This window comes from Mesorhizobium sp. M0778 (assembly GCF_040320105.1).
Classification (GTDB): domain Bacteria; phylum Pseudomonadota; class Alphaproteobacteria; order Rhizobiales; family Rhizobiaceae; genus Mesorhizobium.
On the sequence record NZ_JAMYPA010000008.1, the window covers coordinates 1 to 113359 of the forward strand.

At 63.1% G+C, this 113359-nt stretch carries 108 protein-coding genes, 1 other RNA gene and 2 pseudogenes (1 of these 111 cut by a window edge); 73 read left to right on the forward strand and 38 right to left on the reverse strand.

Features of this window, described 5'->3' with window-relative positions; translation table 11 throughout:
- Positions 1–121: 121 nt before the first annotated feature.
- A complete protein-coding gene (locus NKI22_RS13235; RefSeq protein WP_023721258.1) occupies positions 122–1120 on the reverse strand; it encodes an ABC transporter permease in 999 nt (332 codons plus the stop codon).
- Positions 1121–1154: 34 nt separating this feature from the next.
- On the reverse strand, positions 1155–1895 hold the full coding sequence (locus NKI22_RS13240; protein WP_023675804.1) for an ATP-binding cassette domain-containing protein: 741 nt from the start codon (positions 1893–1895) through the stop codon (positions 1155–1157).
- Between the two features lie 427 nt (positions 1896–2322).
- Here NKI22_RS13240 and NKI22_RS13245 point away from each other — a divergent pair, with 427 nt between their 5' ends.
- Both NKI22_RS13245 and NKI22_RS13250 read left to right on the forward strand, forming a co-directional pair.
- Positions 2323–3312 (forward strand): sugar-binding protein, encoded by a 990-nt coding sequence (locus NKI22_RS13245; RefSeq protein ID WP_352481576.1) that lies wholly within the window; start codon positions 2323–2325, stop codon positions 3310–3312.
- Between the two features lie 147 nt (positions 3313–3459).
- A complete protein-coding gene (locus NKI22_RS13250) occupies positions 3460–4239 on the forward strand; it encodes a FadR/GntR family transcriptional regulator (protein ID WP_352851107.1) in 780 nt (259 codons plus the stop codon).
- A gap of 485 nt (positions 4240–4724) precedes the next feature.
- Here NKI22_RS13250 and NKI22_RS13255 read toward each other — a convergent pair whose 3' ends face one another.
- Positions 4725–5663, reverse strand: a complete 939-nt coding sequence (locus NKI22_RS13255; protein WP_352851105.1) for an NAD(P)-dependent oxidoreductase — start codon at positions 5661–5663, stop codon at positions 4725–4727.
- A 146-nt stretch (positions 5664–5809) separates the two neighbouring features.
- Here NKI22_RS13255 and NKI22_RS13260 point away from each other — a divergent pair, with 146 nt between their 5' ends.
- Positions 5810–6706 carry an NAD-dependent epimerase/dehydratase family protein gene (locus NKI22_RS13260; RefSeq protein WP_352851103.1) on the forward strand — a complete coding sequence of 299 codons (897 nt, stop codon included), beginning with the start codon at positions 5810–5812 and terminating at the stop codon, positions 6704–6706.
- A 101-nt stretch (positions 6707–6807) separates the two neighbouring features.
- Here the strand turns inward: NKI22_RS13260 and NKI22_RS13265 are convergent, their stop codons facing one another.
- Positions 6808–7212, reverse strand: coding sequence for a VOC family protein (locus NKI22_RS13265; RefSeq protein WP_352815684.1), 405 nt, complete (start codon positions 7210–7212; stop codon positions 6808–6810).
- Between the two features lie 108 nt (positions 7213–7320).
- Here NKI22_RS13265 and NKI22_RS13270 point away from each other — a divergent pair, with 108 nt between their 5' ends.
- Positions 7321–7803, forward strand: coding sequence for a MarR family winged helix-turn-helix transcriptional regulator (locus NKI22_RS13270; RefSeq protein WP_352815686.1), 483 nt, complete (start codon positions 7321–7323; stop codon positions 7801–7803).
- Positions 7804–7864: 61 nt separating this feature from the next.
- On the opposite strand, the gene NKI22_RS13275 is transcribed toward NKI22_RS13270, so the two are convergent.
- Complete coding sequence (locus NKI22_RS13275; protein ID WP_352815688.1) at positions 7865–8236, reverse strand: hypothetical protein; 372 nt, start codon at positions 8234–8236, stop codon at positions 7865–7867.
- A gap of 58 nt (positions 8237–8294) precedes the next feature.
- Here NKI22_RS13275 and NKI22_RS13280 point away from each other — a divergent pair.
- A pseudogene (locus NKI22_RS13280) lies at positions 8295–8399 on the forward strand (IS5/IS1182 family transposase); the annotation flags it as partial.
- A 74-nt stretch (positions 8400–8473) separates the two neighbouring features.
- On the opposite strand, the gene NKI22_RS13285 reads toward NKI22_RS13280, so the two are convergent.
- The 3 genes from NKI22_RS13285 to NKI22_RS13295 all read right to left on the reverse strand — a co-directional run bounded on the left by NKI22_RS13285 (position 8474) and on the right by NKI22_RS13295 (position 10600).
- Complete coding sequence (locus tag NKI22_RS13285) at positions 8474–8962, reverse strand: nucleoside deaminase (RefSeq protein ID WP_023721251.1); 489 nt, start codon at positions 8960–8962, stop codon at positions 8474–8476.
- A 169-nt stretch (positions 8963–9131) separates the two neighbouring features.
- Positions 9132–9989: an EamA family transporter gene (locus tag NKI22_RS13290; RefSeq protein ID WP_352815689.1), complete on the reverse strand. Its 858-nt coding sequence runs from the start codon at positions 9987–9989 to the stop codon at positions 9132–9134.
- Complete coding sequence (locus NKI22_RS13295) at positions 9986–10600, reverse strand: nitroreductase family protein (protein ID WP_352788592.1); 615 nt, start codon at positions 10598–10600, stop codon at positions 9986–9988. The genes NKI22_RS13290 and NKI22_RS13295 overlap by 4 nt, the downstream gene beginning before the upstream one ends.
- A 110-nt stretch (positions 10601–10710) precedes the next feature.
- Here NKI22_RS13295 and NKI22_RS13300 point away from each other — a divergent pair, with 110 nt between their 5' ends.
- Both NKI22_RS13300 and NKI22_RS13305 read left to right on the forward strand, forming a co-directional pair.
- A complete protein-coding gene (locus tag NKI22_RS13300; RefSeq protein ID WP_352481571.1) occupies positions 10711–11712 on the forward strand; it encodes a LysR family transcriptional regulator in 1002 nt (333 codons plus the stop codon).
- Positions 11713–11742: 30 nt separating this feature from the next.
- Positions 11743–12516 carry a FadR/GntR family transcriptional regulator gene (locus tag NKI22_RS13305; RefSeq protein ID WP_023721247.1) on the forward strand — a complete coding sequence of 258 codons (774 nt, stop codon included), beginning with the start codon at positions 11743–11745 and terminating at the stop codon, positions 12514–12516.
- Positions 12517–12543: 27 nt separating this feature from the next.
- Here NKI22_RS13305 and NKI22_RS13310 read toward each other — a convergent pair whose 3' ends face one another.
- From NKI22_RS13310 to NKI22_RS13330, 5 genes are all read right to left on the reverse strand, one after another.
- A complete protein-coding gene (locus tag NKI22_RS13310; protein ID WP_352641203.1) occupies positions 12544–13650 on the reverse strand; it encodes a Gfo/Idh/MocA family protein in 1107 nt (368 codons plus the stop codon).
- 31 nt (positions 13651–13681) lie between these two features.
- The gene (locus NKI22_RS13315; RefSeq protein ID WP_352815692.1) at positions 13682–14494 is read right to left on the reverse strand and encodes an ATP-binding cassette domain-containing protein; all 813 of its coding nucleotides are present in this window, start codon (positions 14492–14494) and stop codon (positions 13682–13684) included.
- Between the two features lie 32 nt (positions 14495–14526).
- A complete protein-coding gene (locus tag NKI22_RS13320) occupies positions 14527–15642 on the reverse strand; it encodes an ABC transporter permease (protein ID WP_352547088.1) in 1116 nt (371 codons plus the stop codon).
- Positions 15643–15790: 148 nt separating this feature from the next.
- Positions 15791–16759 carry a rhizopine catabolism ABC transporter substrate-binding protein gene (locus NKI22_RS13325; RefSeq protein WP_352641201.1) on the reverse strand — a complete coding sequence of 323 codons (969 nt, stop codon included), beginning with the start codon at positions 16757–16759 and terminating at the stop codon, positions 15791–15793.
- A 67-nt stretch (positions 16760–16826) separates the two neighbouring features.
- Positions 16827–17798 (reverse strand): polysaccharide deacetylase family protein, encoded by a 972-nt coding sequence (locus tag NKI22_RS13330; RefSeq protein WP_352937456.1) that lies wholly within the window; start codon positions 17796–17798, stop codon positions 16827–16829.
- 363 nt (positions 17799–18161) lie between these two features.
- Here NKI22_RS13330 and NKI22_RS13335 point away from each other — a divergent pair, with 363 nt between their 5' ends.
- A complete protein-coding gene (locus tag NKI22_RS13335) occupies positions 18162–19406 on the forward strand; it encodes a DegT/DnrJ/EryC1/StrS family aminotransferase (protein WP_352641197.1) in 1245 nt (414 codons plus the stop codon).
- A gap of 169 nt (positions 19407–19575) precedes the next feature.
- Entirely contained in the window at positions 19576–20019 is a 444-nt protein-coding gene (locus NKI22_RS13340) for an SRPBCC family protein (RefSeq protein WP_352481566.1), read from the forward strand.
- 166 nt (positions 20020–20185) lie between these two features.
- Here NKI22_RS13340 and mocR read toward each other — a convergent pair whose 3' ends face one another.
- The 4 genes from mocR to NKI22_RS13360 all read right to left on the reverse strand — a co-directional run bounded on the left by mocR (position 20186) and on the right by NKI22_RS13360 (position 23381).
- Positions 20186–21652 (reverse strand): rhizopine catabolism transcriptional regulator MocR, encoded by a 1467-nt coding sequence (gene mocR / locus NKI22_RS13345; RefSeq protein WP_352937454.1) that lies wholly within the window; start codon positions 21650–21652, stop codon positions 20186–20188.
- Between the two features lie 4 nt (positions 21653–21656).
- Positions 21657–21863 carry a LacI family DNA-binding transcriptional regulator gene (locus NKI22_RS13350; protein ID WP_023721239.1) on the reverse strand — a complete coding sequence of 69 codons (207 nt, stop codon included), beginning with the start codon at positions 21861–21863 and terminating at the stop codon, positions 21657–21659.
- A gap of 200 nt (positions 21864–22063) precedes the next feature.
- Complete coding sequence (gene iolE / locus NKI22_RS13355; protein ID WP_352481564.1) at positions 22064–22975, reverse strand: myo-inosose-2 dehydratase; 912 nt, start codon at positions 22973–22975, stop codon at positions 22064–22066.
- A gap of 118 nt (positions 22976–23093) precedes the next feature.
- Positions 23094–23381, reverse strand: coding sequence for a DUF3175 domain-containing protein (locus NKI22_RS13360; protein ID WP_352481563.1), 288 nt, complete (start codon positions 23379–23381; stop codon positions 23094–23096).
- A gap of 176 nt (positions 23382–23557) precedes the next feature.
- Here NKI22_RS13360 and NKI22_RS13365 point away from each other — a divergent pair, with 176 nt between their 5' ends.
- From NKI22_RS13365 to NKI22_RS13395, 7 genes are all read left to right on the forward strand, one after another.
- Positions 23558–24790, forward strand: a complete 1233-nt coding sequence (locus NKI22_RS13365; RefSeq protein WP_352495777.1) for an MFS transporter — start codon at positions 23558–23560, stop codon at positions 24788–24790.
- Between the two features lie 168 nt (positions 24791–24958).
- Positions 24959–25987: an HTH-type transcriptional regulator GntR gene (gntR, locus tag NKI22_RS13370; protein WP_352481561.1), complete on the forward strand. Its 1029-nt coding sequence runs from the start codon at positions 24959–24961 to the stop codon at positions 25985–25987.
- A gap of 300 nt (positions 25988–26287) precedes the next feature.
- Positions 26288–27412: a sugar ABC transporter substrate-binding protein gene (locus NKI22_RS13375; protein ID WP_352937451.1), complete on the forward strand. Its 1125-nt coding sequence runs from the start codon at positions 26288–26290 to the stop codon at positions 27410–27412.
- Between the two features lie 80 nt (positions 27413–27492).
- Positions 27493–29034: a sugar ABC transporter ATP-binding protein gene (locus NKI22_RS13380; protein ID WP_352851095.1), complete on the forward strand. Its 1542-nt coding sequence runs from the start codon at positions 27493–27495 to the stop codon at positions 29032–29034.
- A complete protein-coding gene (locus NKI22_RS13385) occupies positions 29031–30011 on the forward strand; it encodes an ABC transporter permease (RefSeq protein ID WP_023721232.1) in 981 nt (326 codons plus the stop codon). The genes NKI22_RS13380 and NKI22_RS13385 overlap by 4 nt, the downstream gene beginning before the upstream one ends.
- Positions 30008–30994, forward strand: a complete 987-nt coding sequence (locus NKI22_RS13390) for an ABC transporter permease (protein WP_352815700.1) — start codon at positions 30008–30010, stop codon at positions 30992–30994. Before NKI22_RS13385 ends, NKI22_RS13390 begins: the two co-directional genes overlap by 4 nt.
- A 5-nt stretch (positions 30995–30999) precedes the next feature.
- On the forward strand, positions 31000–31545 hold the full coding sequence (locus tag NKI22_RS13395; protein ID WP_352495780.1) for a gluconokinase: 546 nt from the start codon (positions 31000–31002) through the stop codon (positions 31543–31545).
- Between the two features lie 108 nt (positions 31546–31653).
- On the opposite strand, the gene NKI22_RS13400 is transcribed toward NKI22_RS13395, so the two are convergent.
- Positions 31654–31965 carry a DUF2293 domain-containing protein gene (locus NKI22_RS13400; RefSeq protein ID WP_352481556.1) on the reverse strand — a complete coding sequence of 104 codons (312 nt, stop codon included), beginning with the start codon at positions 31963–31965 and terminating at the stop codon, positions 31654–31656.
- Positions 31962–32486 (reverse strand): tRNA (N6-threonylcarbamoyladenosine(37)-N6)-methyltransferase TrmO, encoded by a 525-nt coding sequence (gene tsaA / locus NKI22_RS13405; RefSeq protein WP_352815702.1) that lies wholly within the window; start codon positions 32484–32486, stop codon positions 31962–31964. The genes NKI22_RS13400 and tsaA overlap by 4 nt, the downstream gene beginning before the upstream one ends.
- Positions 32487–32625: 139 nt before the next feature.
- Between tsaA and NKI22_RS13410 the strand changes: the two genes are divergently transcribed.
- The 4 genes from NKI22_RS13410 to NKI22_RS13425 all read left to right on the forward strand — a co-directional run bounded on the left by NKI22_RS13410 (position 32626) and on the right by NKI22_RS13425 (position 36282).
- Positions 32626–33648, forward strand: coding sequence for an ArsR/SmtB family transcription factor (locus NKI22_RS13410; protein WP_352481554.1), 1023 nt, complete (start codon positions 32626–32628; stop codon positions 33646–33648).
- Positions 33648–34565 (forward strand): methylenetetrahydrofolate reductase [NAD(P)H], encoded by a 918-nt coding sequence (metF, locus tag NKI22_RS13415; RefSeq protein ID WP_023676795.1) that lies wholly within the window; start codon positions 33648–33650, stop codon positions 34563–34565. Before NKI22_RS13410 ends, metF begins: the two co-directional genes overlap by 1 nt.
- A 589-nt stretch (positions 34566–35154) precedes the next feature.
- Positions 35155–35592 carry an antitoxin Xre/MbcA/ParS toxin-binding domain-containing protein gene (locus NKI22_RS13420; protein WP_352815704.1) on the forward strand — a complete coding sequence of 146 codons (438 nt, stop codon included), beginning with the start codon at positions 35155–35157 and terminating at the stop codon, positions 35590–35592.
- A gap of 84 nt (positions 35593–35676) precedes the next feature.
- A complete protein-coding gene (locus NKI22_RS13425; RefSeq protein WP_352937448.1) occupies positions 35677–36282 on the forward strand; it encodes an RES family NAD+ phosphorylase in 606 nt (201 codons plus the stop codon).
- Between the two features lie 8 nt (positions 36283–36290).
- On the opposite strand, the gene NKI22_RS13430 is transcribed toward NKI22_RS13425, so the two are convergent.
- Positions 36291–37208, reverse strand: a complete 918-nt coding sequence (locus NKI22_RS13430) for a DMT family transporter (protein ID WP_352589850.1) — start codon at positions 37206–37208, stop codon at positions 36291–36293.
- Between the two features lie 224 nt (positions 37209–37432).
- On the opposite strand from NKI22_RS13430, the gene NKI22_RS13435 reads away from it, so the two are divergent.
- Positions 37433–38653 (forward strand): alanine racemase, encoded by a 1221-nt coding sequence (locus NKI22_RS13435; RefSeq protein WP_023721223.1) that lies wholly within the window; start codon positions 37433–37435, stop codon positions 38651–38653.
- 136 nt (positions 38654–38789) lie between these two features.
- On the opposite strand, the gene NKI22_RS13440 is transcribed toward NKI22_RS13435, so the two are convergent.
- Complete coding sequence (locus NKI22_RS13440) at positions 38790–39521, reverse strand: SDR family oxidoreductase (protein WP_352815710.1); 732 nt, start codon at positions 39519–39521, stop codon at positions 38790–38792.
- Between the two features lie 123 nt (positions 39522–39644).
- On the opposite strand from NKI22_RS13440, the gene NKI22_RS13445 reads away from it, so the two are divergent.
- A complete protein-coding gene (locus tag NKI22_RS13445) occupies positions 39645–40538 on the forward strand; it encodes a LysR family transcriptional regulator (protein WP_352481552.1) in 894 nt (297 codons plus the stop codon).
- Positions 40539–40632: 94 nt separating this feature from the next.
- On the opposite strand, the gene NKI22_RS13450 is transcribed toward NKI22_RS13445, so the two are convergent.
- Positions 40633–41805 (reverse strand): lytic murein transglycosylase, encoded by a 1173-nt coding sequence (locus tag NKI22_RS13450; protein ID WP_352481551.1) that lies wholly within the window; start codon positions 41803–41805, stop codon positions 40633–40635.
- Positions 41806–41885: 80 nt separating this feature from the next.
- The gene (locus NKI22_RS13455; RefSeq protein ID WP_352815712.1) at positions 41886–42683 is read right to left on the reverse strand and encodes a glycoside hydrolase family 25 protein; all 798 of its coding nucleotides are present in this window, start codon (positions 42681–42683) and stop codon (positions 41886–41888) included.
- Between the two features lie 318 nt (positions 42684–43001).
- Here NKI22_RS13455 and NKI22_RS13460 point away from each other — a divergent pair, with 318 nt between their 5' ends.
- Complete coding sequence (locus tag NKI22_RS13460) at positions 43002–44381, forward strand: serine hydrolase domain-containing protein (protein ID WP_352815713.1); 1380 nt, start codon at positions 43002–43004, stop codon at positions 44379–44381.
- A 209-nt stretch (positions 44382–44590) separates the two neighbouring features.
- Here the strand turns inward: NKI22_RS13460 and NKI22_RS13465 are convergent, their stop codons facing one another.
- The 3 genes from NKI22_RS13465 to NKI22_RS13475 are packed head-to-tail and all read right to left on the reverse strand — an operon-like array spanning position 44591 to position 50464.
- Positions 44591–45256 carry a class I SAM-dependent methyltransferase gene (locus tag NKI22_RS13465; protein WP_352815715.1) on the reverse strand — a complete coding sequence of 222 codons (666 nt, stop codon included), beginning with the start codon at positions 45254–45256 and terminating at the stop codon, positions 44591–44593.
- Positions 45253–46551, reverse strand: a complete 1299-nt coding sequence (locus NKI22_RS13470) for a BtaA family protein (RefSeq protein WP_352851088.1) — start codon at positions 46549–46551, stop codon at positions 45253–45255. Before NKI22_RS13470 ends, NKI22_RS13465 begins: the two co-directional genes overlap by 4 nt.
- Positions 46552–46582: 31 nt before the next feature.
- Complete coding sequence (locus NKI22_RS13475; protein ID WP_352815718.1) at positions 46583–50464, reverse strand: hydantoinase B/oxoprolinase family protein; 3882 nt, start codon at positions 50462–50464, stop codon at positions 46583–46585.
- 172 nt (positions 50465–50636) lie between these two features.
- On the opposite strand from NKI22_RS13475, the gene NKI22_RS13480 reads away from it, so the two are divergent.
- From NKI22_RS13480 to NKI22_RS13510, 7 genes and pseudogenes are all read left to right on the forward strand, one after another.
- Positions 50637–50843 carry a hypothetical protein gene (locus NKI22_RS13480; RefSeq protein ID WP_023721215.1) on the forward strand — a complete coding sequence of 69 codons (207 nt, stop codon included), beginning with the start codon at positions 50637–50639 and terminating at the stop codon, positions 50841–50843.
- A gap of 281 nt (positions 50844–51124) precedes the next feature.
- On the forward strand, positions 51125–51844 hold the full coding sequence (locus NKI22_RS13485; protein WP_023721214.1) for a J domain-containing protein: 720 nt from the start codon (positions 51125–51127) through the stop codon (positions 51842–51844).
- The gene (locus NKI22_RS13490) at positions 51841–52608 is read left to right on the forward strand and encodes an N-acetylmuramoyl-L-alanine amidase (protein ID WP_352547018.1); all 768 of its coding nucleotides are present in this window, start codon (positions 51841–51843) and stop codon (positions 52606–52608) included. The genes NKI22_RS13485 and NKI22_RS13490 overlap by 4 nt, the downstream gene beginning before the upstream one ends.
- A 186-nt stretch (positions 52609–52794) precedes the next feature.
- On the forward strand, positions 52795–53538 hold the full coding sequence (locus NKI22_RS13495; protein WP_352815720.1) for a lytic transglycosylase domain-containing protein: 744 nt from the start codon (positions 52795–52797) through the stop codon (positions 53536–53538).
- Between the two features lie 59 nt (positions 53539–53597).
- An RNA gene (gene rnpB, locus NKI22_RS13500) (RNase P RNA component class A) lies at positions 53598–53996 on the forward strand.
- Positions 53997–54147: 151 nt separating this feature from the next.
- Positions 54148–54399 (forward strand): type II toxin-antitoxin system ParD family antitoxin, encoded by a 252-nt coding sequence (locus NKI22_RS13505; protein ID WP_352815722.1) that lies wholly within the window; start codon positions 54148–54150, stop codon positions 54397–54399.
- Between the two features lie 28 nt (positions 54400–54427).
- Positions 54428–54720 (forward strand): annotated as a pseudogene (locus NKI22_RS13510) (type II toxin-antitoxin system RelE/ParE family toxin).
- 9 nt (positions 54721–54729) lie between these two features.
- Here the strand turns inward: NKI22_RS13510 and NKI22_RS13515 are convergent.
- The gene (locus NKI22_RS13515) at positions 54730–55845 is read right to left on the reverse strand and encodes a cystathionine gamma-lyase (protein ID WP_023721210.1); all 1116 of its coding nucleotides are present in this window, start codon (positions 55843–55845) and stop codon (positions 54730–54732) included.
- A 406-nt stretch (positions 55846–56251) separates the two neighbouring features.
- Between NKI22_RS13515 and mraZ the strand changes: the two genes are divergently transcribed.
- The 21 genes from mraZ (at position 56252) to NKI22_RS13620 (ending at position 82291) form a co-directional block, all read left to right on the forward strand.
- Complete coding sequence (mraZ, locus tag NKI22_RS13520) at positions 56252–56710, forward strand: division/cell wall cluster transcriptional repressor MraZ (protein ID WP_352481541.1); 459 nt, start codon at positions 56252–56254, stop codon at positions 56708–56710.
- Positions 56707–57738 carry a 16S rRNA (cytosine(1402)-N(4))-methyltransferase RsmH gene (gene rsmH, locus NKI22_RS13525; protein ID WP_023721208.1) on the forward strand — a complete coding sequence of 344 codons (1032 nt, stop codon included), beginning with the start codon at positions 56707–56709 and terminating at the stop codon, positions 57736–57738. Before mraZ ends, rsmH begins: the two co-directional genes overlap by 4 nt.
- Positions 57739–57742: 4 nt before the next feature.
- A complete protein-coding gene (gene ftsL / locus NKI22_RS13530; protein ID WP_023676771.1) occupies positions 57743–58120 on the forward strand; it encodes a cell division protein FtsL in 378 nt (125 codons plus the stop codon).
- 14 nt (positions 58121–58134) lie between these two features.
- On the forward strand, positions 58135–59862 hold the full coding sequence (locus NKI22_RS13535; RefSeq protein ID WP_352481539.1) for a peptidoglycan D,D-transpeptidase FtsI family protein: 1728 nt from the start codon (positions 58135–58137) through the stop codon (positions 59860–59862).
- Between the two features lie 54 nt (positions 59863–59916).
- Positions 59917–61371, forward strand: coding sequence for a UDP-N-acetylmuramoyl-L-alanyl-D-glutamate--2,6-diaminopimelate ligase (locus NKI22_RS13540; RefSeq protein WP_023721206.1), 1455 nt, complete (start codon positions 59917–59919; stop codon positions 61369–61371).
- On the forward strand, positions 61368–62801 hold the full coding sequence (locus NKI22_RS13545; protein WP_023721205.1) for a UDP-N-acetylmuramoylalanyl-D-glutamyl-2,6-diaminopimelate--D-alanyl-D-alanine ligase: 1434 nt from the start codon (positions 61368–61370) through the stop codon (positions 62799–62801). The genes NKI22_RS13540 and NKI22_RS13545 overlap by 4 nt, the downstream gene beginning before the upstream one ends.
- A 24-nt stretch (positions 62802–62825) precedes the next feature.
- On the forward strand, positions 62826–63908 hold the full coding sequence (gene mraY / locus NKI22_RS13550; RefSeq protein WP_023721204.1) for a phospho-N-acetylmuramoyl-pentapeptide-transferase: 1083 nt from the start codon (positions 62826–62828) through the stop codon (positions 63906–63908).
- A gap of 8 nt (positions 63909–63916) precedes the next feature.
- On the forward strand, positions 63917–65317 hold the full coding sequence (gene murD, locus NKI22_RS13555) for a UDP-N-acetylmuramoyl-L-alanine--D-glutamate ligase (RefSeq protein WP_023721203.1): 1401 nt from the start codon (positions 63917–63919) through the stop codon (positions 65315–65317).
- Entirely contained in the window at positions 65317–66468 is a 1152-nt protein-coding gene (gene ftsW / locus NKI22_RS13560) for a putative lipid II flippase FtsW (protein WP_023721202.1), read from the forward strand. Before murD ends, ftsW begins: the two co-directional genes overlap by 1 nt.
- Before the next feature lies 1 nt (position 66469).
- A complete protein-coding gene (gene murG, locus NKI22_RS13565) occupies positions 66470–67594 on the forward strand; it encodes an undecaprenyldiphospho-muramoylpentapeptide beta-N-acetylglucosaminyltransferase (RefSeq protein ID WP_023721201.1) in 1125 nt (374 codons plus the stop codon).
- On the forward strand, positions 67594–69000 hold the full coding sequence (gene murC / locus NKI22_RS13570) for a UDP-N-acetylmuramate--L-alanine ligase (RefSeq protein WP_023721200.1): 1407 nt from the start codon (positions 67594–67596) through the stop codon (positions 68998–69000). The genes murG and murC overlap by 1 nt, the downstream gene beginning before the upstream one ends.
- Complete coding sequence (murB, locus tag NKI22_RS13575; RefSeq protein WP_031194586.1) at positions 68997–69962, forward strand: UDP-N-acetylmuramate dehydrogenase; 966 nt, start codon at positions 68997–68999, stop codon at positions 69960–69962. The genes murC and murB overlap by 4 nt, the downstream gene beginning before the upstream one ends.
- Positions 69963–70276: 314 nt before the next feature.
- Positions 70277–71203: a D-alanine--D-alanine ligase gene (locus NKI22_RS13580; protein ID WP_023721198.1), complete on the forward strand. Its 927-nt coding sequence runs from the start codon at positions 70277–70279 to the stop codon at positions 71201–71203.
- Positions 71191–72132, forward strand: coding sequence for a cell division protein FtsQ/DivIB (locus tag NKI22_RS13585; RefSeq protein WP_023721197.1), 942 nt, complete (start codon positions 71191–71193; stop codon positions 72130–72132). Before NKI22_RS13580 ends, NKI22_RS13585 begins: the two co-directional genes overlap by 13 nt.
- Positions 72129–73436 (forward strand): cell division protein FtsA, encoded by a 1308-nt coding sequence (gene ftsA / locus NKI22_RS13590; protein ID WP_023721196.1) that lies wholly within the window; start codon positions 72129–72131, stop codon positions 73434–73436. The genes NKI22_RS13585 and ftsA overlap by 4 nt, the downstream gene beginning before the upstream one ends.
- A 67-nt stretch (positions 73437–73503) precedes the next feature.
- Positions 73504–75174 carry a cell division protein FtsZ gene (gene ftsZ, locus NKI22_RS13595; RefSeq protein WP_352717182.1) on the forward strand — a complete coding sequence of 557 codons (1671 nt, stop codon included), beginning with the start codon at positions 73504–73506 and terminating at the stop codon, positions 75172–75174.
- Positions 75175–75453: 279 nt separating this feature from the next.
- On the forward strand, positions 75454–76401 hold the full coding sequence (gene lpxC / locus NKI22_RS13600; protein WP_352481535.1) for a UDP-3-O-acyl-N-acetylglucosamine deacetylase: 948 nt from the start codon (positions 75454–75456) through the stop codon (positions 76399–76401).
- A 204-nt stretch (positions 76402–76605) separates the two neighbouring features.
- On the forward strand, positions 76606–77475 hold the full coding sequence (locus NKI22_RS13605) for an outer membrane protein assembly factor BamD (RefSeq protein ID WP_352958505.1): 870 nt from the start codon (positions 76606–76608) through the stop codon (positions 77473–77475).
- A gap of 13 nt (positions 77476–77488) precedes the next feature.
- Positions 77489–79162: a DNA repair protein RecN gene (gene recN / locus NKI22_RS13610; protein WP_352639779.1), complete on the forward strand. Its 1674-nt coding sequence runs from the start codon at positions 77489–77491 to the stop codon at positions 79160–79162.
- Positions 79163–79391: 229 nt separating this feature from the next.
- On the forward strand, positions 79392–81599 hold the full coding sequence (gene ligA / locus NKI22_RS13615) for an NAD-dependent DNA ligase LigA (protein ID WP_352639778.1): 2208 nt from the start codon (positions 79392–79394) through the stop codon (positions 81597–81599).
- Positions 81599–82291: a DUF2461 domain-containing protein gene (locus NKI22_RS13620; RefSeq protein WP_352639777.1), complete on the forward strand. Its 693-nt coding sequence runs from the start codon at positions 81599–81601 to the stop codon at positions 82289–82291. Before ligA ends, NKI22_RS13620 begins: the two co-directional genes overlap by 1 nt.
- A 16-nt stretch (positions 82292–82307) precedes the next feature.
- Here NKI22_RS13620 and NKI22_RS13625 read toward each other — a convergent pair whose 3' ends face one another.
- Complete coding sequence (locus tag NKI22_RS13625; RefSeq protein WP_352639800.1) at positions 82308–83105, reverse strand: class I SAM-dependent methyltransferase; 798 nt, start codon at positions 83103–83105, stop codon at positions 82308–82310.
- 242 nt (positions 83106–83347) lie between these two features.
- Between NKI22_RS13625 and NKI22_RS13630 the strand changes: the two genes are divergently transcribed.
- Positions 83348–84076 (forward strand): AzlC family ABC transporter permease, encoded by a 729-nt coding sequence (locus NKI22_RS13630; RefSeq protein WP_352639776.1) that lies wholly within the window; start codon positions 83348–83350, stop codon positions 84074–84076.
- The gene (locus NKI22_RS13635; protein WP_023721187.1) at positions 84073–84369 is read left to right on the forward strand and encodes an AzlD family protein; all 297 of its coding nucleotides are present in this window, start codon (positions 84073–84075) and stop codon (positions 84367–84369) included. Before NKI22_RS13630 ends, NKI22_RS13635 begins: the two co-directional genes overlap by 4 nt.
- Positions 84370–84411: 42 nt before the next feature.
- Here the strand turns inward: NKI22_RS13635 and NKI22_RS13640 are convergent, their stop codons facing one another.
- Positions 84412–84858: a cupin domain-containing protein gene (locus NKI22_RS13640; protein ID WP_502895805.1), complete on the reverse strand. Its 447-nt coding sequence runs from the start codon at positions 84856–84858 to the stop codon at positions 84412–84414.
- Between the two features lie 154 nt (positions 84859–85012).
- On the opposite strand from NKI22_RS13640, the gene NKI22_RS13645 reads away from it, so the two are divergent.
- Positions 85013–86530 carry a winged helix-turn-helix domain-containing tetratricopeptide repeat protein gene (locus NKI22_RS13645; protein ID WP_352937442.1) on the forward strand — a complete coding sequence of 506 codons (1518 nt, stop codon included), beginning with the start codon at positions 85013–85015 and terminating at the stop codon, positions 86528–86530.
- Between the two features lie 141 nt (positions 86531–86671).
- Here the strand turns inward: NKI22_RS13645 and NKI22_RS13650 are convergent, their stop codons facing one another.
- Complete coding sequence (locus NKI22_RS13650) at positions 86672–86911, reverse strand: hypothetical protein (RefSeq protein WP_352481531.1); 240 nt, start codon at positions 86909–86911, stop codon at positions 86672–86674.
- 114 nt (positions 86912–87025) lie between these two features.
- Here NKI22_RS13650 and NKI22_RS13655 point away from each other — a divergent pair, with 114 nt between their 5' ends.
- On the forward strand, positions 87026–87916 hold the full coding sequence (locus NKI22_RS13655; RefSeq protein ID WP_352717188.1) for a LysR family transcriptional regulator: 891 nt from the start codon (positions 87026–87028) through the stop codon (positions 87914–87916).
- Here the strand turns inward: NKI22_RS13655 and NKI22_RS13660 are convergent.
- Positions 87906–89750, reverse strand: a complete 1845-nt coding sequence (locus NKI22_RS13660; protein ID WP_352639770.1) for an aminopeptidase P family protein — start codon at positions 89748–89750, stop codon at positions 87906–87908. The genes NKI22_RS13655 and NKI22_RS13660 overlap by 11 nt on opposite strands.
- A 36-nt stretch (positions 89751–89786) precedes the next feature.
- Here NKI22_RS13660 and NKI22_RS13665 point away from each other — a divergent pair, with 36 nt between their 5' ends.
- Positions 89787–90131: a hypothetical protein gene (locus NKI22_RS13665; protein ID WP_348633244.1), complete on the forward strand. Its 345-nt coding sequence runs from the start codon at positions 89787–89789 to the stop codon at positions 90129–90131.
- Between the two features lie 31 nt (positions 90132–90162).
- On the opposite strand, the gene NKI22_RS13670 is transcribed toward NKI22_RS13665, so the two are convergent.
- Complete coding sequence (locus NKI22_RS13670; RefSeq protein WP_023721180.1) at positions 90163–91035, reverse strand: 50S ribosomal protein L11 methyltransferase; 873 nt, start codon at positions 91033–91035, stop codon at positions 90163–90165.
- A gap of 11 nt (positions 91036–91046) precedes the next feature.
- Positions 91047–91625 carry an SCO family protein gene (locus NKI22_RS13675; RefSeq protein ID WP_023721179.1) on the reverse strand — a complete coding sequence of 193 codons (579 nt, stop codon included), beginning with the start codon at positions 91623–91625 and terminating at the stop codon, positions 91047–91049.
- Between the two features lie 207 nt (positions 91626–91832).
- On the opposite strand from NKI22_RS13675, the gene NKI22_RS13680 reads away from it, so the two are divergent.
- From NKI22_RS13680 to NKI22_RS13690, 3 genes are all read left to right on the forward strand, one after another.
- Positions 91833–92321: a CreA family protein gene (locus tag NKI22_RS13680; RefSeq protein ID WP_023721178.1), complete on the forward strand. Its 489-nt coding sequence runs from the start codon at positions 91833–91835 to the stop codon at positions 92319–92321.
- A 96-nt stretch (positions 92322–92417) separates the two neighbouring features.
- Positions 92418–93059, forward strand: a complete 642-nt coding sequence (locus tag NKI22_RS13685; protein WP_023721177.1) for a DapH/DapD/GlmU-related protein — start codon at positions 92418–92420, stop codon at positions 93057–93059.
- Between the two features lie 87 nt (positions 93060–93146).
- Entirely contained in the window at positions 93147–93578 is a 432-nt protein-coding gene (locus tag NKI22_RS13690; RefSeq protein WP_031194582.1) for a low affinity iron permease family protein, read from the forward strand.
- A 40-nt stretch (positions 93579–93618) separates the two neighbouring features.
- Here NKI22_RS13690 and NKI22_RS13695 read toward each other — a convergent pair whose 3' ends face one another.
- Positions 93619–94482 carry an SDR family NAD(P)-dependent oxidoreductase gene (locus NKI22_RS13695; RefSeq protein ID WP_352481527.1) on the reverse strand — a complete coding sequence of 288 codons (864 nt, stop codon included), beginning with the start codon at positions 94480–94482 and terminating at the stop codon, positions 93619–93621.
- Positions 94483–94611: 129 nt separating this feature from the next.
- On the opposite strand from NKI22_RS13695, the gene NKI22_RS13700 reads away from it, so the two are divergent.
- Entirely contained in the window at positions 94612–94893 is a 282-nt protein-coding gene (locus NKI22_RS13700; protein WP_023721174.1) for a hypothetical protein, read from the forward strand.
- A gap of 122 nt (positions 94894–95015) precedes the next feature.
- Here NKI22_RS13700 and NKI22_RS13705 read toward each other — a convergent pair whose 3' ends face one another.
- Positions 95016–95591, reverse strand: coding sequence for a TMEM175 family protein (locus NKI22_RS13705; RefSeq protein ID WP_023721173.1), 576 nt, complete (start codon positions 95589–95591; stop codon positions 95016–95018).
- A 154-nt stretch (positions 95592–95745) separates the two neighbouring features.
- Between NKI22_RS13705 and NKI22_RS13710 the strand changes: the two genes are divergently transcribed.
- Positions 95746–96954 carry an MFS transporter gene (locus NKI22_RS13710; protein ID WP_352815732.1) on the forward strand — a complete coding sequence of 403 codons (1209 nt, stop codon included), beginning with the start codon at positions 95746–95748 and terminating at the stop codon, positions 96952–96954.
- A 9-nt stretch (positions 96955–96963) separates the two neighbouring features.
- Here NKI22_RS13710 and NKI22_RS13715 read toward each other — a convergent pair whose 3' ends face one another.
- Positions 96964–98436 (reverse strand): MATE family efflux transporter, encoded by a 1473-nt coding sequence (locus NKI22_RS13715; RefSeq protein WP_352815734.1) that lies wholly within the window; start codon positions 98434–98436, stop codon positions 96964–96966.
- Between the two features lie 199 nt (positions 98437–98635).
- Here NKI22_RS13715 and NKI22_RS13720 point away from each other — a divergent pair, with 199 nt between their 5' ends.
- Entirely contained in the window at positions 98636–99424 is a 789-nt protein-coding gene (locus NKI22_RS13720; RefSeq protein ID WP_352481524.1) for a L,D-transpeptidase, read from the forward strand.
- A 147-nt stretch (positions 99425–99571) separates the two neighbouring features.
- Here the strand turns inward: NKI22_RS13720 and NKI22_RS13725 are convergent, their stop codons facing one another.
- Positions 99572–101050 carry an esterase-like activity of phytase family protein gene (locus NKI22_RS13725; RefSeq protein ID WP_352815736.1) on the reverse strand — a complete coding sequence of 493 codons (1479 nt, stop codon included), beginning with the start codon at positions 101048–101050 and terminating at the stop codon, positions 99572–99574.
- 247 nt (positions 101051–101297) lie between these two features.
- Here NKI22_RS13725 and NKI22_RS13730 point away from each other — a divergent pair, with 247 nt between their 5' ends.
- From NKI22_RS13730 to NKI22_RS13755, 6 genes are read left to right on the forward strand one after another with little or no spacing between them, the layout of a single operon-like run.
- Positions 101298–102287, forward strand: a complete 990-nt coding sequence (locus tag NKI22_RS13730; protein WP_352495131.1) for a TIM barrel protein — start codon at positions 101298–101300, stop codon at positions 102285–102287.
- 41 nt (positions 102288–102328) lie between these two features.
- Positions 102329–103387 carry a sugar ABC transporter substrate-binding protein gene (locus NKI22_RS13735; protein ID WP_352482899.1) on the forward strand — a complete coding sequence of 353 codons (1059 nt, stop codon included), beginning with the start codon at positions 102329–102331 and terminating at the stop codon, positions 103385–103387.
- Positions 103388–103443: 56 nt separating this feature from the next.
- A complete protein-coding gene (locus tag NKI22_RS13740; protein WP_352589909.1) occupies positions 103444–104970 on the forward strand; it encodes a sugar ABC transporter ATP-binding protein in 1527 nt (508 codons plus the stop codon).
- A gap of 16 nt (positions 104971–104986) precedes the next feature.
- Positions 104987–105964: an ABC transporter permease gene (locus NKI22_RS13745; protein WP_352589912.1), complete on the forward strand. Its 978-nt coding sequence runs from the start codon at positions 104987–104989 to the stop codon at positions 105962–105964.
- Positions 105961–106836, forward strand: a complete 876-nt coding sequence (locus tag NKI22_RS13750; protein WP_352851076.1) for a MurR/RpiR family transcriptional regulator — start codon at positions 105961–105963, stop codon at positions 106834–106836. Before NKI22_RS13745 ends, NKI22_RS13750 begins: the two co-directional genes overlap by 4 nt.
- A 30-nt stretch (positions 106837–106866) precedes the next feature.
- Entirely contained in the window at positions 106867–107763 is an 897-nt protein-coding gene (locus NKI22_RS13755; protein ID WP_352815738.1) for a ribokinase, read from the forward strand.
- A gap of 31 nt (positions 107764–107794) precedes the next feature.
- Here NKI22_RS13755 and NKI22_RS13760 read toward each other — a convergent pair whose 3' ends face one another.
- Positions 107795–108820: a LacI family DNA-binding transcriptional regulator gene (locus tag NKI22_RS13760; RefSeq protein ID WP_352589918.1), complete on the reverse strand. Its 1026-nt coding sequence runs from the start codon at positions 108818–108820 to the stop codon at positions 107795–107797.
- Between the two features lie 196 nt (positions 108821–109016).
- On the opposite strand from NKI22_RS13760, the gene NKI22_RS13765 reads away from it, so the two are divergent.
- The 5 genes from NKI22_RS13765 to NKI22_RS13785 form a co-directional block, all read left to right on the forward strand.
- Positions 109017–110051, forward strand: a complete 1035-nt coding sequence (locus NKI22_RS13765; RefSeq protein WP_352958508.1) for a Gfo/Idh/MocA family protein — start codon at positions 109017–109019, stop codon at positions 110049–110051.
- The gene (locus NKI22_RS13770) at positions 110048–110956 is read left to right on the forward strand and encodes a sugar phosphate isomerase/epimerase family protein (RefSeq protein ID WP_352589921.1); all 909 of its coding nucleotides are present in this window, start codon (positions 110048–110050) and stop codon (positions 110954–110956) included. Before NKI22_RS13765 ends, NKI22_RS13770 begins: the two co-directional genes overlap by 4 nt.
- A 105-nt stretch (positions 110957–111061) precedes the next feature.
- Positions 111062–112075, forward strand: coding sequence for a substrate-binding domain-containing protein (locus NKI22_RS13775; RefSeq protein ID WP_352589924.1), 1014 nt, complete (start codon positions 111062–111064; stop codon positions 112073–112075).
- Between the two features lie 86 nt (positions 112076–112161).
- Entirely contained in the window at positions 112162–112953 is a 792-nt protein-coding gene (locus NKI22_RS13780; RefSeq protein ID WP_352815742.1) for an ATP-binding cassette domain-containing protein, read from the forward strand.
- Positions 112950–113359: the 5' end (the start) of an ABC transporter permease gene (locus tag NKI22_RS13785; protein WP_352482912.1), read on the forward strand. The gene runs 634 nt beyond the window's last position; the window shows 410 of its 1044 coding nt (coding positions 1–410); the start codon lies at positions 112950–112952; the stop codon falls past the right edge of the window. The genes NKI22_RS13780 and NKI22_RS13785 overlap by 4 nt, the downstream gene beginning before the upstream one ends.

Here is a 113359-nt window from a genome sequence, read left to right on the forward strand (position 1 = left end):
AACAAGACGTCAAATCCCCCGCAAACAAGCGAACAACCGCCGCAACCCCGCCGCCGCAAGCTTTTGCTCATGACTGCGCAACAGGTCCACAAGGGGAGAAGGGGACGTTGGGGCTTGAACGTCAGTCGTTGCGCCTGAAATTGCGGATGCGGTCGAACAGCACGGCGAGCAGGATGGCGCCGCCGATGAACACGCCTTGCCAGAAGGCATTGATGCCGAGCAGGCCGAGGCTGTTGCGGATGACCTCGATCAGCGCCGCGCCAACGACTGCGCCGAAGGCTGTGCCCATGCCGCCGGCCAGGTTGGCGCCACCGATGACGGTGGCGGCGATCACCTGAAGCTCCATGCCGTTGCCGAGATTTGTGGTGACCGCGCCCAGCCAGCCGGTCTGGATGATGCCGGCAAGGCCCGCCGCCAGTGCCGAGATCATGTAGACGACAACCTTGATCTGGCGCACCGGAACGCCGGTCAGCGTCGCCGCATGCTCGTTGCCGCCGATGGCGAAGATGTGCCGGCCGAATTTCGTCCAGCGCAGCACGAAGCCGGTAATCATCGCCAGCACGATCATGTAGAGCACCGGATTGGCGATGCCGAACACCCAGGCGCCGCCGCCAAGCGCCAGCAGCTTGTCGTGGTCCGGCCCGAACTGGAAGACGACGGTGTTGTTGGAGGCGACCATGGCAAGGCTACGTGCGATCGAGAGCATGCCAAGCGTCACCACGAAGGGCGGAAAGCCGAGATAGGCGATCAGAACCCCGTTGAAGGCGCCGATGATCAGCGCCGTCGCGATCGCTGCGGCAATACCGGTCTCGATGCCGTAGCCGGCATGCATGGTCACGGCCAGCACCATCGAGCACAGGCAAAGCACCGAGCCGACCGACAGGTCGATACCGCCGGTGATGATGACGAAGGTCATGCCGAGCGCCACGATGGCGACGAAGGTGATGTTGCGGGTGATGTTGTAGAGGTTCTTGGTCGTGGCGAAGGAATCCGTGGCCACGGACAGGAACAGGCAGGCGAGGATGACCGCGATCACCACCCAGAAGGTCTGGCTGGCAAACACCTTGCTCAGCAAGGTGTGCTGCTTGTGCGCGATCGTCTGATCAAGGGTGACTGCCATTATCGACCTTTTTTACTCATGGTTGAGGCGTCAATCATACCTGTTCGATAGCGCCGGTGATGAGCCCGGTGACTTCTTCCGGCGAACTCGATGCGATCGTCTTGTCGGCGACCTTGCGGCCGCGCCGCATGACGATGACGCGGTCGGCGACGTCAAAGACGTCGGGCATGCGGTGGCTGATCAGCACGACGGCGATGCCTTGGTCGCGCAAATGGCGGATCAGGTTCAATACCTCGGCGACCTGGCGCACCGAGATCGCCGCCGTCGGCTCGTCCATCAGCACGATCTTGGCCTGCGAAAGCATGGTGCGGGCGATCGCCACCGCCTGCCGCTGGCCGCCCGACATCTGTTTGACCAGGTCGCGCGGGCGGGTTTCGGATTTCAGCTCGGCAAAAATCTGGCCGGCACGCTTGTACATTGCAGCATAGTCGAGAATGCGAAGCGGCCCGAGGCCGCGGCGCAATTCACGGCCGAGATAGACGTTGGCGGCGGCCGTCAGATTGTTGCACAGTGCCAGGTCCTGATGGACGATTTCGATGCCGTGCTGGCGCGCCTCGACCGGCTTGTGCAGGATCAGCTCCTTGCCGTCCATCTGCATCGTGCCATGGCTCGGCGGGAAATTGCCGGCGATCATCTTGACCAGCGTCGACTTGCCGGCGCCGTTGTCGCCCATCAGGCCGACAACCTGTCCGGCCTCGATCGACAACGAAACGTCGTTGACCGCCTGGATGGCGCCAAAATGCTTCGAGATGTTGGTGAGTTCGAGAACCGCCACCAGCCTTCTTGCCTCCCCGTGCTTTGCGGCCTGCGGTTCTGCCGCGGCCTTTCGCTCTCCCCAGTTCCTCCCGGGAGCAGCGATTTTGCCCATTTACGCATAAGCCTCCTTGGCGTCAACCACGGCTTCTTTCGAAAAATCAGTTTTGTAGGACAAATAGCATTGACGTCGGCGACAAGGCGATATTAGCTAAGTGTCGGAGGAGCTTGCGCCGATCTCCCGGGTTGCCGGAAGGAATCGGTGAGGGTTTGTCGGTCAGGGATCTGGTAACCAGCGATATCTGTCGGTGCCGGTCTGAGACTGAATATGAAAATGCTTATCGACCTGGCTTGGCGACACGAGTGCGACGTCCTCTGTCATCTTGCTCCGGGTCGATCTGTGTGTGGCGGGCACGCGGTGTCCGTTTGTTTCAAAAGGGAGGACTGACATGAGGAAATCACTATTGCTCGCTGCCGCCGCCATCATGGCGTTGGGTGCCGGGCCGGCTATGGCCAAGAAACAGCTCGTCATCGTCGTGAAGGGTCTCGACAATCCATTCTTCGAGGCCATCCACCAGGGTTGCGAGAAATGGAACAAGGAAAACGCCAGCTCGGAATATGAGTGCTTCTACACTGGACCGGCGTCGACCTCGGACGAGGCCGGTGAAGCCCAGATCGTCCAGGACATGCTGAGCAAGCCCGACACTGTGGCGATGGCGATTTCGCCATCGAACGCGCCGCTGATCGCGCAGACGATCAAAAGCGCCAATCCGTCGATCCCGATCATGACCCTCGACGCCGACCTCAGCAAGGAAGATGCGGCGCTGCGCAAGACCTACCTCGGCACCGACAACTACCTGATGGGTCACAAGATCGGCGAATACATCAAGAAGGCCAAGCCGAATGGCGGCAAGATCTGCACCATCGAAGGCAATCCGGCGGCCGACAACATCCTGCGCCGCGCGCAGGGCATGCGTGACGCGCTTTCGGGCAAGGACGGCCTCGCCGCGCTGGCAGGCGAAGGCGGCTGGACGGAAGTTGCCGGCTGCCCGGTGTTCACCAATGACGACGGCGCCAAGGGCGTGCAGGCGATGACCGACATCCTCGCTGCCAATCCCGATCTCGACGCCTTCGGCATCATGGGCGGCTGGCCGCTGTTCGGCGCTCCGCAGCCCTACCGCGACCTGTTCAAGCCGATGGCCGACAAGATCGCCAGCAACGCCTTCGTCATCGGCGCCGCCGACACGATCGGCGACGAGGTGGCGATTGCCCGTGACGGGCTGGTGACCGCGCTGGTTGGCCAGCGGCCGTTCGAGATGGGCTACAAGGCGCCCTCGGTGATGATCGACCTGGTCGAAGGCAAGCCGGTCGCCGATCCGGTGTTCACCGGCCTCGACGAATGCACCAAGGACACGGTCGACACCTGCATCCAGAAGTAGGTTCGCAGTTTCGGGGCGCCCTTCGACGGGCGCCCCGTCACAGACCGTCCATACAAACGCACGAGGCGACGCTGCTTTGGAGCGTAGGCCGCTGCTTTGTCGTGTCCTGAGTTCAGGCTTTCGACAAGCGGCTGCCGGGGAATACGAATGCCGGACGCGACATCAAAAAAGCGACCCGCCAAGTTGAAGGCAGAGGCTGAGCGGCCGGCCGGCGTTCGGCGTGCCGACGCCGCACACTTTCCCGGATCGAGCGTGCATGCCTCGCTCGCCAACGAAATCGGGCTGAGGATCGTGCGCGGCGATTATCCGCCGGGAACCATCCTGCCCAACGAAGCCAAATGGTCCGAGACCTTCGACGTCAGCCGCTCGGCGGTGCGCGAGGCCATCAAAATGCTGATGGCGAAGAGCCTGCTGTCGTCACGTCCCAAAATCGGCAGCTGGGTCGAGCCGAAGGAGCGCTGGAACCTGCTCGATCGCGACGTGCTGGCCTGGTACGCGACCTCGCCGGACCGCGAGGTGTTCCTCAGGACGGTGCAGGAATTCCGCCACATCATCGAGCCGGAGGCCAGCGCCTTTGCCGCCATGCGGCGCACCGACGAGCAGATGGCCGAGATCAGCCAGGCCTGCCGCGAGATGGGCGAGGCGACCAACCTGCAGGAGCGGACGCGCGCCGACACGCGGTTTCATCTCGCCATCCTGCGGGCCTCGGGCAACGATCTGCTGGTGCCGCTCGGCGTGCTGATCGAATCGGCGCTCGATCACCTCTTTGTTTTCGTCACACGCGAAACCAGCGACCAGCGTCGGGCACAGGCACTGCACGAAGCGATCGAGAAGAACATCCGCCTGCAGCGGCCGGCTGCAGCCCGTGCCGCTGTGCACAGGCTTCTCGCCAACACCGACGATGTTATCGGGCGGTCGCGGCGGTGATGGTTGCACCAGGGCTGGCATTGCTCCGAACGATTGCAAAACTCGGCATTCCTTCGCGCCCCTCTCTGTCCTGCCGGACATCTCCCCCACGAGAGGGGAGATTGGATGCCACTTCGGCTTTCGCTAATCATCAACGTTAGGCAATGAGGGCGGCGACCTCGGATGGGCCAGGGATTCGGACTTTTTTACCGCCGCAGCGTATTTTGTTCTTGCTTTGTGCCGGCAGCTATGCTACTAATTTGGCTATGGTGCTGATTGGCGCCGACGACCCGCCCACCGAGGCGGGTTTTTTGTTTCTGGCTTTGAAATTGCAGTGTTGCCGATCTGAGGTCTGAGGGACAGCACCCCCCTCTGCCCTGCCGGGCATCTCCCCCGCAAGGGGGGAGATTGGCAGCTTCGCCGACGGCGCTTATTCCTGTTTGAAGTGCTCGGTAGGGCGATGCCGGGCAGCACCAGCCTTGATCAAACACCAAGATTCGAGGCCTTCAGATCGTCTGCTTCTTGCCATCCCTGGTCGGCATCAGGTCGACGCCGTTGACCTTGCCGATATGCGTGGCCAGCATCGGCACATATTGGTCGGCGGGGCCGGCCGCGAAGGCGCCGGCGAAGGCGTTTTTGGTGGCGTTGCCGAGTGGGTTGGCGATGCCGGCAGCACCCGCCATCGATTCGAGATAGGTGAGATCCTTGAAGGCGTTGGCGATGCTGAATTTGTGCGCGTCGCGGTCGCCTTCCAGCGTCCAGCGCATGAAGGTCTGGTAGAAGCCGCAATCCATGCGGCCGTTGCGGATGACGCTGTCGAAACGCGGCGGCGAGATGCCGACCTTCTGCGCCAGCGCCAGCGCCTCGGAATAGATCGCGGCGTAGCCGAGCGAAATGAAGTTGTTGAGCAGCTTCATGCGGTGGCCGTCGCCGGTGTCGCCGATATGGACGATGCGCCCGGCCCAGGTTTCGAGCACCGGCCTCAGCCGGGCAAAGACCGCATCGGGCGCGCCGACCATGGCGTCTAGCGTGCCTTCCCAGGCCTCCTTCGGCGTGCGGCTGAGCGGGGCATCGACATAATCGACGCCTAGCCCCTTGAGTTCGGCGGCCAGCGCCACCGTCGAAACGGGATCAGAGGTCGAGCAGTCGACGACAACCGATCCCTGCTTCAGGCCTTCCTTGAGGCCGCCTGGGCCGCGGATGATGGCTTCGACCTCGCGCGAGCCGGTGACGCAGATGAAGACGATGTCGGAGGCCGCCGCGACGTCGTGCGAGGTCGCCGCTTCCCTGGCGCCGCGGCCGAGCAGGTCTTCCGCCGGTGCGCGGTTCTTGCGGCCGAGAAACGTCAGCGGATAGCCCTTGTCGACGATGTTCTTCGCGATCCCGTGTCCCATCAGGCCAAGCCCGATGAAGCCGATCTTTTCGCTCGCGGCGGTAGTGTTCATGTCGTTTCGTCCTATTTTGCAATGATGGATGACGGCGCTGCAGCTTGCCGGCGAATTGTTGAAGCGGGTTTTTGCCGCATGCCGTGGCAGGCGATTGCAGAGTTCGGTATTGTCTGACAATACACATGAATCTTAGGGAGAGCAAAATGACGAAGCGGATCATGTTCACCGGCGGCAGCGGCAAGGCCGGGCGCCACGTCGTGCAGTATCTGGTCGAGCAGGGCTGCCAGGTGCTCAACATCGACACCAAGCCGCTCGACAATCCCAAGGTGCGCACGCTGATCACCGACATCACCGACAGCGGGCAGGTGTTCAATGCGCTGTCGAGCTATATCGGCCTGCATGAATTCGATCCTTCGCTGCGTTCGCAGCCGGTCGATGCCGTGGTGCATTTCGCGGCGATCCCGCGCATCATGATCACGCCCGACAACGAGGTGTTCCGCATCAACGCGCTCGGCACCTACAATGTCATCGAGGCCGCAGTGAAGCTCGGTATCCGCAAGGTGGTGATCGCATCCAGCGAGACGACCTACGGCCTGGTCTTCGCCAACGAACCGCGCGATCCGACGCATTTTCCGCTCGACGAGGAGTACGACGTCGATCCGATGGACAGCTACGCGCTGTCCAAGGTCGTCAACGAGAAGACCGCGCGGGCGTTTGCACAACGCGATGGCTCCGACATCTATGCCTTGCGCATCGGCAACGTCATCGAGCCGCATGAATATTCGCTGTTTCCGAAATGGTTCGCCGATCCGGGTTTCCGCAAGCGCATTGCCTGGAGCTATATCGACGCGCGCGACCTCGGCCAGATCACGCTGCGCGCCATCGAAAAGGACGGGCTCGGCTATCAGGTGTTCAACGCCGCCAATGACGACACCTCGTCCGACCTGCCGACAGCCGAACTGCTGAAGCGGTTTTACCCCAATGTGCCGGTCAAGGGCGAACTTGGCGAATACGAGACGCTGCTCTCCAACCGCAAGGCGCGCAACATGCTCGGCTTCCGGCCGGAACACAGCTGGCGGAAATATGTCAAGACGAGCTGACGGAGGCAGCTGACGCGGAGCCGGCACTGGGCCAGCCCGCAATTGCTGGTCATGAGGCTGGGCTCAGGACCCGCTACGATCGATGCGCCCACACCCTACGTTTAGGCGTTCGCCGTCTGGTTCATCCAGACTATTTCCCAGACGTAGCCATCTGGGTCTTCAATGTGGCGGTTATACATGAAGCCAAGATCCTGCGCCGGGTTGGGATCGGCGCGACCGCCCGCCGCAACCGCGCTGGTCAGTGTTGCATCGACGGCGTCGCGGTTATCGACAGTGAGGACGATCATTGCCTGGCTGTCGCGCCGTGCGTCGCCGATTGGGCGTGTGGTGAATTCGCGGTAGTGGTCATGGGTCAGCAGCATCACCCCGATCGTGTCCGAGAACATGAGCGAGGTGGATTTTTCACCAGAAAACTGCGGGTTCACAGTGCCGCCTAGCGCCACGTAGAACGCCGTCGACGCCGACAGGTCACGGACAGGCAGGTTCACGAAAATCATTTTGGGCATCGATTTCTCCTTCTCCAGGGGCGCGCGCTGAGTTATTATCTCGCTGCGATGTAAGTAGATGCAATGTATCTTGATTGCAAGATACATTTTGCCAAGGGAACATTTGCCATGGATCGCGCCGAGGCCGCAGCTAAGGAGTGGGCCCGCGAGCGCCCCGATCTTCCGTTGCTGCCTGTTGAAACGGTAGGTCGTCTGCTTGATGCCGCCGCGCGGGTTATCCGCGATCACATGAACCCGTTGCTCAAAGACGCAGGGCTGAATGTAGGTGAGTTTGATGTGCTCACGCCGCTCAGGCGCGCCGGTGAACCCTATATGCTCTCACCCACTCAGCTCTACGAATCGGCAATGATCTCCTCGGGCGGCATGACGAGCCGCCTGGACCGGCTGGAGCGCGCCGGGCTGGTTGAACGACGCCCCGATCCCGACGACCGGCGCGGCAAGCAAATTGCGCTGACGACTGGCGGCAAGCGCGCGATCGACGATTTGATTGGTCCAATGGTGGCGCTGGAAGAGCAATTAATCTCCGTGCTGACGCCGGCGGAGCAGGAAACTCTTAATGCTCTACTTAAGAAATTGCTCACCGGCCTCTAAGCCGTAAACTCATAAATGCGGTGTGACCGTGATGGGTGGGAAGCAGAGTAAAGGGGTTGGCTTAGCCCTTCACGCCCCATTTTAGTTGGCTGGCATCGACGACGTCTGATCCCATATGCTCAACGAAAAAGTCTCGTATCCTCTGGCGATGCCGATCCCACCTGGGAGACATTCGTTCACTTTCATTCTCATATTCAGCTAGAAATACCCATTCCACGAATTGATCCGCTGTAACATCACCGGCTTGAGGAATAAAATCGGTGACATGCATGAACTTGTCGCCGTGCCTTCCTCCACAATAGCCATGACCAACACAGACCGCGTGCATGAGCGAGTCGAATCTATTCTTTGCTTTCATGGAACATGCGCGATGGTGAAGCGGGATGCCTACGCGCGCGGCGGCAACATATCCTTGTTGGGCGTAGGTCCGCAATGGGGTCGTTTTCCGACCGGGACTTTCATATTGCGGAGGAATCTGATTCAGGCTCAGCATGAGCCGATATGATCTGACCGACATCGGATGGCCCGTGATCGAGCCGCTGTTGCCCAACAAGCCGCGAGGGGTGCCGCGCGTCGATGATCGGCGGGTGCTAAACGACATGAGTCTACGTCCTAGGTCGTAGTCCACGTCAGCAGTCGCCTCTGCCTCTGCATCAACGAGTCCTGAACCCTACTTGTCTTTCCAGAATTCGGCCTGGAGTTGCGCCGCTTCATCGGCAAGCAGCGGACCGACGACTTCAGTCGGACGCTGCCCAGCTTCGAAGACGATCCTGCAGGGCAGGTCGAGTGTAGGATTCTCGACATGTGCACCCGTCGATGCCTTGAGGTCATGTTCGCTCTGGCCAAAGACGACCCGTCCGATGCCCGCCCAATAGATTGTGCCGGAGCACATCGCGCAAGGTTCGGCCGAAGTGTAGAGTGTGCAGGAGGCCAGCTTTTCGAGACTGAAATTCATCCCCGCCCATGAGGCCAGCAGCCTTTCGGCATGAGCGGTGCGGTCGCCCCCGCCGGCTTTGTAAGCGTTGGGCTGCTCGCGCAAAACATTGCCGTCCTTGTCAGCGAGGAGCGAACCAAAGGGATGTTCGCCGGCATCGCGGGCCTTGCGCGCGACTTCGAACGCCTGACGGAGCAGGCGCTCATCATAGGGGCGTTGTGGCATCGGCGGATCCTCCGGCTATGCCGCTGGACCATAGTGCCGAACAATCCGCCGACACAAGTCGGCGGCCTAAAACGCGTCGCGTTCGACCGGCCTCATGCTACGCGCTTCAGGTTCTTGTTTTGATGCATGTCGTATCGCAAACCCGCTGCACACTTTTGAGCGACATGCATCAGGACTCGTTGCGATTGGGCCGTTGAGCCAGCCAGATGCTGCCGATGACGAAAATGACGCCGGCGATCTGAGGCAAGGTCAGCGTCTGATCCAGGAATACCCATCCAAGCAGCACGGCGGTCACCGGGCTGAGGAAAAGCAGCGACGACACCACTGCAGATTCCAGTCGCGCAATGCCCCGGAACCAGAGGACATAGGTCAACGCCGCGCCGATCAGGCCGAGCCACGCCAGTCCAAGCAGGTTGGCCCCGGTCGGGATTGGGATGGACGGTTCGAAAAGCAGCGCCACCGGAACGAGAAGCAGGCCACCGGCGGTCAGTTGCCATGCCGTAAAGGTAAGCAGCGATACTGGCGGTTGCCACTTACGGGCCAATACGCTTCCGAAGGCCATGGAGGCCGCCCCGGCGAGGCCGGCGGCAACGCCGACCGCATCGAGCGTCGCGTTCGGGGTCAGCACCAGCAATGCAACACCGGCGATCCCGACAAGGGCAGCGACGATCGCTAACGGTCGGACAGCGCTGGCAAGCAGGGCAGCGGCAAGGAAAATCACGATCAACGGCTGGACCGACAGCACCGTCGCGGCGACCCCGCCCGGAAGCCGGTAGGCGGCGACAAACAACATGCTCAGGAAGATCGAGATGTTGAGGGCTCCGAGGACGAAACTGCGCAGCCACCAGATGCCCGTTGGCAGTTGCCGGACGATCGCCAGCAGCAGCAATCCGGCGGGCAAGGCACGCAGCATTGCGACCGTCATCGGCGAAAAGTTGGGCAGGAACTGGGTGGTGACGATATAGGTGCTGCCCCATATCGCGGGTGCAATGGCTGTCAGCAACAGATCGAAACGGCGCGTTTTCATAAGATTTCCAGTACTTCGGCAAGAGGGCGGCGCGGCTTTTGCGGCCAGTTGCCGGGCGCGGCGCGGCCGACCGCGATGAGCATCACCGGCACTTCATTCAGTCCAAGGCCAAACTCGCGGGCCACGCCTTCGGCATCGAAGCCTCCCATCGGACCAGCGACGAGCCCCAGCGCTTCGGCTGCAAAAATCAGCGTTGCAGCGCCAAGCGTTGCCGAGCGCACCGCTTCGTCGCGGGCTGCCCGAGGATCGGCATATTGTGCGCGGGCGCCTTCCTGCCAGCCCGAAGCCATATCCGCCGGCATGAAGCCGGCTTGCACGAAAGGATGCAGCCTTGCTGTGAGGGCAGCGTGGTCGGGCAATACGCCGCAGACGATGAAGGTGACCGCTGCTTCCTGCACCTTGGCCTGGCCATGGGCCACGCTGCGCAACCGCGCCTTTGCTTCCGGCGTCCGCACGGCGATGAACCGCCAGTTCTGAAGGTTGTAGGCGGTTGGCGCGCGGGTTGCGAGACGTGCCAGTTCCTCGACCTCGGCATCCGTCAATGCGTACGAGGCATCGAACCGATTGGCCGACATGCGTCGCTCGATAAGGGAGATTGTGGGGTTGGTCATCATATCATTCCGAAATTGAGAAAGTTGTTCGGGAAGCAGATATGGAATTTACCAACAGACGATAATATGTGACAATTGAAAGACATTGTTTACTGGGAGAGAATGGTGCAGTGGATCGCCTGACTGCGTTGCAGGTTTTCCGTCATGTGGCGGAACTGAACAGCTTTGCCGAAGCCGGACGGCGGCTCGGTCTCTCGCCTCCCGCGATCAGCAAGAACATCGCCGAGCTGGAGGCGCATCTGGGGGTGCGGCTCATCAACCGGACGACGCGGCGGATGGCCCTGACCGAAGAAGGCAGGATCTATCTGGAGCATGTCACGCAGGGGCTCGATGCGCTGGCCAGGGCCGACCAGGTCCTCGGCCCGATCAAGACGGCGCCGAGCGGCACGTTGCGGGTCAGCGCGCCGATGACTGTCACGTTGACGCGGCTTTCGGCTGCCATTCCCGCGTTTCTATCGCGCTATCCCGATTTGAAACTCGACCTGCATCTTGATGACAGGCGCGTCGATATCGTGCGGGAGGGATTTGACCTTGCCATTCGCGGCAGCGACAATCTCGAGGATTCCAGCCTGGTCGCCAGAAAGCTTGCGGTCATGCCGCACGTGCTTTGTGCAGCTCCTGCCTACTTCGAGCAGCACGGCCGGCCTCAAACGCCTGCCGATTTGAAGGCGGCCAACTGCATCCGGTTCAGCCTCTCGGGGCATGCGGACATATGGGAATTCCGCAAGGACGGCCGCAGCGAGCGGATCGCCATCGACGGACGATATTCGGTCTCCTCGAGCCTTGCCGTGCGCGATGCGCTGCGCGCCGGCTTCGGCGTCAGCCTGATCCCCTATCCCTATGTCGAAAGCGACCTGAAAGCAGGCCGGCTGCAATCGGCTCTGGATGACTGGGACAAGGTCGAAACCACACTCTACGCGGTCTATCCGGCACGGCAGCATCTTGCCCCGAAAATCCGCGTCTTCCTTGATTTCCTGATCGAGGAATTCAGTCGGGACAAAGAGAAGCCGTTCGTGCCTCCGCGGCGTGAACGCCCGGCAAAGCGCGGTGTCGGCGAGGCGACGGATACGGAAAATCAAACCGAGATATTGCCGTCGATTTCATCTCCTTGACACGCCTCCAAATCCGGACTTTGTGGGGCCATGCAGGACGCGAAGCCGAATAAGGGAAAGACAGCGGCCGAGGCGTTCGCCGAACGCACGAGCGGTATTCGCCGCGCCGATGCGGCGCGCATGCCGGGGTCGAGCGTGCATGCGTCGCTGGCCAACGAAATCGGGCTGAGGATCGTGCGCGGCGACTATCCGCCGGGAACCATCCTGCCCAACGAAGCCAAATGGTCCGAGACCTTCGACGTCAGCCGCTCGGCGGTGCGCGAAGCCATCAAGATGCTGATGGCGAAGAGCCTTTTGTCGTCACGTCCCAAAATCGGCAGCTGGGTCGAGCCGAAGGAGCGCTGGAACCTGCTCGATCGCGATGTGCTGGCCTGGTACGCGACCTCGCCGGACCGCGAGGTGTTCCTCAGGACGGTGCAGGAATTCCGCCACATCATCGAGCCGGAGGCCAGCGCCTTTGCCGCGATGCGGCGCACCGACGAGCAGATGGCCGAGATCAGCCAGGCCTGTCGCGAAATGGGCGAAGCGACCAACCTGCAGGAGCGGACGCGCGCCGACACGCGGTTTCATCTCGCCATCCTGCGCGCCTCGGGCAACGATCTGCTGGTGCCGCTCGGCGTGCTGATCGAATCGGCGTTCGATCATCTGTTCGCTTTTACGACCCGGGAACTCGACGATTTGCAGCATGCGCAGAGGCTGCATGAGGCAATCGAGAAGAGCATCCGCCTGCAGCGGCCGGACGCGGCACGCAATGCAGTGCGCAAGCTGCTGGCCAATACCGACGGCGTCATCAAGTCCAGGTAGCCGCCGTTCGGCTCCCGGTTTGAGTGCTCAGTCGAACGGTCCGGTCGCGAGATGCCGCCGGGTCAGCCCGAGCAGCAAGGCCTGATCGCGGGCGGCGTGTTCGGGCGGATTGACGACGGGGTCGCCATTGACGATCGCCGCCCAGAAGCCACGCATCTCCTCGACGAAGGCTTCCGCGTAGCCGGCGCGCAAATCTTTCTTCGACAGCGTGTGACCGTGCGAGGTCGTCACCGTCAGCCGGGTCGGATGATGGTTGAGCCAGGGCGAGGGGAATTCGAGCTCCAGGCTGGCATCGTCGAAGAACAGCGTGATCCGCTCCTTGTAGTCGGCGAGCTTAGGTACGGTAAGATGGGTCATGGTCCACAGCGCCTGTCCGTCCAGCAGCTTGACGGCGCCCTGGCCGCCGTCGCCATTGGCAAAGATCTGCGCGCCGACGATCTCGCCGTCCGGCACGCCGAGCGCATCGAGCAGGCCGTGAACGGCATTGACATCGTGAATCAAGGCCGAGCTGTAAGCGCCGGTAAATCCACGGAAAGCGAGATCAGTGAAAGGCACGCCAATGGCTTGTTCGACCTGGCGCTTCTGCTTGGCGGCGACAGCGGCGACCATGTCCTTCGGGATATCGGTGCCGCGCCTGTAGGGCAGGTGGGCGATGAACGGCCAGGCGTCGGGATCGTTCACTTCCACCGAGACCGAGCGCAGCGTGCTCGATGTCCCCGGCAGCGAAGCGAGCGCCAGCCGGTAGCTCGGATCGAAGCGCTTCATGTAGCCGACTTGCATGATTTTCCTGGCGGCATCGCGCGCGGCGACGATCTCGGCGATTTCCGCCAGGGAATAGCAGAGCGGCTTTTCGCAAAAGACATGCAGGCCGCGCGCCAGCGCCGCCAGCACCTGTTCGTGATGCAATGGGTCCGGCGAGCCGATCACTACCGCGTCGAGGCGCTGGTCGAAGAGCTGGTCGATCGTTTCGAAATTGGCGATGCCATGGGTGTCAGTGACGAACTGCCGTGAAATCCTGGAGGGGTCGGCGACGCCGACCAGCTCGAACAATTCACCGAGGCGCAGCAGATTGGGAATATGCTCGACCTGCGAGATCATGCCGGCGCCGACGACCCCGACGCGTAACCTGCTCATGCCATCATCCCCGCGATGTCCGATTGTCAGCTCAAGCCGCCGCAGGCGCCCGGTTGCCGATCTGGGCGAGCAGGCCGGCAATCTCCGCCTCGACCGCCTTCAGATCCTCGCCACCCGACATGATCGAGATGACCTCGTCGCGCGAGATGTCCGATTTGGCGTAGGTACCGCGATTGCGGCCGCGGTTGAGCAGCGTGAAGGTGTCGCCGACCGGATAGGCATGGTGGATGTTGTGGCTGATGAAGATCACGGCCAGGCCCCGCATGCGTGCTTCGATGATGAACTTCAGCACCATCGCCGCCTGGTGGACGCCGAGTGCCGAGGTCGGCTCGTCAAGGATCAGCACGCGCGCGCCAAAATGCACGGCGCGGGCGATCGCCACCGACTGGCGCTCGCCGCCCGACAGCGTGCCGACGGCTTGCGTCGGGTCGCGCACATCGATGCCGATATCGGCCATTGCCTGCCTGGCGATAGTGTTGGCGCGCTCCTTGTCGATGCGCGAGAAGGGCAGGCTGCTTTTGGTCGGTTCGCGGCCGAGGAAGAAGTTGCGGGTGATCGACATCAGCGAGATCATGCCGAGGTCCTGGAACACCGTTGCCACGCCGAGCTCCTGCGCGTCGCGCGGGCTGCGGAAGGTGACCGTCTTGCCGTCGACCAGGATTTCGCCTTTGCTCGGCCGGTAGACGCCGGACAGAACCTTGATCAGCGTCGACTTGCCGGCGCCGTTGTCGCCGAGCAGGCAGTGGACCTCGCCCGGATAGACCTTGATGTCGATGTCCTGGAGCGCGCGCACCGAGCCGAAATTGACGCTGACGCCGCGCAGTTCCATTGCGGGTTCGGTCATTTGGGCCGGTTCGCTCATTTGGGCCCGCTCGGTCATTTGCCACCTCCGCGGCCGAGCGCCTTCAGCCTGATGTAGTTGTTGACCAGCACGGCCATCAGGATGACGATGCCGAGGAAGACCTTGAACCAGTCGGTGTCGATGCCGGTGTAGAAGATGCCCATCTGCACCAGCCCGAAGATCAGCGCGCCGAACAGCACACCATAGACTGTGCCGTAGCCGCCGGTGAGCAGCACGCCGCCGATGACGGCGGCGATGATCGCCTCGAACTCCTTGAGCAGGCCGCGCGTGGTGTCGGCGGAGCCCGCCTCCATCACCTGGATGGTGGCAAGCAGCGTCGCCGCGCAAGCGGTGTAGACGAACAGGCTGATCTTGACGCGATCGACCGGCACGCCGACGTTGCGAGCTGCGATCAGGTCGCCACCGGTGGCGAAGATCCAGTTGCCGTATTTCGTCTGGGTGAGCACGTAGCCGGCCAGCGCCGTCAGGCCAAGCCACCAGACGATCGACATCGGAATGCCGGCGACGAAGGGAATGCCGTCGCTGCGGGTGCCGATCCAGCCTTGCGCGCCCATCCAGTGGAACAGGCCGGTGAGCAGATGGCCGTTGAAAATGCCGGCCGTCGCCGGGTCCGGTACGCCTTCGAGGATGTAGGGAATTTGGGTGCGGCCGGTGACGGCGCGGGTGATGCCGATCGACAGTCCGCGCAGGATATAGAGCGTGGCGAGCGTGACGATGAAGGAGGGCAGGCGCGTCTTCACCACGATCAGGCCGTTGAGATAGCCGGTGAGGATGGCAACGGCGAAGGCGCAGGCGATACCGCCCCATAGCGGCAGGCCCCAGTACTTCACAGTCAGCCCGATGACGACACCGGCAAAGCCGACCATGGAGCCAACCGAAAGGTCGAACTCGCCGGCGATGATGAGAAGTGCTGCTGCCGTGGCGACGATGCCGAGCTCCGCCGACAGCGTCAGGAAGGTCATCGACCCCTGCAGCGAATAGAGGTTCGCTGCGCCCGGCAGCAGCGCAAAGATGATGATCGTCGCAAGCAGCCCGCCGGCAGCACCGGCTTCCGGCCGGCGCAGCCACTGGGTCAGCTTGCCGGTGCTGGCCAGCCGCTCGTCGGCGCCGGCGGCCCGCTTCGACGTCATGCCGAAGCGGTCGGTCGCCTTCAGTTCGCCCGGAGGTATCGCCTTGTCTTCCACGACCGCCATTAGGCTCTCCAATCGCTCAATTCGCAATCTTCGAACGGATCGGGAGAGCGCCTGGCGCATTCTCCCGTTCCGTCGGAGTGCTGGCCTAGCGGATGCCCTCTTTGGCGAGGGCCAGGATCGCCTTGGCTTTTTCGGGCGAGTCGATGAACAGCGGCCCGGTATAGGCGTTGTTCTGCGGCCAGAAGCCGTGCGTCGCCTGCTCGACCAGATAGATCACCGGCAGATAGCCCATCAGATATTGCTGGGCATCCATACCGAAGCCCATTTCGCCGGCGACGACAGAGTCGAGGACCTCCGGGCTGATGTCGAAAGTGTAGAGCTTGAGCTTGCCGAACAGTTCCTTGTCGCGGAACATCGGGATCAGCGGATTGGCGGCGGTGGCACCAAGCGCAAAGACGGCTTGGGTGTCGGGATGCGCCGACAGATAGGCTTCGGTGCGGCGCTGGATGTCGGCCGGATCGGGCGCCACGGCCAGAACCTCGGTGCCGCCGCCGGATGGCTTCAGCCCGTCATTGAGGCCCTGGCAGCGCTGGTCGAGGCTGACATTGCCGACCTCGTGGTTGATGCAGACGACCTTGAGTGTGCCTCCCTTGGCCAGCCGCTCGCCGGCCTTCTTGCCGGAATCATATTCGGAAACGGTGCCGACATAGAGCGTGGTGCCGAGCTCGGCGCCTTCCTTCTCGCCGGAATCCAGAACCACCATCGGAATATTGGCGGCAAGCCCGGATTTGACGGACTTGCCGAGTGCATTGGCGTCGGCGATGGAGACCGCGATGCCGTCCGGCTTGGTGGCGATGGCGGCGTCCAGAAGCCGGGCCTGCTCGACCACGTCGAAGACCTGCGGCGCGTAATATTCGACCTTGGCGCCGGTGAGGGCGGCCGCGTCATCGACGCCGCGCTTGACCACCGACCAATAGGGATCGGACGCCGACCCATGCACGACGAACGTGATGTGGACGTCCTTCGGATCCTTGAGGCCCGCGGCATATGCAATGCCTGTCATCAGGCCCGCCGTGACGAAGGCGCCCAATGCCGCTTTCAGAAGAGTTTTCATCTTATTCTCCCATTTGTCGTTGCAGTTCCAATCCCTCTGGCGCCGTTTTCCGGCCGCGACGATCGGCTCACGTCGCGGATCGGGTGGCCGCTTTGCGGGCCTTTGCCGACGTCAATCGCTGTTCGCCCGCGTTGTTGCGGGCTGATGTTGACGATCGCCCGGCCGAGAGTGCTGCGCGAAGCTCCTCGCGCAACGGCTTCATGCCGATGACATCGATCGGCTGTGCGGCGAGCCAGTCGCGAAAGCCCTGGTCGCGGAACAGGTCGTACTCTTCGGTGCGGATATAGGCGGAGCGCGGCTCGATCAGCTCGAGTTCACCGGGCGCGTTGCAATGCAGGCAAAAGAAAGTCAGGCCCTCGCGCACACCCTCGATGAGCGCTTTGTAAACGGGCTCGATCGGCCTGGAGCGCGGCCGGCCCCAGGTCGTCTGGATGGCGGCGTCGAAAATGGCAAAGCCGCCGGCGCGGGCCAGCGCCACGCCGCGCTGGAACGCCTCCTCGGTGACGCCGACCAGATTGTCGTTGGGGGAATAAGCGGACAGGGTCTTGGTCAGCAGCACGGGCAGCTGATATTCGAGCCCGAGCTTGATGTAGATGTCGCAAAATTCGGGCGACAATGCTGCGCCCATATGCGCGTCGAGGTGGGTGACGTCGATGCCGGCGCGATAGGCGGTGTCGATCTGGGCGCGAAGCTCGGCCTCGACCGCCTGCGGCACCGCCTTGCGGCGCGTGGTCGCCACGTCGGGCCATAAGAAGCCGAACTCGTCGGTCAGGCCGGCCGCCCGCGACGGCGCGGTCAGCGGCCGCCATTTGTAGTGCTGTTTCTCGCTGTTCAGCGTCAGGTGGACGCCAAGGTCAAGGCCAGGGTTGGCTGCGGCGCTTTCGGCCATTTCGAGGAACCACGGGCACGGCACCATCACCGCGCCGGAACTGCAGACACCTAGCCCGTTCAATTCGAGAAAGGCGCTGTTGGCGCCGTGGCACATGCCGACATCGTCCTCGTGGAGCACGATCCGTTTGCTGGAGCCGGCGGCGTTCACGAATGTCGGCCTTTCCGCCGGCGCGCCGGTCTCGAGGGTCTTCCAAAGTGTGTCCCGTATCTCATGGAACCAACCGTTTGCCCAACTGGCCGGAATGGAACGCCGAAAGCTGGCTTTCCGACAGGGCCACTTTGGCGAATTCGGATGGGTACGATTTGCCTGCCGGCTGAGACACTTAGCTGCCGATTTCCCCAATCAGGGTTCAAAACCACTCATAGGAACCGTCTTCCGGGCGCAGATGGCTTGGTCGAATAGCGGCGGAGTGGTTCTTCCAAACTGTGCCCACAAGCCTACAGCTGTCCACACCATCAAGCGACCCACATACCAAGTGACCCAAACTACCAAGTAACTTGGAGGCCTGCCATGTACACCGCCGGCGAAGAGGAAATCGAAGCCATTGCCAGGGTGATCCGCTCGGGCGCGCTGTTTCGTTACGGCAAGGACAGCGAATGCGACCGCTTCGAGGCCCGCTATGCGCAGCATCTTGGCGTCGAGCATTTCGCACTGGCCGCCAGCGGCACCTATGGGCTCGCGGCCGGCCTGATCGGGCTCGGCATCGGTCCGGGGGACGAAGTGCTGGTGCCCGCGCACACCTATATGGCGACAGCGACCGCGGTGCTGTCGGTCGGGGCCATTCCCGTCATCGTCGACATCGACGAGAGCCTGACCATCGATCCCGTCGCCTTGCGCGATGCCATCGGGCCGCGCACCAGGGCGGTCATCCCGGTGCATATGTGGGGCGCGGCCTGCAACATGAATGCGATCATGGACATTGCTGCCAAGCGCGGCTTGCTGGTGCTCGAGGATGTCTGCCAAGGCATCGGCGGCGGCTATGAGGGCCGCAAGCTCGGCTCGATCGGCCATGCCGGCGCCTATTCCTTCAACTACTTCAAGAACATGACCTCGGGCGAGGGCGGCGGCATTGCCACCAGCGACCCGAAAGTGGCGGAGCGGGCGCGCTGCGCCATCGACCCTTGCCATTTCTACTGGCAGGGCAGAAGCGACAGCATCAAACCCTTCGCCGGCATCGGCGCGCGTGCTTCCGAACTGATGGGGGCGATGCTCAACGTCCAACTCGATCGACTGGACGGCATCATCGAGGCGATGCGCGCCGAGAAGAAGATGGTGCTGGCCGGCACCCGCCATCTCGGCAATCTCGGTCTGACACCGTCGCCGATGAACAGCCCGGACGACGATTGCGCCGCACAGGTGATGTACCTACTGCCGAGCGAGCAGGCGGCGCAGACTTTTTCGAAGACCATTCCGAGCGTCGTTGCCGGCAAGACCGGCCGTCACAATTTCACCCAGTGGGACCAGGTGCTGATGCATGAAGGGGCGCATCATCCGGCGCTCAATCCTTATGCATTGCCCGAGAACCAGGACCTGCGGCTGGATTACGCCGACGACCTCGGCAAGCGCTCGCTCGACATCCTCAATCGCACGGTGATGATCGCCATGAACCCGGCGCATGACGATACCGATATTCAGGACATGATCCACAACATCGACGCGGCGGCGCGGGTGGCGCTGGAAAATGCTTCGCTGGATGATGTCGAATTGCGCAAAGCGGCACCGGTTGATCTGCAGAAGTTCGACAGTGTGAACTAGACCAGTTCCGACGCGGTTTGCTACCCTGCGGCCGAGTTCCTTGTCCGGCGGCCGGGCGAGGATTCCGGCCGGCATAACCGGTCGTCAAAAAATCCGCAGGCCCGTGTCGGATAGGCCGGGCTCCCGCTCGTCCTAGGGGCATCGATCACCAACACGGAGGATTAACGATATGCCCGGCACCGTACGTCTGCACCGCGTTCTGACAACCAGCCCGGAGAAAGTCTACCGCGCGTTCCTCGAAGCGGATGCACTTGCGAAATGGCTTCCGCCGAACGGCTTCACCTGCACGGTTCATCACTTCGAGGCGAAAGTCGGCGGTACGTTCAAAATGTCCTTCCGCAACTTCACCACCGGCGACAGCCACTCGTTCGGGGGCGAATATGTCGAGCTCGTGCCCAATGAGCAGCTGCGCTACACCGACCGGTTCGACGACCCCAACCTGCCCGGCGAGATCGAGGTGACCGTGACATTGAAGAAAGTGTCGGTCGGCACCGAAGTGAATATCACGCAGGCCGGTATTCCAGATGCCATCCCGGTTGAGGCCTGCTATCTCGGCTGGCAGGAGTCGCTGCGAAATCTGGCGAAACTCGTCGAACCCGAGATCAAGCAGTAGGGTAAGCGCGCGCGGCTGATCCGTGGGGGCGATCTCTTCGCGCCAAGAGAGCGAAGCGGGCGCTGCCTTGGCTGCATCGGCGTCGCTAGCCGGGATCCTAGGGATTCCCGATCTTGCCAGGCAACATGCGCCGGCGCCGGAAAGCCCGGATTGGCGAAGCCTGGCTCTAGCTTCTGTCCAACCTTAGGAACGCGGCGCGCAGCGCCAGCACCGCGCGCAGGATCTGGCGTTCGTCCATTGCCGCATAGCCGAGCAGCAGGCCGTGCTCGGGTTCTGTGGAATGGTAGTTGATCGAGATGCCCTGGACGTCGAGCCCCTCCTTGACGGCGGCGGCGATCACGTCGCTGTCCTTGTAGGGCCTGACGAAGCTCGCCAGCAGCTGCATGCCGGAATCGTTTTCCGTGACGGTCAGCCATTCGGCCAGATGCTCCTGGCACAGCTTGACGAAGTTCGCCTGCCGGCGCGCATAGAGCCGGCGCATGCGTTTGAGGTGCGTGGCGAAATAGCCCTGCGTGATGAAATCGTTGACCGTTGCCTGCAGGATCAGCGGCGCGAACTGGCCGGTGATGCTCACCGCCCGGTCGAACGGCACCGACAGTTCGCGCGGCACGATCAGATAGCCGATGCGCAGCGCCGGGATCAGCGTCTTGCCGAAGCTGCCGATATAGACGACGCGGTCGGCATGATCGAGCCCGCGCAGCGCCGGCACCGGCCGGCCGCGGAACCGGTATTCGCCGTCATAGTCATCCTCGACGATCCAGGCGCCGTTGCGTTCGGCGATGTCGAGCAACTGCAATCGCTCCTCGATGCGCATGATGGTGCCGAACGGCCATTGGCAGGATGGCGTCACATAGATCAGCCGCGGCGGCGGCAGCTCCGGATCGGCAAGATGCCAGCCACGCCGGTCGACCTTCAACGGTGCCAGCCTGGCGCCGCTGGCGAGAAAGGCGCTCTTGGCGCCGAGATAGCCGGGCTCCTCCATCCAGACATGGTCGCCTTCGTCCATCAGCACGCGCGAGACGAGATCGAGCGCTGCCTGCGCACCGGTGACGATGATCACCTGGTCGGCGGTGCAGCTGATGCCGCGCGACAGGCCGATGGTCGAGGCAATGGCCTGACGCAGGCCGGGGTGGCCGGCAAAGGAGAGATAACCAAGCAGGCTCTCGTCGCGGCTGCGTGCATTGCGCACCAGAAGGCTTGACCAGATGGTGAATGGAAACGACGCCGTTTCAGGCACGCCGGGATGGAAATTGATGACGCCGGCATTACGCGGCGGTTGCGGGCCGTTGACGATGGTCTGGCCGCGCCGCGACAGTTTTTGCGGCGCTGCCAGTCCGGCGCGCAGCGATGCCAAGGGACGGTTCTGCTGGATCGGCGCTACCCAGGTGCCCGATCCGGCGCGCGCCTCGATAAAACCTTCGGCAAGGAGCTGGTCATAGGCGGCGATGACCGTGTTGCGCCCGACCTTGAGGTCTTCGGCCAGCGAGCGCGTCGACGGCAGCAGCGTGTTCTGCGGGATTTGGCCGTCAAGGATGAAGCGTCGCAAGGCGCCGTAGATCTGACGATGCATCGGTTCTTCCGAAGCGCGGTCGACCGACATGATGTCGAGGGAAAGGCGCATGTGGTCGGCCAAGGCACTATCCCCCGACGAACCGGGCGGCGCGGGCGATCTTTTCCTCGTTGAGCCGACAGACGGTATCAAGCACCAGTCGCCTGGTTTCGGGGTGGACCTCGCGGCTGTTCTTCAGCGCGCGATGAACGGTGGCGGCGCCAAGTTCCGCCTTCTCGGCAATCTCCCGGATGGTGCAAAGCCGTTCCATGCCAAGCGCAGCTTCGAAAGCCATGTCGCTCCTCCTCGGTTGCATCAAGGCACGGCTTCCGGCCGGCCTCAAGCTCGAACGTCGGGGTTTGAAATCCAGAGCCGGGATTCTGCGATCCGCGCCGCGCAGGGAGCAAGGCGGCGCGGATCGCCGGGCGCATTCGCGTCGCTAACCCCATCGAGGCGCGCGCCCATTATGTTCCTCCGGCTCGCAATGCGGGCCGGTCAGTTTGCCTGCCGCGTTGCCACTTCGAAGCCGGCCTGCCGGGCGGTGGCGAGCAGCGAGAAATAGCCCTTGCTGGCATAGGTCAGCGGATGCGCCTTGGCCGGATCCTGCTCAGCCTCGACAACGATCCAACCCTCATAGCCGCGCGCGGCGAGGGGTTTCAGCAATGACAGGAAATCGACCGAGCCATCGCCGGGCACGGTAAAAATGCCGTCCACTACCGCCGCCATGAAGCTCATGTCCTCGCGGCGTGCCTTTTCCAGGACCGCCCTGCGAACATCCTTGCAATGGAAATGCACGATACGATCGAGATGCCGCTGCAACAGCGATTGCGGGTCGCCGCCCGAAAACAGGCAGTGGCCAGTATCGAACAACAGTCCGACGCTGTGCCCCGTCGCCGCCATCAGCCTGTCGACTTCATCGTCCGTCTCGACGATGGTGCCCATGTGGTGGTGGAAGGCCATGCCGACCCCGAATGCGGCCATGCGGGTGGCGAGGGCGGTCAGTTTCTCGCCATAGGCCCGCCAGTCGCCGTCGCCGAGGCGCGGACGCTCGGAGATCGGTGCGAAAATGCCGTCATGGCGACCGCGCGAGGTGTCGGCGTAGACGACGATCTTGGCGCCGAGGTCGCGCAGCAACGCCAGATGCGGGGTAATCGCCGCGAATTCCTCTTCGACCGTGCGGTCGAGGATGCGGCCATCATACCAGCCGGAGACGAGTTCCAGGCCATAGGAGGACAGGAGCGGCCCAAGCACCTCAGCCTGGCGCGGAAATTTCCCGCCGAGCTCGGTGCCGCGATAACCGGCCTGTGCGGTTTCGGACAGGCAGGTCTGCAGCGGCGTGTCGCCGCCAAGCGCCGGGACGTCGTCATTGCTCCAGGTGATGGGATTGATGCCGATCTTGACCGTCATGACGCCAGGCTTTTGCAGGCTTGCGAATGCAAGCCAGCCTGCAGACTGGCGACAAAGAGGCCCTGTCACTAGGTCCAGTTCAGCCTGATTTGGCAGAACCAATCAATAGTGACCGATTCTAGTCTTCCTTTGGGCGGCCAAAAAGGACGCGCAGTTCGTCCTTTGCGTCCTCCAGCACTTTCTTCTGCGCCGCCGGCAGGTTCTTGCCGGCGCGGTTGATGTAGAAATTCAGCATCGACATGGCGGATTGAAACGGCCCCGCCTTGCGCCGGTCGCTGTGCTCGGCCGACCGCCTCAGCGAGGCGGCGATCTTCCTCGGATCGTGGGATTCGAAGATGTGCTCCTCGAGATCCAGCGCGTCGCTATGCTCGGTGACGTCGGCAGACCATTTCCGTTGCGCGGTCATGGCAAACTCCTTCCACAAGCTCGTTCGAAAAGAAAACGCCCTATGGTGCGCCACTGTTCCACTTCGGCCCGCATCCCTGGAGCCACGGATTGGCCCGTCGTGGCGCTGCTCCGCGATGCGAATGCGCTGATAGTGGTCAGAACCGCCGATTTAAGAACTGCGGACAGGAAACGTTCTTGACCCCCATCGTCTCAAACCAGGCAGCAAGTTCCGGCATCGACAGTGCCTATGCCTGGATACGGCTCGGCGTCTCGATGCTGCTGGCAACCATAGGCGGGGTCGGCATGTGGGCGGTGGTTGTGGTGCTGCCCGCCGTGCAGGCAGAATTCGGCGTCGATCGCGCCGCTGCCTCGATGCCCTATACTGCGACCATGGTCGGCTTTGCCGCCGGCAATGTGCTGTTCGGCCGCGCCATCGACCGCGTGGGGTATTGGGTTCCGGCGCTGATTGCCGCGATTACACTTGGCGCCGGCTTCCTGCTGGCGTCGCTGACCAGTTCGATCCTGCAGTTCACCCTCGTCCAGGGCCTGTTGATCGGCGTCGGCTCGTCGGCGATCTTCGGGCCGCTGATTGCCGACATCTCGCACTGGTTCAACCGGCGCCGCGGCGTTGCGGTGACGGCTGCCGCGTCCGGCAACTATCTCGCCGGAGCGATCTGGCCGACGGCGATGCCCTATGTCATGCAGACCGAAGGCTGGCGCTTCACCTATGCCGCGATCGGCGTCGTCTGCCTGGTCACCATGGTGCCGCTGATCCTGCTGCTCCGGCGCGGCGCACCGCCCCACGCGGCTCCCGGATCGCCGGGCAGCCGCGTGGTCCAGCCGATCTCGCTGTCGCCGGCGGCCTTGCAGGCGCTGCTCATCGTCGCCGGACTCGGCTGCTGCGTGGCGATGTCGATGCCGCAAGTCCATATCGTCGCCTACTGCATGGATCTCGGCTACGGCGTGGCGCATGGCGCCGATATGCTGTCGATCATGCTGGCGGCGGGCGTCGTCAGTCGGCTTGGCTCGGGCTTCCTTGCCGATCGCATCGGCGGCGTCAAAACCCTGCTGATCGGCTCGGTGCTGCAATGCCTGTCGCTGTTGTTCTACATCCCGTTCGACGGGCTTGCCTCGCTTTATGTCGTCTCGCTGGTCTTCGGCCTGTCGCAGGGCGGCATCGTGCCCTGTTATGCGATCATCGTGCGCGAATATATGCCTGCCAAAGAGGCTGGCCAGCGCGTCGGCATCGTCATGATGGCGACCATCTTCGGCATGGCAATCGGCGGCTGGATGTCGGGCTGGATCTACGATTTGACCGGTTCGTATGCCGCCGCGTTCCTCAACGGCATTGCCTGGAACCTGCTGAACATTTTGGCCATGGTGCTGCTGCTGTGGAAGGCCCGGTGGAGCGCTGCTGTGACGGCCTGAAGCACGGCGACACGGGCACAGTCTCTCCGGCGGTCGCTTGACAATAGCCGAGGGCTGCGCGACGCCAGACAAGGTGTGGCAACGGGTTGGCAAGGCAGCAGTGGCAAAGACCCTGAACATCGTCTCACGGTCGCGTCTGGGCGGTTGCCCGGCGTCGGGACGAGTATAGTGATCAAGCCGCGCTCGCGCCGCGGCGGCGGCCGCCCGACCATCGCCGACGTCGCCCGCAAGGCCGGCGTCGGCGCCATTACCGTATCGCGCGCCTTGCGTGAGCCGGGGCGCGTCTCGGAAGATCTGCGCCGCCAGATCGAGTCTGCGGTGAACGAGCTCGGCTATGTGCCCGACCCGAATGCGCGGGCGCTGGCGTCGGCGCGCGCCGAGGTGTTTGGCGTCCTGGTACCGTCGCTTACCAACAACGTCTTTGCCGAAGTGGTGCGCGGCATCTACGACAGCCTGTCGGACGGCCCTTTCCGCATCCAGCTCGGCAACACCCACTATTCCGGCCTCGAGGAAGAGCGGCTGCTGCAGGTGTTTGGTCCGCAACGCCCGGCCGCGCTGATCGTGGCCGGCATCGACCAGACGCCGGCCTCGCGAAAACTGCTGGAAACGGCAGGCTGTCCGGTCGTGCAGGTGATGGAGACCGGGCCCGATCCGGTCGACATGATGGTCGGTTTCTCACATTTCGAGGGCGGCAAGGCGGCGGCGGAACATCTGATCGAGGCGGGCTATCGCCGGATCGGCTTCATCGGCGCGCGCATGGATCCGCGTTCGCAGCGGCGGCTTGCCGGCTATCGCGCGGCGATGGAGGCGGCCGGCCTGTTCGATCCGAGGCTCACCACCACGACGCCGGTGCCCTCCAGCGTGACACTCGGCCGCGAATTGTTCCGCGACGCGCTGGCCAAGGTGCCGAGCCTCGACGCGGTATTCTGCAACAATGACGATATCGCGCTTGGCGTGCTGTTCGAATGCCATCGCGCTTCGATCGCCGTGCCGAAGACGATCGGCATCGTCGGCTTCAACGATCTGGACATGATGGAGGTTGCTTTCCCGTCGGTCACCAGCGTTCGGACCTATCGCTACGAGATCGGCCGGCGGGCTGTCGCTATGGCGCTTGCGGCTATCGAGGGCAACAGGCCGGAGCAGCGGGTCGTCGACCTCGGCTTCGAACTCAAGCGACGTGAAAGCACGGCGCGCTGAAGCGAGCTCAACGCAATGTAAATGGCGCTTTACATAACGTCATGGTAGCGCTACCACTTTCCACGGTCGGAATTTCGCCTCGAAGAGCGGAGTCTGTTTATTATACATAAGCGACAGCTCATGCTTGTTTATTATGTATAATATGATAGTTTTTTGCGGGATTAGCCGGGCAATAAAGGAGGAAATCGGGTCGGCATTCGGCCACCTGAACGCGCAACGGGTAAGGCGGGAGGTGCCGGGCCGGGAACGCGCAAATTCATCGACGTAACAACAAACAAACTGCAACTGGGAGGAATATCGATGATCAAGTCACTCGTTGGCGGTATCGTTGCCGCCACTGCTTTTGTCATGCTGAGCTCGTCGGCGCTCGCCGAGCCTGAAATCGTCAAGGGGCCATCGGCCGAGCCTGAGTGCTTCGCACCCTGGTCGGCCGATACGCAGTTCTTCAAGTTCCCCAAAAAAGACGGCCCATACCGCATCGCTCTGGCCAACGGCTACATCGCCAACACGTGGCGCATCCAGATGGTGCAGACGGCGAAGGCCTATGCAGCGCAGCCGGAGGTCGCAGCCAAGCTCAAGGAATTCAAGGTGGTCTCGACCGGCGAAGACGTGCCGGCCCAGATTTCGGCAATCAACAATTTCATCGATTCCGGCTATGACGCGATTGTCGTCAACGCTCAGAATCCGACCGCATTCGGCCCTGTCATCAAGCGGGCCAAGGAAGCCGGCGTCGTGCTGGTCGCTTTCGACAACATCCTCGACACCAAGGATGCCATCAACGTCAATGTCGACCAGAAAGGCCTTGGCGAATTGTGGGGCAACTGGCTGGTCAAGCACGTGCCGAACGGCGGCAAGGTGCTGGAAGTGCGCGGCGTCGCCGGCACGTCCGTCGACACCGACCGTCACAACGGCATCCACGAGGTTCTCGACGCGTCCGGCAAGAAGTGGGATGTCACCGAGGTCGTCGGCAAATGGGATGACGGCGTTGCGCAAAAGGCTTCGGCCGACGCCATTGCCACCAATGGTCCCTTCGACGGCGTTACCGGGCAGGGCGGCGATACCGGCATCGTGCAGGCGATGATCGATGCCAAGCATCCGTTCGTGCCGTTCGGCGGCGAGACGGAGAATGGCTTCCGCAAATTCTGCGCCAAGTTCGCCGCTGACGGCCTGAAATGCTCGTCGGCCGGTACCGGCCCGGCCCAGGTTGCGGTTGCCATCAAGACAGCGATCGCGGCACTTGAAGGCCAGGTCGTGCCGCAAGCGGTCAAGCTGCCGCTGGCGATCGTCGAGGATCCGAACTTCAAGGCAGGCCAGGATTACTTCCCCGACCAGTCCGACAATTTCTTCGTCGGCAATTCCTTCCCGACCTGCGGCATCAATTTCACGGCGCAGGAAATCATGGGCCAGAGCAAGGAAAACCAGTAAGCTCCAACAGCCCGACGCCGCGGCAAATCCCGCGGCGTCGGCGCTCGACATCCTGATTGCCAAGCGCCTGGGGAGGGCCGATGGACGGTGCGGTTCCGCTCTTCCGCATGGAAGGCATATCCAAGCGCTATGGCGGCGTGCGGGCGCTGGAAAAGGCCGAGCTGTCGGTCACTCCAGGCAGCATCCACGCCATTCTCGGCGAGAACGGCGCCGGCAAATCGACGCTGATCAAGGTCATGGCGGGGGTCGTCGCGCCCGACGAAGGCCGCATGATGCTGGACGGAAGCGAAGTGACCTTCGCTTCGCCGGCCGCCGCCAACCAGGCCGGCATCGTGTGCATCTTCCAGGAACTGTCGCTCGTCCCCGAACTCAGCGTGGCTGACAACATCGCCATTTCCGATCCGCCCAAGCGTTTCGGCATGATCGACCGCAAGGCACAGCGCCGCGTTGCGGAAGAAGCCCTGGCTCGCGCCGGCGCCTCCGATATCCATCCACTGGCGCTGGTCAAGGATCTTCCTCTTTCAAGAAGGCAGATGGTCGAGATCGCCAAGGCACTGGCGCGCAAGCCACGCATCCTGATCCTCGACGAGGCGACCTCGGCTCTGACCGCCGCCGACGTCGCCAGGGTTTTTGCCGTGTTGAAGCGGTTGCGTTCGGAAGGGCTGGCGCTGCTCTACATATCGCACCGCATGAACGAGATCGCCGAGCTGGCCGACCAGTGCACGGTGTTCCGCAATGGCCGCAATGTCGCCAGCTATGCGGCCGGCACCAAGAGCGACAATGAGGTCGTGGAACTGATGATCGGGCGCGAATACAGCCACATCTTTCCGCCCAAGCCCGCGCGGGCGGCTGCTGCAGTTACGCCGGTTCTCGAGGCGCGCAGCCTGTCATGGACGGATCGGCTGCACGATGTCTCGCTGTCGGTCGGGGCGGGCGAGGTGGTTGGGCTTGGCGGCCTCGACGGCCAAGGCCAGCGCGAATTGCTGCTCGCCTTCTTCGGCGTGCTACGCGGCCTGTCAGGCCAGATCCTGATCGACGGCAGGCCGGTGGCGATCGCCAGCCCGGCCGCCGCGCGCGATGACCGGATCGGCATGGCGCTGATCCCGGAGGACCGCAAGACCGAAGGCTTGATGCTGCCGATGACGGTGCGCGAAAACCTCTCCTTCGCCGCCCTTGACCGGCTGTCCAGGGCCGGCATCATCGATCGCGCCGCCGAGCAGCGGCTGATCGACGACATGGTCGGTCTTCTGGCGATCAAGACGGCCGGCCTCGACATTCCGGTCGGCGCGCTGTCCGGCGGCAACCAGCAGAAGGTCGTCATCGCCAAATGGCTGATGCGGCAGCCGCGCATCATCCTGCTCAACGATCCGACACGCGGCATCGATGTCGGGACCAAGCAGGAGCTTTACCAATTGATGCGCAAGCTTGCCGACGGCGGCGCGGCAATCCTGTTCTATTCGACCGACTATGACGAGCTGATCGGCTGCTGCGACCGGGTGCTGGTGCTCTATGACGGCGCGGTAAAGCGTGAACTGGTCGGCGCCGAAATCACTGAGCGGGCGCTGATCGCCAGCGCGCTCAACATTCACGAAGAGATGCCAAAGCAAGGAGCGGACGCGTGAAGGATTGGCGCTACTGGCTTGCCGAACAGCGCGGAACGCTGCTGGCGTTCGGCATCTTCGTCGTCATGTTCGTCATCTACACCTCGAACCATCCGGCGGGCTTCACCGCCAACGTCGTACAGACGGCTTCGAACAAGGGCGTGCTGCTCGCCTTCGTCGCCATGGCGCAGACGCTGGTGGTGATCACCGCCGGCATCGACCTCTCCGTCGGCATGATCTTCACGCTGACCAACTGCCTGGCGTCGTGGCTGGTCGTCGGCACCGGCATCGAGACCGCCTTCGGCGTCATCGCCGTGCTCGGCACCGGGCTGCTGTGCGGGGCAATCAACGGCGCCATCGTTATCTATGGGCGCCTGCAGCCGATCGTCGCCACCATCGCCACCGGCGCGGTCTATTTCGGCATCGCGCTGCTGCTGCGGCCGTTTCCGGGCGGCTCGGTCAATGAGGGGCTCGCCGACGCGCTGACCGGGCGCCTGTTTGGTATTGTGCCGGCGAGCCTGGTGGCGCTGGTGGCGGTCGTGCTTGTCGTCTGGGTGCCGTTCAGCCGGTCGGTGCTCGGCCGCGCCGCTTATGCAGCCGGCTCCTCGGAGATGGCGGCCTACATGTCCGGCGTGCCGATCCGGCGTGGAAAGTTCGCCGCCTATGCGCTTGCCGGGCTGCTTGCCGCGATCGGCGGGCTGTTCCTGACGTTCTTCACCTATACCGGCGATGCGGCCTATGCGAGCGGCAACGCCTATACGCTGTTTTCAATCGCCGCGGTCGTGCTTGGCGGCGTGTCGCTGTTCGGCGGCAAGGGCAGCGCCATCGGCGCGATCTTCGGCGCGCTTGCCTTCCGCACCATCGGCGACCTGCTGTTCGTCTTCGATTTCGATCCGCTCTGGCAGCCTCTGTTCCAGGGCGTCATCCTGCTGATCGCGGTCAGCCTCGGCGCCTTCGCCCTGTTCCGGGTCCGCAACCGGCTGGAGTGGTTCCTGTGAGCGAAACGACTGTGAGTGGTCTCGCCGGCCGCATGCCGAAATTCCTCCGCCGCGCCGACCCGGCGGTGCTGACGGCGTTCGCTTGTATCGTGCTGCTGCTTTTCCTCGGCAGCCTCTATTCGCGCAGCTTCCTGTCGCCTGAATACCTGTTGCAGCAGCTCAAGGTGGCCTCGTTTCTCGGCATCATCGCCACCGGCATGATGCTGGTCATCCTGCTCGGCCAGATCGACCTGTCGGTGCCATGGTCGGTGGCGGTCGGCGCAATGATGGCCTGTGCCGCAGCCGCGTACGGCCCTGTCGGCGTGGTGCTTGCCATTCCGTTCGGCATCTTCTGCGGTGTCCTGATCGGCATCGTCAACGGCATTGGCGTCGCCTATCTGCGCATTCCCTCGATGATCATCACGCTCGCCACCAACGCGGTCGCGCAGGGGCTGATGGTGGTCTATACGGGCGGTTTCTCGCCGCAGGATTCGGCAACCGGTGCGATGCGCTATCTGGCGACCGGCTTTGCCGTTCCTGGCGTGCCGAACGCAGTTCTCATCTGGGCGCTGATCGGCGCCGCAATGGTGTTCGTGCTGACCCGCACCGGCTTCGGCCGCACTGTCTACGGCATCGGCAACCGCGAGCGTGCCGCCTATCTTTCCGGCATCGACACACGGCGCGTGGTGATGATCGCCTTTGCGGTTTCGGGCGGGCTCTCGGCCTTCGGCGGCGTGCTGTTGGCCGGCTATGCCTCCAAGGCGGCACAGTCGATGGGCGATGCCTATCTGCTGCCGTCGATCGCTGCCGTGGTGCTCGGCGGCACCTCGATCCTCGGCGGACGGGGCTCGTATCTCGGTACCGTCGCCGGCGTCATCCTGATCACGCTCCTGCAATCCATCCTTTCCGTCATGCAGATGCCGGAGGCGGGGCGGCAGATCATCTACGGCGTCGTCATCGTCGCCATGCTGCTGCTCTATGGCCGCGCGCCGGCAAGCCGCTGACCTGCATGACCGGGAACGACGTGTCATATAAGCCGGCGAGCACTGTTCGAACGATACCCGCCATCGTGGTGATGGGCGTTGCCGGCTGCGGCAAGTCGGTCGTCGGCGAAGCGCTTGCAGCGGCATTGGGCGCCCTCTTTATCGAAGGCGACAGGCTGCATCCGCCCGAAAACGTCGCGCGCATGGCGAGCGGACAACCGCTTACCGACGCGCTGCGCGCAGGCTGGCTCGACGCGATCGGCCAGCGCATGGCCGCGTCGATCGCAAGCGGGCAACGTGTGGTCGCCGCCTGCTCGGCGCTGAAGCGCAGCTATCGCGATCGCCTGCGCGGCTTTTGCCCGGATATCGTTTTCGTCTATTTGGAGATCGACCCGGCAACGGCGATGCGGCGCGTCGGCAATCGCAAGGGCCACTTCATGCCGGCAAGCCTGGTCGACAGCCAGTTCGCCACGCTGGAGGCGCCAGCGACGGACGAGGCGGCAATAACCTTGGATGGCACGCGTCCGGTCGCCGACATCGTCGCGACTGCCTTGAGCTTGCTGGCACGCTAGTTTAGCGCCTCGTTCAGTCCTGCAACTTTCGAGATTGGCTGTCATCCCTGGATTTCGCCAATCACAATGGTGAAGAGCGTAGAACTCGACGCGTGTGCTTGCATCGCTCTATGCCTCATCGCCATCGTCGAGCAAGCGGGTGGCGCGCCAGCGGGTGAGCACGATGTTGGTCTGTTCGATGACGAAGAAGCGCGCGGAATCGCGGTCATAGCCTTCGGCCAGCAGCTTTTCGTAGTCGGTGTGCATATGGCGGATGTGGGCTATTGTCGCCAGCCATACGGCAATGCTCGGTGGCAAGGTCTTCATATGCACGGCGCCGGCATCGGCACGGATCTTTTCCATGTCGGCATAGGGCGCCAGCGGCAGGAGCGCTGTCAGTGCCTTGGCGATGGCGCGGCGGCGGCCGGTCGGGGCGCTCACTGCTCATCCGATCTGGGTGACTCGTCCCGCCCGGCCATGGTCGCCTCGGCGAAGGCATCGGTCGAAGCGAAATAGGGCTTGATGTCGATGACCGGCGTGCCGTCGAGCACGTCGATGGCGTCGAGATCGATGCGGCCGATATCGATGTCGACGGCAACCAGCCTGGCTACATGCAGCCCAATTGGGTTCGGCCGGGCAGGGGAGCGCAGTGAAAAGACGCCCTTCGGTTCAACTGCATGGCGGGGTTTCTGGACAATCAGTTGCCGCGGCGCATGGTGCAGCCAGGACAGGATGATCACGTGGCTGGCGCGTTCCAGCCCAAGCAGGCCATCCCGGTAGAGCGGGTCGATGACCAAGTGCGCCGGCTGTCCTGTCTCCCGCGCGGCCCTCATGTTTTTGGGGCAGGTTTCCCGTGTCGTCCAAGGCGAAGCGATGCGGCCGATGAAGACGACACGGCCATCCAGCGGCATCGTTTCCGGGTCGGTTTCCAGAAGCTTTTCGCCGCTGCGCGTTTCGAACATGGTTCTCGCCTCGATGCTTCCGGCTTTGCGCGATCCGCCACGCATGCGTCATTTTCTTGTCCGGAAGCGACATAGCGCTTGCAAGCCTATCAAAATCGACATAAACATATGTTTATATCTTTTCAAAGAGAATGCTCGCATGCATGTCGCTCTCGACACGATGGTAGATACATTGAAGGCGGCAGCCGAATCCAGCCGGCTGCGTATACTGGCGCTGCTGTCGCGCGGCGATCTGACCGTTTCCGATCTCACCGAAATCCTCGGCCAGTCGCAGCCGCGCGTCTCGCGCCACTTGAAATTGCTGCTGGAGGCCGGGTTGATCGGCCGCTACCAGGAGGGTTCGTGGGCCTTCTTCCGGCTTTCGGATTCCGACTCCTCGCGCGATTTCGTGCTCAGGCTGGTCTCCGGCATCCGCGGCGCCGATCCGCAGGTCGAGCGTGATCTCGAACGGCTGGCCGCGGTCAAGCGCAAGCGGCAGGACCGGGCTGCCGAATATTTCTCGGTCAACGCCGCAAGCTGGGACCACATCCGCTCGCTGCACGTGCCGGACCGCGCGGTCGAAGCAGCACTCGTCAAGCTCGTCGGCAAGCGGCCGTTCCAGTCGATGCTCGATCTCGGCACCGGCACCGGACGGCTGCTCGAGATATTTTCGCCGCTCTATCGGCGCGGTGTCGGCATCGACATGTCGCGCGAGATGCTGACGGTGGCGCGCGCCAATCTCGACAAGGCCGGCGTTTCGAATGCGCAGGTGCGGCAGGGCGACATTTTTGCGCCGCCGGTCGAACGCGACGCCTTCGATCTCGTTACCATCCATCAGGTGCTGCATTATCTCGACGATCCTGCCCGCGCCATCCGCGAGGCGGCGCGGCTGTTGCGCCCGGCCGGCCGGCTGGTGATCGTCGATTTCGCGCCGCACACGCTGGAGTTCTTGCGCGACGAGCACGCGCATTTGCGTCTCGGCTTCTCCGACCGGCAAATCGGCGACTGGTTTTCCGAGGCTGGCCTCGATCTCGAGGACAGCCAGGAATTCGAGCCGCGCGGCGGCAACGAGGCCAAGCTCACCGTCAAACTCTGGCTCGGCCGCGATCGGCGCATGCTGATTGCCGAGCCTTCCAACGACAGACAACCGGCCAATGCGTATCCGATAGGGGAAACCGCCTGATGAACCAGTTCCGCTTCTCCCGCCGCCCCGACATCGGCGACAAGGTCAGGGTTTCGTTCGAGTTCTTTCCGCCGAAAAACGACGAGATGGAAGCAAGGCTGTGGGATACGGTCACCCGGCTGGAGCCGCTCAAGCCCAAATTCGTCTCCGTCACTTATGGCGCCGGTGGTTCGACCCGCGAGCGCACGGCCCGCACCGTCAAGCGCATCCTCAACGAAACGACGCTGACGCCGGCGGCGCACATGACTTGCGTCGATGCGGCGCGTCACGAGGTCGATGCGGTGATCCGAGAGTTCGCCGATATGGGCGTCAAGCGTTTCGTCGCCCTGCGCGGCGATCCGGCCGAGGGCGTCGGCGCGGCCTACCGGCCGCATCCGGAAGGCTATGCCAATGGCGCCGAGCTGGTCGACGCGTTGAAGGGCGCCGGCGATTTCGACATATCGGTCTCGGCCTATCCGGAAAAGCATCCGGAAAGCCCGGATTTCGCCACCGACTTCGACATGCTGAAGCGCAAGGCCGACAATGGAGCGACGCGGGCGATCACCCAGTTCTTCTTCGACAACGATCTTTATGAACGCTATGTCGAGCGGGCACGGCGGGCCGGCATCTACATACCGATCGTGCCGGGCATATTGCCGGTCCACAATTTCACCCAGGTCGCCAACTTCTCGGCGCGTTGCGGCGCCTTGGTGCCGGCATGGCTGGCCGAGCGCTTCGATGGGCTGCAGAACGACCCGCAAACGCATGCGCTGGTGGCGTCCGCGGTTGCGGCCGAGCAGGTGCTGGACCTTGTCGAGCGCGGCGTCGGCGATTTCCACTTCTACACGATGAACCGGGCCGATCTGGTCTTTGCCATCTGCCACATGATCGGCATCAGGTCGCACGAAGTCGAGGCAGCTGGATCGGCCGCGGCGTAATGCGAAATGTCAAAGATCGGGGGAATGCAAAAGGCCGGGCAAAATGCCCGGCCCTTTCAATGGTTGTAGTATTCGGTGCTGGTCTTCCCCCGCTTAGCGGCCTTATGGAAGGACGCCCATAATGAGGGCGCCGATGAATGCAAACGCAGCACAAATCATCAATGCGTTGATCGGCCTCGTCAGTCCCATGTCATAGCCTCCTCTTAAAGAGCTATGGCGAGAGTCTAGGGTCATTTGTGCCACAGGCAAGCAGAAACTTTGCTGCAATGCGACGAGATTGTGGAATTTGCGACCTGCCGTTTGCCGTTAGGCATTGAAACTCTTTGTCAAAAGCCGGCTCGGGACCTGTGAATAATCTGTGGCAAAGCCGGGGCAGTAACGAGAATGGCAGCGCTACCGCTCCAGAAATCGGATTCGATTTTCGGACCGACTGAAGGTTCGGAGCGTCAGAGCGTCCTTTGCATGTCCAACCGGGTGCTGCACGCCATACGAATGCGATGGGGCAACCAGCAGCGCGTTGTGAGGATAGCCGGGACTTGCATATCCTGCCAATTGGCAGTATATTGTCTGCCAAGTGATGGAGGTTGGAATGAGTGTCGCTTATGCGGTTCGCGATCCTGCAAATCAGGCTTTGCCGGCAAATCTGGCGGATGCATCGGCACGGGCGCGGCTCACGCCAGCGGCTGTTGCCGGCATCGTCAGGCTCGCAGACATCTGGCATCTGACCAGCACCGAGATCTGCACCTTGATCGGCGACTTATCGGAGAGAACCTGGTTCCGTATGAAGAAAGGCGAGTGGGAGGGCGTTCTCTCCCAGGATTCGCTGACACGCATCAGCGCCCTGATCGGCATCTTCAAGGGACTGCGGCTTCTGTTTTCCGAAGCGCTTGCCGATGAATGGGTGCGGTTGCCGAACAAAGGACCTCTGTATGGTGGCCGGCGCCCCCTGGACGTGATGATCGAGGGCGGCATTCCGAAGCTGCTGCAGGTTCGCCAACACATCGACGCTTTGCGTGGCGGACTTTGAATGCAGATGCCGCCGCGCGCTGACATTTCCCAGCGCGACACGATCCGGCTGATTTCGACAGGCAGGCTCAAGGAGCCGGTCCTGATGCCGTTGGCCAGGAATCATGGAGATCTGGAGGACCTTGCGGAGCTTGAAGGAGCCACCAGCGGCCGTCTTCAGGCGCAGCAAGGGGGATTGCCCGACCTCGATCCGCGCGAACTGGTTTTCGGGAGGCCGGGCTACACCTTCATCAATGCGGCGTTCGCTTACACCCGTCCGGGCGGCAATCGTTTCAACGATGATGCCAGGGGCGTCTGGTACTGTGCGTTCGATGCGGAAACCGCGCTCGGCGAGGTCTCGTTTCATCTGACGCGCGAACTTGCCGCGATCGAACGGTTCGAAAACGTCACCGACTATGCGGAGCTCGTTGCCGACTTCATAGGCTCGTTTCACGATCTGCGCGGCGCTGAGTTCAGCAAGGACCCGGTGCTCGATCCGGATACAGCCTTAGCCTATCCTGCCGGTCAGGCGCTGGCGAAGCAACTCCGCAAGCAAGACCCCGCGACCGGTTTTGTCTATCCTTCCGTGAGACATGTTGGCGGGACCTGCCTTGCCGCCTTCCATCCAGATCTCGTTCAGAATCTCCGGCAAGGCGGTATCTGGCGTCTGGAATGGCAGGGTTCATCTGTTCCGGCGATCACGCCCATATAGCGCCATCTCTAACGCCGCCCGAACAGGCGACCGTCGATGGTGACGAGGCCAAGCGCAATCAGCGCCATGCCGCCCAATTCGAACAGTTCGAGCCGCTCGCCCAGGAACAGGAAGCCGAGCAGGATGGCACTGGCCGGCACGATGAGCGTGACCAGCGAGGCGTTGGTGGCGCCGGCCGAGGCGACAAGGTTGAAATAGAGGATATAGGCGAACGCGGTCGACAGCAGCGCCAGCGCCAGCACCGCCGCCCAGACCGGCGGCGAAGCCGAAAACAGATTGGCGGTCCCGTAGGTGAACAGAACGACCGGGATCATGATGATGGTCGAGCAAGTCAATTGTCCGGTGGCAATGACCGGTGACGGCACACCCTTGAAGCGGCGGGCAATCATCAGCGCAATCGCATAGGATAGTGACGCTCCGATGAGCGCGAATTTCGCCCAGACCGGGCCGCCGAGCCCGGCGACGAGGCCGGGACCGATCATCACCGCCGTTCCCGCGATACCGAGGGCGATGCCGGCAAGCTTGTTCCAGGACAGCTTTTCGTCGCTGGTCAGGGCGTTGGCGAGGATCAGCGTCCAGAACGGCGTCGTCGAATTGAGCACCGAGGCGACGCCGGCGCCAAGCTCGGTCTGGCCGGCAAAGATCAGCGAGAAAGGGATGACATTGTTGGCGAGCGCCAGCAGGAAGAACAGGCCGGCATGCGGCAAAGCGAGGCGAAAGGATGGGCCGCGAACCGCAAGATAGAGCTGAAGTGCCGCCGCCGCGATGGTGACGCGGAACAGCACCAGCACCAGCGGAGGAAGTTCCGCCACCGCAATGCGGGCAAAGAAGAACGAACCGCCCCAGATGGCGCCGAGCAGCAGAAGCTGCGCCCAGTCCTTGAGCACCATCGGCCCGCGCATCGTGGTGGTGGCAGCTATCGCCATTGGTCGTCCTCCCAGACGAGATGCCTTGCTCTTCAGGCGTCTGTTCACGCCATACCCGATCCGGCCGCAAGGGCCACCCGAAACCTGAGCGATGGCCTAGCTCGCCCATAACCGGCGTACAGAAAGGCGTAGCGCCGCGAAGCCGGGGCGGCGAGACATAGAATTGTTTTCATTAGCCGCTAGCTTGGATTAATTGTGCGCAGCCTCAGTCAAGGGATTCGTCCATGCAGCGATTCGAAAATGCCCGCGAGGCAGCGCTGGCGCTGCGCCCGGACGATCCGATCTATTGCTTCCGCCCGCAGGTGCTGAAGGCGGACGCCAAACAGTTCATGGGCATGTTTCCCGGCAAGACCGCCTATGCGGTCAAGACCAATGGCGAGCAGATCGTGCTCAACGCACTGGTCGAGGCCGGCGTCAGCGCCTTCGATGTGGCCTCGCCCGGCGAATTCGCTGCCGTGCGCGCCGTCTCGCCGGACGCCGAGATGCTCTACATGCACCCGGTCAAGGCGCAGTCGGACATCAGGCTGGCGCTGGAAAAGTACGCCATTCGCGTCATTTCGCTCGACCATGAGGACGAAATCACCAAGCTGACCAGGGTGGTGCGGGCGCTCGACATCGATCCGGGCGCGATCACCGTGTTCGTGCGCATCCAGACGAAAGGCTCGGCGGCCTACGAACTGTCGAAGAAGTTCGGCGCCGGACCGGCCAATGCGGTGGAACTCGCCGAACGGCTGAACCGGACCGGCTACAAGGTCGGGCTGTGCTTTCATGTCGGCAGCCAGATCGAGGATCCCGACACCTATGAGCGGGCGCTGGCCTCCGCCGACTGGGTGCGCAACCGCGTCGGTTTCGACATTGCCGGGCTCGATGTCGGCGGCGGCTTTCCGGCCGAATATGGCCATGACCCGAACAGCCGCAAACCGGAAATGCCGTCGCTCGGCCAGATCATGTCGCGGTTATCGGGCGACCTCCAGGAGTACCAATTCGACCAGATGCCGCTGGTGGCCGAGCCCGGCCGAGTGATCGTGGCGCGCTGCCTGTCGCTGATCGTGCGCGTGCTGCTGCGCAAGGGCAAAAGGCTTTACATCAATGACGGCATCTGGGCGTCGCTGTCGGATTCATGGACCGGCAAGATCACGCTGCCGGCACGCTTCATCCCCGATCCGGCGATCCGCTCGCGCAATGGCGAGGACAAGACCATCGTGCCGTTCAAGGTCTGTGGCGCGACCTGCGATTCCGTCGACATATTGTCGCGGCCGTTCTGGCTGCCCGAAACCGTCGATACCGGCGATTGGATCGAGATCGGCCATATCGGCGCCTATTCGTTGTCGCTCCGAACACGGTTCAACGGCTTCTATCCCGACACTTTCGTCGAGGTGGCGACGCCATTCGACGAAGGCGATGCCCCGCAGGGGTTTGCCAGCCTGGAGACGATGGCGGATTAGTTGATGGTGAATAGCGAATAGTGAATAGTGAATGGAAGTAGTTCTTGCGTTCCGTCCGCTCCGGTGAATCGTCACCATTCACCATTCACCATTCACCATTCACCATTCACCATTCACCATTCACCATTCACCCGCGTCAGGCTACTCCGCCGCCGGCCTGGATGTTCTCGCCGGTCAGCCAGCGAGCTTCGTCCGAAGCCAGGAAAACCGCGACATCGGCGACGTCGCGCGGCGCTCCGATCCGGCCGAAGGGCGACATGCCGGCGGCCACGGCCCGGTCCCGCTCCGGAAGCAGGTCGGTGTCGGTGAAGCCTGGCGAAAGCGCATTCACGGTAACGGCGCGCGGGCCGAGTTCGCGCGAGAGGACGCGGACGAACTGCACGACGGCTCCCTTACTGCCGAGATAAAGCGCCGTGTGCGTGAAGAACATCTTCGTTCCACCGGTGGAGACGGCAATGATGCGGCCACCGTCGCGAACGCGGCGCGCCGCTTCCTGAAGCGTGAAGAAGGTGCCCTTGGCATTGGCCCCGAACACATGATCGAAGTCCGCTTCGGTGGCCTCGACGAGCGGCTTTATGACGGCGACGCCGACATTGGCTACGACGATGTCAATCGGCCCCATCTGCCGTTCGGTTTCGTCGAACAACTTGCGAATGTCGGGGATGCTGGAGACGTCCGCCTGGATGGCGACGGCTTTTCCGCCAATCCCTTCAATGGCGGCAACGACTTCCCTGGCTGCTTTCTCGTTGCCGACATAGTTGACGACTACGGCAGCACCCTTGGCCGCGAGCCCCTCGGCGATGGCGCGTCCGATGCCGCGCGAGCTGCCGGTCACAAGTGCGGTCTTGCCTTCGAGTGGACGATGCATGGCTGTTCCTTCGTCTGGCTACGGCCGCCTCGATCGAGCGGCGTTCCGGGGAAAAGCTAGGGGCATGCTATTGCTCAGAGAATAGCCTATTATCTAACTGACTTGTTAAGCCTGAGGTACATAATGCGAGGAAGCGAGTTTTCCGAACTCACGGCATTTGCAGCAATCATCGAAGAGGGAAGCTTTGTCCGCGCCGCGGCCAAGCTCAGGATTTCGCCTCCAGCACTCAGCCAGACGATACGTGGGCTGGAAGAGCGTCTCGGTATCCGCCTGCTTAACCGCACCACGCGCAGCATGTCGCCGACCGCTGAGGGCGAGAAGCTGTTTGCCCGCATCGCACCGGCATTCGGCGAACTGGAAGGCGCCGTCGCGGACGCGCATGCATCACGCGGCCGGCCAGCAGGCTCGCTGCGCATCAATGTTCCGCGCATCGCCGCCACGCGTTTCATCGCGCCGATCCTCGGCGATTTCCGCCGCGCCTATCCCGATATCGCCCTCACAATCATTGTCGACGACATGCTCACCGACATCGTCGAGGGCCGCTTCGATGCTGGAATCAGACTGGGTGAGCGGCTGCACAAGGATATGGTGGCTGTGAAGCTCAGCGAGGAGCTCGAGATGGCTGCAGTGGCGGCGCCGAGGTATCTGCAGCATCACCCGATACCCCGTCACCCCGCGGACCTGCATCAGCACCAGTGCATCAATTTCCAGTGGCCGAGCGGCGGCAATCTCTACCGGTGGGAGTTCGCCCGAGGCCAACGTGCCCTGGAAGTGGCCGTCAGCGGTGGCCTGACGGTCAACGATACGGACCTGATGATCGGGGCGGTTCTGGATGGGGTCGGCGTGGCGTACATGCTGGAATACCAGGTCCGGCCGTGGATCGAAGCGGGAAAGCTCATCCGCTTTCTCGAAGCCTGGTCGCCGAGATTTCCGGGTTTTTATCTATATCACGCAAGTTCCCGGCAGGTTCCCGCGCCGCTGCGAGCCTTCATCGATTTCTTGCTTGCCAGGCGGTGATGTGAATAGTGAATAGTGAATAGTAGTAGCTCTGGTGTTCAGTGCGGCTCGGGTGCTATTCTTTTCACCATTCACCATTCACCATTCACCGCCCTCACAGCCTCGCCAGCAGCTCGAGCGTCGGCCAGCCGTCGACCGGCAGGCCCAGCCGCATCTGCTCCTTGCGGATCGCCTCGCGGGTGTTGGTGCCTAGGATGCCGTCGACGGTACCGACGTCATAACCTTTCGCCTCGAGCTTGGTCTGCAGCGCCTTCATCTCGTCGCCGTTGAGGCCGGGTTCCGGGTTGCGCGGATCGAATCGCGGCGCGCCCCCCAGCCGGGCGGCAAGATTTGCCGCGGTCAGGGCATAGGTGAAGGATTGGTTCCACTCGAGATAGACGTCGAAATTGTCGTAGGTCAGGAAGGCTGGCCCCTTGCGACCCATGGGCAGCGCCAGGCCGGCCTTCAGGCCGTTGTCGAGAAGCGGCGTGCCGTCTGGCCTGGTAACGCCCCACTGGGTCCATTGCATCAACGGCAGCTTGTTGGTGCGTCCCGTCTGCTCCCACGGCAAATCGTCGGGCACACGGACTTCCTCGATCCAGGGCTGGTCGCGCTTCCAGCCGCGCGACTGGATCTTGCTGGCCGTGCTCATGATCACATCAGGCGCGCTGCCGCGCAGGTCGACCAGGCCATTGCCGTCGCCGTCCACGCCGTGGCCGAGATAGTCGGAAGGCAACATCTGCGTCTGGCCGATCTCGCCGGCCCAGGCACCGGTCACGTCGGCCGGCACCACGCCGCGATCGATCAGCATCAGCAGCGGCACGATCTGCGGCCGGAACAACTGCGGGCGGCGGCAGTCATGCGAGAGGCTGACTAGTGCGTTCAGTGTGTGGAAATCGCCTTGCACGGCGCCAAAATCGGTTTCCAGGGCCCAGAAAGCAGCGATGACCGGCGCCTGCACGCCGAATTCGCGATCGGCGCGGGCAAAGATCTCGGCATATTTTTGCAGATTGGCCGCGCCTTGCTTCAGTCGATGCGACGAGATCATGCGGTTCGAGAATTCGATGAAGGTCTGGGTGAAGACGCCCTGGGCGCGGTCGCGTGCCAGCGCCTTCTCATCGAGGGTGGCGTTTTCCAGCGCATCAAGGCCGGCAGCGCCGACGCCGGCCGCCCTGGCCTCCGCCGCCACGCCCTGCTTCCATGCCTCGAAATCGCCGCCGCATTGCTGTGCCGCGGCCGGCACGGCGGTCAGGAGCAGCGCCGCGAGAATTCCAAAGCGCGATCGCATCGCCATCCTTCCGAGAAGATTACCAGCGGTTGCGGGTATTCGTCATTGGCTGTGTCGAAAAGCAGGCGGCAGGCCTGGTGTCAACGGGTGTTCTGCCGCAACCACTTCTTCCAGGCGGCTTCGGAGCCGTTGAAGACGTTGATGTCGGCGTTTCCGGCCATGCCCGGCACGACGCCCGTTCCGGTATACTGCCAGAAGGTGAATGGATGGCTGCCGTATTTCTGGCGCGGGTGCCCGGCGACGGAGCGCAGCCAGTAGGGGTAGCCCCGGAAACCCGATAGACCATTATCTTCGAAGAAGTCGACCGACGTGTAGATGATCGGCTTCTTGCCGTAGTGTTTTTCGACGATTTTGAGGAATGTGCTCATCTCGCTGCGTACCGTGGCGGAATCTGGCCGCAGCTTGCAGGTCGGCGATTTCGGGTTCCATTCCATGTCGAGAACGGGCGGCATCGCCGAACTGTCTTTGGGCACGTTCTGGATGAACCAGCGCGCCTGGGTAGCGGCCGGCGTGCAAAAGTAGAAGAAATGATAGGCGGCACGGGGGATACCCGAGGCCTTCGTGCGGCTCCAATGCTCGTTGAAAGCTTCATCGAACCGGTCTCCGCCTTCGGTAGCCTTGATAAAGGCAAAGGAGATGCCGCTGGCCCTGGCCGCCGGCCAGTCGATCGATGTCTGGTATTTGGAGACGTCGGTGCCGTGGACGGCGTAGCTCCACGGTGCGCCGCTATCCCATTCATGCGGGTCGGAATCGGCAAAACGGGGCGCGCGTACCGCAACCGTCGGGGCGCTGGGCGACGACAGCGATGGCGTCAGATCATCGACCGTCGAGCAGGCACCAAGCAGCATCAGCGTGATGAGGACCGCGAAACGGCGCATCGCTACTTCCCGAGCCGGTTTCAGCCGGCCGCTGATGGGTCTTTCCGCGGGTGGCCCCTCGACCGGGCGCGACGCGTTTGAAACTGACTTACGCGAAGCGCCTGGATCTTCGTTTCATGCATTCCCAAACCGTTGCGCAGTTTGGGACACATGCATGCAAGCCCAGCCGGACGATCACCCCACAGAATCGCCCAGTCCCTCGTGATCGCCGATCATGGTTGATATTCGGTTGACGGCGCTCGACAAGAGCCGCGATTTTGCCGAAACAATGGCGGCAAATCGATGACATAGATCGCGCTCAGGGGGAATTCGAAAAAAATGCAGATCCTTCTGAAGTTCGTCAAATGGCTGCTGGGCCTGGCTGTGCTGGCCGCCGCGACACTCGCCGGCTGGCTGTATTTCGCGCCGCCGGAACTGATCCGCGTCGGTTCCGGCTATTCGGCCAAGATCGTCTGTTCGAACGTCTTCATCGCAGGACGAGACGCCGACGACGTGCTCGCCGTCGATGTGCAGGCGCCGGGCCATCCGCTGCTGAAGCTGATGAGAGTGTCGGTGGACAAGGAGGAGGGAACGGTTTCGGCGGGCCTGTTCGGCGTGCTCGGCAAGAGTGTCGCGGTCGCCCGCGACGGGCTCGGCTGCGCCTCGGTTCCCGACAGCGATATTGCCGCCGCCAAGGCTGTCGCGGGAGTTGCACCGACGCCGGCGCCGCTGCCCGATGCGATCTGGCCGGAGGGCGACAAGGCCGATGCCTCGCAGAATCCCGAGGTCACGGCAATCCTCGACGATCAGGCATTGACCGGTGCTGGCATGCGGGCGGTGGTGGTGGTCAAGAACGGCCGCATCGTCGCAGAGCGCTATGGCGACGGCTTTTCCGAAAAGACCCCGCTACTGGGCTGGTCAATGACCAAGACGGTGAATGCGGCGATCGTCGGCACGCTGATGAAGGACGGCAAGCTGGCGATCACCAACCAGGGCCTGTTTCGACCCTGGCAAGCAGATGGCCGTGCCGTGATCAGCCTCGCCGACATGATGGCAATGTCGAGCGGACTGGAATTCAACGAGGATTATGGCGACGTCGCCGATGTGACGCGCATGCTCTATCTCGAACCGGACATGGCGGGCTTTGCCGGATCCAAGCCGCTGACCGGCGAGGTCGGCAAGGTGTTTTCCTATTCGAGCGGCACGGCGGTGATGCTGTCCCGATTGTGGCAGGACGCGATCGGCGACAAGGACAAGGCGCTGGCGTGGCCGAGGATCGCGCTGTTCGATCCGCTCGGCATGCGGAGCGCGGTGCTAGAGGCCGACGAGCACGGCACCTTCGTCGGCTCGTCCTATCTCTATGCCACGGCACGCGACTGGGCGCGCTTCGGCCAATTCCTGCTGCAGGGTGGCGTCTGGAACGGCAAGGCGATCCTGCCCGCCGGCTTCGTCGACTGGATGCGGGAACCGGCAACTGCCTCGAAGGTCTACGGCAAGGGACAATTATGGATCGAAGGGCCAGGCGACGAGGAAAGTCCCGGCGCCGGGACTGCGGCAGGCCTGCCCGGGGACAGCTATTGGATGGAGGGGCATGACGGGCAAACGGTTGCCATCATTCCCTCCGAGCAGCTGGTTGTGGTGCGGCTCGGCCTGACGCCGGCCAGGCTCGGCTACCGGCCGCAGGTAATGGTGGCGGCGCTGGTCAAGGCGCTGCATTAGGCTGTATCGATATTCAGGTGATACCGGCCTGCAAACGGCGGTTTCCTGCGCTTCCGGCCTTCGCCGGCCAAAGCACTCATGAGCGGTCGTGGCAGTTAAGGCTACGGCCGGCGTAGGCCGGTGCTCACGTACCCAAAAGTACGCCCCGCGCCGGTTCTCGGAGCCCACCGTTTTCGACTCGGCCTGACCTGAATCTCAACACACCCTGGCTATCGACCTAGGCCGATCACAGCGAGCCACGCATAGCCGCGATAAAGCGTTTGGAAACGGAAGCTTGCACCGGTTCTTGCAGATTCCGAATCCAGAACCGCGCGCAGCGATTGACGTGGCTCGACATGGAATTTTTTCAGCCAGCCGCGCAGCAGCGTGCGGAACCAGCGGGGCAGGGCCTCCTGCTGGCCGAAATCGACGATATGCAGCGAGCCGCCAGATGACAGGGCAGCAAGAGCCGCGGATACCGTCTTCTCCCAGCCGGGGATCATCGACAGCGAATACGAGACAAAGACGCGGTCGAAATTTTCGACGCCGAACAGCGCCTTTGCGTCGAAATCCGTGGCATCGCCGCGCGCCAGCGTGACGCGGCCGGAGAGGCCTTCGCGGGCAAGGGCGGCGGTGGCCGTCTCCAGCATCTCGGCCGAAACATCGAGGCCGAAGAAGCGCGCGCCGGGATAGCGGCGGGCGGCAAGGATGATGTTGCGGCCGGTGCCGCAGCCGAGCTCGAGCACGGTGCCGCCGGCCGGCACATCCAGGCCGGCGATAAGCCGGTCGCGACCGAGCAAATAATATTTGCGGGTCAGGTCGTAGATATGACGCTGCCAGCGGTAAACGCCGTCCATCAGCTCGGCATGGCTGGCCGGCAACTCGGTCGTGCTCATGCGCCCTGCTTCACGTAGAGATGAAAGCCGCCATAGATCGCCGAGCGGTCGCGCGCCGAAAACTCGCGCGAGGCGTCGTTCTCGTAGCGCCACTGGTCGAGCAGCGAATTCGAGACGCGGCCGGGCAGCAGGCTGGGTTCCGCTGCGGTGCGGAAGATGACGCGGGCGCCGGTGGAGGCGGTTCGGGTGATCTCGGCCCACAACCCGTTGAGCTGGTCGTCGGTCATCCAGTCCTGTGCATCGAGCAGCACGAAGCGATCCACCGAGCCCGCATCCTTGCCGGCAAGGAACTCGATCAGATTGGCGTGGTGGATGGCCACGCGATCGACATTGTTGCGGATCGTCTGGTAGTTGCGCTTTTCGAGATAGGCGGGCAGGGCGGCCTCGCCGGGATTGGGATAGCGGCGGGCAAAAGCCTGCCAGGCGAAATAGTTGGTCTTCAGCGGAAAATCGCAGGCGAGCTTTTCCAGCCGCGCCTTGAGCACGCTGGCCATGGTGCCGTCACCCGAGGTGATCAGCGAATCGTACTGGGCCGGCGGAATGCCGAGGCCGAACAGCGAAGCTTTTCGCGAAGTCGCCCATTTCAGCAGCGGTTTTTCGAAGACCGGCGCCAGCTCTTCGTCGAAGAAGCGGCGCTGATCGGCGATGCTCTTGGCGTCCATGATGTCGGCCGGGTCGACGCCGAAGAATTTTGCGGTGCGATGGCCCATGGCGATGAACAGGCCAAGCAGGCCGGTCTGGTAGAAATTGCGGTCGAAGACAGCGATGCGGCGACGGCCGCGCCAGCTGCGGCGCTCCCAATAATGGCGGCTGACCGGGTCGAGATGCGGTGCGATGAAGCGGTCGTAGGCCTGCGAATTGTGCCCGGTCTCAGCCGCGCCGAAGAAACGGAACAGGTCGCCCTGCGACGGCAGGTGACGGACGGCTTCGAGCTTCATACGGTTCAGCGCGATATGGGCGGTGTTGAGGTCGACGGCATCGATCCTTTCCGGCGACCGGGTGAGATAGGCGAGGATGTTGCAGCCGCCCGAGGCAATGGTGACGATGCGGTGACCCTTGCCGAGCTGCATCGCGTCCATGTCGATTTCGGGGTCTTCCCAGATCTGCGGGTAGACAAGGCCGGAGAACAGGAAGGCGAACAAGCGCTCGGAGATGCCGGCTTTCGACAGCGGGCGGTTCTGGTAGACGGCTTTGCCAACTTCCTTGCCGCGGCGAAAAACCAGTTCTCCAGAAATGTCCGTCATGGCAAGGCGATTCCCCGTTTGCTTTGCCGCAAGCGGGTAGCGCAGGGTCATGACAGGCCGGTGACAGCCTGTTGACGCGAGTTCAGGCCTTGCCAAATCCACCAGGCGTCGGCGTCGTCACGATGACTGCCTCGCCGGCGTCGAGGATGGTCTGATCGCAGGCCTTCAGGACCTCGACGCGGCCATCCTTGCGCCGGACCTTGGTCGAGCCGGCCTCGCCATCGCCGCCTCCGTCCAGTCCCTGCGGCGGGCGGTTGCGATGCGAGGACAGGATCGCGCATTCCATCTTTTCAAGAAAGCGGATGGTGCGCTTGGTGCCGTCGCCGGCGCTCCATTTGCCTTTGCCGCCGGAACCTTCGCGGATATGAAAGTCCTCGAGCAATACCGGGAAACGCAGTTCCAGCACTTCCGGATCGGTCAGGCGCGAATTGGTCATATGGGTGTGGACGCCGGAGGTGCCGTCAAAGCCGCGACCGTCGTTCATGCGGCCGGCCGGCGAACCGGAGCAGATCGTCTCATAATACTGGTACTGCTTGTTGCCGAAGGTGAGATTATTCATCGTGCCTTGCGCATTGGCCATTGCCCTCATCGCGCCGAACAGCGCGTTGGTGACGTGCTGCGAGGTCTCGACATTACCGGCGACGACTGCCGCGGGATAGGCGGGCTTCAGCATCGAGCCGTCGGGAATGATGATGTTGATCGGCCGCAGACATCCGGCATTCATCGGGATGTTGTCTTCGACCATGACGCGGAAGGCATAAAGCACCGCGGCACGGGCGACCGGCTCTGGCGCATTGAAATTGTTCTTCATAACCGGCGACGTGCCGGTGAAGTCGACGGTCGCTTCGCGCTTTTGCCGGTCGACCGATATCTTCACCTTGATCATTTGGCCGGTGTCGGTCGAGTATTCGTATTCGGAACTGTCGGGCAGCCGCTCCAGCACGCGGCGCACGCTTTCGGCGGCATTGTCCTGGACGTGACCCATATAGGCTTCGACCAGATCGAGGCCGAAATGCGCGACCATCTTGCGCAGCTCGGCGACGCCCTTCTCGTTCGCGGCGATCTGCGCCTTGAGATCGGCGATGTTCTGGTGCGGATTGCGCGCCGGGTAGGGATGGTCGGTCAGCAGCGTCTCCACGTCCTTTTCGCGGAACCGGCCGCGATCGACGATGCGGAAATTGTCAAACAGCACACCTTCCTCATCGACGGTAGTGGCAAGCGGCGTCATCGAGCCGGGCGCGGTGCCGCCGATGTCGGCATGGTGGCCACGCGAGGCTACGTAGAAGAGGATCTCCTCCCCCCTCGAGGGGGAGGTGGCGGCGAAGCCGCCGGAGGGGGTCGTTGCGGCAGTGCTCGACGCATTTGTGGTGCCTTCTGAGAGGACCCCACCCGGCCGCTTCGCGGCCACCCTCCCCTCGAGGGGGAGGGAAAACACCGGTGTCACCACGGTGATATCAGGCAGATGCGTGCCGCCATTGTAAGGGGCGTTCAGGGCAAAGACGTCGCCGGGGTGAATGTCGCCGGAATTGAGCCGGATGATGGTCTCCACCGAGCGATCCATCGAGCCGAGATGCACCGGCATATGCGGCGCGTTGGCGACCAGCGCGCCATTCCGGTCGAAAACGGCACAGGAGAAGTCGAGCCGCTCCTTGATATTGACCGAATAGGCGGTGTTCTGCAGCGTTACGCCCATCTGCTCGGCGATCGACATGAACAGATTGTTGAAGACCTCCAGCATCACCGGATCGGCTTCGGTGCCGAGTGCGGCCTGCCGGTGCTTCTTCTCGATGCGGCGCATCAGTACATGGTCCTTGGCGGTGATCTCGGCCTGCCAGCCGGGCTCGACGACGATGGTCTGGTTCGGCTCGATGATCAAAGCGGGGCCGGCGATCTTGTTACCGGGCTTCAGCGTTTCGCGAGGGAAGATGCCAGCGTCGCGCCAGATGCCGTCGACGAAAATTTTCCGCGTCCCGGAAGGACTTGCGGCCTTGTGTTCAAGAAATGAATCGCTTTCGTCGCGGCCGGTGCTGCCGGTATCGGTACCTTCGACGCCGAGCGATTCGACGATCATCGGCTTGTCGTCATAGACGAAGCCGAACTGCGCCTTGTGCGCCAGTTCGAAGTCCGCCTTGGCCTGCGCAATCGAGCCGTGCCCAAAGTTCACAGGCAGCGCGGTATCGGTGCCGTCATAGCGGATCTGCAGCACCGGCTTCGAGGCGACCGCGTCTTCGGTGATGCCTTGCGCGGCGAGTTCGTCGATGACGGCTTTGCGCAGCGTTGCGATGAGCTCGTTGATCGCCGGCCCGGAATCGTCCGCCAGCGGCTTCAGCAGCGCCTGCTGGCGTGACGCAAACACCGAGGACAGGCCGATGCCGTATGCCGAGAGCAGGCCGGAAAAGGGATGGATCAGCACAGCCTCCATGCCGAGCGCATCGGCGACGAGGCAAGCGTGCTGGCCGCCGGCGCCGCCGAAACAATTCAGCAGGTATTCGGTGACGTCGTAGCCGCGCTGCACCGAAATCTTCTTGATGGCATTGGCCATGTTTTCGACGGCGATGGTGACGAACCCTTCGGCAACGGCTTCCGGCGAGCGGCCGTCGCCGATTTCGGCGGCAAGTGCGGTGAACATCTCGCGAACTGTCCGCACGTCGAGCGGTTCGTGCTGGCCCGGCCCAAAAATGGCCGGAAAGAAGTCGGGCTGCAGCTTTCCCAGCATGACATTGGCGTCGGTGACCGCAAGCGGACCGCCGCGCCGGTAGGCGGCCGGGCCGGGATTGGCGCCGGCCGAATCCGGCCCGGCGCGAAAGCGGCCGGCCTCATAGTGCAGGATCGAGCCGCCGCCGGCGGCGACGGTGTGGATGCGCATCATCGGCGCGCGGATGCGCACGCCGGCGACCTCGGTGTCGAAGGCGCGCTCGTAGTCGCCATCATAGTGGGCGACATCGGTGGAGGTGCCGCCCATGTCGAAGCCGATGACTTTGCCGAAACCGGCGAGTTTTGCCGTCTCGACCATGCCGACGACGCCGCCGGCCGGGCCTGACAACAGCGCATCCTTGCCCTGGAACATGTCGGCGGCGGTGAGGCCGCCCGACGACATCATGAACATGAGGCGGGGGGATTGGCCAATCTCCCCCCTTGTGGGGGAGATGCCAAGTGGCGGCAAAGGGGGCAGGGCAGAGGGGGGCGTGACAGACTGAGATGTTGGCGGGACAGCGCCCCCCTCTGTCGGCTTCGCCGACATCTCCCCCACCAGGGGGGAGATTGGCGCGGCACCCAGTTCCGCCGCAACCTTTTGCACATACCTTGCCAGGATCGGCGACAGATACGCGTCGACCACCGTGGTGTCGCCGCGGCCGACCAGCTTGATCAGCGGCGAGACCTCGTGGCTGACCGAGACCTGCGAGAATCCGAGCTTTCGACAGACTTTGGCGACCGCCTTTTCGTGATCGGGATGTTTCCAGGCATGCATGAAGACGATCGCGACCGCATCGATACCGTCAGCCTTGGCCTGTTCGATGGCAGGACGCACGTCGGCGATGTCGAGCAGGCGTTCGACACGACCGTCGGCGCGCACGCGTTCGTCGATCTCGACGACGCGCTCGTAGAGCTGTTCGGGAAGGATGATCTGCTTGGCAAAGATATCGGGCCTGGCCTGGTAGGCAATCCTCAGCGCATCGCGGAAGCCCTTGGTGATGAGCAGCAGCACGCGGTCGCCCTTGCGCTCGAGAAGCGCATTGGTGGCGACCGTGGTGCCCATTTTGACGTCGCCGATCAGAGCGGAGGGGATTGGGGCGCCGGGCTGGACGCCGAGCAGTTCGCGAATGCCCTGGATGGCAGCGTCGGCATAGGCTTCGGGATTTTCCGAAAGGAGTTTCCTGGGATGCAGCCCGCCTTCCGGGTCCCGGCCGATGATGTCGGTGAAGGTACCGCCGCGGTCGATCCAGAAATCCCATCTTGCGGTCATGGCAGCGCCTCCGGCATTTTCACTTTACGCATCCTGTTAGTGCTCAACGCTTTGTACGGCCAAGCGCTTGATGTTACACGCGGAAACGCAACGTTACGAAACTCATCATGACCTGATGCATTGTGTCCTCGATCGTCGCCGGTAACGGTGGCGTGATTAGAGGAGAGATATCATGAAGAAACTCATTCTTGCGTCGGTCTCGGCGCTTGCCTTGCTTGGCGTTGCGGCCTGCAGCGATAGCGGCACTGACAACACTACGACGCAGAGCACCAACCCGCCGGCATCCGACCAGACGATGAAGCCGGCTGCTCCTGACGCTAACAAACCTGCCGAGCCGGCCCCGGCCCCCGCTCCTGCGCCGGCTGCCCCTGCGCAGTAAATGAGGTGACAACCAAGAGAGGCCGGCCTCACACGCCGGCCTTTCTGCTGCTTACGATACCCGCGCCTTGCGGCCGAGTGCGCCGACGCTGGCGCCGAAACGACGACCCAAGGCGCCAATCGCTAGGCTCGCCGTTTGCGCGCCGAGGCTGCCGTCTGCGGATTTTCCATGGGTGAGCGCTAGCGCCAGCCGCCTCAGGCATTCCGCCAAATCGATTGGGCCAGCCCCTGCGGCACTGTCTTGGCTTGATAGCGATGGGCGGTTGGCCCTATGAAACCCTCATGTCGATTTGGGACCGCCTCGGCGACTTCGTCACACGCGTTTCATCTTCAGCGTCGTCAGGCGTCGCCGAAGTGGTCGAAGCCGTGCGCACGGTTTTCTCCGGCGATGCCGATCTGCGCCGGCGCGTCGCCTTCTCGGTGGCGATGATCGCGCTGTCGGCCAAGATGGCCAAGGCAGACGGCATCGTCACCCAAGACGAGGTGCGCGCCTTCCAGGAAATATTCGAGGTGCCGAAGGAACAGAGGCGCAATGTGGCGCGGCTCTACGATTTGGCCAAACGCGACATTGCCGGTTTCGAAACCTATGCCGAGCGGATGGCGCAGCTTTGCGGTTCGGGCCATTCGAATTGCCTGATGCTGGAGGACATACTCGACGGGCTGTTCCACATCGCCAAGGCCGACGGGCTGGTGCATGAGCGCGAGCGCCAATTCCTGCATCGCATCGCCGAGATCTTCCGCATCGATGAGGCGCACTACCAGAGCATCCTGGCGCGGCATGTCGATCTGGGCGCCGCCGATCCTTATGTTGTGCTCGGCATCGAGCGTGGGAAGCCGTTCGAGGAGGTCCGCAGGCGCTACCGCAAGTTGGTCTCCGACAATCATCCGGACCGGCTGATCGCACGCGGCCTGCCGCAGGAATTCATCAAGATCGCGACGACCAGGCTGGCGGCGATCAACGCGGCCTATGAGATGATCGAGCGAGGCCTGCGGCACGCATGAGCGGCTTTCCGCCCGACGAGCCGAGCGCCGAGGTTAGGGTATCGCCGAATTTCGGACCGCGGCGCGGCACGCTTAGACCCGATATGATCGTGCTGCACTACACCGGCATGGCGACCGGCGCCGGCGCCGAGGCATGGTTGTGCGATCCGGCAAGCGAGGTCTCGTCGCACTATCTGGTCCATGAGGACGGCCGCATTGTTCAGATGGTAAGGGAAAGCGATCGCGCCTGGCATGCCGGCAAGAGCTCGTGGTTCGGACAGAGCGACATCAACTCCTGTTCGATCGGCATCGAGATCGTCAATCCGGGGCATACTCTGGGCTATCGCAATTTTCCAAAACCGCAGATCGACGCGGTGATCGGCCTGTGCGTCGGCATTGTCGAGCGCCATTCCATTCTGGCGCAGCGGGTGCTCGCCCATTCCGACGTGGCACCGGGGCGCAAGGTCGATCCGGGCGAGAAATTTCCATGGAAAGTCTTGTTTGCCGCCGGTGTCGGCCATGTTGTGCCGGCAGCACCGATCCGGCGCGGCGCCGTACTGAAGCCAGATGATACCGGCGCCGAGGTCGAGGCGCTGCAGTCGATGCTGTCGCTCTATGGTTATGGCGTCGAGATCACCGGCGCTTTCGACCGGCAGACCGAAATCGTGGTCGAGGCATTTCAGCGGCATTTCCGGCAGCGCCTGGTCGATGGCATGGCTGACGGATCGACGATCCGCACGCTGGAAAGGCTGCTCGCTTCCGCAAGGATAGCCTCTCTCAAATAATCTTTTCCCAGATTAAAAGTTACAATCTGTTACCTAAAGTGACTTGCGCCGCCTTCTTTGGCGCCAATTCCGTCGTCAAAGGCGATCCGTACAGATTGTCGGACCTCTATCCCCCCCAGATGTTCCGATGTTGATTGAGGGTATCTGCGCGAAGTTCTTTGTGCAGATCAAACAGAACAGGATCACATGCAGAAATTGACCGTTTTAACGGCAGCCATTGCTGCCGGCGTAATGACTTTTGCCTTCAGCGCGGCGAACGGCGCACCGCTGAGCCAACGGGCCGATCAGGGCTTCAGTGCCGCAGCCGGCAAAACCGCCATGCCGAAAGGTGGTGCAAAAGTAGAGAAGACCACCACCGCAAAAGTGGAAAAAGCGGCCGCGGTAAGAACGAAAAAGCCAGTCTCCGCGAAAAGGCCGACCGCTGCGAGAAAGACAATCTCCAAACAGCATGTGAAGCGTAACCGCAAACGCATCGACCGTATGGCAACGGCGTCAGTCGCTCCGAAGAGCAGGCCAGCGCCCCAGGCGGCGGTTGTCGGCGGCAGCGGACAGTATTCGGCGATCATTGCGCGATATGCCGCCAGCTACGGCGTGCCGGTATCGCTCGCCAATGCCGTCATCAAGATCGAGAGCAACTACCAGCCGAACCAGGTCGGCAGCGCCGGCGAGATCGGCCTGATGCAGATCAAGCCGGCGACGGCAAGAATGATGGGCTATAGCGGTTCGGTTCAGGGTCTCTACGATCCCGATACCAACATCAAATACGGCATGAAGTACCTTGCCATGGCGCAAGATCTCGGCGGCGGCACGACCTGCGGCACGATCCTGAAATACAATGCCGGCCACGGCGCCACACGGATGAACCCGGTGTCCGCAGCCTATTGCGGCAAGGTCAAGGTGCAACTGGCAGCACTTGGAGCGCCCGCCTGACAAGCGATAACTTGCTTTTTCGTTTGCGTTTTTGGGCCTGAACCCCTTTATACGCCTTGCCAGCTGGCCGGGCGGCCGCACCCGCGAAGCCGAAAGGCTGCGGGTGAGGAAAGTCCGGGCTCCATGGAGACACGGTGCCGGTTAATGGCCGGCGGGGGCGACCCCAGGGAAAGTGCCACAGAAAGCAAACCGCCACGATCTAATCGTGGCAAGGGTGAAAGGGTGGGGTAAGAGCCCACCGCGCGACTGGCAACAGGAGCGGCACGGTAAACCCCACCGGGAGCAAGACCGAATAGGGGCGGTGCGAGGGGAAACCCTCGAGGGCTGTTTCCGGCTCACCGTCCGGGTAGGTTGCGTGAGGCGCATGGCAACATGCGCCCAAGATGAATGGCCGCCACGTTCTCGCCCCGTAAGGGGCGAGGGCCATACAGAACCCGGCTTACAGGCCAGCTGGCAGTTTCCCCGATAAAAGGAAATCTCCTGATATCAGCAGGTTACGTCTTCGGGCGCAGCCGTTGATTCACTTTTCGACCCGCAATCGAGCGCGACATTCCTTGAAAATGGTGCGATTAAATCGTACCAGTTGATGACGATATTCAGGAGCGCGTCATGGGACAGGTCGATAAACGCAGCATCACGCTGTCGCCGGAGTTGGCCGCGGCAGTCGACGACGTGGTCGCCGCCGGCGAATATGCCTCGGCGAGCGAGGTGATCCGCGACGCACTGAGACAATGGAAGGACAGGCGCGACCTGCTCGGCTACACGGTCGAGGAATTGCGCAAGATGGCGCAGGAGGGATCGACAGCGGACCGGCGCTGGACGGGCCGCCAATCATGGAACGGCTGCGCGCCAAATATCTAAAAATGGCCGAGGCCAAAGGCCTTGAGGAGTGAAATATCGCCTGCTTCCTCAGGCATTGATCGACCTCGAAGCCATCGTCGACTACATTGCCGAACAGAATCCAAATGCGGCGGTTCGCCTCGTGGATCTCTTGCAAAGGCGGTGGATTTGCTGACCCTGCATCCCTTCTCAGGTGCACCGCGCGAAGACATTGCGCCCGGCATCCGTCACCTGATCGTCGGCGAATACCTCACTTTGTATCGTGTCCGCGAAGAGGCGATCGAAATCGTTCGCGTTCTCCACGGCCGGCGCAAGATCGACGCCGGCGATCTGAATTCGTAGTCGCGCTGCTCAGGTGCCGATGCGGTCTAGCGACGCCTCGATCGCCTGCCAAAGCTCTTCCACCGGCTCGCAGCCGATCGACAAGCGAACGAAGCCGGGCGGAACGGCATCTCCCCTTTTTGATCGCCGTTCGGCCGAAGTGTGTACGCCGCCGAACGATGTCGCTGCCTGCATCAACGCGCAGTTGTTGATGAAATCCTCGGCCTTGTCCTCCGAGGCGAGCACGAACGAGATGAGAAATCCGAAGCGCTCCATCTGGGCGCGGGCAAGATTGTGTGATGGGTCGCTCTCCAGTCCCGGAAAGCGCAAGCCGCTGATTGCGCGATGGTCTTTCAGCCGTCGCGCTATCATTTCGGCGGAAGCGCACATGCGGTCGAAGCGCACGTCCAGCGTTTCGAGGCCGCGATGTACCAGCCATGCCTCGAATGGCCCGGGGATGGCGCCCGACGTCTCGCGCCAGTCGGTCACCCTCGAGATAATATCTGCGTTGCGGCTGGCGACATGGCCGAACAGCACATCGGAATGGCCGTTCGGCGCCTTGGTGTCGGCAGCAATGACGATATCGGCGCCGAGATCGAGCGGGCGCTGGCCGAAAGGCGTCATCGTCGTGTTGTCGACCACAAGCATCGCACCCGCTTTGTGCACGGCTTCGGCGACGGCTGCGATGTCGCATATGTCCAGTCCTGGATTGGCGGGCGTTTCGACGAAGGCAAGCCGGTATCCGTCAAAGCCGCCGTCGAGGAAGCTCGATGTCGGCCGGACATCGTACGCGACGCCGAAGGACTTCAGGAAACGGTCTGCCAGCGCTCTCGTCGTATGGTAGCCGTCGGACGGCAGCAGGATACGGTCGCCGGCTTTGAGCAGGCCGAAAAACACCGCCGAGATGGCAGCCATTCCCGAGGGAAAGGCGACGCATGGGGCGTCTTCCAGATGCGCCAGCATGTGCTCGACTGCATCCCAGGTCGGATTGCTGAAGCGGCCATATTGATCGTAGCCGGTGGCGTCACCCGGCGCGTGGAAAATGGCGGCCATGGTCAAGGGCAAGGGAATTGGGTCGCCCTTGGCCAGCCCGGCGCGACGCAGATGAGGAAGTGCCGCGGCGCGCGACTTGGCTGTTTCAGACATGGCTTCAAACCTCGTTACTGACCGGAAAAGGAGATGCCGAGGCTATGCGCGGCAACGATCCGCAGCAAGCCGCGTCCGGTTGGACCACACGGCTCTAAACCCTTCGTTAGGCTTAATGGAGGATAAAGACCGGAGTGCCGTCAAAGCTGCTCTCCCCAGTCGTGGCAGGCGCGTTTTGAAGACTGTTCCCGTTGACGCCCATAACACCCCATGATATCCCATTCCGATACTCAAGCCTTCGTTCCGTGTCAGGGTGAAGCGTACGCCAATCGGGCAGCCGCGGCGGCTGCGCGTTTGCCTGCGTTCGCCCGTCATAATGAAGTGGGTTTTGGACGGCGACCGGGCCGGGGCGGCGCGGACAGGAAGATGCAGAGGGGTGCGGCGGCGCAAGCGGCCGTAAGGCGTAATGGACCGGTTTCTGTCGAACGCGGTGAACAGGATCGATGCGAAGGGACGGGTGTCCGTGCCGGCGCATTTCCGTGCCGTTGTGCAGAAACGCGGCTATTCGGAACTTTATGCGCTACGCTGCCTGGATCGCCCGGCGATGGATGTCGGTGGGCTCGACCTGCTCGATCGCTACGAGCAGCGCATCGCGCAGGAAGACCCGTTCCTGCAGGCGGCGGACGACATGTCGTTCTTCTGCCATGGCGATGGAACGTTTCTGAAGCTCGACCAGGACGGCCGTATCACGATGAGCGATTTCATTCGCGAGCATACCGGCATTTCAGCGGAAGTGGCCTTCGTTGGCCGCGGCAATTTCTTTCAGATCTGGGAGCCGGGACGGCTCAGCGCCTATGGGACGGAAGCTCGCGCCCGGCTTTTGCAGCTTCGGCAGGGGACGAAGCCCGGGGAGCGGCCGGAATGATGGCGGGCGACGGCGATGAAGTTCATGCCGTTGGCGGACCAGCCCGTCACATTCCGGTCCTCCTTGCCGAAGTTCTGGAGGCGCTGGCGCCGACAAAAGGCGAGGTGCTCGTCGACGGCACGTTCGGTGCTGGCGGCTACACGAAGGCCATTCTGGCAAGCGGAGCCTCGGTCGTCGCCATCGACCGCGATCCGGATGCGATCGCGGCGGGGCGGACCCTTGAACAGCAGTCCGGCGGCAGGCTCAGGCTTGTCCAGGCACCGTTCTCAACGCTCGACGAGCAGGTTGAAAGTGCCGATGGCGTCGTGCTCGACATCGGCATCTCCTCCATGCAGATCGACCAGCCGGAGCGCGGCTTTTCATTCCGCGCCGATGGACCGCTCGACATGCGCATGGCGCAGGCGGGCCTGAGCGCCGCCGACGTCGTCAACACTTTCAAGGTGGGCGATCTTGCCCGCATCTTCGGTTTTCTCGGCGAAGAACGCCATGCTGGGCGCATCGCCCGTATGATCGAGAGCCGTCGCGAAAAACGCCCCTTTGAGCGCACGCTCGACCTTGCCGATGCCATCGAGACGCATATCGGCCGCGCGCCGAAAGACAAGATCCATCCAGCCACCCGGGTTTTCCAGGCGCTGCGCATCTTCGTCAACGACGAGCTCGGCGAGCTGGCAAAGGCGCTGTTTGCCGCCGAGCGCGTGCTGAAACCGGGCGGGCGGCTTGCCGTGGTGACCTTCCATTCGTTGGAGGACCGCATGGTCAAGCGCTTTATCGCCGACAGAGCTGATTCAGCGACCGGATCGCGGCACCTGCCCGAGGCGCAGGCGCGCACCGCCACCTTCACCAAGAAGGGCAGCGGCGTGACGCCTGGCGATGCCGAGATTTCGGCCAATCCGCGGGCGCGCTCGGCAAGGCTGCGCGCTGCGATCCGTACAGAGGCGCCGGCGCGCGCTGGTGATTTTTCGATTTTCGGCCTGCCAAAACTGCCTGGCCCAAAGCTTCCCGGTGCCGATCGACCGGGAGAGAGGTGAACACGTGTTTCGTACCAGCGACATAGTCCTGATCGCCGTCATGGTTTCGGCGGCTGCCTTGACCTACAAGACCAAGCGCGAGGCCGAGGAGCAACTGGCGGCAGTGCACAAGATCCAGGCGCAGATCCGTTATGAAGAGGACACGATCGACCTGCTCAAGGCGGACTGGAGCCTGCTTACCCAGCCGTCGCGCCTGCAGAAGCTCACCGAAATCTACAAATCGCAACTCGGACTCGAGCCGGTCAATGCGCGCCAGATCGTCGGGCTGGACGATCTGCCGGCCAAACCCGTCAACATCGAGGACCTTTCATCGCAGCGGCTGGGCGGCATGGCTGATATTGGCGGCAAGGATCCGGTGGTGACCGGAGGCATCGTCCAATGATCACCGGATTTCCAATGGCCGCCAGATTTCCACAGGTTGGCAGGCTGCTGAAGCGCGGTTCGAAGCCCGGCGCGGGCGGATCGATCGTGGTCGAAGGTGCCCGCAAGGCAACCGGTGGCAAGGGCAGGACCCGCATTGTCATGACGATGGCGGTGTTCTTCGGTATCTATTCGACCATTGCCGGGCGGCTGGTCTATCTGGGTTTCCAGAACCCCGACCTGTCGGGCGGGCCGCAGAGCCGGGTGACGGCATCGCGGCCCGACATCGTCGACCGTAACGGCGAAGTGCTGGCGACCGACATCAAGACGGCGTCGCTGTTTGCCGAACCGCGCCGCATCGTCGATGCCGACGAGGCGATCGAAAAGCTGTCGACGGTGCTTCCCGAGATCGACTACGAGCAGACATACAACAAGCTGAAGAGCGGCGCCGGCTTCGTCTGGCTGCAGCGGCAACTGACGCCGAAGCAGCAGGCCGATATCATGCAGCTCGGCATCCCCGGCTTCGGCTTCCGCACCGAAAAGCGCCGGTTCTATCCGGCCGGCGAAACCTCGTCCTACATTGTCGGCCTCACCAACATCGACAATCAGGGCATCTCCGGCATGGAGAAATACATCGACGAACAGGGCTTGAGCGATCTTCAGGCGTCGGGCCTGGCGGTGGCCAAGGATTTGAAGCCGGTCCAGCTCTCGATCGATCTGCGCGTCCAGCATATCGTACGTGACGAGGTCGCCACCGGCATGGAAAAGTACCATGCGATCGCGGCGGGTGCCGTCGTGCTCAACGTCAAGACCGGTGAGGTGCTGGCGATGGCGTCGGTTCCAGATTTCGATCCGAACAACCCCTATAACGCGCAGGACAAGGACCGGCTCAACCGTATGTCCGCCGGCCTGTACGAAATGGGGTCGACCTTCAAGAGCTTCACCACCGCCATGGCGCTCGATTCCGGCAAGATAACGCTGCAAAGCCGCTTCGACGCATCGCGCCCGATCAGGATCGGCCATCAGACCATCCATGATTTCCATGGCAAGGGCCGGGTGCTGTCGGTGCCGGAAGTGTTCATCTACTCATCCAATATCGGCTCTGCCAAGGAAGCCGAAGCGGTTGGCATTGACGGACACCGCGAATTCCTGCATCGCCTGGGAATCCTCGAGAAGATGCAGACCGAACTGCCGGAAGTCGCCCGGCCGACCGAGCCCAAGGTCTGGAAGCAGGTCAATTCGATTACCATCGCCTTCGGCCACGGCGTGTCGACGACCCCGCTGCAGACGGCGGTCGGCTGCGCCGCGCTGATGAATGGCGGCTATCTGATGGACCCGACCTTCCTGCCGCGCACCCAGGAGCAGGCGATGGCGGTGGCCAAGAAAGTGGTCAGCGACAAGACCGTCGAGGGCATGCGCTATCTCTATGCCCTCAATGCCGAAAAGGGATCCGGCCGCAATGCCCGGGTGCCAGGATACCGGGTGGGCGGCAAGACGGGAACGGCGGAGAAGGTCGTCAACGGCCGCTACTCGAAGGAAAAGAATTTCAACGCTTTCGTTGCGGCTTTCCCAATGGACGATCCGCAATACATAGTGCTTACGATCGCCGACGAACCGAAGCCGGAAAAGCCCGGCATGGGTGCCACGGCTGCCTCGAATGCGGGCATCATGGCTGCAAACATCATCCGACGTGCGGCTTCCATGCTTGGCGTGAAGCCAGATTTCAGCCATGAAAATGGTGCAACGCTGGTTTCCTATCAGTGATTCTTGGGGCGCGCCGGCAACTGCGCGCTATTTTGTTGCGATGAACGGGGTTCGATGAAGCTGAAAAATCTAGCCGGTATCCTGCCTGTCGAGGGGACAGCTTCCTTCGACATGGAGGTTACAGGGATTTCGTCGGACTCCCGCCAGGTAACACCGGGTGTTGTCTTTTTCGCGCTCACCGGCTCCAAGGCGGATGGCGCAGCCTATGCCGCCGATGCCGCGAGCCGCGGCGCTGCCGCGATTGTTGTCGGCAAGGGCAGTGCGGTCGCCGGGCTGCCAGTTCCGGTTCTTGTCGTAGACGATCCGCGCCTTGCGCTGGCGCTGAGTGCTGCCCGTATTTTCGGCAAGCAACCGCAAACCATGGTCGCGGTGACCGGCACCAGCGGCAAGACCTCCGTCGCCGCATTCACCCGACAGATATGGGAGCAGGCGGGTTTGGTCGCCGCTTCGATCGGCACGACCGGCGTGGTGGCGCCGGGCCGCAATGAATATGGCTCGCTGACCACGCCGGATCCGGTGGCACTGCACAGGCTGCTCAAGGAGTTGGCGGAGGCCGGCGTCACCCACGCCTCGATGGAAGCGTCCAGCCATGGCCTCGACCAGCGCCGGCTCGATGGCGTCAGGCTTGCGGCCGGCGGCTTCACCAATCTCGGCCGCGACCATATGGACTATCATCCGACGGTCGAGGACTATCATCGCGCCAAATTGCGTCTGTTCGATGCGCTGCTGCCGAAGGGCGCGCCGGCCGTCATCTTTGCCGACGACCCGTGGTCGGAGCCGACAATCAAGGCGGCGCGGGCAGCGGGACTGAACGTGCTGACGGTCGGCCGCCACGGCGATTTCCTGCGGCTGAAGCGGGTCGAGCACGAGCGCCACCGCCAACGCGCCGAGGTCGAAGTTGACGGCGTTCTCCATGAAGTCGACCTGCCGTTGGCGGGCGACTTCCAGATCGCCAATGCGCTGGTGTCGGCGGGCCTCGCCATTTCGACTGGAACATCTGTTGCCAAGGCGTTGATGGCGCTAGAGAAATTGAAGGGTGCGCCGGGGCGGCTCGACCTCGTTGGGACGGCCGCCAATGGCGCACCGGTCTATGTCGACTACGCGCACAAGCCGGACGCGCTGGAAAACGTGCTGGCTTCGGTGCGTCCCTTTACCACCGGCCGCGTCATCGTCGTATTCGGTTGCGGCGGCGACCGTGACCGGGGCAAGCGGCCGATCATGGGCGAGATCGCCACAAGGCTGGCCGATGTCGTCATCGTCACCGACGACAATCCCCGCTCGGAAGTTCCCGAGACGATCCGCGCCGCGATCCTGGAGGCCGCACCTGGCGCCATCGAGATCGGCGACCGGCGCAAGGCCATCCACGAGGCAGTCGGGATGCTTCACGCTGGCGACACGCTGATCGTGGCCGGCAAGGGCCATGAGGAAGGCCAGACCATCGGCACCGAGACGCTGCATTTTTCCGATCATGAGGAAGTTCGCTCGGCGCTCAGGGAGCAAGCGGCGTGAGCTATCTGTGGACCTCCGAGGCGCTGGTTGCCGCCATGGATGGCCGGCCGCTCGGTCCGATGCCTGAAGGCATCGCCGGCATTTCCATCGACAGCCGCAGCCTGCAGCCGGGAGACGCCTTCTTCGCCATCAAGGGCGAGGTGATGGACGGCCATGATTTCGTCACCGCCGCCATCAAGGCGGGCGCCGGCGTGCTTGTCGTCGCCGAGGGCAAGCTGCCGTCGCTGGGGCGGCTGACGGCACCGATGATCGTCGTGGAGGACGTGCTCGTCGCGCTGGAAAAGCTCGGCGTTGCGGCGCGCGCACGCTCGAAGGCGAGGGTGATTGCCGTGACCGGTTCGGCGGGCAAAACCACCACCAAGGAAGCACTGCGCCACGCTCTGTCCGCGGTCGGTACGGTGCATGCATCGGCTCAGTCGTTCAACAATCACTGGGGCGTGCCGCTGACACTGGCGCGCATGCCGCAGGATTGCGACTATGCCGTCTTCGAGATCGGCATGAACCATCCGGACGAGATCCGGCCCCTCGTCAAAATGGTCCGGCCGCATGTCGCCATCATTACGCTGATCGCGGCCGCTCATCTCGGCTTCTTCCGCAACCTGGACGAGATCGCCAAGGCCAAGGCAGAGGTTTTCGAGGGACTGGAGCCCGGTGGCGCCGCCCTTCTCAACCGCGACGACCAGCGCTGGAAGCTGCTGGAGAAGATGGCGAAAGAAGCGGGCGTCGAGCATGTCTACGGGTTCGGCGAGAATGCACGGGCGACCTTCAAACTGATCAAATGCGAGCTCAATGCCGATCACTCCGTGATAGCCGCCAAGATTGGCGGACACGAGATTGTCGCCAGGATCGGCGCGCCGGGCCGCCATATGGTGCAGAATGTGCTGGCCGTGCTGGGTGCCGCGCATCTGGTCGGCGCCGACGTCACCAGGGTTGCGCAGGCGCTGGCCGATCTTTCGCCCGAACGCGGACGCGGCAAACGCTATGTGTTGCGCCATCCCAAGGGGCCGATCACACTGATCGACGAGAGCTACAACGCCAATCCGGCGTCGATGACCGCTGCAATGGCACTGCTCAACACCACACCGGTGTCGGGCGAGGGCAGGCGCATTGCCGTGCTTGGCGACATGCTCGAGCTCGGCAGCCATTCGGCGAAATTGCATGCCGCGCTTGCCGACCTGATCGTCGGCACCGATACGCGCACGGTTTTCCTCGGCGGCCCGGAAATGCGGGCGCTGGCCGACGTGCTGCCGGGCGAGATCAAGACGGAATACCGCGCCGGCGCGGAAGATCTGAAACCGGTGCTTCTGTCGGAATTGAAGCCCGGCGACGTGGTCATGATCAAATCGTCGAAGGGCATAGGCTTTTCAAAGCTGGTCGAGGCGTTGCTCGGCAAGTTTCCGGCGGAAGCCACAACCAGCAGACAGACCTAGGATCGGTCCGGGGGACGCAAGCGCATGCTAACACTGCTCGTCGAATTTGCGGACAAGATCTCGGTCTTCAACGTCTTCCGCTACATAACTTTCCGCACCGGCGGAGCGCTGATCACAGCGGCGCTGATCGTGTTCATCTTCGGACCGACCATCATCAATTCGCTGAGGCTGCGGCAAGGCAAGGGCCAGCCGATCCGCGCCGACGGGCCGCAGACGCATTTCAAGAAGGCGGGAACGCCGACAATGGGCGGACTGATGATCCTGTCCGGCATCGTCGGTTCGTCGCTGCTGTGGGCGAACCTGTCGAGCATCTACGTCTGGGTGGTGCTGCTGGTGACGCTGGGGTTCGGCTCGATCGGCTTCTACGACGATTATCTCAAGGTGACGAAGCAATCGCATCTCGGCTTTTCCGGCAAGGCGCGGCTCGGGCTCGAATTCGTCATTGCCGGCATCGCCGCCTGGGTGATCATGCATAACGGCCAGGTGCCGTTCTCGTCATCGTTGACATTCCCTTTCGCCAAGGAGTTTCTCGTCAATCTCGGCTGGTTTTTCATCCCGTTCTCGTGCTTCGTCATCGTCGGCGCCGGCAATGCGGTGAACCTGACCGACGGCCTCGACGGGCTGGCGATCGTGCCGATCATGATCGCGGCGGCGTCCTTCGGCGTCATCGCCTATCTCTCCGGCAATGCGGTGTTCGCTGAATATCTGCAGATCCATTTCGTTCCCGGCACCGGTGAGCTTGCCGTGGTCCTCGGAGCGGTGATCGGTGCCGGTCTCGGTTTCCTGTGGTTCAATGCGCCGCCGGCGGCAATCTTCATGGGCGATACCGGCTCGCTGGCGCTGGGTGGGCTGATCGGCACGGTCGCGGTGGCGACCAAGCACGAGATCGTGCTGGTCATCGTCGGCGGCCTGTTCGTCGTCGAGATATTCTCGGTCATCATCCAGGTCGGCTATTTCAAGATGACCGGCAAGCGCGTCTTTCTGATGGCGCCGATCCACCATCATTTCGAAAAGCTCGGCTGGACCGAAAGCCAGGTGGTGATCCGCTTCTGGATTATCGCCGTCATTCTGGCGCTGGTCGGGCTGTCGACCCTGAAGCTCAGATAGGAGGCCGCTTGATCCCCGCCGCATCCTTTTCAGGCAAGCGCGTTTCGCTCTTCGGGCTCGGCGGCTCGGGGATTGCCACGGCGCGCGCGCTGATCGAGGGCGGCGCGGACGTCCTCGCCTGGGACGACAATCCCGACAGCGTTGCCAAGGCCGGCGCGGTCGGCATCGCCACCGCAGACCTGCGCGGCGCGGACTGGGCGAGGTTTTCCGCCTTCGTGCTGTCGCCCGGCGTGCCGCTGACGCATCCCAAGCCACACTGGACCGTCGAGCTCGCGCGGGGCTCAGGCGTGGAGATCATCGGCGATATCGAGCTTTTCTGCCGCGAGCGGACGGCGCGGGCGCCGGCAGCAGCCTTCATCGCCATCACCGGCACCAACGGCAAGTCGACGACCACGGCATTGACGGCGCACATCCTCAAATCGGCCGGGCGCGACACGCAGATGGGCGGCAATATCGGCCGCGCGGTGATGACGCTCGATCCGCCGCAGCCCGAGCGGCACTATGTGGTTGAGTGCTCGTCCTATCAGATCGATCTTGCCCCTTCGATCAATCCGACGGCCGGCATCCTGCTCAACCTGACGCCGGACCATCTCGATCGCCATGGCACGATGCAACACTACGCCTCGATCAAGGAGCGGCTGGTGGCCGGCAGCGAGACGGCAATCATCGGTGTCGACGATTCCTGGTGCGCCCAGATCGCCGACCGGCTGGAGCGAGCGGGCCGGCAGATCATTCGCATCTCCAAGCGCCTGCCGCTGACCGACGGCTATTTCGCCGAAGGCACCAACCTGATGGAAGCCGTGCACGGCCGCTACAGCCGGGTCGCCTTTCTCGAAGGCATCGGCTCGTTGCGCGGCCAGCACAACGCGCAGAATGCGCTGGCCGCCGCCGCCGCCTGCCTCAAGGTCGGGCTCGAGCTCGGCGAGATCCAATCCGGACTGGAGAGTTTCCCGGGGCTGGCGCACCGCATGGAGCAGGTCGGCCGCAAAGGGCATGTGCTGTTCGTCAACGATTCCAAGGCGACCAATGCCGATGCCGCGGCACCGGCGCTGTCGAGCTTTGCGCGTATCTACTGGATTGCCGGAGGTCTGCCGAAAGAGGGTGGCATCGAGCCGTTGCGCGGCTTCTTCCCGCGTATCGCCAAGGCCTATCTGATCGGCGAAGCCGCACCGGCCTTTTCGGCGACGCTGGGCGAAGCGGTGCCCTACGAGATATCAGGCACGTTGGCTGCGGCGGTCGAACACGCCGCCCGCGATGCGGCCAAGGATAGTAGCGGCGAGGCGGTGGTGCTGCTGTCGCCGGCCTGCGCCAGTTTCGACCAGTTCAAGAATTTCGAAGTCCGCGGTGAGGCGTTCAGGCAAGCCGCAACCGCCATTGATGGCGTGAAGCCCATCGGAGGGACACGATAATGCAAAGCCGTCTCGACAAAAGCCCCGTGGCGACCTGGTGGTGGACGATCGATCGCTGGTTCCTGGCGGCGTTCCTGTCGCTGATGGGCCTCGGCATCGTTTTGTCCTTCGCCGCAAGCCCGGCGGTGGCCGAACGCATCGGACTAGACAGTTTCCACTTCGCCACACGCCAGATCATCTTCACCATTCCGGCACTTGGAGTGATGCTTGCCGTCTCGTTCCTTGAATCCAGGCAGATCCGGCGCATGGCGCTGGTCATGCTGTGCATCACGCTGTTTTTGATGGTGGCGGTGCTCTATATCGGCGTCGAGGTGAAAGGCGCGCGGCGCTGGGTATCGCTTGCCGGCCTGTCGATACAGCCGTCCGAGTTCCTGAAACCGGGCTTCGTCATCATCTGCGCCTGGCTGTTCGCCGAGCACAAGCGCCAGCCCGACATTCCGGGCAATCTGTTCGCCATGTTGCTGCTTGCGCTGGTCATCTCGCTGCTAGTGGCGCAGCCTGACCTGGGGCAGACCATGCTGGTGCTCGGCACCTGGGGGGTGATGTTCTTCATGGCCGGGCTGCCGTGGCTGTGGATCGTCGCGCTGGGTGCTGCCGGCGTCGGCGGCGTGTTCGCCGCCTATGCGGTGTTCCCGCACGTTGCCGGCCGCATCGACCGCTTCATGACCGGCGAGGGCGACACGTTCCAGGTCGACATGGGCCGCGAGGCGCTGATCAATGGCGGCTGGTTCGGCGTCGGGCCGGGCGAGGGCACCGTCAAGCGGGTCATCCCCGACAGCCATGCCGATTTCGTCTTCTCGGTCGCTGGCGAGGAATTCGGGCTGATCATGTGTTTCTTCATCATGTCCATCTTCGGCTTCATCGTGCTGCGCGGCCTCAACACGGCACTCAAGGAGCAGGACGATTTCACGCGCTACGCGGTTGGCGGCCTGGTCACCGTCTTCGGCCTGCAGTCGGTCATCAACATGGCCGTCAATCTGCAACTGATGCCGGCCAAGGGCATGACGCTGCCGTTCATCTCCTATGGCGGTTCCTCCCAGATCGCGATCGCCATCTCGATGGGCATGGTGCTGGCGCTGACGCGCAAGCGCCCGGAAAAGCGCAAGCAGCTGGGCTTCATGCCGTCGCCGCGTGCGATGCCGGCGGAGTGAGATGGCGAAGGGGGTCATCCTTCTAGCTGCTGGCGGAACGGGCGGACATCTGTTCCCGGCCGAGGCGCTGGCACATGAGCTCAAGGCGCGCGGCTGGGCGGTACATCTGGCCACCGACGACCGCGCCGAGCGCTTTGCCGGGCAGTTCCCGGCGACCGCCATCCATCCGATCCAGTCGGCGACGATGGGCTCGAAGAATCCTTTTGCCATGCTCGCCGCGTTTTGGAAAATCTGGCGCGGGGTGCGGCAGGCGTCGGCCGTCATCGCCAGCATCAAGCCCGCCATAGTGGTCGGCTTCGGCGGCTATCCGACACTGCCGCCGCTTTACGCGGCGACCCGGCGCAAGGTGCCGACGCTGATCCACGAGCAGAATGCGGTGATGGGCCGCGCCAATCGGGCGCTCGCCGGCCGCGTCGACGCCGTTGCCGGCGGGTTCCTGCCGGAAGACATCAGTGCCACTGGCGCCAAGACGGTGACCACCGGCAATCCGGTCAGGCCGCAAGTGTTGGAAGCAGCGAATACACCCTATGCTGCATCGGCCGGCGAAGAGCCGTTCCGGTTTCTGGTGTTTGGCGGCAGCCAGGGCGCGCAGTTCTTTTCCGATGCGGTGCCGGCGGCGATCGCCCGGTTTTCCGATGCACAGCGTAGGCGACTGGCGATCACGCAGCAGGCCCGCGCCGACGATGTGGCGCGGGTGGAAGCCGCCTATGCCGCGCTTGGCATCGAGGCCGAGGTGTCGCCCTTCTTCACCGACATGGCGGCGCGGCTCGCGGCGGCGCATCTGGTGATGTCGCGCTCCGGCGCGTCGACCGTATCGGAAATCGCGGTGATCGGCAGGCCGGCGCTGCTGGTCCCTTATCCGCACGCGCTCGACCACGACCAGGCGGCGAATGCGGCCGCCCTTGCCGCAGCGGGTGGCGCCGAGGTGCATCCGCAATCCACGCTTTCGGCGGAGCGGATCGCTGCGCTTGTCGGCGGGCTAATGGATGATCCAGGCAGGGCGGCGACAATGGCTGCGGCGGCGAAATCGTCCGGTAAACCGGATGCCGCGCGGTTGCTCGCCGATCTGACAGAGGCTATTGCGTCCAGGAAATCCGTTTCGGAATTCAGGAAGGAGACGCATTGATGAAGATGCCACAGACGATCGGCCTCGTGCATTTCATCGGCATTGGCGGCATCGGCATGAGCGGCATCGCCGAGGTGCTGCACAATCTCGGCTACAAGGTGCAGGGATCCGATCAGGCCGACAGCGCCAATGTGCAGCGGCTGCGCGACAAGGGCATCGAATGCTTCGTCGGCCACCAGGCCGAGAACCTCGGCGAGGCCGAAGTGGTCGTCGTCTCCACCGCAATCAAGAAATCCAACCCGGAGCTGAAGGCGGCGAGAGAGAAGTTGCTGCCGATCGTGCGGCGCGCCGAAATGCTAGCCGAGCTGATGCGCTTCCGGCAGGCGGTCGCGATCGGCGGCACGCACGGCAAGACAACGACGACTTCGATGGTGGCGACGCTACTCGATGCCGGCGGGCTCGACCCGACGGTGATCAATGGCGGCATCATCAATGCCTATGGCACCAACGCCCGCATGGGCGACGGCGAATGGATGGTGGTCGAGGCCGACGAGAGCGACGGCACCTTCCTCAAGCTGCCGGCCGAGATTGCCGTCGTCACCAATATCGACCCCGAACATCTCGACCATTACGGCTCCTTCGACAAAGTGCGCGAGGCGTTTCGCCAGTTCGTCGAGAACGTGCCGTTCTACGGCTTTGGCGTGATGTGCACCGACCATCCCGAGGTGCAGGCGCTGGTCGGCCGCATCGAGGACCGGCGCGTCATCACCTATGGCGAAAATGCGCAGGCCGACGTGCGCTTCACCAATCACCGCATGGACGGCCCAACCTCGGAATTCGACGTGGTGATCCGCGACCGCAAGACGCACGGCCAGATAACGATTGCCGGTCTGCGGCTGCCGATGCCCGGACGCCACAACGTTTCCAATGCGACGGCGGCGATTGCCGTCGCGCATGAGCTCGGCCTTTCGGCCGAGGCGATCAAGAAGGGCCTGTCGTCCTTCGCCGGCGTCAAGCGGCGTTTCACCCATACCGGTTCGTGGAACGGTGTCGATGTGTTCGACGATTACGGTCATCATCCGGTCGAGATCACGGCGGTACTGAAGGCGGCGCGCAGCGCCACCAAGGGCCGCATCATCGCCGTTACCCAACCGCATCGCTTCACTCGGCTGCGCGATCTGTTCGACGAGTTTTCCGTCTGCTTCAACGACGCCGATACGGTAATGGTGGCGCCCGTCTATGCGGCCGGCGAGGAACCGATCGACGGCGTTACGTCCGACGCACTGGTGTCGCGCATCCGCTCCGGCGGCCATCGCGACGCACGCTACATCGAAGGTCCGGCGGCGATTGCGCCGATCGTGCGCGAGGTGGCGAAGCCGGGCGATTTCGTCGTCTTCCTCGGCGCTGGCAACATCACCCAATGGGCCTATGCGCTGCCCAAAGAACTCGGCGGGACTATCTCATGATGCGCGGCCAGGCGTTGATCGACAAGCTTGGCGACCGGCTTGCCGGATTGCGCGGCCGCATCACGCCCAATGCCGAGATGGACAAGATCACCTGGTTTCGAGCCGGCGGGCTCGCGGAGGCATTGTTCCAGCCGGCCGACGAGGACGATCTTGCCGCGTTCCTGAAGGCGGTGCCCGAGGAAATACCGCTGACCATCGTCGGCGTCGGCTCAAACCTGCTTGTCCGTGACGGCGGCATTGCGGGCTTCGTCATCCGGCTTTCGGCCAAAGGCTTTGGCGAGACCGAAGTGATAGCGCCGACCACGATCAAGGCGGGGGCCGCGACACCCGACAAGCGCGTTGCGGCCGTTGCCTACGAGGCCGGCATCGGCGGCTTTCATTTCTACCACGGCATTCCCGGCGCCATCGGCGGAGCGCTGAGGATGAACGCCGGCGCCAACGGTGTCGAGACGCGCGAGCGCGTGGTCGAGGTGCGGGCGCTCGACCGCAAGGGCAATGTGCATGTGCTGAGCAACGCCGACATGGGCTATGCCTATCGCCATTCAGCTGCGCCGTCCGGGCTGATCTTCACGTCGGCGCTGTTCGAAGGCGTTCCGGAGGACAAGGCGGCGATCAAGGCCGCGATGGATGCTGTCCAGAACCATCGCGAGACCGTGCAGCCGATCCGCGAAAAGACCGGTGGCTCGACCTTCAAGAATCCCGAGGGCACCTCGGCCTGGAAGGAAATCGACAAGGCCGGCTGCCGCGGCCTGATGGTCGGCGGGGCACAGATGTCGCCGATGCATTGCAACTTCATGATCAACACCGGGACCGCCACAGGCTACGAGCTTGAATATCTCGGTGAGACGGTGCGTGCGCGCGTGCTCGAAAGATCGGGCATCCGGCTGCAGTGGGAGATCAAGCGCATCGGCAATTTTCGGCCGGGCCATGCCGTCCAGGAATTTCTCGGGCAGCTGCTTTAGCGCAAGCCGAAGACCGTTGCCTCCGGACCTCATGAATTCACATTTTGCTGCCGTTTTTGCGGAAAGTGAATCCATCGGAATCGTAAGCACTTGCCAGCGAATCAACTCTCTGATTCTCTGCCCTGAAGCGTTTCCTGATTTGAGTCGTTTCGACGCGTTACTCGCGTTTCCGTCTGGGGGGCAACCTGCCGGGAGACTCGGACTCAATGTTGCGGAAACACGGGAGCAAAGCTGCTCGGCGTATTTGAGTGCGCGCGATGCTTTTCGGGCCATGCACGATGGTGCAGGCCTGCTGTGAGAGGAAATGACGGGGAATGACAAGCAAGCACGTGGCCGTCCTTCTGGGGGGATTCTCGTCCGAGCGGCCCGTGTCCCTGTCGTCGGGCAAAGCCTGCGCCGATACACTCGAGGGGGAGGGCTACCAGGTCACCCGGGTCGACGTCTCGCGCGACATCAGCTCGGTGCTCGTCGAGCTCAAGCCCGACGTCGTCTTCAACGCGCTGCACGGCCCCTTCGGCGAGGACGGCACCATCCAGGGCATCCTCGAGTATCTGGCCATTCCGTACACCCATTCCGGCGTGCTTGCCTCGGCGCTCGCGATGAACAAGGAACAGGCCAAGAAGGTCGCCAAGGCGGCCGGCATTCCGGTAGCGGAATCGAAGGTGGCCAATCGCTTCGCCATCCAGAACAAGCACCCGATGAAGCCGCCCTATGTGGTCAAGCCGGTCAACGAAGGATCGAGCTTCGGCGTCGTCATCGTGCATGAAGGCCAGTCGCATCCACCGCAGATCATCGGCTCGTCCGAGTGGAGATATGGCGATACGGTGATGGTCGAGCGTTATGTGCACGGGCGAGAATTGACGTGCGCGGTGATGGGCGATGTGGCGCTCGGTGTCTGCGAGATCATCCCGACCGGCCATTCCTTCTACGACTATGATTCAAAATACGTCGCGGGCGGATCAAAACACGAATGCCCGGCAAAACTTTCACCGAATATTTACCAAAAAATACAGACACTGACGCTCAAGGCTCACCAAGCTATCGGCTGTCGGGGCGTTTCCCGGTCGGACTTCCGTTATGACGATCGTCACTCCGAAAACGGTGAAATTGTCTGGCTCGAGGTCAACACCCAGCCGGGTATGACGCCGACGTCTTTGGTGCCGGAAATCGCCGCGCAAGCGGGACACTCGTTCGGCGATTTGTTGAGTTGGATGGTGGAGGACGCTTCGTGTCTGCGTTGAAGTGGGGACAGGGCAAGGGGAAGGGCGCGGCCGGGCCGGTGCTGTTCGGCATGCCGTTGTCGTTCGACCATTTCGTGCTGCCACGCCTGCTCCGCCGGCCGGTGCGTGTGCTGGCGCGCCTCGGCGAGGGCGATTTCGAAGCGCCGCCCTATTGCGCTGCCATCCTGTCGGCGGCACTGCTTATTTCGAGCAGCGCCTATGGCGCCTATCTCGGCGGGCATGCCGACGCCATCGTCCAGAGTGTCACCGCCCGCACCGGTTTTGCCGTCGACCAGGTCAAGGTCGTCGGCAACCGCGAAACCTCCGAGATCGATATTCTCGACAGGCTGGAACTCGACGGCTGGACCTCGCTGATCGGCTTCGATGCCGAAGCTGCGCGCGAACGCATCACCACGCTGCCCTGGGTCGAAGCCGCGGCAGTGCGCAAAGTCTACCCGCATACGCTGGAAGTGCGCGTCGAGGAGCGCGAGCCGTTCGCGCTGTGGCAGCAAGGGAGCGCGCTTTCGGTCATCGAGAAATCCGGCACCGTGATCGCGCCGTTCTCCGGCGGCAAGCAGATATTGCTGCCGCTGATCATCGGCACCGGCGCACCGGCCAAGGCGCCGGATTTCCTGGCCAGGATCAAGAATTATCCGGAGCTTGCCGCGCGGATCAAAGGCTATATCCGCATCGGCGAACGGCGCTGGGATCTCAAGCTTGAGAATGGCATCACCGTCAAGCTTCCCGAAGACGGTGAGGACCAGGCGATTGCCGACCTGGTCAGGATGGACCACGAGAACGGGCTTTTGACGCGCGACATCGCAGCCGTCGACATGCGCCTTTCCGACCGTCTGGTCGTCCAGTTGACGCCGGAAGCGGCGACGCAGCGCGAGGCTGCGCTTAACGAAAAGCCCAAGATGCTGAAGCGCAAGCCGGAGACGAAGATATGAGCTGGCTTGGCGGCAACAGCGATGCCTCGTCGCGCCGGTCCGGCATCCTGACGGTGCTGGATGTCGGTTCCAGCAAGGTCTGCTGCGTGGTGGCCAAGCTCAAGCCGCGCGACGATGGCAAGCTGCTGCGCGGACGCTCGCATCGCATCCAGGTGATCGGCATCGGCCACCAGAAATCGCAAGGCGTGAAATCGGGCGTCGTCATCGATCTCGACCGTGCCGAGCACGCCATCCGTCTTGCCGTCGACGCCGCCGAACGCATGGCGGGACTGACGGTCGATTCGCTGATCGTCAACATGACCGCCGGCCGGCTGAAGAGCGAGGCTTTTTCGGCCACCATCAATCTCGGCGGTCATGAAGCAGACGAGGCCGACATCAAACGCGTGCTTGCCGCCGGCGCCAAGCAGGCGCTGCGGGCTGAGCGCGAGGTGATCCATTCGCTTCCCGTGGCCTTTTCGCTGGATGCCGAGCGCGGTGTGCGCGATCCGCGCGGCATGGTTGGCGACCAGCTTGGCGTCGACATGCACGTGCTGACAGGCGACGCGGCGCCTCTGCGCAATCTGGAGCTCTGCATCAACCGCTCGCATCTCTCGGTCGAGCGCATGGTGGCGACACCCTATGCCAGCGGGCTAGCCGCCCTGGTCGACGACGAGCTCGAAATGGGCGCGGCCTGCATCGACATGGGCGGCGGCACGACGACGATCTCGGTATTTTCGGAAGGCAAGTTCGTCCACGGCGACGCCATCGCGATTGGCGGCAACCACGTCACGCTGGATATGGCCAAGGGCCTATCGACCTCGCTCGATGCCGCTGAAAGGCTGAAAGTGATGCATGGCTCGGCGCTGCCAGGAAGCGCCGACGACCGCGACCTGGTCTCGATCCATCCGATCGGCGAGGACGGCGAGGTGCCGTTGCAGATCCCGCGCTCGGTGATGACGCGCATCATCCGCGCCCGCATCGACGAGACGCTGGAACTGCTGCGCGACCGGCTGAACAAGTCCGGCTACGGCAATGCCGTCGGCAAGCGTGTGGTGCTGACCGGCGGCGCCAGCCAGCTTGCCGGCCTGCCCGAAGCAGCACGCCGCATTCTCGGCCGCAATGTACGTATTGGCCGCCCGCTCGGCGTGGCAGGCCTGCCCGAGGCGGCCAAGGGGCCGGCTTTCTCGACCCCGGTCGGACTTCTGATCTACCCGCAGATGGCGAGCTTCGAGAGCCGCCCGGCGAAGGGAATTTCCGGTCTTCGGATGACCGGAACAGGCGGAAAACTGCATCGAATGAGTCAGTGGTTGAGAGACAGTTTTTAATTTGACGGGGACAGCCCCATAGGCGGCCGCGGCGGCGAAGCGGCGGGAAAGGCAAAGGACGAAGACAATGACCATCAATCTGCAGAAGCCGGACATCACCGAGCTCAAGCCGCGCATCACCGTGTTTGGTGTCGGCGGCGGCGGCGGCAATGCCGTCAACAACATGATCACCGCCGGCTTGCGCGGCGTCGAGTTCGTGGTGGCCAACACCGACGCGCAGGCACTGACGATGTCGAAGGCCGAGCGGCTGATCCAGCTCGGTGCGCATGTCACCGAGGGTCTCGGCGCCGGATCGCAGCCTGAAGTCGGGCGCGCGGCGGCGGAAGAGTGCATCGACGAGATCATCGATCATCTCTCGAACACGCATATGTGCTTCGTCACCGCCGGCATGGGCGGCGGCACCGGCACCGGGGCGGCGCCCGTGGTCGCGCGCGCTGCCCGCGAAAAGGGCATCCTTACCGTCGGCGTCGTCACCAAGCCGTTCCACTTCGAAGGCCAGCGCCGCATGAAGACGGCCGACATGGGTATCGAGGAACTGCAGAAATGTGTCGATACGCTGATCGTCATTCCCAACCAGAACCTGTTCCGGCTGGCCAATGACAAGACGACCTTCGCCGACGCCTTCGCCATGGCCGACCAGGTGCTCTATTCGGGTGTCGCCTGCATCACCGACCTGATGGTCAAGGAAGGCCTGATCAATCTCGACTTCGCCGACGTCCGCTCGGTCATGCGCGAAATGGGCAAGGCGATGATGGGAACCGGCGAGGCTTCGGGCGAGGGCCGCGCAATGGCCGCCGCGGAAGCCGCCATCGCCAACCCGCTGCTCGACGAGACCTCGATGAAGGGCGCCAAGGGCCTGCTGATCTCGATCACCGGCGGCCGCGACCTGACACTGTTCGAAGTCGACGAGGCCGCAACCCGCATTCGCGAAGAGGTCGACCAGGACGCCAACATCATTCTGGGCGCCACCTTCGATGAGGAACTCGAAGGCGTTATCCGCGTGTCGGTGGTCGCCACCGGCATCGACAAATCGGCGGCCGAAATCGCTGCAGCGCCGATCGCCATCCGCACGGCTCCGCCGAAGCCGGTCAGCCGCCCGGCGACTCAGGTCACGGAAATGCGCCCGGCGCCTGTCCAGCAGCCGATCTATGAACCACGTGCTGCCGATCCGGTCGCCGAGGCCATTCAGCTCGCCGAGGCGAATGCGGCAGCGATGGCGCAGGCCCGCCCGGCACCGGTCGCGCATTCGGAAGACTTCCGTCCGCAGAGCAAGATCTTCCAGGCGCCTCCCGCTCAGCCGCAGCCGATGATGCAGCCAGTGGTTCAGCAAGCGATGCAGCCGGCTCCGCATCGTGAAATGCCGCAGCCGATTGCCGCGGCACCCCAGCGCATGCCGCGGGTAGAGGATTTCCCGCCGCAGGTGAAGGCTGAAGTGGAAGCCAAGGCCCGCCCGGCCGACCACGAGAACAGCGGCCCGATGGGCTTGCTCAAGCGCCTGACCAACGGCCTAACCCGCCGCGAAGAGGAACCTGCACGGCTGCAGCCGGCGCAGCCGCGCGAACCGAAACTGCGCCAGGCGCCGGCGGAAGTGCGCCGCCTAGCCAGCCAGGATCCGCAGCTTTACGCGCCGCGCCGCGGCCAGCTGGACGAGCAGGGCCGACTGACGCCGCAGAGCCGGGCTGTCCAGGAAGACGATCAGCTGGAGATTCCCGCCTTCCTGCGCCGGCAGGCCAATTGATCTGTTGACGGTTCGTAACAGTTGTTAACAGGCGAGCAGGAAACTGTTCGCCTGTTAATATTAAAAGCGATTTTAAAACAAGGACTTATGGGGCAATCCCGCGCTGGACCGCAGTTACAAAGAGTAAGAAACCGTGATTTGGAGTCTCCCTGTGGGACCATTATCTTCGCCACCGACCAAAGTCGGTTTGCTGGGAGTCTCGGGGAAGTGGCCCTGCCTGCCGATCAATCAAGAGCCGCGCCCTTAGGGCAGATGAAGCGGACCTAGGCAGTACGGGCTATGGGGATTGTTTTGCACGACTATCAGACGACACTTAAATCGCGTGCGACGCTGACTGGTATCGGCGTCCATAGCGGCAATCCGGTCACCGTCCATTTCCTGCCGGCAGATGCCGATACGGGTATCGTCTTCCAGCTTTCGAATGCAAGCGGAAGCCACGAATTTCGCGCGCTCGTTTCCGAGGTCGGTGCCACCGACCTCTGCACCATGCTTGGCGATCCGCAAGGCGAGCACATTGCCACGGTCGAGCATCTGATGGCGACGCTCTTTGGGCTTGGGATCGACAATCTCGTCATTGAAATCGACGGCCGTGAGGTGCCTATCCTCGACGGCAGCGCGGTCATGTTCATCGAGGCCATGGACCAGGCAGGCATCGAAACGCTGCCGGTCAAGCGTCGCTACATCAGGGTGGTCAAGCCGGTTCGCATCGAGAACGGCGCCTGCTGGGCGGAGTTCAGGCCCTATGATGGCACGCGCTTCGAGATCGAGATCGATTTCGAAAGCCCGGCGATCGGCCGCCAGCTTTTCGCATCTGATATGAATGCCGACATTTTCCGCCGCGACGTCGCGCGGGCCCGCACTTTCGGGTTCATGAAGGACGTCGAGCGGCTATGGGCAGCTGGCTACGCGCTCGGCTCCTCGCTGGAGAACTCGCTGGTGATCGGCGATGACAACCGCGTGATCAACATGGGAGGCCTGCGCTATCCCAACGAGTTCGCGCGGCACAAGACGATGGATGCAATGGGCGACCTGGCGCTCGCCGGTGCCCGGTTTATCGGCTGCTTCCGCTCCTATCGTGGTGGCCACAGGCTGAACGCCGCGGCGCTGCGCCGTCTCTTGTCCGACCGTTCGGCTTTCGAGATCGTCGAGACGACGCGCCGCGAGCGCGGCCGTGCCGCTGAGATGAGCGCCGTCAATGCCCCCCTCTTTGCGCCCTGGATGATCTGATTCTTAACGTTTTTGCGGCTCTTATTGCGATCAGCTGTGTTGCAAGGATGCATCACTGGCCGGCCAAATCGCACAGCTTTCCAGGTGGCGCCAAACCGCCACAAAAATGTGCGATTGGCCGGGGATAGCGTTGCCGGGCAAGGCGGTTATGGTTTATGGCTGCTGCCGTCGACTGAAATGACGCCGAAAGGGCGGAATCCAATCATGTTTTTCAAGCGAGTTGGTCAATCGAAGGCGCCGCGGCGGGCTGTTTTCCTGGCGCTTTCGGTCGTCGTTCCATCGCTGTTTCTGTCGGCCTGCATGTCGTCCGAGAAGGACGTCGATCTATCGACCTATGTCGATCAGACCGAGCCGGCCGACGTGCTCTATAATCAGGGTCTCGCCAATCTGAATGCCGGGCGCCTGCAGGAGGCAAGCCGCAAATTCGATGCCGTCGACCGCCAGCATCCGTATTCGGAATTCGCCCGCAAATCGATGGTGATGGGCGCCTTTGCCGACCACCGTCAGGGCAATTACGACGAGGCGATTGGTTCGGCCAAGCGCTACCTGACCCTTTACCCGTCGACCGACGATGCAGCCTATGCCCAATATATTATCGGGCTGAGCTACTACCGCCAGATCAAGGACGTCACCCAGGACCAGAAGGAAGCGCGTCTTACCGTGCAGACGATGCAGGACCTGGTGACGCGCTGGCCCACGTCCGAATATGCCGACGACGCCAAGGAGAAGATCCGCTTCGCCAACGATCAGCTCGCCGGCAAAGAGATGCAGATCGGCCGCTATTATCTCGAGCGCCGCGAGTACATCGCAGCCGTCAAACGATTCCGCAACGTGGTGGAGAACTATTCCAACACACGCCATGTCGAGGAGGCGCTGGCGCGTCTGACCGAGAGCTACTACGCGATGGGGCTGACGTCGGAAGCGCAGACCGCCGCGGCCGTGCTCGGCACCAACTATCCCGACAGCCAGTGGTACAAGGACTCCTATAAGCTCCTGCAGAGTGGTGGGCTCGAGCCGCGCGAGAATGCCGGATCGTGGATCTCCAAGGCCGGGAAGCTGATCACCGGCGCCTGAGCGGCGCGTCACCATGCTCTCCAGGCTGTCGATCCGCGATATCGTTCTGATCGAGAAGCTGGACATCGACTTCTCGTCCGGCCTTTCGGTGCTGACCGGCGAAACCGGCGCCGGAAAGTCCATCCTGCTCGACGCCTTGTCGCTGGCGCTTGGCGCCCGCGGCGACGCCTCGCTGGTGCGGCATGGCGCGGCACAAGGCCAGATCATCGCTGTGTTCGACGTGCCGCGCAACCACCCGGCCCGTATGCTGCTCGCCGAGAACGCCATCGAGGACGACGGCGACATCATCCTGCGCCGCGTCCAGACGGCGGACGGCCGCACGCGCGTTTTCGTCAACGACCAGCCGTCCAGCGTGACGCTGATGCGCGACGTCGGCCATGCGCTGGTCGAGATCCACGGCCAGCACGACGAGCGCGCTTTGGTCGATCCCGGTGCGCATCGGGAATTGCTGGACAGCTTCGGCGGTCATCTGGGCGCCGCGCGTGCAACAGGCGAGGCGTGGCGGCACTGGCGCGCCTGCGAGCAGGAATTTTCACGGCACCGGGCCAAAGTCGAGGCGGCTTCCCGCGAGGCCGATTATCTGCGTGCGGCGGTCGCCGAATTGACCAGGCTCGATCCGCAACCGGGTGAAGAGACCGAGCTCGCCGACCTGCGCGCCTCGATGATGCGTGCCGAAAAGATCGCCTCGGAAATCCACGATGCGCAGGATGTGCTCTCGGGCCCGTCCTCACCCTTGCCGCAGTTGGCCAGCCTGCTCAGGCGGCTGCAGCGCAAGGTGACGGAAGCGCCCGGCTTGCTTGAAGAGGTCGTCAAATCGCTCGACGAGGCGATGCTGTCGCTCGACGCGGCGCAGTCGGGCGTGGAAGCAGCACTTCGCGCCACTGAATATGATCCGCAGCGGCTGGAGAAGGCCGAGGAGCGGCTGTTTGCGCTGCGTGCCGCCTCGCGCAAGCACAGCGTCGCTGTCGACGATCTGGCGCAACTGCGCGACACCATGGCGGCCGACCTTACCGATCTCGACGCTGGCGAAGAGCGCCTGCATGCGCTGGAGAGACAGGCTGCAGCTGCGCGTCAGGCCTATGACATTACGGCGGCCCAGCTGTCGTCGCTTCGCCATGCGGCGGCCGCAGGGCTGACCAAGGCGGTAATGGCCGAACTGCCGGCGCTGAAGCTCGAACGGGCTGAGTTCATCGTCGAGATCGCAAGCGATGCCGGGAGCCGCATGGAAGAAGGCATCGACCAGGTCGAGTTCTGGGTGCACACCAACCCCGGCACCCGGCCCGGCCCAATGATGAAGGTCGCTTCCGGCGGCGAGCTTTCGCGCTTTCTGCTGGCACTCAAGGTGGCGCTGGCCGATCGCGGCTCGGCGCCGACCCTGGTCTTCGACGAAATCGACACCGGGGTAGGCGGCGCGGTTGCCGACGCCATCGGCCAGCGGCTGGCGCGGCTGGCAAAGCGCGTGCAGGTGCTTTCGGTCACGCACGCGCCGCAAGTGGCGGCGCGCGCCGCGACGCATTTCCTGATCTCCAAGTCAGGCGGGGCCGACCGGGTGTCGACCGGCATCGCCGAGATGGACCGGGCGGCGCGGCAGGAGGAGATCGCGCGCATGCTCGCCGGCGCCACCATCACCGACGAGGCGCGCGCGGCGGCCGAGCGCTTGCTGCGGGAGAACATCGCGGCAGCGTAGAGCGGTTCATCACGCCGAACCGCTCTACCTCTTTGTTTTGCGCAATTCCGGACGGAAAACCGTTTCACACTTTTCCTGGAATTGCTCTAGACGAGTTCGTTTCCGGCGCTCGTGACCTGAGTCAGGGTCTGGCTCCATCCTGCTGTTCAGGAATGATTTCCGTGTCTGATCTCTCCCTCATGAGAGAATCCTGTTCTATTGTGTCGCGCCACCGTGGAGGGAGCAGTGTATGGACGAAAAACCAGTCGATTCGCTCAGCGAAAGCGAGGCGGCAAGCGAGTTGAAGCGGTTGGCGCAGGAGATCGCCGAGCACGACCGGCGCTACCACGGCGAGGACGCGCCGATAATCACGGACGCGGAATATGACGCGCTGACGCGGCGCAACCTCGCCATCGAACAGCGCTTCCCCGCTTTGGTGCGCGAGGATTCGCCCTCACGCAGGGTCGGCGCACCGCCGGCGGAAGGCTTTGCCAAGGTGCGTCATGCGGTGCCGATGCTCAGCCTCGCCAAGGCCTATACCGACCAGGACGTCACCGATTTCATTGTACGTGGCCGGCGGTTCTTTGATCGCGACAAGGATCTGGACATCGCCTTCACAGCTGAGCCGAAGATCGACGGGCTGTCGGCTTCGCTGCGTTATGAAGGTGGTGTGTTCGTGCAGGGAGCAACGCGCGGCGACGGCGCCGTTGGCGAGGACATCACCGCCAATCTGAGGACCATCGCCGACATTCCCAAGACCTTGAATGGATCGGGCTGGCCCGAGGTCATCGAAATACGCGGTGAGGTCTATATGACCTACGCGGAATTCGAGGCGTTGAAGCAGCGGTCGGCGGCGCTCGGCGGCCAGGACTACGTCAATCCGCGCAATACCGCGGCCGGGTCGCTCCGTCAGAAAGACCCGTCCGTTACCGCCAGCCGCAACCTCAAGTTCTTTGCCTACGCCTGGGGCTTTACCACAAAGGATCCGGCTCCGACCCAATACGATTCCGTGCAAAAATTCGCGGAGTGGGGATTCAAGGTCAGCCCGCTGATGGTCCGGGCAAGATCGGTCGAGGAACTGGTCGCGCATTATCACCTGATCGAGACCCAGCGCTCATCACTGGGCTACGACATCGACGGCGTCGTCTACAAGGTCGATCAGCTGGAATTGCAGCGCAGATGGGGTTTCGTCACTGGCGAACCGCGCTGGGCCATCGCCCACAAATTTCCGGCCGAACAGGCGATGACAACCGTGCTCAGGATCGACATTCAGGTGGGCCGTACCGGTACGCTGGCGCCCGTTGCCCGGCTTGCACCCGTCACGGTCGGCGGCGTAGTGGTCGAAAACGTCACGCTTCACAACGAAGATTACATCAAGGGTCTGGACAGCAACGGCCAGCCGATCCGCGACGGCTATGACGTGCGTATCGGCGACACAGTGGTCATCCAGCGGGCAGGGGACGTCATTCCGCAGATCGTCAGCGTCGTAGCCGATAAGCGTCCGCCAGATGCCGTGCCCTACGAATTCCCGCACAAATGTCCGATCTGCGGCTCACCCGCAACGCGCGAGATCAACGAGAAGACCGGCAAGGAGGATTCCCGCCGCCGCTGCACCGGCGAACTGATCTGCCCTGCGCAGGCCGTGGAAGGATTGCGCCATTTCGTGTCACGCGGCGCCATGGATATCGAAGGCCTGGGCGCTGAAAACATAGATCTGTTCTTCAACGCCGGGTTGATCAAGACAGCCGCCGATATCTTTACGCTCAGGGATCGTCGTCCCGCCGTTACCAAGGCGCTGGCCGAGCGGCGGGAAGAGCAGGCCAGGCAGCGTGAGGCCGCGTCGGGCAAGACGCGCAAGAATGTACGCAGTGTCGAGGAACGCAACTACGACGGCCTCGACAAGCTCTTCGCTGCCATCGACGCTCGCCGCGAACCGGAACTCGATCGCTTCATCTTTGCGCTGGGCATCCGCCATATCGGCGAAACGACGGCCGCTGTGCTTGCCCGAACCTTCTCGACGATCGAGGAGTTGATCCGCATTGGCAAGGAGACAGCAGCGGCAGCCGATCCACACACCGTTTTTCCTTCGATCAACGGCATCGGCGATACGGTGATAGGTGCGCTTCGCGATTTCTTCGGCAATGAACGCAACGACGCCGTGCTTGAAGCGCTGCTCACACAGGTCCACCCGAAGCCATACATCGTGAACGTCTCAGCCGATAGTGCGGTCGCCGGCAAGACAATCGTGTTTACAGGCACGCTGGAAAAGATGACGCGCCCCGAGGCCAAGGCGATGGCCGAACGTCTCGGCGCGAAGGTCGCCGGCTCGGTTTCTGCGAAGACCGATCTCCTGGTAGCGGGGCCGGGCGCCGGTTCCAAGCTGAAGGACGCGACCAAATTCGGCATCGAGGTGATCGACGAGGACACCTGGTTGCAGCGGATCGGCAAGGGCGCGTGATGGCGGCTGCGTTCAACGGTTTTGGGCAAAAGGCCATTCCCTTCCTCAAGGCGCTGGATTTTCATCAGAGCCGGGAGTGGTTTTTGGAAAACCGCGACCTTTTCGAACGGGATCTGCGCGACCCCTTCGGCGATCTGGTCGAAACGCTCTCCGAGCGCTTCACGGCCGCGGCGCTCGGCCTGCGCGGCGACCGCAAGAAGTCGCTGTTCCGGATTAATCGCGATGTGCGTTTCGCCAAGGACAAACGGCCTTATAACCGGCATTTGTCGGCGATCCTTTCGCCTGACGGCACCAAGATGGAACAGGGCGTGTTTTACGTCCATATCGGGCTCGATCGCTGCTTTGCCGCCGTTGCCTGGTGGCAGCCCGGACCGGAGCTATTGCTGGCGCTGCGCAACGCGATCGCGAAGCGGCCGGCTGAATTCCGCACCCTCGTCGCGGCGCTGAAGAAGAACGGCCTCGAGCTCGACCCGGACGGCTGCATGAAGCGCACGCCGCGCGGCTTCGAGCATATCGCCGAGCCTGATCTCGCTGCCGCGATCCGCAATCGGCATTTTGCCGTCCGGCACGCAGTCGAGCCGGCGGATATTTATGGAGCTGGATTGGTCGACGAACTCGTCGACTTCGTCATGCGGGCAAAACCGCTGCTCGACTGGGGCAGGGCGATCGAAGGCAAGGCTTCGCCGCGCTAGCGGATAAATCAGACAGTCAAATGCGCCGCGCAGTGTAGAGGCTGGTGGTCATGTTGCGGGTTATGGAGCCTTGGAACTCGTCGCGGACGATGCGACCCAGCTCCGCCAGGATTGCTTCGCGGTCGCTGCGGATGTTGATGTTGGAAAAAGTGGCATAGAGGGCCACCGTCTGGTCAGGATCGAGGACGAGCGACCAGACACTTGTCCGATGTTCGATGGAATCGAACGCGCCGGTTCGCTCCAGCGCCGCCGCGCGGGCCTCGGCATCAAGGGCGAACGGAATACCATTTGAGCCCGCCGAAGGGCTCGAAGGCCCTTCAAGCAGTGCCTTCGTCGCATCATGAAAGGGATCGGGGCGACTGTTGTCGCCGAATACATTCCAGACCATTGCCCACCAGCCGCCCGGCCGAAGCAGCTCGGCGACCTTGACCAGCGCGGTGTCCTCATCCAGCCAATGAAAGGCAGTGGCGCTGACGCCGAGATCAAAACCGGCCTTCTCAAGGACGGCATCCTCAAACGCAGAGACGCTCACCGAGAGCGCCTTGTCCTGAATAGTCTCGCAAAGGAAAGTCGCGAGGCGAGAATCCGGCTCGATGGCGAGCATCGGGCTCGCGCCCAGTTCGAGTAAGCGGCGCGTAGCAGTTCCTGTACCTGCGCCAATCTCGAACGTCGCCGTGCCAGGGGCGAGACGGCACCGTTCACATAGAATTTCGAATACCCAATCAGGATAGCCAGGCCGCGTCGCGTGATAGCTGCCGGGATCGGCGCCGAAGGCCAGGCGGCCGAATTTTGGATCGATGAAAAATTCGCTCATTGCAACCACCTCTGGGGAACCACCTCTGGCCTTGGGTCTGTGGCCGCCACTTTTGGCAAGGACCGATGGGCGCCAACGGATATGCCCTCCCAGGTGCCAAGCGTCTGATTTTTATCCACTGGGCACTGGAGCGCCTTGCCGCCCGCCTCAGCCATCACTTCCGCTGATCATTTGCCTCAATCGAATTGGTGTGACAAGGAGGGCGGCCCTCCCTACATACGACCGTCCCGAGGAGGCGATTGATGTCGGCGGAAGCAATCTCCGAAAACAGTGCGAAAAGCGATTTCTGGGACGGCGTGCGGCTCAGCATGCCCGTCGTGGTGGCATCGGCGCCGTTTGCATTGCTGTTCGGGGCGCTCGCAGTCGACAACGGGTTTTCCGTGCTCGAAGCGTTCCTGATGAGCGCAACGGTGTTCGGCGGCGCCAGCCAGATGGTAGGCATCGAGCTGTTCGGCCAGCATGTCGCGCCGTGGCTGATCGTGCTGTCGATCTTCGCGGTGAATTTTCGCCACGTGCTCTATTCGGCCGGTATCGGCCTGCGCATCGCGCATTGGCCACTGATCCAGCAGGCGATAGGCTATTTCGTGCTCACTGATCCGCAGTTCGCGATGGCCGAGCGCAAGGCGGAGGCCGGCGAAACCGTCGGGTTTACCTGGTATATGGGGCTTGGGCTGCCGGTCTATGTGTTCTGGGTCATCGAAAGCGCGCTCGGCGCGATGTTCGGCAAGCTTATTCCCGACACCCATGTGCTGGGCATCGACTTCCTGCTGCCGATCTATTTTCTCGGCCTGGTCATGAGCTTCCGCAAGCGGCCGCTGTGGCTGCCGGTGGTCATCGCCAGCGCTGCCGCCTCCATCATTGCGTACAAAACCGTCGGCTCGCCCTGGCATGTCTCCATAGGTGCGCTGGCCGGCGTGCTGCTCGCCGTCATCCTGCCGCCCCGCCACAGCGGCGTGGAGACACGGCCATGAGCACGACCTTGTGGATCATCGTCGCCGCTTCGATCGCGACCTATCTGACCCGCATCGGCGGTCATCTGGTGATCTCACGCTTCGACCATATCCATCCGCGCGTCGAGGCCGGGCTCAGCGCCGTGCCGGCGGCGGTGCTGACCACGCTGGTGGCGCCGGCGGCGCTCAGCGCCGGACCGGCGGAATGGGCAGCCTTGATTGTTGCCGGCCTGGTCTCGCTGCGCGGCGGGCTGATGGCGATGTTCCTGGCGGGTGCTGCCGTGCTGATCCTTGCGCGGCAGCTCGTCGGGTAGTGGACCGACGGAGTACGCCTGTCTTCCTGCCAGATCGCCGCTCTATGGTATTTTGCCGTCCATCTTCGGGAAGAGAATGACACTCTCCTGTGCGGTCGGTTCGTTGCGGGCGCCAATAAAGGTGGCCGGCGTGCTTGCCCGGTTCACGGCAACGTGAAGCACGTTGGCGGGAATGTAGAGATAGTCGCCGGGATGCACGAGGTCGCGAAACTGCAGTTCGTCCCCGCTCCACATCTCCAACTCGTCTCCGCTCAGCATATAAAATGCTGTTTCGTGGCGCGCATGGACATGGGCTTTGGTCCGCTTGCCCGGCGGGATTGAGGCGACGCCCAGCCAAAGGGCCTTCGCTCCGACGGTCTCAGCACTTATTCCCGGCAGATAGTCCGACCCCTGTTCGGCCCGATAAGCCTCGCCGCCCCTAACAACCAAAGCCTTTCCCTCGCTGGGCGCAGCACTGTCCATTGCGGCCGGCTGTTTCAACATCATCATCTTGAACCTCCATTTGTGTTAGTCTGTGCGAAGGACGGCCAGAATGATCAGTCCCCCGTCCGAAGTCCTTAACAGGAGGCGAAAAGTTCCGAATTCTTCCGAAGCCGGAAAGCGAGATGCTTCAGCACCGCGACGCTTCGCGTTCGGGCCGTTCGTGCTCGACCTGCTGCGCGGGACGCTTGTTCGCGAGGGCAAGCCAGTTGCGGTCGGGCAAAAAGGCTTGTCGTTGCTTCAGGCCTTGGTGGAGGCACCGACGCAGGCGCTGAGCAGGACGGCCCTCATGCAGGCCGCCTGGTCCGATGCCGTCGTCGAGGAAAGCAATCTTTCGGTGCAGATTGCCGCCCTGCGCAAGCTACTCGGCCCGCAGCCGGACGGCAGCGAATGGATCGCCACCGTCCCCCGCACCGGATATCGCTTCGCCGGCAGTGTTCATGTGCTTGACCCCGCTGCAGACGATGCGCTTCCGAGCCAACTGGCGGGTCTCTCCGAAAGGGCGTCCATTGCGGTGTTGCCGTTCGCCAATGTCAGCGGCGACAGGGAACAGGCCTATCTGGCTGACGGCATCACCGAGGACATCATCACCGCGCTGACAAGGTTCCGATGGTTCCGGGTGATCGGGCGCAATTCCAGCTTCGTCTATAAGGACAAGTCGGTCGACTCCAAACAGGTGGCCCGCGAGCTTGGCGCCCGTTATGTCTTGGAAGGAAGTGTGCGCCGGTCCGGCCAGCAGATCCGGGTCTCGACGCAACTGGTCGATGCCGCCTCGGCCAATCAGATCTGGGCCGAACGATACGAGATGGAACTGACGGAGGCGTTCGCCGTCCAGGATGCCATAGCCGAGCGGGTGGCTGGTGCGATCGAACCCGAACTGCTCAAGACGGAGTCGCTCCCAGCCGTTGGACGCAACAGCGGAAATGCGACGGCCTGGGACCTGGTGCGGCAAGGTACCTGGCATTTTCACCACGTCGGCCGTCAAACTCACTTGCGTGGCCGCGAGTTATTTCGGCTGGCGTGCAAGCTCGATCGTGAACTCGCAGAGGCCCATCTCTGGCTCGGTCGGGTGAGCGCCGGCATCGTCGCTTACGGCTGGAGCGACAAGCCGGCACAGGATATCCGAGAAGGCCTGGATGCAGCCCTGAAGGCGGTTCGGCTCGACGAGAAAAATCCCTATTCGCATTATGCGCTCGCCATCTGCAGCATCTATGCCAATGCGCAGGAACAAGCCGTTCTTGCTGCGGAAAGAGCGATCGAGATCAGCCCAAGTTTCGCCCTTGGTCATCTGGCTATGGGAATGGGGCAGCTTTTCCGCGGCAGCGCATCCGAAGCGATAGCGCCGCTCGAACACGGCCTTATGTTGAACCGGTACGATCCGCAGAACTTCGTCTGGTTTAATGTCCTGGCGCTCGCTTATCTATTTGCGGGGCAGGCAAACGAGGGGCTCGTCGCGGCGATTGAGGCTCGCAAGGTCGGTCCCACGTGGCGACCCACCTATGAAACACTCGCCTGCTGCTACGTCTCGCTTGGCCGTCTGCCGGAGGCAAGATCTTGCGTCGAACTGATGCGGGAGATGGAGAACCCTACAGGCGATGCCTTGGCGCCGCTCAGGCTGCGCAATCCACATTGGGCAGACCAGATGGCGGATCTGTTGAAGAAAGCCGGTTGGCAGCAGTAAGGCTGCGGTCAATCCCCTGCAGATTGGCGTCGTCTGTGTGATGTCGGTCACGCAGTTGTTGGGCAGCACAAGCCAGGTCGGCTTCGCACTCAGGGTGATGCTGGGGTCCGGTCGATAGCCGACCCACCGCCATTGCGAAAATCACCACTTCTGATCGTGCGGCTTCGCCGCAGCGCTCATCTGCGCTGCAAACCATGTAATAGCTCCTGCCCAGCCAGCAGGTTTCTTGAATATCGACGCGACCTGCGACAGGCTCAGCCGGATCGCCTCCGCTCTCTCCTGGTGGGCGCGCCGCACGGCGCCGCTATAGAGCGCTTCACGCTGCTTTGGCGTCAATGCGCTTAGATCGATCGGCTGGATGCCGAAGGGCTCGGGCGACATTTCCATCTCCCCCTGGTTTGCCGTTTTGATAGGCAGCTACACCGACGATTTACGGGAAAGGGCTAATCAGCTAAAATGAATAATTAAGATCGTTACGTTCTCCAGGAGAGATGTATGGATTTGGCCGATCTGCGCATCTTCCGCACGGTGGTGCGCGAGGGCGGAATCACCAGGGCAGCGGAAAAACTGTTTCGCGTGCAATCGAACGTGACCACACGCATCCGGCAGCTCGAGGAGGATCTCGGCGTGCAGCTGTTTATCCGGGAGGGCAAGCGCCTGCACGTATCGCCGGCCGGTCACAAATTGGTCGGCTATGCGGATCGGCTGCTGGCGCTTGCGGAGGAGGCGCGAACGGCGATGCTCGATCCACGCCCGCGCGGCACGCTTCGCCTAGGTGCCATGGAGAGCACCGCCGCGGCACGGCTTCCAAGTCTGCTCGCCGACTATCACGCACGTTATCCCGAAGTGGAAATCCAGTTGCGCACCGGCAACCCGCAGGTTCTCGCGACCGCCATGCTTGCCGGCGAACTCGATGCAGCCTTCGCCGCCGAGCCGATCGCCGACGCTCCGTTCGAAAAGCAGTCAGCATTCCAGGAGCAACTGGTCATTGTCTCGGCGGCATCGCGCGTTTCGATCGACGACCGCCTGGACATGCCCAAAACCATGATAGCCTTCGAGCACGGCTGCCCGCACCGCAAGCGGCTGGAACAATGGTACGCGCGCAGAGGGTTCATGGCCGAGAAAACCATCGAGCTTGGTTCATACCATGCCATCCTTGGTTGCGTGGTGGCTGGCATGGGCATAGCGCTGATGCCGAAAAGCGTGCTTTCGGGTTTCCCGGAGAGCCGCTGGCTAAAGCTGCACGAACTGCCCGCTGACGAAGACAACGCCGTTACGGTGTTGTTCTGGCGCAAGGGAGCCGGTTCTTCCAACGTCACGGCTTTGCAAGAACTGCTTGCGGAGCAAAGCCTGTCAACCGGCGTTGCCGCCGCCGCTATTGCTTGAAGTCGTGCGGCAGCGGGGCGGTTGCCTTTTCCAGCCAGGCCAGCGTCTCGCCGTCGAGCATCGGTCCGATCTCGGCCAGCACCCGCGCGTGGTATTCGTCGAGCCAATGCAACTCGTCACGCGTCAACAGATCCGACCGGATCAGCCGCTTGTCGATCGGCGCCAGCGTCAGCGTCTCGAAGCCATGCATGGCGATGTCACCGCCTTCGACCATCTCAGCCGGAGTGACCAGGACAAGATTTTCGATGCGGATGCCGTAAGAACCTTCCTTGTAATAGCCGGGCTCATTGGAGACGATCATGCCGGCCAGCAGCTTTTCGGTGCCGGTCTTGGCGATACGCTGCGGGCCCTCATGTACGGCAAGATAGGAGCCGACACCGTGCCCGGTGCCATGGGCGAAATCGCAGCCGTGTCTCCATAGCGCCAGGCGCGCCACTGCATCGAGTTCGGAACCGCGCGTGCCTGGGGGAAAGCGCAGCATGGAGATGCCGATCATGCCTTTCAGCACCAGCGTGAAGCGTTCGCGCATCTCCTCGGCCGGCGTACCGATCGGCACTGTGCGGGTGATGTCGGTGGTGCCGTCCTGGTACTGTCCGCCGGAGTCGAGCAGGAACAGCTCGCCATGCTCCAGTTTGCGATTGGTGGCGCGGGAGACGCGATAGTGCATGATGGCGCCGTTGGGGCCGGCGCCGGAGATTGTGTCGAACGAGACGTCGCGCAGTGGCATCTGTGTTTCGTCGCCGGTTTGCCGGCGCGTCTCCTCGAGCCTGGTGACAACGGTGATCTCGTCGAGCGTGCCGGGTTCCTGACGGTCGAGCCAGCACAGCAGCTTGGCGACCGCGGCTCCGTCACGGCGATGCGCGGCGCGGGCGCCGGCGATCTCCGCTTTGTTCTTCGTTGCGCGTGGGATGCGGGCCGGATCCGGTGCGGCAGTGACGGTGCCGCCATTGTCCTCGACCAGCATGCTGAGCTTCTCCGCCGCCAGAGCGGGGTCCAGCGCGATTTTTGCACCGCCCTTGGCCAGGGTGACGATCGCTGTTTCGAATTCACCGGGTTCGTGCAATTCGGCGAGCTGCGTCAGATAGGCTGCGACGGTGCGTGAGAACTTGCGCTGGTCCATGAAAAGCAGATGCGATCCGTCGGCGGCGAGCACGGCAAAGCCGAGCGCCAGCGGTGTGTGCGGCACGTCGCCACCACGGATGTCGAAGGCCCAGGCGATGGAGGAGGGGTCGGTCAATACGGCATGGGTGGCGCCCTCCTTCTCGATGGCTGCCGCCAGCCGGACCAACTTGTCCTTGGCCAGTTCGCCGGCAAAGCCGATCGGGTGGATCTCGACCGGCGCCAGTGGCGGCCCGGGCTGGTCCTGCCAAATGGCGTCGATCGGATTTTGTTCGAGCGGCACCAGTATCGCGCCGGACTTGACGGCCGAGGCCCTCAGCGCCTTGACGTCGCTGATCGTATGCAGCCATGGATCGAAGCCCAACCGCACGCCCTTGCCGAGATTGTCCTTGATCCAGTTGGCCGGCGGGTTGTCGACAAGGCTCTCGATCGAAAAGATGTCGAGATCAACCTCCTGGCGCACCTGCAGCGTGTAGCGCCCGTCGACAAACATGGCGGCGCGCTTGCCAAGCACAATGGCGACGCCGGCCGAGCCGCTGAAGCCGGTCAGCCATTTCAGCCGTGCCGAGCGGTCGGCGACATATTCGCCCTGGTGCTCATCGGCGCGGGGCACGATGAAGCCGTCCAGCCCATTCGCCGCCAACCATTGGCGTAGCATTGCCACGCGCGGCTTGCCAACGGCCGGATCGCCGGCGGAATCGAAGGTCTGGAACATGTGGGCTCTCCTCGAATGCTGGCGCGACCGTAGCGCATGACCTCGAAAATCGGAATCGATTTTCGGAACGATCATGCCTGGTCGCGACAGCCTCTTTTTGCGCATGGAGGCCATGCAGAATCGGCGATTTCAAAAAGCGTCAGCAAGGCTTACCTTCTTAACGTGGAGGAACGTGTCTTATTGCCTGCAAAGGAGACCATCATGTCCACGATTTCAGCCAGACGCGGATTTTTCAGAAGCGCTGTGAACGCGCTGATCGAAGCTCGCCAGCGCGAAGCGAGCCGGTATGTGAGCGGCGTTTTGCTTGGCTTTGATGACGAAACGCTGAAAGCTCACGGCTACGATCGCGAAGAGCTGAAGAAAGCGGCGAACTCTCGCTAGGTCCGAGCGGATGCGTTGAAGGCGCGGCGCCTCAGCGCTTGAGATGGATCGTCACCCAGCCTTCGCGGTGCAAGGTGCGGACGTGCCGGAATTTCTGGCCGACATAGGCCGCGATCACCGCGTCGCGCTGGCGCTCGAGAATGCCTGACAAAACGATCGAGCCACCGCGCGCGATATGCCCGGCCATTTGCGGCGCCAGCCGCATCAGCGGCCGCGCCAATATATTGGCAATTATCAGGTCGAAGGGCGCACGCGCGGCAAAGATCGGATGATGAAAACCGGGTGCAGCCACCGTTTCAATGAGCGCCTTGACATGGTTCAGCCGCGCATTGGCGGCGGCCACCTTGACGGCGACCGGGTCGATGTCGGTCGCCAGCACTGGAATATGAGCGAGCTTGGCCACCGCGATGGCGAGCACCGCGCTGCCGGTGCCAAGGTCGAGCGCGTTGCGCGGATGCTCGCGCTCTATGACCTGCTCCAGCATTTCGAGGCAGCCGGCGGTGGTGCCGTGATGGCCGGTGCCGAAGGCAAGGCCGGCCTCGATCTCGATGGCGAGCTCACCGCTGTGGCGCTTCCTGCGGTCATGCGCGCCATGGACGAAGAAGCGCCCGGCCCGCACCGGCTTCAACCCCTCCAGCGAGCGCGCCACCCAGTCGATGTCGGGCAGCGCTTCGCGCTCTATCGATTTCGACAGCGACAGTCCGGCAAGGATGTCCCTAAGCCGCGCCTCGACCGCATCGACGTTGTCGTCCGCATAGAGCGATACTTCGTGGATGTCGCGGTCCTCGTCGACCTCGAGCACCGCAACCGGCAGGCCCTCATCGTCGAACGCCGCACCGAGCGCCGCGAAGATGCGATCAGCCTCGATCTTGCCCGCGGTGAAATACAAACGCGTCTGCGTCATTACCGGATATGTCAACCTTCCGCCACCAGCCGTTTGAGCTTGGCGATGGCGGCGTCCGGGCTTTCGCCATAGGCAATGGTGCCGGCGAAATCGCCCTTGGCATTGAGCAGCAGCACCGAAGCGGTGTGGTCCATCGTGTAGTCGCCGTCGTTCGTGTCGACTTTCTTCCAGTAGATACCGAAGGACTTGGCCATGGCGTGGACCTTGTCGGGATCGCCGGTGATGCCGAGGATGCGATCGGAGAAATTGCTGACATAGGTGTTCATGATTTCGGGCGTGTCGCGCTCCGGGTCGACCGTAACGAAATAGGCGCGCAGGTTCTTGCCGTCGTCGCCCATCGTCTTCAGCCAGCCGGCCAACTCGAAAAGCGTGGTCGGGCAGACTTCCGGACAATGCGTGAAGCCGAAGAAGACGACGCTGGGGTGGCCGCGAAAGGCGGCTTCGGTGACCGGCGCGCCCTTCTGGTCGACCAGCGTAAACGGCGCTCCGAACGGCTCGCCGCCATAATGTCCGCGGTACCAGTCGAAGGTGAGCCAGCCGATGCCTGCGGCCATCAAGAGCAGAATGCCGACCAGAATTGAACGCATCATCAGTGAAAGTCCGTCGTGATTTCCATCGGCCGCCATATTGGCGCCGTGAAGGCCCTGGCTTGGCGAACACTCTTAGCGGTTCGGTCGCGCCGACGCAAAGATGTCGCGTTGCCGCAACCGGCAATCCAGTGGGAAGGCGATCTGCTTGCAAAGCGCTGCCGTTCGTCCCACCTGAGGTCGGCAAAATTCGAACCGCAGGAGGCCTCTTTGCGAAAATTGATTGGCGGCGCGTTGGCCGCATGCCTGGTCATTGGTGCCGGCGCGGCCGTCGCCGAGGAAGTCGGCAAGGTCGGCGTCGATTGGCTCGGCAACGACATCATCGTCGAGGCGATCAAGGATCCGAAGGTCGAGGGCGTGACCTGCCACGTCTCCTATTTCGACCGTGGCATGATCGACCGCCTGCAGAAAGGCAACTGGTTCGAGGACCCGTCCGATTCTTCGATCTCCTGCCGCCAGACCGGGCCGATCACCATTGGCGATATCGACATGAGCGAGGCCGGCGAGGAGGTGTTCAAGCAAGGCATCAGCCTGATCTGGAAAAAGCAGGTGGTGAACCGGATCTACGACAAGGCCAACGAGACGCTGATCTACCTCTCGCATTCGCGCCAAGTGCAGGATGGCTCGGCAAAAATGTCGGTCACCACCGTGCCGCTCTACGGCCAGAACGTGGTGTGGACCAGCGGCAAGCCGAAATAGAGACTGAAGGTGCTACAGGGTCCTTGGCGCATCCAAACGGATGCGCGGCGCTGCACTCGGCTTGCGAGACTATGCGTGCCGGCGTAAAGCGCGCGCATGGACCGTCCCGAACACCTTGTCCTGAAAGATCCCGAGCCGCGCATCCATCCGACGGCGGAGCTGAAGGCTTGCAAGCTTGGACGCTATGCGTCGATCGGCGAGCGGGTCATCCTGCGCGAGGTGGTGGTCGGCGACTTCTCCTACTTCGAGCGCCACGCCGAGGCGATCTACACGACGATCGGCAAGTTCTGCTCGATCGCCGCCAACAGCCGCATCAATGCGCTGGAGCATCCGGTCGAGCGGCTGACGCAACACAAGATCAGCTACCGGCCCAACGAGTACTTCCGCTGGCTGGGTGTCGATCAGGCGTTCCGCGACCGGCGGCGGGCGAAAGCCGTCAGCATTGGCCATGATGTCTGGATCGGCCATGGCGCGGTGATCATGCCTGGCATAGTGATCGGCAATGGCGCGATCGTCGGTGCCAACGCGGTGGTGACGCGCGACGTGCCGGCCTATGCAATCGTCGCCGGCGTCCCGGCCAAGCCATTGTACCAGCGCTTCAGCGCGGAAACTGCGGCACGGATCGAACGTCTTGCCTGGTGGGACTGGCCGGTCGAGAAACTGGCCAGGGCAGTCCCCGACATGCAGGCCTTGCCTATCGAGGCTTTCCTCGACCGCTGGGAAAACGACGCCGCCTGATCGTTGCGAGCGCGGCGCGTGCGCTGTTTGACCGTGAATTCCTCCTCGCAGGGAACTCGAATCAGTTGCCGATTGTTTCTCCCTGCCATGATCGAAAAGCTGTTCACCAGGATCGCCAACCATATCGCCCATCTTGCCGGTCTGCCGCCGACGTTTGCCGTCTGTTTCCTGATCATTGTGGTCTGGGCGGCAAGCGGTCCGGTCTTCGGCTTTTCCGACACGTGGCAGCTCGTCATCAATACCGGCACCACGATCGTCACCTTCCTGATGGTGTTTCTCATCCAGAACACCCAGAACCGCGACAGTGCAGCGATCCAGGCCAAGCTCGACGAGTTGATCCGCGTCAGCAAAGCCAAGAATACCTTTATCGGCATCGAGCACCTGACCGAATCCGAAGTCGAGGAAATCCGGGCCAAATGTGAACGCGCGGCGAAGCGGCACGACGAACAGGTTGCCGACATGGCCGCACCCAAAGCCGTGGCCAAGAAGCGCAACGCGAAGAAGCACGCTTCGGCGTGAGGGAGCCTGTTGTCCGGGTTCCTGCGCGACGTTCGCCGGATCATTTCATGAATGCTGCAAAGGCTTCCTTGTAGTCCGGGTGCCAGCGCGACAGGGCAGGGCGGTTCTCGATGATGTCGCCAATCGCCCAAGCCATGCGCTTTTCGTCCATGGACCGGGTCGCCTCGTTATCGGGACACAGGATGTAGAAATCGCCACGCAGCACCGAGGCCAGCATGAAGTCGATGACCTGCTCGCCGGTCCAGGCGCCGGCCGGCTTTTCGGTCGCACCTTCGGTCAGGCCGGTAAAGGTAAACCCGGGAATGAGCAAATGCGCCGCGACATTGGCGCCGGGCTCGTTGCGCAGCGCGTGTGCAAGGCCCTCGGTATAGGTCTTCACGCCAGCCTTGGAGACGTTGTAGGCGAGGTTGCCGGGCGGCGTGGTGATGCCTTGCTTGGAGCCGGTGTTGACGATCAGACCCGGCTTTCCCGCCGCCAGCATGCGCTGCGCAAAGGCCTCGACGCCATGGATGACACCCCAGAAATTGATGTCCAGCAACTGCTTCCAGGCCTCGCGGTTCTCCCAGGGCTTGCCGGGGTTGTTGCCGACGCCGGCATTGTTCATCAGCAGCGAGACGTCGCCGAAGGCGCCGAATGTCCGTTCGGCCAGTCGGTCGAGCTCGTCGGCTTTCGAGACGTCAGTTGCAACGGCAAGCACGGCGCTCTCGCCGGCGATGGCGGCGACGGCGTGTCGGGCCTCATCGAGGCGTGCGCCGCCGATGTCGGCCAGCACGATCTTCATGCCCATCGCCGCTAGTCGTTTGGCCGCGGCAAGGCCGATGCCGCTGGCCGCGCCGGTGATGACGGCGACATTACCGGAGGCAAGTGCGGGCAGGGCGGTCTGGATCTCGGCGTTGGTGGTCATGATTTTCTCCTGTTCTGGCCGCGGCGAACTTAGCGCGGAACGAGGCTCGCGCAAGCCGATGCCGGTATCTTCGGGTTGACCGCGTCGGCGGGCGCTGCGCATGCTGATATCGAAAAAGGAGACTGACGATTGACCGACTGGATCGAGATCCTGAAAGAACAGACCGCAACCGGCGACCAGATGAGCCGCGAAGTGCCGCAAATGCTTGCCAATCCCGACATCAGCGAAGCGCAAGTGAAAACGCTTTTTTCGGCGCTCGAAAAACAGGCGGAGTTCGTCGAAAAGCTGCGTATGGCGCTGGAAAAGTTCGGCCATGATTTTTCAGTGATCAAGGCGGCCGAGCGGCTGGAGGAGCGCTACGCCGACCTTGCCGCCTCGGTAGCGGAAAAGCTGAAGGAAATGCGAGGCTAGAGCCTGTTCCATCCCGATAAAATTCGGGATGGGCTCTATCTTCTCGTTGGACCATGATCTTTTCCGAAAACCGGCATCCACTTTTCGCTGACGCGGTCCTTCGGTTCGGGATCATGGTCTGTCTATTTCTCGATTAGCCGCTCGAAGCGCCTGTCCGGCACTAACCAGATCAGCGCTACCAGGACATAGATCGAGACACCGATCCAGTGATTGACGAAGGTCAGTGCGACGGCGGCGATATAGAGGGCCAGCGAGATCTTTCCCTTGAGGTCATTGCCCAATGCCCTGGCGAAAAGGGTTTCGCTGCTGTGCAGTCGATGCAGGGCCATGGTGAGGATGTTGAAGCCGATGGCGCAGAGCGCCAGGTCGACGCCATAGACGGCGACCGGCACGGGCGCGAAATGGTTCTCACCCATGAAGGCTGTCGTCGCCGGCATCAGCGATAGCCAGAACAGCAGGTTGAGGTTCGCCCACAGCACGCGGCCGTCAACCCGCTGCACGGTATGGAACATGTTGTGCAAATTGTTCCAGTAGATGCCGACATTGATAAAGGACAGCACATAGCTGAGGAATATCGGCCAGAGTGGTGCCAGCGCGGAAAAATCCTCGCCATGCGGCACCTTCAATTCCAGCACCATGATGGTGATGATGATGGCGACCACGCCATCGGTGAATGCCTCGACCCGTCCTTTGCCCATGAATCTCCCCTGACAATCCGCTGAGGTTAAAAGAGGATCTCGCTCAGCGCCATCGGCAAAGCTGCCAAACTTGTCAGGAGCAAGTCGGGAAGGGGGAACGGCTGACGCGAAAAAGGCGTTTGGTGTCAGATCCCGAACAGCAAAAGGTCGAAAAATGACAGCTCACGCTCAAGTCATGACGCGCGATCACGAACTCGGCGGCAGCGCCGCAGCGGCTGCCGTGGCTGCCATGATCGCGGCTCTTTTCGCCGGCAGCACGGCGCTGACGCCGCTTTACATCATCTACAAGCAGGTCTTCGGCTTCTCGCAGATCACTTTGACGCTGGTCTACGCCGTCTATGTCATCGGCAATCTGGCAGCGCTGCTGATGTTGGGCCGTGTGTCCGATGTTATCGGGCGCCGTCCGATGGCATTGGCCGGGATGGCGGTGGCCGTCGTCAGCGCGGTGTTTTTCCTGTTCGCAGAAAATGTCGCGTGGCTCGACATCGCCCGGATTTTGAGCGGATTGGGAATTGGCGTCGGCGCCGGGACTGGGACGGCCTGGCTCGCCGAATTGCTCTCGGCCAACGACAAGTCACAGGCGGCGACGATTGCCACCAGCACCAATTTTCTCGGCCTCGGCATTGGTGCGCTGGGGGCCGGGTTGCTCGCAGAATACGCACCTTGGCCGCTCAGGCTGATATTCGTCGTCCACCTGGCGATGCTAGCGATCGTAACCCTGCTGATCTGGCGTACGCAGGAAACCGTTTCGCGGCCGGGAAAACTGGCTGACGTCTCGATGCGGCCGCGGCTTTCCGTGCCTGATGACATCCGCGCAAATTTCGTTGCGCCGGCGGTGACCGGCTTTGGCGCGATGGCGCTCGTCGGCTTTTATGCGGCACTCGCGCCGAGCATCCTGGCGCAGCAACTGCAGGTAGCCAACCATGCGGTAGCCGGCGCTCTGTTCTTTGAATTGTCGATCGTGGCGGCCGGCACCATTGTGGCGACGACGCGTCTTTCGAGCCGGGCCGCGATGTTTGCGGCACTTGCGCTGATGATCCCCAGCGTCGCACTGATCGTTGCGGCGCAGGTCTTCGCCTCGATGGCCATCATGGTCGCCGCAAGTGCTCTGTGTGGCGTGTCGGCAGCGCTCGGCTATCGCGGCGGCTTGCAAGTGGTGAACGAGATCGCGCCGGCGGACCGGCGCGCCGAAGTGGTCTCGGCCTTCTTCATCTGCTGTTTTTGCGGCAACGCGCTGCCGGTCATCGGCATCGGCATCCTGTCGACCGTGGCAAGCGCGACCGTGGCGAGCCTGGCCTTTGCCGGCATGATTGTCGTCTTTTCCCTGGTGGCGCTCGGGTTTGGCGCGAAATACGCGCGCTGAGCCGGCCTTTCAGCCGTTCGGCGTCTCGGGCGAAAGATGCGCGCGCTGGCGCGGCACGCCGAGGCCGGTATCCGGCGGTTCGCCGGCAGCCGGCCGGCTCTCGATCATGTGCACGCTGCGCCAACGGCCGAAGCGATAATAGGCCGTGGCCAGCACGAGCGAGGTTATCGAGCCGGCCGGAAAGCTCCACCACAACGCTTCCTCACCGATCGCACTTCGAAAGAAATAGGCGAAGCTGGTGCGCACCAGAAGTACCGAGATCACCAGGATGATCAGCGGCGGCATCACCGCGCCCGTGGCACGCACAGTGGCGAAGAGCACGATGGTGATGCCGAACAGGATGAAGGACCAGGATGCGACCTTGTTGATGTGAGTGGCGATGTCGATCGCTGCACTGTCGCTGCTGAGGAAGAGGCTGAGCACCGCGCGATCGAATACGAACAGCAGCGCGACAAGCACGCCGGTAAGCACAAGGTTGAAGCCGACGCCGGACGCGGCGATGCGGCCGATCCGGTCCCAGCGCCCGGCGCCGACATTTTGCGCCGCCATGGACGAGACCGCGGCGCCGATGGCGAGCGCCGGCATCTGGATATAGGTCCAGAGCTGGGCGGCTATGCCGTAGGCAGCCGCGACCTGCGAGCCGTAGGCATTGACCATGCCCATCACAGTCAGCGCCGCGGACGAGACGACGATCATCTGCAGGCCCATCGGCACGCCCTTGAAGACGACAATGCGCAGCAGCGCCGGGTCCGGCCGCAGCAGAGCAAGATTGGCGCCGGCCAGCCGCAGCGGGTGCTTGCGCGCATAAAGCACGATCAGGATGGCAAGCACGCTTACCGTCTGGCCGATCAGCGTCGAGGTGGCCGAGCCGGCGATGCCGAGTTCGGGGAACGGGCCGATGCCGAGAATAAGCAACGGGTTCAAAATGACGTCGAGCACGACGGCCAGCGCCATGAATAGGAAAGGCGTGCGCGAATCGCCGGCGCCGCGCAGCACCGTCATGACGAAGGACAGCAGGTTCATCATCGGTACGGCGAGAAAAATGATACGCAGATAGAAGCGCGCCAGCGGCAACGCATCGGCCGGCGTGCCGAGCGCATTGAGGATTGTATCGACCCAGATCCAGCCGCAGACCGCGAACACCACCGAGACAAGGAAGAAGAAGGTGGCGCTGGTGCCGACGATGCGGCGGGCTTCGGGCAGATCGCGGGCGCCGACCGATTGCGCGACCAGGATGGTCGCCGCCATGCCGATGCCGAAGACGGTGCCGAGGATGAGAAACAGCACGAGGTTGGCATTGGACGTGGCGGTCAGCGCCGCTTCGCCGAGGAAACGACCGACCCAGACGGCATTGATTGAGCCGTTGAGCGACTGCAGAACATTGGAGCCGAGCACCGGCAGGGCGAACAGCAGCAATGTACGCGGGATAGGTCCACTGGTGAGGTCGCTGGTCCGCCGGCGTGCGGGCATCTTGTCGTCCATGGCAGGCAACTCGGCGAAGGCTTATCTTGAGTCCGGTCCGCAATGATTGCCGATTTAACGAGACAGGTCGACGCAGCGTTGCGAATTCCGCCTGGCGTGCCTTGATCCAATCATGTTCTCAAAGCTTCCGGAATCGTATATTGATCCTGCACGCGTGGGGCCGCATCTTTCCTGGATCTCATGGGCAAGCCGGGGGTTCATGTCCGATATTCCGCTGTTTTTTGAGCGCCTGAACCGGCGTGCGTTTCTTGGTGCATCCGCTTTGGGCGCGGCCTCCGTGGCTCTTTCGGCGTGCACCACGACGGACGTAGCGGCGCCGCCAGTGACCGCGGCGCCAAGCGATCCGGCTTTCGGCGATGCCGCAAGTATGTATGCGGCGCGCGTCGACGAGGGCTATCAACTGCCGGCAATCCCGGTAGCCAAGGTCGATCCGAAATTCGTGCGCCAAATCGTGTCCGATCCGACCGGAGAAAAACCCGGCACGATCGTCGTCGATACCTCCGAGCACTTCCTCTATCTGGTGCGCGACGGCGGCAAGGCAATTCGCTATGGCGTCAGCCTCGGCAAGGCCGGTTTCGGATGGACCGGCAGCGCCGTGGTTCAGGCGAGGAAGAAGTGGCCGGTCTGGACGCCGCCGCCGGAGATGATCCAGCGCCGGCCGGAACTGGCGAAATACAAGGACGGCATGCCGCCCGGCCCGCACAGCCCGCTGGGCGCACGCGCGCTATATCTCTTCCGCGACGGCAAGGACACGATGTACCGGCTGCACGGCACGCCGGAGTGGGATTCCATCGGGAAGAACGCTTCCTCCGGCTGTGTGCGCTTCATGAATCAGGACATTATCGACCTCTACAGCCGCGTCGACGGCGTCGCGCCGGTCTTCGTGCGCCCGAACCTGTCGGCCGCCGGGAAGATCGCCGCCGTGTCGGACAGGACGGCCGAGCCGATCGATGCGGGCGTGCCAAAGGACGCGGAGATGTTGAGGTAAGTGCCTTCGACGGATCATCAGTCTTAGGTTTTGCAAACCCACTAGAACACAATCCTTGTGCCGGCGAGCCGCAACTGAAGGGCCCGACCGTTCGATCGTGCCAGGCAGGCGGACGCGTTCGGCGCATCCGCCTGCCTGGGGGTGTCGCTACTTCCCGGCGAGGCCTGGAAGCGTGACCTGATAGACCAGGAACATCGTGTCGACATCGGCGCCATCTTCGGCCTTGTAGGCCGCGCCGACCTGGAAGCCGTCCTGGGTGAGAAAGTCATTGTCGTTGGCGACGAACAGGAAATAGTCGTCGGGCCGTGTTGGATCGAGGACGCTCACCACCGACATCGCCTCCCACTTCTCCGAAAGGTTGTTGCGGTCATTGGGCGCGCCATTGTGCAGCCCGAAGCGGCCGAGCTCGGTCTTGTCGTTGATGTCGATGAACGGCGTCAGCTTGGCCGGCGTCACCGAGGGATCGAGCTCACCTTTGGGCGCAACCGGCTTGTCCTTGTCGAACTCGGTGCCGGCGATGTCGGTTGCCGCCGACACATCGACGACGCTGATCTCGCGATAGAGCGAGGTGTCGCCCTTCACCCCCTGGCCGTTGCCGCTGTCGCGCGCCAGCATCAGGAAGGTCTTGTCCGACAGAGCCACGATTTCGCTCTGCGCGGCAATCTTGGTCTTGCCCTTGGCATCGGTGAACACCGGCAGCGGCACAACATATTCATGCGCAAGCTTGAGTTGGGCCGGATCCGAGGCATCGTAGACCAGCGCGCGCGTGTTCTGGCGCGTCGAAGCGGAATCGCCGCCATCCTGTCTGGGGGCCGATTGCAGCACAGCGATCAGGAACTTCCCGTCCGGCGTCAGTGCCATGCCTTCGAGGCCCTGGTTGTTCTGACGGCCGGTTTCGGGATCCGTCGGATCTGGGTCTGCCGGGCCCGGTCCCGGATTGTTGGACGCGAAGTTCGGCGTTCCATGACGCATCGGGACAAGCGCCGCCGGCGACTGCGTTGCCGACATCAGACGCCCATCGGCGGAGAAGTGGTAGATGTTCGGACCATATTCGTCCGAGATGAACATGGTGCCGTCGGGCAGCCGCACGATCGCCTCGTTATCGAGCGCGAGCTTGCCGTTGGCTTCGGGCAGGATCGGCATGTCGTCGGTCGCGGCGCGCACGCCGTTGAGCGGATCGAGGCCGGTTGCGTCGGCGCCCTTGTCGTCGGTCAAAAGCATGGTGTCGGCAAGGGTTGCCTTGAGGCCCGACTGTTCCTGGCCGGCGGCTGGTGCCGCACCCGGTGCGATCGGGGCGAATTCGATGGCAATCGTGTTGATGCGCGGACGGTAATCGGTGGTGCCGACGACATTGTAGCCACGATCCGGCAGCAGCCACAGCGAGCCCTTATAGCCATCGGCGCCATGCGTCCAGCCGGCAGCGTCGATCGCCATGCCCGAGCCGGAGCCAAACGTCTCGCCGAACTTGTCCCTTTGGCTGGCCGGGATGCGACCGACACCGACCAGGCCCTTGTTGACGAAGCTGACGCCGCCGACGGTCGCTGCGTTTTCAGCCAAGGCCGGAGTCAAGGCGGTGAACATCGCCAGCGCGACTGCGAGGGACGCGTTTCGGTGCAGGTTTTTCATGGAAATCCTCTTTGTGACAAAACAGCCGGGATCTGAAAAAGCGCCGCGTCGCATCGAGAATGCCGCGAAAGCCTTCGGAGAAGCGATCTAGGACGCGAACATGATACTTGCGTGACAGTGCTGCGCTTGCCTGGGCCTCATGTGGTCGCAACTAGCCCGGGCATGGCGAATCCGTCGCCACCGAGAGCAATTAACAACTTTACAAATAATCATTCTTATGTGAAGTTATGACAATGAAAGGTCACCGATGACAGTCTGTCGTTTCGCTACCCGCCTCAATTCCTTTGCCTCGCGGCCACAGGCCGAGTGGCCTGATCTTGTTGGTAAACCGTCCATGCTGCAAATGGCGGCGCGTGCGGCGAAGGTTGCGGAATTGACCGATCTCGACCTCAACTTCCCCGACCATGTCGATGAAAAACCTGCGGAAATGGCACGCAAACTCGGCGATCTCGGGCTTTCCATCAATGGCTTCGCCATGCGCTACTACTCTAATCCGGCCTTCAAGCTCGGCGCCTTCACCAATCCGGATCCTTCCGTTCGCCGCGAGGCCATCGACCTGACCAAGGCCGGCATCGACGCCGCGCGCGAGGCCGGCGCCAGCCTGATGACATTGTGGCTCGGGCAGGATGGCTTCGACTACGCCTTCCAGGCTGACTACGCAACACTCTGGCAACACGAAATCGATGGCATTCGTGAAGTAGCGGCGCATGATCCGGGCTGCCAGATTAGCCTTGAATACAAACCCAACGAGCCGCGCTCCTACAGCCTGATGCCCGATGCGGCGACGACATTGCTGGCGATCCGCGAGATCGGCCTGCCCAATCTCGGCGTGACGCTCGATTTCGCTCACGTGCTCTATGCCGACGAGCAGCCGGCTTTCGCTGCCGCCCTCATAGCACGGCACAGCAAGCTGCTCGGCGTGCACCTCAACGACGGCTACGCCAAGCGCGACGACGGCCTGATGGTCGGTGCCGTGCACACGCTGCAGACGATCGAGCTGCTCAGGCAGATCCGCCGCGACGGCTATGCCGGGGCCATCTACTTCGACACGTTCCCCGACATGACCGGGCTCGATCCCGTCCACGAATGCGAAGTCAACATCGCCACCGTCAAGCGCATGCTGCGCGTCGTCGAGCGGCTGGAAAAGGACAACCGCCTGTCAGCCGCCGTCGATCGTCAGGACGCGGTCGCGTCGCAGGCCATCATCCAGGAAGCCATGCTCGGGCCGGACAGCTGAGGCCGGCGCCATCACCGTTTTTCAACAAGGGAGGAAAGACCATGAAATTTCTGCTCGTCACCGCTACCGCTGCCCTGATGACGCTGTCCATCGGCTCGGTGTTTTCCGCGGATCTCGCGCCGCTCAATTCCGACACCGAGAAGGATCGCATCGACTGGTCGCAGCTCGAGGCCAAGTTCGGGGCTTTCCCCAAGCTGCCCGAGGGCACCAAGGCGGGTGCGGTCTCCAAGACGCTGACCAACGAATACTGGCGCTCGCTGGGTGAGGGCTACAAGTCGTTCGGCGACCGCATCGGCGTGCCCGTCGTCTACCAGGCGGCGCAGAGCGAGGGCGACCAGCTCGGCCAGCTCACCATCGCCGAAGGCCTGGTCACGCAAGGCTACAACGTGCTGCTCGTTTCACCGCAGACCGACTCCAATTTGCAGCCGATCATGGAACAGGCCAGGGCCGCCAACGTGCCGGTGGTCAACGTCAATGACGCGGTCATCCCGCAGGCCGAGTACTATGTCGGCAATGTCCAGCGCGACAATGGTGTGCGTGTCGCCAAATGGTTCATCAAGAACCGGCCGGATGGCGGCAAGGTTGCCATCGTCGAAGGCCAGGCCGGCGTCTACGCCGCCGTCCAGCGCACCGACGGCTTCAAGAGCACGATCACTGAAGGCGGCAAGTTCGAGGTCGTCGCCAGCGTGCCGGGCAACTGGGATCGCCAGACCTCCTACGACGCGGCCACCAATATCCTGCAGCAGCACCCCGACCTGATCGGCTTCTATGCCAATAATGACGGCATGGCGCTGGGCATCGTCGAAGCGGTCAAGGCGGCCGGTCTGCAGGACAAGGTGGCCGTCTTCGGCACCGACGGGATTTCCGACGCTTATGCCTCGATCCGGGCCGGCGAGCTGACCGGTACCGTCGACAGCTTCCCGGTGCTGACCGGCGAGGTGGCGCTGGAATCGGCGCTGCGACTGGTGGCTGGGCAGAAGCTGCCGCGTGTTGTTGCCACCCCGCAGGCGCTGATCACCAAGGACAATGCCGACCGTTACTCGGGCGGCGGCGACGCCGTGCGCAAAGCGCTGCTCGAGGACGCGGCAGCAGGCCAATAGAGCAGGGCGGCGGGTGCCGGCCTTGGGTCGGCACCCTTGCTTGGAGAACCGAAGCAATGTCAGCGCGGCTGCAATTCGAGGGCATTTCCAAGCTGTTTCCGGCCGTGCGGGCGCTGAGCGACGTGTCCTTTTCGGTCGGCGCCGGCGAAATCCATGGCCTGCTTGGCGAGAACGGCGCCGGCAAGTCGACGCTGCTGCGCATCCTGTCGGGCGTCTACCGGCCGACAGCGGGAAGCGTTTTCATCGACGGCAGGCCGGTGACGCTGAACAACCCGGTCCAGGCGCGGGCCGCGGGCGTCGCGATGATCCATCAGGAATTACAGCAGGTGCCACGTCTCAGCGTTGCCCAGAACATGTTCCTGGGCCATCCGCTGACGCGCGGCGGCGTCTTCGTCGCACGGCGCGAGCAGGAGCGCCGCGCTGCGGAAGCCCTGGCCGCCATCGACCCGACCATCGATCCGGCAGCCCCGCTTGGCTCGCTGAAGGTGGCGCAGCGGCAAATCGTCGAGATTGCCCGGGCGCTGCTCGACCGCGCCAGGATCGTGGCGATGGACGAGCCGACATCGAGCCTCACGCCGAGCGAGTTCGAACGGCTGGCCGAAGTGATTGCGGGCCTGGCGCGCGACGGTGTCACGGTCGTCTATGTCTCGCACAAGCTGGATGAGGTGTTCGGCATCTGCCAGCGCGCCACCATCATGCGCGACGGTGTCGTGGTCGAAACCGTTGATCTCGCGCAGGTGTCGGAAAAGGCCGTCGTTTCGATGATGGTCGGCCGCGAACTTGCGCAGGAACAGCACCGCTCGCATGCTTCCAGCGAGATCAGGCTGAGCGTGCGTGGCCTGGCCTCGGCGACCAAGGTCCATGACGTTTCGTTCGACCTGCATCGCGGCGAGGTGCTGGGCATTGCCGGCCTGGTCGGCTCGGGCCGCACCGAGCTGCTGCGATTGCTGGCCGGCGCCGACCGGGCGTCATCAGGCACAATGGAGATCGACGGCAAGGCGATAAAACTTTCCAGTCCGCGCGGCGGCATCGCCGCCGGCATCGGCCTTGTGCCGGAGGAGCGCAAGCGCGAAGGCATCGTGCCGTTGCGGTCGATCTCCAGCAACATGGCGCTGGCGTCGATGGGCGTGTTCGCGCCGCGCGGCGTCATCGACCACCGCCGGCTGAAGCGCGTGGCAGCCGAGAAGATGAAACGCGTCAATCTCAGACCGTTCCTGCTCGACCGGCCGATCCGCCTATTCAGCGGCGGCAACCAGCAGAAGGCGATCATCGGCCGCTGGCTGGCGGCGGGAACGCGGATCCTTCTGTTCGACGAGCCGACGCGCGGCATCGATGTCGGCGCCAAGGCGGAGATCTACCACCTGATCGAGGAGCTCGCCGCCGAAGGCCATTCGGCAATCGTCGTTTCGTCCGAGTTGCCCGAGGTGATCCGGCTCGCCGACCGGGTGCTGGTCATGCGCGACGGCACGGTCGCCGCCGAACTGGGCCGCGCAAGTCTCAGCGAACAGGCGATCGCCGCGCACGCCATACCCCAAACGGAGATTGAGGCCGGCAAGGCGCAAGGCCGTCGGGCCGGTGCATAACGGACAGGACCAGCGGATGACCGATATAACCCAACACACAGCAGCGCGCCCAAGCGCAGATTTCCTGCACCGGTTTTCGGTGCGCGACGCTGGCACGCTGATCGGCCTGGTGGTGATCCTCGCTGTCTTCGGGGCGCTGGTCCCCGGCTTCTTTGCCGAGCGCAATTTGATCAACATCCTGCAGCAGTCGAGCATCAATGCCTGCCTGGCGTTGGGCATGACGCTGGTCATCATCTCGGGCGGCATCGATCTGTCCGTCGGGCCGACGGCAGCTCTTTCGGCAGTCATCTCGGCCTCGATGCTGGTTGGCGGCGTGCCGTTTCCGCTGGCCATCGCCGCCGGCTTCGCCATCGGCCTTGCCTGCGGCCTGCTCAACGGCGTGCTGGTCGCCTATGTCGGGCTGCAGCCCTTCATCGTCACGCTGGGAACGCTCAGCACCTACCGGGCGCTGGCGCTGATCTATACCGGCGGCAATCCGGTGCTCGGCCTGCCTGCCGGCTTCCGTGCCATCTTCAATGGCTCGCTGTTCGGATTGCCGTTGGCGGTCATTATCGTGGCCGTGGTCGCGCTGATTGCCTGGATCATCCTCAAGAAGACGCCGTTCGGCGAATATCTGCTCGCCGTCGGCGGCAATGAGGAAGCGGCCTATATAGCCGGCGTGCCGATCGCCCGCACCAAGATCGCCGCGTATATGATCTCGGGCCTGCTGGCGGCGCTTGCCGCACAGATCCTGATCGGCCGGTTGGGTGCGGCCGAACCCATTCTCGGCAATCTCTGGGAGCTCGACGCCATAGCAGCGGCGGCGATCGGCGGTGCCTCGCTGATGGGCGGCAAGGGCAGCGTCGTCGGCACAATCCTGGGTGCCGTCATCCTTGGCAGCATGCGCAATGGCCTGACGCTGATGAACGTGCAGTCCTTCTATCAGCTCCTGGCAACTGGCCTTATAATCCTCGCCGCGATGCTTGTCGATCGCGTGACGAGGGGACGTGGATGACATTGACCGGGCTGGATCTGAAAGCAGTAGGGCCGCGCATCCGCATGATGATGCCGCATCTGACGCCGCTCGAGGCGAAGGTGGTGGAAACCGTCTTCGGCAGGCGCGGCTTCGACGAGACTATCCCGCTCAAGCAGATCGCAGAGGAGGCCGGCGTCTCAGAGGCGATGGTGGTCAAAATCGCGAAGAAGCTGGGTTTTTCCGGCTATCGCGATTTCCGCACGGCGGTCTATGAATACAGCCGCCTGCCGACCACCGAGATGCATCAGGAGCTGTCGGTGGACGACAGCTCGGCCGAAATCGTGCAGAAGGTGTTCCGCACCTCCATCCAGGCGCTGGAGGAGACGCTCGCCATCCTCGACATGGACGATTTCGACCGCGCCGCCGATCTGCTTTACCGCGCCAGGAACCGCGATTTCTACGGCGTCGGCGGTTCGGCGCAGATCGCACGCGACGTCTCGCACAAATTCCTTCGGATCGGCATCCGCACCTCTGTCTACGACGATTCGCACATGATGCTAATGTCGGCCTCGTTGCTCGGCGCCGACGACATCGCCGTCGGCTTTTCGCATTCCGGCAACACCAGCGCCGTCATCGACGCTATACAGCTTGCGCGCAAAAGCGGCGCACGCACGCTGGCCATCACCAACTACGATAACTCGCCATTGGCAGCCGTCGCCGACATCGTGCTCTGCTCGACCGCGCAAGGCTCGCCGTTGATGGGTGAGAACGCCGCGGCGCGCATTGCCCAGCTCAACATCCTCGACGCGCTGTTCGTCGCGGTGGCGCAACGCGACTACCAGGCGGCGGAGCGCAATCTCGGCCGCACCATGTCCGCGGTGACGTCGAAACGGAAAGACAAGAACTCATGAAAGGCAGCGGCTCGTGAAAGTCAAGGGCACATGACGGCTTCCCCGCCGCTGGTCACCGTATTCGGCAGCCTGCATTACGACATCATGGTCGAAGCCCCCGATCGCCCACGCAAGGGCGAAACGGTGACCGGTCATGCCTGGCATCCAAAATGCGGTGGCAAGGGCGGCAACCAGGCGGTATCGGCAGCGCGGGCCGGCGTGCGTGCGGCAATGATCGGAGCTGTCGGCGATGACGATTTCGGCCGCACGCTTCTCGACAATCTCGATCGCTGGGGCGTTGACCGGCGCTCCGTGCGGGAGGCTTCCGGCGCCGGCTCGGGCATGAGCGTAGCGATTTTCGACGACAGCGGCGACTATGGCGCGGTGATCGTCTCGGGCAGCAACCTCACTCTCAGCGAAAAGGACATTGCGGAGGCGGCCGAGCTGATCGCGCAAACGGCGGTGCTGCTGCTGCAAAACGAGGTGCCGGAAGCCGCCAATATCGCCGCGGCGCGGGCGGTGAAGGCGCAAGGCGGCCGCGTCCTCCTCAACGCCGCACCCGCCCGGAAACTGTCCGCCGAGCTGATCGCGCTCACCGACATCGTCATCGTCAACGCCATCGAGGCGGAATTCCTGGCCGGTGTTCCGGTCGTCGACACGCTCGAGGGTGCTGCGAATGCGGCCGGTATGCTCGTCGGCTCCTACCCGGCTGCCATCGTCACCGCCGGCGGGGAGGGGGTCGCCTATCGCGACCGCGACGGCCAGGCGTTCGCCTTGCCTGCGATGCCGGTGAAGGTCATCAGCACCCACGGTGCCGGCGACGAATTCGTTGGCGCCTTCGCGGCGGGGCTTGCACGTGGAGAGCCTGTCAAGCCGGCACTTGCCGCCGCCAATGCCGCAGCGGCCTTGCTGGTTGCAACGCCGGAGCGCGAGCGCGGCGGGCCTTGATCAATCTGAACCTGCTCGGTGACCGCCGCGCTCAATCGCTGTCGCGCGCAATAAGCTCCAGCGGCCAGACTTCGCGGATGATGCGGGCGCCTTCGGTGCCGGCGAAGGCCGGAATCGATGCCAGCAGCATTTCGGCCAGCCGCTCGCCCATCGGCTCCAGCGCCGGGCGGAAGCCGGTCAGCGCCGGCGAAAAATAGCGGCAGAGCGGCGTGTCGACGATGACGATCACCGCGATGTCGTGGCCGGGCTTGATTCCCGCCTCGGCCAGAGCCTTGCAGCCGCCAAGCGCCATCGCGTCGTTGTTGAAGATGATGGCGCTCGGCGGGTCCTTGGAGCGCATGACCTTCGGTGTCACCGCGTAGCCGCCGGCCTCGTTGATGAAGCCGTCGGCGATCAACTCGGGGTCGAATTCGATGCCGTGCCGCCGCAACGCCTTGCGATAGCCGGCGAGGAACAGATAGCCGAAATTGAGGTCGAGCGACGGGCGGATGGCGGCGATGCGCCGGTGGCCGCGCGCGACGAGACGATCGACGGCGTCAGCTCCGGCTTTTTCGAAGTCGAGGTCGAGCGAGGGGTAGGCATCGCCGCCGGAACGGCTGCGGCCGAGCGTCGCGAACGGGAAACCGGCCTGGGTCAAATAGTCGATGCGCTCGTCTTCGCGCCGCGTCCAGGCCAGCACCACGGCATCGGCCCGGCGGGTCTCGACGACACGGCGCAGGCGCTCCTGCTGATAGTCGCCTGGCGCGCCCATCACCACGATCAGGTCGAGCCCGCTTTCGGCGAGCTTGGCCTGCAGCCCGGTCAGGAATGGAATGAAGAACGGCTCGCCATACTCCTGGTCGCCCGGATGCGGCTGCAGCATGAAGGCGATCGAATGGGTGGCGCCGCGCCGCAGGCTGCGGCCGGACTGGTTCGGTGAATAGTTCAGTTTCTTGGCCGCATCGAGCACGCGCTGGCGTGTGTCGGCATTGACGTCGGCGCGACCGTTGAGCGCGCGCGACACCGTGCCGATCGAAATGTTCAGGTGACGCGCAAGGTCGTGAATGCTGGACGCCAAAGGACAGTTCTCCCCCTTGCTTGGCTAGCACCGGCTGCTCTCCGGGCCAAGCCGACACCACGATTTTTCGCAACCGGCCAATTGACATTCTACGCCATCGGGTGTGTTCTCGTAAACGTTTACGGAAAAACATTCACGGCCCTGCCGTGAATGCCGTGAGGATCGGTCTGGAGGGGCCGAGAGGGAGGAACACTGGATGATCAATGTCGTCCTGGTCGGCTGCGGAGCGATGAGCAAGGCCTGGCTCGATGCGGCCAGGCAGATCGACGGGCTCGCCATTGTAGGCCTGGTTGATATCGACGCCGAAAGGGCGCGGGCGAGGGCGCGCGAATACGAGCTTTCCGGCGCTGTCATCGGAACCGACCTCGACGCCGTGCTCGACCAGACCAGGCCCGACGCGGTATTCGACGTGGTGGTTCCCGCCGCCCGCCGCGAGGTCGCGTTTTCCGCCTTTGCCCATCATTGCCACCTCTTGACCGAAAAGCCGCTGGCCGACAGCCCGGGCAATGCGCGTGCCATTGTCGAGGCCGCCCGCAGCGCCGGGCGCATCCATGCCGTCGTGCAGAACCGCCGCTATGTCGCCAATGTCAGGCGCATCCGGCGCTTTCTCGCTTCCGGCGTCGTTGGTGCTGCGACCAGCATCCACGCCGATTTCTTCGTTGCGCCGCATTTCGGCGGTTTTCGCGAAGAGATGCGCCATGTGCTGCTGCTCGATATGGCGATCCACACATTCGATGCCGCCCGCTACATGGTGGCCGGCGAGCCGGCCGGTGTCCATTGCCAGGAGTGGGAGCCGGCCAATTCCTGGTATCGGCAAGGGTCGTCGGCAACCGCAAGCTTCGACCTCGGCGGCGGCAAGCTGTTCACCTATGCCGGCAGCTGGTGCGCGGCCGGCTTCCGTACCAGTTGGGACAGTACATGGCGTATTGTCGCCGAGCGCGGCAGCATTGTCTGGGACGGCGAGGATGGGCTGAAGGCGGAAGTCGTGCGGCCGGTCCGTGAAGGCCTGTTCGACCGCACCGAACCGATCGCCGTGCCGCCGCTCGACCCGGCCGATCGCGTCGGCGGCCATCTCGGCATTATCCAGGATTTCGTCCGCGCCGTCGAAACCGGCACCGAGCCGGAGACGCGCGGTGCCGACAACATCAAGAGCCTGGCCATGGTTTTCGCTGCGATCGAGAGCGCCGAGACCGGGCATCGGGTCGCTATCACTGCACAGGAAGGATCATGATGCCAAACCCGCTGCTCGACATCAGGATCGGCACCATGGTGCGCGCCAATCTCGACGACCCGGCCGCCTATGTCAGGCAGATCCTGCCGCTCGGCTTCGAGAGCATCCAGCCGTTCTTCTGGCAGACGCTGGGCGGCAAGGACATTCCGCGGCTGGCGGGCGAGATCCGCGAGGCGATCGGCGATGCCGATGTCATCGTCTCGTCGATCGGCGTGTTCGGCAATCCGCTGGAGAGCGGCGAGATCGATCGCGGCGTGCTCCAGGCGTGGGAAACGATCATCGACAACGCCCATCTGTTCGGCACCAATATGGTCAGCGGCTTTACCGGCCGCATTCGCGGCAAGCCGCTGCCCGACAGCCTGCCGCGTTTCCGCGAGGTCTGGGGACCCTTGGCCAGGCGCGCCGCCGACAAGGGCGTGCGCATCGCGTTCGAGAACTGCGCCATGGACGGCAACTGGGCCAGCGGCGACTGGAACATCGCCCACAATCCGGACGCCTGGGAGTTGATGTTCAACGAGTTGCCGGACGACAATCTCGGCCTGGAGTGGGAGCCCTGCCACCAGCTGGTCTACCTGATCGATCCGATCCCGCAGATCCGCAAATGGGCGCCGCGCATCTTCCACGTCCACGGCAAGGACGCGACGGTGCGCTGGGACGTGATCCGCGAACATGGCGTGTTCGGTCGCCTGCCGTTCGTCCAGATGCGCACGCCGGGCTTCGGCGACAGCGACTGGACAAGGGTGATCAGCGAGCTGCGGCTGGCCGGCTACAAGGGCGCCATCGACATCGAGGGCTGGCACGACCCGGTCTATCGCGGCGATCTCGAGATCACCGGCCAGGCGCGTGCGCTGGATTATCTCCAACAATGCCGGGGAGGCGCGAGCTACCTGCCGAACCCGGTGTGAGAACTCGGCCGGCGGGAGGTGCCGGCCAGGGAAAGATTGCGGCGCCTTGCCGAAGCGATCGTCGAAACCCCTCGGTTAGCGAGGGAACAAAGGGAGGATAAGTGCATGAGCATTACGATGAGAAGGACAGTTCTGCGCTCGACCGTCGCGGCGGCCGCGATGGCGCTCGCCGCCGCACTCTCGACCTTGCCGGCGCAGGCGCTCGATGCCCAGTGGTGCAAGGATGTCCATATCCGTTTCTTCGTCGGCGGGGCGGAGGGCGATGCCTTCGGCACGATCGTCTATAATGGTGCCAAGCAGGCGGCGGCCGATCTCGGGCCGAAGGTCGACTACATCTTTTCCCAGTGGGATGTCGAGAAGATGGTGCAGCAGTTGCGCGAGGCTGTCGCGGTCAAGCCCCAAGGCATCGCCATGATGGGCCACCCCGGCGACGCTTCGATCATGCCGCTGGCCGAACAGGCACACAAGGACGGTATCAAGATGATGTACCAGAACGTGCCGGTGCCGACGGTCACGGCGGCGTTCGGCGGCGGCTATGTCGGCGCCCAGCAGGAGCAGCAGGGCCGCGCGCTCGGCGCCGAGGCGGTCAAGCTGGCCGGGCTCAAGGCCGGCGACAAGGCGATCATGATCGGCCCGTTCGAAAACGAGAGCCGCGGCGCGCGCGAGCGCGGCACTGTCGCTGCCCTCAAGGAAGCGGGCGTCGAGGTCATACAGCTCTCCTCGCCGCCAAGCGGCGAATGGGCTTCCGACCCCAATCTGGCCATTCCGGTGATCACCGCGGCACTGCTCAACAATCCCGACGTCAAGGCGGTTGGCTATCCCGGCGGGCAGATGCTGGGCAACGTACCGACTTACATGCAGGCGGCGGGCAGGAAGCCGGGCGATATCTTCAACTTCGGCTTCGACACCAGCCCGCAGATCGTCGAGGGCTTCAAGGGCGGCTGGGTGCAACTGACGGCCGACCAGCAGCCGTTCCTGCAGGGATATCTGCCGATCCTCAGCCTCTGCCAGCAAGTGGTGCTGGGTCTGGCGCCGATGAACGTCGACACCGGCGCCGGTTTCGTCACGCCACAGAATTACGAGATCGTCGCCGAGCTCGCCAAGCAGGCGCTGCGCTGACCTCCCAAGCCGTCGGCCGGGATCGAGCCCGGCCGGCGGGACCGCCGGCGAAAAGGCCGGCACGCGAAAATCAAGCGAGGATCGCCATGGCCGAACGCATCATAGAACTGCGCGACATCAGCAAGTCCTATGGCCAGGTCTATGCGCTGGGTGGGGTCAATCTTAGCGTCGATCGCGGCGAGGTGGTCGGCCTGATCGGCGATAATGGCGCCGGCAAGTCGACGCTGATCAAGATCCTGTCTGGCGTGGTCAAGCCGACCAGCGGCGAGATTCTCGTCCGCGGCAAGCCGGTGACCGGATGGAACCCTGCGCGCTCGCGCGACGCCGGCATCGAAACGGTGTTCCAGGACCGGGCGCTCGCCGTGCAGCAGACGATCGTGCGCAATATCTTCATGGGCCGCGAACTCACCGGCTGGCTTGGCTGGCTGAAGGTCAACAAGGAGATCGCGGAGGCGAGCCGGCTGATGCGCGAGATCGGCTTCACCTCGAAAGTGTTCACGCCACAGTCGATCGTCGGCCAGCTCTCGGGCGGCGAACGCCAGGGCGTGGCGATCGCCCGCGCCATCTACAAGCAGGCCGACCTGATCATCCTCGACGAGCCGACGACGGCGCTGTCGCTGACCGAAACCGCGAAGGTTTTTCATTTCGTGCGCCAGGTGCGGGCGAGCGGCCGGTCGATCCTGTTCATCGGCCACAACATCCACCACGTCTTCGATATCGCCGACCGCTTCGTGGTGCTCGACCGCGGCAAGGTCGCGCTCAGCGCCGACCGCAGCGAGGTCAACTCGGCCGAAGACCTCATCAATTTCATGGAAGACGTGGCACATCCCGGCGGATTGCCGGGACTTCGCGACGCCGGGGAGCAGATAGCGCGATGAGCAAGACCATGGATCCCGATCTGCAGACCCCTCTAGGCAGCAGCGATGCCGCCCGAAAGGCATGGAAACACCCGTCCGATAACTGGCTGCGCGGCTTTGTCCTCGACAACCGCGCCGCACTCGGCACGCTTGCCGTGTTCATCGTGATGATGGCGGTGTTCATGATCGCCAATCCGACGGTCTTCACCAGCTGGTATCTCTATAGTTCCGTGCTTACCACGCTGCCTGTGGCGCTGTTCGTGGTGGTGCCGCTCGTCTTCGTCGTCACCTGTGGCGAGATCGACCTGTCGTTTCCGGCGACGATGGGCTTCGCCTCGTGGGTCTTCGCGCTGGTCGTGCAGGCCGGCTACGACCCGTTCGTCGGCATCGCCGCCGCAATCGTCACCGGCATGCTGCTCGGCTTCCT

Bases quoted from the DNA above. Each gene is read 5' to 3' on its own strand.
- NKI22_RS13235 (WP_023721258.1), bottom strand. From the start codon at position 1,120: ATGGCAGTCACCCTTGATCAGACGATCGCGCACAAGCAGCACACCTTG.
- NKI22_RS13245 (WP_352481576.1), top strand. From the start codon at position 2,323: ATGAGGAAATCACTATTGCTCGCTGCCGCCGCCATCATGGCGTTGGGT.
- NKI22_RS13250 (WP_352851107.1), top strand. From the start codon at position 3,460: ATGCCGGACGCGACATCAAAAAAGCGACCCGCCAAGTTGAAGGCAGAG.
- NKI22_RS13255 (WP_352851105.1), bottom strand. From the start codon at position 5,663: ATGAACACTACCGCCGCGAGCGAAAAGATCGGCTTCATCGGGCTTGGC.
- NKI22_RS13260 (WP_352851103.1), top strand. From the start codon at position 5,810: ATGACGAAGCGGATCATGTTCACCGGCGGCAGCGGCAAGGCCGGGCGC.
- NKI22_RS13265 (WP_352815684.1), bottom strand. From the start codon at position 7,212: ATGCCCAAAATGATTTTCGTGAACCTGCCTGTCCGTGACCTGTCGGCG.
- NKI22_RS13270 (WP_352815686.1), top strand. From the start codon at position 7,321: ATGGATCGCGCCGAGGCCGCAGCTAAGGAGTGGGCCCGCGAGCGCCCC.
- NKI22_RS13285 (WP_023721251.1), bottom strand. From the start codon at position 8,962: ATGCCACAACGCCCCTATGATGAGCGCCTGCTCCGTCAGGCGTTCGAA.
- NKI22_RS13290 (WP_352815689.1), bottom strand. From the start codon at position 9,989: ATGAAAACGCGCCGTTTCGATCTGTTGCTGACAGCCATTGCACCCGCG.
- NKI22_RS13295 (WP_352788592.1), bottom strand. From the start codon at position 10,600: ATGACCAACCCCACAATCTCCCTTATCGAGCGACGCATGTCGGCCAAT.
- NKI22_RS13305 (WP_023721247.1), top strand. From the start codon at position 11,743: ATGCAGGACGCGAAGCCGAATAAGGGAAAGACAGCGGCCGAGGCGTTC.
- NKI22_RS13310 (WP_352641203.1), bottom strand. From the start codon at position 13,650: ATGAGCAGGTTACGCGTCGGGGTCGTCGGCGCCGGCATGATCTCGCAG.
- NKI22_RS13315 (WP_352815692.1), bottom strand. From the start codon at position 14,494: ATGACCGAACCCGCAATGGAACTGCGCGGCGTCAGCGTCAATTTCGGC.
- NKI22_RS13320 (WP_352547088.1), bottom strand. From the start codon at position 15,642: ATGACGTCGAAGCGGGCCGCCGGCGCCGACGAGCGGCTGGCCAGCACC.
- NKI22_RS13325 (WP_352641201.1), bottom strand. From the start codon at position 16,759: ATGAAAACTCTTCTGAAAGCGGCATTGGGCGCCTTCGTCACGGCGGGC.
- NKI22_RS13335 (WP_352641197.1), top strand. From the start codon at position 18,162: ATGTACACCGCCGGCGAAGAGGAAATCGAAGCCATTGCCAGGGTGATC.
- NKI22_RS13340 (WP_352481566.1), top strand. From the start codon at position 19,576: ATGCCCGGCACCGTACGTCTGCACCGCGTTCTGACAACCAGCCCGGAG.
- NKI22_RS13350 (WP_023721239.1), bottom strand. From the start codon at position 21,863: ATGGCTTTCGAAGCTGCGCTTGGCATGGAACGGCTTTGCACCATCCGG.
- iolE (WP_352481564.1), bottom strand. From the start codon at position 22,975: ATGACGGTCAAGATCGGCATCAATCCCATCACCTGGAGCAATGACGAC.
- NKI22_RS13360 (WP_352481563.1), bottom strand. From the start codon at position 23,381: ATGACCGCGCAACGGAAATGGTCTGCCGACGTCACCGAGCATAGCGAC.
- NKI22_RS13375 (WP_352937451.1), top strand. From the start codon at position 26,288: ATGATCAAGTCACTCGTTGGCGGTATCGTTGCCGCCACTGCTTTTGTC.
- NKI22_RS13380 (WP_352851095.1), top strand. From the start codon at position 27,493: ATGGACGGTGCGGTTCCGCTCTTCCGCATGGAAGGCATATCCAAGCGC.
- NKI22_RS13395 (WP_352495780.1), top strand. From the start codon at position 31,000: ATGACCGGGAACGACGTGTCATATAAGCCGGCGAGCACTGTTCGAACG.
- tsaA (WP_352815702.1), bottom strand. From the start codon at position 32,486: ATGTTCGAAACGCGCAGCGGCGAAAAGCTTCTGGAAACCGACCCGGAA.
- NKI22_RS13410 (WP_352481554.1), top strand. From the start codon at position 32,626: ATGCATGTCGCTCTCGACACGATGGTAGATACATTGAAGGCGGCAGCC.
- metF (WP_023676795.1), top strand. From the start codon at position 33,648: ATGAACCAGTTCCGCTTCTCCCGCCGCCCCGACATCGGCGACAAGGTC.
- NKI22_RS13420 (WP_352815704.1), top strand. From the start codon at position 35,155: ATGAGTGTCGCTTATGCGGTTCGCGATCCTGCAAATCAGGCTTTGCCG.
- NKI22_RS13425 (WP_352937448.1), top strand. From the start codon at position 35,677: ATGCCGTTGGCCAGGAATCATGGAGATCTGGAGGACCTTGCGGAGCTT.
- NKI22_RS13430 (WP_352589850.1), bottom strand. From the start codon at position 37,208: ATGGCGATAGCTGCCACCACCACGATGCGCGGGCCGATGGTGCTCAAG.
- NKI22_RS13435 (WP_023721223.1), top strand. From the start codon at position 37,433: ATGCAGCGATTCGAAAATGCCCGCGAGGCAGCGCTGGCGCTGCGCCCG.
- NKI22_RS13440 (WP_352815710.1), bottom strand. From the start codon at position 39,521: ATGCATCGTCCACTCGAAGGCAAGACCGCACTTGTGACCGGCAGCTCG.
- NKI22_RS13445 (WP_352481552.1), top strand. From the start codon at position 39,645: ATGCGAGGAAGCGAGTTTTCCGAACTCACGGCATTTGCAGCAATCATC.
- NKI22_RS13450 (WP_352481551.1), bottom strand. From the start codon at position 41,805: ATGCGATCGCGCTTTGGAATTCTCGCGGCGCTGCTCCTGACCGCCGTG.
- NKI22_RS13455 (WP_352815712.1), bottom strand. From the start codon at position 42,683: ATGCGCCGTTTCGCGGTCCTCATCACGCTGATGCTGCTTGGTGCCTGC.
- NKI22_RS13460 (WP_352815713.1), top strand. From the start codon at position 43,002: ATGCAGATCCTTCTGAAGTTCGTCAAATGGCTGCTGGGCCTGGCTGTG.
- NKI22_RS13465 (WP_352815715.1), bottom strand. From the start codon at position 45,256: ATGAGCACGACCGAGTTGCCGGCCAGCCATGCCGAGCTGATGGACGGC.
- NKI22_RS13470 (WP_352851088.1), bottom strand. From the start codon at position 46,551: ATGACCCTGCGCTACCCGCTTGCGGCAAAGCAAACGGGGAATCGCCTT.
- NKI22_RS13475 (WP_352815718.1), bottom strand. From the start codon at position 50,464: ATGACCGCAAGATGGGATTTCTGGATCGACCGCGGCGGTACCTTCACC.
- NKI22_RS13480 (WP_023721215.1), top strand. From the start codon at position 50,637: ATGAAGAAACTCATTCTTGCGTCGGTCTCGGCGCTTGCCTTGCTTGGC.
- NKI22_RS13485 (WP_023721214.1), top strand. From the start codon at position 51,125: ATGTCGATTTGGGACCGCCTCGGCGACTTCGTCACACGCGTTTCATCT.
- NKI22_RS13490 (WP_352547018.1), top strand. From the start codon at position 51,841: ATGAGCGGCTTTCCGCCCGACGAGCCGAGCGCCGAGGTTAGGGTATCG.
- NKI22_RS13495 (WP_352815720.1), top strand. From the start codon at position 52,795: ATGCAGAAATTGACCGTTTTAACGGCAGCCATTGCTGCCGGCGTAATG.
- NKI22_RS13505 (WP_352815722.1), top strand. From the start codon at position 54,148: ATGGGACAGGTCGATAAACGCAGCATCACGCTGTCGCCGGAGTTGGCC.
- NKI22_RS13515 (WP_023721210.1), bottom strand. From the start codon at position 55,845: ATGTCTGAAACAGCCAAGTCGCGCGCCGCGGCACTTCCTCATCTGCGT.
- mraZ (WP_352481541.1), top strand. From the start codon at position 56,252: ATGGACCGGTTTCTGTCGAACGCGGTGAACAGGATCGATGCGAAGGGA.
- rsmH (WP_023721208.1), top strand. From the start codon at position 56,707: ATGATGGCGGGCGACGGCGATGAAGTTCATGCCGTTGGCGGACCAGCC.
- NKI22_RS13535 (WP_352481539.1), top strand. From the start codon at position 58,135: ATGGCCGCCAGATTTCCACAGGTTGGCAGGCTGCTGAAGCGCGGTTCG.
- NKI22_RS13540 (WP_023721206.1), top strand. From the start codon at position 59,917: ATGAAGCTGAAAAATCTAGCCGGTATCCTGCCTGTCGAGGGGACAGCT.
- mraY (WP_023721204.1), top strand. From the start codon at position 62,826: ATGCTAACACTGCTCGTCGAATTTGCGGACAAGATCTCGGTCTTCAAC.
- ftsW (WP_023721202.1), top strand. From the start codon at position 65,317: ATGCAAAGCCGTCTCGACAAAAGCCCCGTGGCGACCTGGTGGTGGACG.
- murG (WP_023721201.1), top strand. From the start codon at position 66,470: ATGGCGAAGGGGGTCATCCTTCTAGCTGCTGGCGGAACGGGCGGACAT.
- murC (WP_023721200.1), top strand. From the start codon at position 67,594: ATGAAGATGCCACAGACGATCGGCCTCGTGCATTTCATCGGCATTGGC.
- murB (WP_031194586.1), top strand. From the start codon at position 68,997: ATGATGCGCGGCCAGGCGTTGATCGACAAGCTTGGCGACCGGCTTGCC.
- NKI22_RS13580 (WP_023721198.1), top strand. From the start codon at position 70,277: ATGACAAGCAAGCACGTGGCCGTCCTTCTGGGGGGATTCTCGTCCGAG.
- ftsA (WP_023721196.1), top strand. From the start codon at position 72,129: ATGAGCTGGCTTGGCGGCAACAGCGATGCCTCGTCGCGCCGGTCCGGC.
- ftsZ (WP_352717182.1), top strand. From the start codon at position 73,504: ATGACCATCAATCTGCAGAAGCCGGACATCACCGAGCTCAAGCCGCGC.
- lpxC (WP_352481535.1), top strand. From the start codon at position 75,454: ATGGGGATTGTTTTGCACGACTATCAGACGACACTTAAATCGCGTGCG.
- NKI22_RS13605 (WP_352958505.1), top strand. From the start codon at position 76,606: ATGTTTTTCAAGCGAGTTGGTCAATCGAAGGCGCCGCGGCGGGCTGTT.
- recN (WP_352639779.1), top strand. From the start codon at position 77,489: ATGCTCTCCAGGCTGTCGATCCGCGATATCGTTCTGATCGAGAAGCTG.
- ligA (WP_352639778.1), top strand. From the start codon at position 79,392: ATGGACGAAAAACCAGTCGATTCGCTCAGCGAAAGCGAGGCGGCAAGC.
- NKI22_RS13620 (WP_352639777.1), top strand. From the start codon at position 81,599: ATGGCGGCTGCGTTCAACGGTTTTGGGCAAAAGGCCATTCCCTTCCTC.
- NKI22_RS13625 (WP_352639800.1), bottom strand. From the start codon at position 83,105: ATGAGCGAATTTTTCATCGATCCAAAATTCGGCCGCCTGGCCTTCGGC.
- NKI22_RS13630 (WP_352639776.1), top strand. From the start codon at position 83,348: ATGTCGGCGGAAGCAATCTCCGAAAACAGTGCGAAAAGCGATTTCTGG.
- NKI22_RS13635 (WP_023721187.1), top strand. From the start codon at position 84,073: ATGAGCACGACCTTGTGGATCATCGTCGCCGCTTCGATCGCGACCTAT.
- NKI22_RS13640 (WP_502895805.1), bottom strand. From the start codon at position 84,858: ATGATGATGTTGAAACAGCCGGCCGCAATGGACAGTGCTGCGCCCAGC.
- NKI22_RS13650 (WP_352481531.1), bottom strand. From the start codon at position 86,911: ATGTCGCCCGAGCCCTTCGGCATCCAGCCGATCGATCTAAGCGCATTG.
- NKI22_RS13655 (WP_352717188.1), top strand. From the start codon at position 87,026: ATGGATTTGGCCGATCTGCGCATCTTCCGCACGGTGGTGCGCGAGGGC.
- NKI22_RS13660 (WP_352639770.1), bottom strand. From the start codon at position 89,750: ATGTTCCAGACCTTCGATTCCGCCGGCGATCCGGCCGTTGGCAAGCCG.
- NKI22_RS13665 (WP_348633244.1), top strand. From the start codon at position 89,787: ATGACCTCGAAAATCGGAATCGATTTTCGGAACGATCATGCCTGGTCG.
- NKI22_RS13670 (WP_023721180.1), bottom strand. From the start codon at position 91,035: ATGACGCAGACGCGTTTGTATTTCACCGCGGGCAAGATCGAGGCTGAT.
- NKI22_RS13675 (WP_023721179.1), bottom strand. From the start codon at position 91,625: ATGATGCGTTCAATTCTGGTCGGCATTCTGCTCTTGATGGCCGCAGGC.
- NKI22_RS13685 (WP_023721177.1), top strand. From the start codon at position 92,418: ATGGACCGTCCCGAACACCTTGTCCTGAAAGATCCCGAGCCGCGCATC.
- NKI22_RS13690 (WP_031194582.1), top strand. From the start codon at position 93,147: ATGATCGAAAAGCTGTTCACCAGGATCGCCAACCATATCGCCCATCTT.
- NKI22_RS13695 (WP_352481527.1), bottom strand. From the start codon at position 94,482: ATGACCACCAACGCCGAGATCCAGACCGCCCTGCCCGCACTTGCCTCC.
- NKI22_RS13705 (WP_023721173.1), bottom strand. From the start codon at position 95,591: ATGGGCAAAGGACGGGTCGAGGCATTCACCGATGGCGTGGTCGCCATC.
- NKI22_RS13710 (WP_352815732.1), top strand. From the start codon at position 95,746: ATGACAGCTCACGCTCAAGTCATGACGCGCGATCACGAACTCGGCGGC.
- NKI22_RS13715 (WP_352815734.1), bottom strand. From the start codon at position 98,436: ATGGACGACAAGATGCCCGCACGCCGGCGGACCAGCGACCTCACCAGT.
- NKI22_RS13720 (WP_352481524.1), top strand. From the start codon at position 98,636: ATGTCCGATATTCCGCTGTTTTTTGAGCGCCTGAACCGGCGTGCGTTT.
- NKI22_RS13725 (WP_352815736.1), bottom strand. From the start codon at position 101,050: ATGAAAAACCTGCACCGAAACGCGTCCCTCGCAGTCGCGCTGGCGATG.
- NKI22_RS13730 (WP_352495131.1), top strand. From the start codon at position 101,298: ATGACAGTCTGTCGTTTCGCTACCCGCCTCAATTCCTTTGCCTCGCGG.
- NKI22_RS13735 (WP_352482899.1), top strand. From the start codon at position 102,329: ATGAAATTTCTGCTCGTCACCGCTACCGCTGCCCTGATGACGCTGTCC.
- NKI22_RS13740 (WP_352589909.1), top strand. From the start codon at position 103,444: ATGTCAGCGCGGCTGCAATTCGAGGGCATTTCCAAGCTGTTTCCGGCC.
- NKI22_RS13745 (WP_352589912.1), top strand. From the start codon at position 104,987: ATGACCGATATAACCCAACACACAGCAGCGCGCCCAAGCGCAGATTTC.
- NKI22_RS13750 (WP_352851076.1), top strand. From the start codon at position 105,961: ATGACATTGACCGGGCTGGATCTGAAAGCAGTAGGGCCGCGCATCCGC.
- NKI22_RS13755 (WP_352815738.1), top strand. From the start codon at position 106,867: ATGACGGCTTCCCCGCCGCTGGTCACCGTATTCGGCAGCCTGCATTAC.
- NKI22_RS13765 (WP_352958508.1), top strand. From the start codon at position 109,017: ATGATCAATGTCGTCCTGGTCGGCTGCGGAGCGATGAGCAAGGCCTGG.
- NKI22_RS13770 (WP_352589921.1), top strand. From the start codon at position 110,048: ATGATGCCAAACCCGCTGCTCGACATCAGGATCGGCACCATGGTGCGC.
- NKI22_RS13775 (WP_352589924.1), top strand. From the start codon at position 111,062: ATGAGCATTACGATGAGAAGGACAGTTCTGCGCTCGACCGTCGCGGCG.
- NKI22_RS13780 (WP_352815742.1), top strand. From the start codon at position 112,162: ATGGCCGAACGCATCATAGAACTGCGCGACATCAGCAAGTCCTATGGC.